The following is a 115343-nucleotide window of genomic DNA, read 5'->3' as shown; positions in this document are numbered from 1 at the left end:
CTTCGCCCATGAGGCGATACTCAGCGAGGAGCAGGTGCGGGCCGGAGACCCGACCATGGGCTTCGCCGTGCACTGCTCCATCGTCGCGCACTACGTGCTCGCGTACGCGTCCGAGGCGCAGAAGCACAAGTGGCTGCCCAAGCTCGCCAGCGGCGAGTGGGTGGGCGCCATCGCCATGACGGAGCCCGGCGCCGGTTCGGACTTGCAGGCCATCTCCACCCGCGCCGAGCGTGACGGAGACTTCTACCGGGTGAGCGGCTCCAAGACGTTCATCTCCAACGGCCGGGTGTGCGACTTCCTCATCATCGCGGTGCGCACCAGCGACATGAAGGGCCACGCGGGCATCTCCCTCGTGTGCGCGGAGGTCTCCGACACCACGCCCGGCTTCGATCGGGGCCGCATCCTCGAGAAGCTCGGAGGCCATGGCCAGGACACCACGGAGTTGTTCTTCGATGACCTGCGCGTACCCGCCGTCAACCTGCTCGGAGGCGAGGAGGGCAAGGGCTTCGCGCAGCTCATGTCCCAGCTCCCCCAGGAGCGGCTGAGCACCGCCATCCTCGCGCAGGCGAGCATCGACCGGGCCGTGGACCTCACCGTCGAGTACACCAAGCAGCGCCAGGTGTTCGGCAAGCCACTTTTCGCTCTGCAGAACACGCGCTTCGAGCTGGCGGAATGCGCGACGTTGCGGAGGGTGGGCCGGGCGTTCCTCGACGAGTGCATCGAGCGCCACCTCGCGGGCGAGCTGGACGTGGCATCCGCGGCCATGGCCAAGTACTGGCTCACGGACCAGGCGTGTATCGTCGCGGACCGTTGCCTCCAGCTTTTCGGAGGGTATGGGTACATGAAGGAATACCCCATCGCCCACCTGTTCGCGGATACTCGCGTCATGCGCATCTTCGCCGGCGCCAACGAGGTCATGAAAGAGCTCGTCGCCCGTTCGCTGTAGCCCACTCCCACACCAAATCCCAAGGAGGCTCCCGGTGAGCCAGGAAGCATTCATCTTCGACGCGGTTCGTACTCCTCGCGGCAAGGGCAAGAAAGGCGCGCTGCACGGCACCAAGCCCCTGTCGCTGCTCGTCGGGCTGGTGGACGCGCTCAAGAAGCGTCACCCGAACCTGGACCCCAAGCGCATCGACGACGTGGTGCTGGGCATCGTCTCTCCCGTGGGAGACCAGGGCGCGGACATCGCCCGCACGCTGGTGCTCGCGGCGGGCCTGCCGGAGACGGTGGGCGGCGTGCAGCTCAACCGCTTCTGTGCCTCCGGCCTGACGGCGGTGAACATGGCCGCGCAGCAGGTGCGCTCCGGCTGGGAGCAGCTGGTCATCGCGGGCGGCGTGGAGAGCATGTCGCGCGTGCCCATGGGCTCCGACGGCGGCGCCTGGGCCATGGACCCCGCCACCAACTACGACACGTACTTCGTGCCGCAGGGCATCTCCGCGGACCTCATCGCGACGATGGAGGGCTTCACCCGCGAGGACGTGGACCGCTACGCCGCGCAGTCGCAGGAGCGCGCCGCGAAGGCCTGGGCCGGCGGCTACTTCAAGAACTCCGTCATCCCCGTCACGGACCAGAACGGCCTCACCATCCTGGACCGCGACGAGCACATGCGGCCGGAGTCCACGGTGGCCTCGCTGGGCCAGCTCAACGCGTCCTTCGTCGGCATCGGTGAGATGGGCGGCTTCGACGCGGTGGCGCTCCAGAAGTACCACGCGGTGGAGCGCATCGAGCACGTGCACACCCCGGGCAACTCCTCCGGCATCGTCGATGGCGCCGCGCTGGTGCTCATCGGCTCGGAGAAGGTGGGCAAGGAGCTGGGCCTGACGCCGCGCGCGCGCATCGCCTCCGTGGCGACGTCCGGCGCGGACCCGACCATCATGCTCACCGGCCCCCTGCCGGCCACGCGCAAGCTGCTCGACCTGGCGGGCCTGTCCGTGAAGGACATCGACCTGTTCGAGCTCAACGAGGCGTTCGCCTCCGTGGTGCTCAAGTACCAGAAGGACCTGGGCATCCCGAGCGACAAGCTCAACGTCAACGGCGGCTCCATCGCCATGGGCCACCCGCTGGGCGCCACGGGCGCGATGATCCTCGGCACCATGGTGGACGAGCTGGAGCGCCGCAAGGCGCGCCGCGCGGTCATCACCCTGTGCGTCGGCGGTGGCATGGGCGTGGCCACCCTCATCGAGCGCGTCTGAACCCCTTTGACCCACCTTTCGACAAGATTCGAGCGAACCCCATGAGCGAGCAGAACACCATCCGCTGGGACAAGGATGCCGACGGCATCGTCATCTTGACGCTGGATGACCCCAACCAGTCCGCCAACACCATGAACGCCGCGTACCTGAAGTCCATGCGCGCCACGGTGGACCGGCTGGCCAAGGAGAAGGCCGACATCACCGGCGTCATCCTCACCTCCGCGAAGAAGACCTTCTTCGCCGGCGGCGACCTGAACGACTTGCAGCGCATCCGCAAGGAGGACGCGAAGCAGGCGTTCGAGCTGGTCCAGGAGATCAAGTCGCACCTGCGCACGCTGGAGACCTTGGGCAAGCCCGTGGTCGCCGCCATCAACGGCGCGGCGCTGGGCGGAGGCCTGGAGATTGCCCTGGCCTGTCACCGCCGCATCGTCGCGGACGTGAAGGGCGCGCAGTTGGGCCTGCCGGAAGTGACGCTGGGCCTGTTGCCCGGTGGCGGCGGCGTGGTGCGCACGGTGCGCATGCTGGGCATCGTGGACGCGATGATGAAGGTGCTGCTCCAGGGCCAGCGCTACCGCCCGCAGGAGGCCAAGGAGGTCGGCCTGGTGCACGAGGTGGTGGAGTCCGTGGAGGCGCTGCTGCCCGCGGCCAAGGCGTGGATCAAGGCGAACCCGACGGCGCAGCAGCCGTGGGACGCGAAGGGCTACAAGATTCCGGGCGGCACGCCGTCCCATCCCGGCCTCGCGGCGAACCTGCCCGCCTTCCCCGCCAACCTGCGCAAGCAGATCAAGGGCGCGAACATGCCCGCGCCGCGCGCCATCATGGCGGTGGCCGTGGAAGGCACGCAGGTGGACATCGACACCGCGTTCACCATCGAGTCGCGCTACTTCACCGAGCTGGCCACCGGCCAGGTCGCGAAGAACATGATTCAGGCGTTCTTCTTCGACATGCAGCACATCAACTCCGGTGGCGGCCGGCCCAAGGGCTTCCCGCAGCACACGGCGAAGAAGGTCGGCATCCTCGGCGCCGGGATGATGGGCGCGGGCATCGCCTACGTCTGCGCCAAGGCGGGCATCGACGTGGTGCTCAAGGACGTGAGCCAGGAGTCCGCGGAGAAGGGCAAGCAGTACTCCGTGAAGCTGGTGGAGAAGGCCATCCAGAAGGGCAAGTCCACGAAGGAGAAGGGCGACGCGCTCCTGGCGCGAATCACCCCGACGGCGGACGCCGCCCAGCTCAAGGGCTGCGACCTGGTCATCGAGGCCGTGTTCGAGGGCGTGGAGCTGAAGCACAAGGTGTTCCAGGAGGTGCAGGACGTCGTGGCCCCCGACGCGGTGCTGGCGTCCAACACATCCACGCTGCCGATTACGCTGCTGGCGGAGGGAGTGAAGCGCACGGAGGACTTCGTGGGCATGCACTTCTTCTCCCCCGTGGACAAGATGCCGCTGCTGGAGCTCATCGCCGGCAAGAAGACGAGCGACGCGACGCTGGCGAAGGCCATCGACATCGCGGTGCAGATTGGCAAGACGCCCATCGTCGTCAACGACAGCCGGGGCTTCTTCACCAGCCGCGTCATCGGCACGTTCCTCAACGAGGCCATCGCCATGGTGGGCGAGGGAATCGCTCCGGCGTCGATTGAACAGGCGGGCCTGCAGGCCGGCTACCCGGCGGCGCCCCTGGCGCTGATGGACGAATTGACGCTGACCTTGCCGCGCAAGATCCGCCTGGAGACGAAGGCCGCAGCGGAGGCCGCGGGCCAGACGTGGGTGGAGCACGGCAGCTACGCCGTCGTGGACACGCTCATCGACAAGCACGGGCGCAAGGGCCGCTCCACCGGGTCGGGCTTCTACGACTACGTGGACGGCAAGCGCGCGAACCTGTGGCCGGGGCTCGCCCAGCACTACACCAGGCCGGGCCACACCATCCCCTTCGAGGACATGAAGGAGCGCATGCTGTTCGCGGAGGCCATCGACACGGTGCGCTGCTTCGATGAAGGCGTGCTGCGCTCGGCGGCGGACGCCAACATCGGCTCCATCCTGGGCATCGGCTTCCCGGCATGGACGGGCGGCGTGGCCCAGTTCATCAACGGCTACGAGGGCCCCAGCGGCACGGGTCCGCGGGGCTTCATCACCCGCGCGCGCGAGCTGGCGCAGCGCTACGGAAAGCACTTCCTGCCCCCCGCGTCGCTCGTGGAGAAGGCCGAGAAGGGCGAGTTCTTGAAGTAGCCGCGCGAATCTCACGCAAGGAGAAGTCCCATGGCCCAGGGTTCCACCCGCCTCGCCGCTGTCCCGTCTTCGTTCGATGCGAAGGCGCTCGTCGAAAAGCAGCGTGCCTACTTCGAGTCCCGCGTCACGCTCCCGCTCGAGTGGCGGCGGGCGCAGTTGGAGACCCTGGGCCATGCCGTGCGCAAGTACGAGGCGGAGATTTTCGCCGCCCTCAAGTCGGACCTGAACAAGAGCGCGGAGGAGGCGTATCTCACCGAGGTCGGCAGCATCTACGGGGAGATAAAGAACGCGCTCAAGCACGTGAAGTCGTGGATGAAGCCGCGCAAGACACCAGCGCCCATCGTCATCCAGCCCGCGCGGGCCTATCAGTACGCGGACCCGCTCGGCGTGACGCTCATCATCGCGCCCTGGAACTACCCGTATCAGCTGTCGATCGCGCCGCTCATCGGGGCGCTCGCCGCGGGCTGCACCGCCGTGCTCAAGCCCAGCGAGCTGGCCCCGGCGACGTCGAGCGTACTCACCCGGCTGCTGTCCGAGGCGTTTCCAGCGGACGTCGTCACCGTCGTGGAGGGGGACGCGGAGACCAGCCGCGCCCTCCTCGCGGAGAAGTGGGACCTCATCTTCTTCACCGGTGGCACCCAGGTGGGTCGGGTCGTCGCGGAGGCCGCGGCGAAGCACCTGACGCCCACCGTCCTGGAGCTGGGCGGCAAGAGCCCCTGCATCGTGGACCGGAGCGCCGACCTGGAGGTCACCGCGCGCCGCATCGCCTGGGGCAAGTTCGTCAACGCGGGCCAGACGTGCATCGCGCCGGACTACGTGCTCATCCACCCCGAGCTGAAGGAGCGCTTCGCCGCGCTGGTCCAGAAGGCCGTCACCAGCTTCTACGGCGCCGACGCGCGCACCAGCAATGACTACGGCCGCATCATCAGCGCCCGGCACTTCGAGCGCGTCTCGGCGCTCGCGGGGCACGGGAAGGTGGCCTTCGGCGGTGAGCGCGAGGCGTCCTCCCGCTTCTTCGCGCCCACCGTCATCACCGACGCGCCCCTGTCCAGTCCGCTGATGCAGGAAGAGATTTTCGGTCCCCTCCTCCCGCTGGTGGACTGCCCGAGCATCGACGAGGCCATCCGCTTCGTGCGCTCGCGGCCCAAGCCGCTCGCCCTCTACAGCTTCGCCAAGGACGCGGCCGTCAACGAGCGCGTCCTCACGGAGACGTCGAGCGGCGGCGCGGTGGTCAACGACGTCTGCGTCCACTTCGCGGTGGAGGGCCTGCCCTTCGGCGGCGTGGGCGAGTCCGGCCTGGGCGGATACCACGGCCAGTCGAGCTTCGATGCCTTCAGCCACAAGAAGAGCGTCGTGAAGCGGCCCTTCCTGCTGGACCTGGCCATGCGCTACCCGCCGTACGTGGGCAAGCTCGGCCTCTTCAAGCGCCTGATGTAGCAACGGCCCCCGGGGTGTTCCTCCCGGAGGCCGCCGTGCTTCAACCGCCCACCCGTGACAGGCCTTCCGTGCCCGTCACGGGTGAGTCGTTTTCAGAGCGTCTTCATGTACTCGATGAGGGCGTAGCGCTCGCTGTCGGAGAGCGACTGGGTGAAGTCGTGGCCCCCGTTGCCGAGCCCGTACAGGTGCGAGTTGAAGATCATGCGGGAGTTGATCTGCTTCTGGCTGATGGGCGGCGGCGACTGGTACGCCAGCGAGTTGTAGTTGGCGACGACGTTCGCGATGTTGGCGAACAGCACGTCCAGCGTGGCCATCTCGTGGCTGCAGGGGATGAAGGGGTCATTGGCCGGGCGGTCTCCACAGGCCAGCGCCGTCACCTTCCAGCCGAGCTTGTCGAAGTCGTAGGAGGCGAAGCTCGGGTCGAAGCCCGCGTTGGTGCCCAGGTTGTTGGTGGAGGTCTGCAGGCGCTTCCACACCTTGGGACGGTCCGACGGCTTCAGCACGCCCCAGAGGGTGGGCACGCTGGAGTTGTGGAAGTACGGGGCGGAGGCCCACGCGCCGTAGAGCGGCGTGGCTACGTAGCCGAACGGTTTGATCCACGCGTTGGGCCCTTCCGGTGAGTACACGGGCCCCATGCCGGTGTCATACGCGGCGCGCGGCACGCGGCGCAGCGCGCTGGAGATGGGGTCGTCGTAGAAGGGGCCGTGGTTGGGGTGCTCGTCGTTGTAGGCGAGGAAGGACGTGTTCCACGCGCGGCGCTTGCGCTCGTCCGCCATCAAGTCCTTGCGGGCCGGGTCCGTGCGGATGGTTTCAATGGGGGTGATGACGCCGGAGATGCCCTTGAGGCGGGGGTCGGGCAGGTACGCGGGGTTGGCCGCGTAGCGCGGCGAGTAGACGCCGTGGCAGCTCGCGCAGGAGCCGTTGCCCGGGGTCTTCGGAATGGTGGCGTTGGCGCCATTGGCCCACAAGTCACGCTCGTGGAAGAGGACCGCGCCCTGCTCGGCCAGCGCGGTGTTGATGGCCTTGGGGTAGGCGGGGGGCGACATCGAGACGAAGAAGTTGTCGTTGTCCTCGAACTCGGCGGTCAGCGCGCGGCGCTCGGCCGCGTTGCGCCCCAGGTTGGCGACGGCGAACGCCATCTCCGAGCGGACGTTGTCGGACGTCAGCGCGCCGTCCCAGAACTGGCGCGTCTTGAACGCGCGGTACCACCAGTTGGGAGCGCGGGACATGCCACCGGCGTGGGTGGGGAAATACTCGAGCAGGCTGGGCACCAGGGCCAGCGAGTCCATGTCGAAGAGCGCGGGCAGCAGGTCGACAATGCCAATGGCGTCGCTCATGCCGCGGCCCACGCTCCAGGGCACGGGGGCAATCTGGAAGACATTGCCCACCACGGTGGAGCGGAACATGTCGGACTGGATGAGGCCGGCGTCCAGCGCGTCGTTGGAGCGGCCCCACACGAAGCCCGACTCCGACTCCGTGCCCAGCCGCGAGTCATGACAGCCCGAGCAGGTGGAGCCGATGGCGCCCGTCCAGCGGCCGTTGGAGTCGCGCTCCTGCACCAGGCCGAGCGGGAGCTGACCGCTGCCGCCGTTGGTGAGGTTGGGGTTCTCCCAGGGCATCGGATAGGGATTGCGGAACGGGGCCTTCGACATTCCGTAGCGCTTGATGACCTGCTCGTCGAAGTCGGAAGGGCGGAACAGATAACCCCACAGCGTGTACATGGTGTAGTACGCGGTCGCCGTCGAGAAGGGCTGGAAGTACGCCCGGGTCTCGATGTTCTTCTTTCCACGGGCGACGCTCGCCCGGAACTCGCCACAGTTCTTCGGGTTGGGTGCCAGCGTCGTCACGAACGGCGGCGGCGGGTTGTGCAGGTCCACCCAGTACGCGTTGAACTGCACCGCGGCGCCCGGCTTGTTGACGCCCGGGACGACGAGGGTTCTGGGGTCCACCGGCAACAGCGTGGAATCCGGCTGGCCCTGACACGCCGACCCGAACGGAGAGCGGTTCGCCGTCACATCCAACAACGGCGGGTCCGCGGCCTCCGCCCGGGTGACGACCAGGGCCAACAGCAAGGAACTCGAAAAAGCCCACTGACGACTTCGGTGCAGTCGCATGCGCGCAGCCCTCCATTGCTTATTGGCACTCTGACAACAGCGCGATAATCAGGCCCCAGGGTGAAGGCGCACAATACGCAGCGCGTCATCGAATCCGGGTTTTGGAGGGTTTGGGCGACCTAATGGTGCGTGAATACACGTGTTTTCAGAGCACGCCGCAGCGACGCCAATCGTCGAGATATCGCCCGACCACCACTCGGTCCAGCAGGTGGAACGCGAGGCCCGCACCAGCAACGGCGGGGATCAGCGGGCAAACAAAGACTCACACCTCCGGTTCCGATTCAATCCCAGCCATTCCCTTCACGGGCGACAAGTCCCGCGCCCGTGTGGCACCGCGAGCCAGCTCAGAAGGCGCGCGGGCAGGACGGCACCTCACACGCCCGGTAGGGGTGGCCATCATCCGTCAGCAAGATATTCCGCGTTGCGGAATATCCGAAGACCGTCGTATCAATGAGGTCACAACGCCCCTTCACCGGGGAAGACCTCCGTGCACCTCGACGCTCGCTCCTCGCCCCCTGTCCTCCCCCCTCTGGAAACGCCGTCCGCCTGGAGCGCCGACGCGGCAAAGCTTCCATCCCCTGGACGCGTCCGTTCGTGGCGGCCCTGGGTCTGGTTGCTCGTCCTCCTGGGCCTTTCGCCCGGAGTGGAGGCCAGCTCGCGCTTCGAGTTGGACGCGCCGTTCAACGTCGGGCTGGACCGCTCCTACGTCTTCTTCTCGCCCAATCGGATTCGACGGGTGGGAGACCCGGAGCCCTCGCACCTGGTGTTCGAGGCCCAGGTCGCGCCCAATCTCTTCCTGCCTCAACTCCACATCGGCCACGCCACGCCCACGCTGGGTGAGTACATCCTGAGCGCAGTGGTGACGCCGAACATCCGGCTGCGCATGCTGGCGCAGGAGTCCAGCCCCGTCATTCCACCGTCCTTCATGCCCAAGCTGACGCTCCAGGCGGCGCACCTGTGGAAGCCGTGGCTGGATGACCAGGGCAAACCCAAGCGTCTGGCCCTGTCGCTCATCAACCTCTCCGTGGGGCACTACTCCAATGGGCAGGCGGGGTGCTTCTACGCCAACCAGAGCAGCGAGGCGGAGGGCGGCTGCGCGTCCGTCGAAGGCGCATTGCCACTCAATGAGACGAGCGGCGACTTCTCCACCAACTTCATCCGGCTGGAGGCCCAGTTCCGGCTCGTCGAGAACATCGACCTGGCCCGCCGCTCCGCATGGAGCTTCGGCGTGGGAGCCTTCATCGAGCGCAACTCCTCACTCGCCTTCGGCGGCATCACCCCGGAGATGAGAGAAGTCTATGGCGACGGACATGTCGGTTTTGGCCTCCTGGTGGAGCGGCAGTGGTTCGAACACCGCTTCCGTGTGGAGGGCAACGTCAACGGCCCCTTCGGAGAGACACCTTCGCAACGGTGGACGTTCAACGTGGAGGCCGCCGCCCTCCCCCGCTGGGGCGCGGGCTTCGGCGCGTTCGTCCGGTACGTGCACGGACAGGACTACCTCAACATCCTCTTCCTGGAGCCGGTGAGCCTGGTCCAGTTCGGCCTCATCTTCGAGCTGGGCCCCGGCCTGCGCGCCCGGAGCGGCCCGTCCGGAGACCCGCTGGGCCCCACGTGAGCGCGCGGACCGCCAATTCCTCCCACCTTGCCAGACCTGTCCCCACGCTTGCCATTGACATTTATGTGCCCTGACAGCTCCTCAATTCCTGCATTCCGCGCCATAATGCCAACATCGCTGTTGGGGAGGCTCGCGATGTTCAACGTCATGCAGGTCGCAAGGCAGCTCAAGAGCGCGGTGCTGGCGGACCCTGAGCGTTTCTATACGAACGAGACGGGCGCCTGGGTGACTGGGCTTCCAACACCGCAAGAGATTCGCGTCAGCACTGGACGAGAGCCCTTCTGGATCAACCTGGGCTACTGGCGGGACGTGGAGCGGGTGGACGAGACGAACTGCGAGCGGGTGGGTGAGCTGTTCATGGCGGCCCAGGCGCAGATGGCGCACCTGCTGGCGCGGACGGCGCGGCTGGGCGAGCGCGACGCGGTGCTGGACTGCGGCTTCGGTTATGCGGACCAGGACATCCTCTGGGCGGAGGCGTATCGCCCCGCGCGCATCGTCGGCGTCAACGTCACGCCCAAGCAGGTCCACATCGGACGGGAGCGCGTGCGGCTCACGGGGCTGGACGGCGTGGTGAAGCTGGAGCTGGGCTCGGCGACGCGGCTTCCCTTCGGCACGGGTGACTTCGACGTCGTCTTCGCCCTGGAGTCCGCGATGCACTTCCGGACGCGCGGCGACTTCCTGCGCGAGGCGTTCCGGGTGCTGCGCCCGGGCGGGCGCCTGGTCATGGCGGACATGTGCCAGAAGACGGACCGCGAGACGGGCACGGGGCTGCGGCGCCGCCTGCGTCACCGCTACTGGCGGGGCCGGATTGCCTTTCCCGAGGCCAACGTCTGGACGACCCAGCGCTATCTCACCGAGCTGCGCCAGGTGGGCTTCCAGCAGGTCCGGCTGGACTCCATCGCCTCGGATGTCTACCCCGCGGTCAACACCGCGCTGGCCGCGCTCAGGGGCATGACGGCCGCCGAGAAGCAGCCCGGCAGCGTCACCGTCGCCAAGGTGCGAGAGGACGTCCAGCGCGCGCGGCAGATGGAGTTCGAGCAGCTCCAGTGGCTCACGCTGTTCAACTGCGACGAGTACGCGGTGGTCTACGCGGAGAAGCCCTGAGCCGGGCACGTCCTCACCCGCCGTCCGGAAGGAAGTGACTCCGGACGGTGGGGTGTCGTCGCGCTCCGGGCGACGCGTTCGTCAGACGAGCGAGGCGACGTAGAAGTGCGTCGGCAGGTGGACGACGAGCGCGGTGTGAATCTCACCGCACACCGCCAGGCCCTCGCGCGGGAAGATGCCCGGAGGCGCCTCCGCGAAGCGGATGGAGGAGCGGCCACTGTCGAAGATGGTCGCCGCCGCGGTGAAGTCCCCGACGATGACCTGCCCGGGGTCCACCATGCGCGCGCGAGCGATGCGCACGCCCATGGCGGTCAGGTCCGCCAGCAGTCCACCGCGTCCCACGAAGTACCGGTAGTAGTCCGCCGGGTTGACGAGGATGCCGTCGGCGCTGCCGCCCATCTGCTCCACCCTGTCACACGCGGCGAGCAGCGATGAGACAGGGTCCGAGAGCGCTGGCAGGCGGGCAATCCCTGGCGTCTCCAGGAGCCCGCGCACACGGTCTCCTCCGCGTCCGCGCGCGAGCGCCTGGTTCTCCGCGGTGCACAGCCGCACCAGCAGCCGGAAGTCGATGAACGTCGCCAGCGTCTCCGGGTCATCGAGCAGCGCCGGAGGCACTTGAATCCAGGCCGTCGTCGGCTTGAGCGTCGCCAGGTCCGTGTGGAACTCGAACGCGGCCTCGGGCCGCAGGCCCACGTCCTCCACCGCCACGGTGGGCGCCGTCTTCGGCGGTGTCTCGTGCCAGTACTTCACCTTGGCACCGTCCGCCTTCGCGACCTTGAAGAGGCCGCGCACGGCGATGCGCGGACGTCGCTTGAAGCCCGGGAAGGCCTCGGTGATGGTGTGCGGGAAATCCACCGAGGCCTTCGCGCCCTGCGTGGCGACCGCCTGGGCGAAGACCCTTCCGGGCGAGAGAACGGGCTGCTCCACTGTCTCGTTCGAGCTCATGTCGATCCAGGGCCTACTCGCCCCAGTCCTCCTCTACCTCGGGTGCCTCTTCGAGCCGCAGTGGATTGAGGCCCACCACCTCCAGCTCGCCGTCACAGCCCGTGCACGTGAGCACCTCGCCCTGCACACGGCCCGTGCCGTCGATGGGCTGAGAACACGTGGGACACAGAGCCTGCCCGGTCTCTTCCGCCTGCTTCGTCAGTGCTTGCATGCCCTTGCTCCTTGTTCAACCGCCGTCGCTGTCGCTGACGGCAACGGGTTCATGGGGCGCGATGTTTCACACCCTCCCTGAGTCCCAGGCGCGTGCAGTCTGGGAGCCTTCTCCGCCCTCGTCAAGGCGAGCCACGAGAGGCACGCGAGTGCAGCGAGGCGGCATTTCTCAGCTGCCTCGGCAAGAGCGATTTCTGTGCTCCACTGTCGCGACGTCCCATGTCCATCCGGCGACTTTCGAGTCATCCGTCGTTTCGTGCCTTCAGTCATCCAGCCTACGTGAAGGTCTGGTGGGGAGGGCTCATCTCCACGTTGGGGACGTGGATGGAGCTGGTCGCTCTGGGCATCTACGTGACGGAGACGACAGGGCGCGCGGAGTGGATGGGCCGCATCACCGCGCTGGCATTCCTTCCCTCCATCGTGCTCGTCCCACTCGCGGGAACGCTGGCGGACCGGTTCGACCGGCGGGCCTATTTGGCGGTGTGCACGCTGGCGCAGGCGGTGATTGCCGGAGCGCTCGCGGTGCTGGCGGCCACGGGGCGGCTCACGCTCACGCCGCTGGCCATCCTCTGCGTCCTGCACGGCTGCATGAGCGCGCTGACGCTGCCGGTCTTCTCCGCGATGACGGCGGTGATTCTTCCGTCCGAGCAGCTTCATAGCGGCCTCAGCCTGGACCTGGCGCAGGCCAACCTGGGACGTATCTTCGGCCCGGCGCTCGCGGCCCTCATCCTCACGCGGGGAGGGGTGGCGTGGGCGTTCGTGTTCAACACAGTCTCTTTCGTGGCGGTGCTGGTGGCGCTGGCCTCGATGGGACCGGTGCCCCGGGGGAATCCACGACCTGGGGAGGGGCTGTGGAGTGGAGTCAAGCGCGGGCTGCTCGCGGCGCGTGAGGACGTGGGCATCGCCGCGGCGCTGGGCGGCACGCTGGGCGTGGCCGTGCTCATCTCGCCCTTCATCGCGCTGGTGCCGGTGCTCGCGTTGCGGGTGCTCCAGGGCGACGCGGCCACGGCGTCGCTGCTCACCACGGTGCAGGGCGTGGGCGCGGTGACGGCCGCCGTACTGGCGGGGACGCTGGCCGAGCGTTGGGGGCGAGGAGCGCTGCTGGAGCGGACGATGCTCCTGCTGGGGCCCGTGGCCGCCGCGTACTGGCTGTCTCCGAACGTGCCCATCGCGGGGACGTTCCTCTTCGTGCTCGGCGCGCTGTACCTGCTCGCGGTGGGAGGACTGAGGACGTTGTGCCAGGGGCGCGCGAGCGCGGAGATGCAAGTGCGCGTGAGCGGCCTGTTCAACCTGGTCCTCAATCTGGGGTACTCCGGCGGCGTGTGGTTGCAGGGAGCGCTCGGGGACCGGCTGGGACTGCGCGCCGTCACCGCGTGCGCGGCGCTGTTGTTCTTCGCGCTGGCGCTGAGCGTGCGCGTGCTGCTGCCGGGCCGGCTCGCTTCGCTGGAGGCGCGCGCCCCTCCTCCATCCACATGAACGCGGCTCATGCGGACACGCTCCGGGGCTGGGCCTTCGCATGGGCTCGCGCCAACGCGTCGCGCAACAGTGCGACGAGTTGCTGGACGCCCGGATGCCGCAGCAGCGCGTAGTGGTCTCCGGAAAGCGTGTGGACCTCCACGCCGCCCCTCGCCAGCAGCTCCCACTCGTGGACACGTGGCGACTCGCTCGACTCGATGGAGAGCAATACGCCTGAGTAGGGCCTCGGCACATAGCGCCATGCGGCGCGAAGGTTGGACTCGAACACCTGGCGCAGCGCAGTGAGGCCCGACTCGGGCAGCGCCGCGGCCTGACGTCCCGCCTCCTCCAGGAGCCGCAGCACCTCATCCGGAGAGAGCCGTGAGAGTTCCTCCTCGGAGCACGGCAGGTCCGCGCCCGCCGCGCGCAGCAAGTCCCTGAAGAAGAGCGCGCCCAACCTCGCGGGCTCCAGCCACTCGCGGTCCACCACACCTCCTGGATGGGCTCGCGCATAGGTGTCGATGAGCACCAGCAGGTCCACCTGCTCGCCTTGCTCCTGAAGCTGCTGAGCCATCTCGTAGGCGAGCGTGCCGCCCAGGGACCACCCTCCGAGCAGGTAGGGCCCCCGCGGCTGCACGGTGCGAATGGCGCGCAGGTGATGCGCCGCCAGCGCCTCCACGCTGTCGTGGGGCACCCCCTCGCCGTCGAGTCCCGGAGCCTGCAATCCATAGAACGGCTGGTCCGGCCCCAACAGGTGCGCCAGCTCCGCGTAGGCGAGCACCGTTCCTCCCACGGGATGGATGCAGAAGAACGGACGCTTCGCCCTTCCGCTCCGCAGCTCCACCAATGACGACGATGGCCCCAGCGCTTGCTGCAACACGCCTGCGATGCGCTCCACCGTCGCGCCCTGGAACAACGTCGCCACCGGGAGCGCGCGTCCGGTCAGCTCGCGAATCCGGCCGAGCAGCCGCACGGCCAACAACGAATGGCCGCCCAGTTCGAAGAAGTCCTCCCGAATCCCCACGGGATGCAGGCCCAGCGTCTCCTCCCAGGCACGAACGAGCTGAAGCTCCAGCGAGGTGCGCGGAGGAACACGCGCCACCGAGCGCACCGTCACTTCCCCCTCCGGCTCGGGCAGCGCTCGGCGGTTCACCTTGCCGCTGGGCGTGAGCGGCAGCGAGTCCAGCGGCACGAAGAGTCCGGGCACCATGTATTCGGGCAGTCGCTGCTTGAGGAAGCTTCGCAGCTCGGAGGCCGCCGGAGGACCGCCCTCTCCGCCCACGACATAGGCCACCAGGCGCGTGAGACCCGAGCCATCCTCGCGAGCCTCCACCACGCAATCCTTCAGCGCCGGGTGCCGCGCGAGCACGGCCTCGATCTCCGCCAGCTCGATGCGATAGCCACGGACCTTCACCTGCGCATCGCGTCGCCCCAGGAACTCGAGCGTCCCGTCCGGTCGATATCGCGCGAAGTCGCCCGTGCGGTACAGCCGCGCCCCAGGCGCGATGTCGAGCGGGTCCGGCACGAAGCGCTCCATCGTCAGCTCCGGACGGTGGAGGTAGCCACGCGCCAGCACCTCACCTCCGAGATACAGCTCCCCCGGGACACCGAGCGGAACGGGCGCCTGTCGCGAGTCCAGCAGATGGACGCGGGCGTTCGCGATGGGCCGGCCGATGGAGGGCAGGTCTGGCCACGACTCGGGGTCCCCTTCCAGCGTGTGGGCTGTCACCACGTGCGACTCCGTGGGCCCGTAGTGGTTGTGCAGGACGCAGCCGGGCAACCGCCGCGCGAAGCGTCGCAACGCGGGTGTCACTCGAAGCTGCTCGCCCGCCGTCACCAGCTCGCGAAGTCGTCGCGGCGCGAAGTCTTCGCGGTCCGCCACCTCCGCCAGATTCTGGAGCGCGACGAACGGCATGAACAGTCGTTCCACTTCACACCGGTCCATCAACTCCAACAGGGCGTGCGCATCCAGGCGCAGCTCCTCGGGGATGAGCACCAGCTCGCCTCCCGCGGCCCAGGTGGAGAACAGCTCCTGGAAGCTCACGTCGAAGCTCAGCGGAGAGAACTGGAGCGTCCGGGCCTTCGGCTGAAGGGACACACCGAGCTGCCACTGCACGAGGTTGAGCAGCGGCCCGTGCGGCATGGCCACGCCCTTGGGCGTGCCGGTGGAGCCCGAGGTGTAGATGACGTAGGCGAGTGACTCCGGCCTCGCCACCGGCTCCAGGTCCGCCGAGCACTCCTCCGCGAAGCGAGCCGCCTCCGTATCGAGAGCCAGCCCGCGAGCGATGCCCTCCGGCAGTACACCCGCGAGCGAGGACTGCGTGAGCAGCCACGACGCACCCGACGAACGGAGCATCCACTCCAGATGCTCGCGCGGATAGGCGGGATCCAGCGGGACATAGGCACCGCCCGCCTTGAGGACGCCCAGCACGCCCACGGCCAGGTCGAGTGAGCGGCGCACGCACAGCGCCACCGGAACATCAGGGCCCACTCCTCCACGGCGGAGGAAGCGCGCGAGTCGGTTCGCTCGCTGGTTCAGCTCGCCGTACGTCAGCGTCTGTTCTCCGAAGCGGACGGCGATGGCGTCGGGCGTGCGCGCGGCCTGCGCCTCGAAGAGCACATTCACGCAGGGCGCCGAGGAGCGGGGTGCCTCGGTGGCGTTCCACTCCACGAGCAGACGGCGCCGCTCCGCTTCCCCCAACAGTGGCAGCGACTCCACGTCCTGTCCCAGATGGGAGAGCGCGGCCTGGAGCAGCCGCGTGTAGTGCCCCGCCATCCGCGACACCGTCTCCTCGTCGAAGAGGTCCGTGTTGTATTCCCAGTACGTCACAAGCGACTGGGGCAGCTCACGCACGAAGAAGGTGAGGTCGAACTTCGCCATGCCCGGCTCGAAGGACACCTCCTCCACCGCGAGGCCGGAGAGCGACACCGGCGCCGTGGGCCCCGGCATGACGAACATGACCTGGAACAGCGGCGAGCGACTCAAGTCCCGGCTCGGCTGGAGAGCATCCACCAACTGCTCGAACGGAAGGTCCTGATGCGCGAAGGCGCCCAGACACGCACGCCGCACCCGCCGCAGCAGCTCCCGGAAGTTCGCGCCTTCCGTCTCCGTCCTCACCACCAGCGTGTTCACGAAGAAGCCCACCAGCGCTTCCACCTGCCTCCAGTTTCGTCCGGAGATGGGCGTGCCCACCACCACGTCCGTCTGTCCGCTGTAGCGCGCGAGCAGGGCCTGGAACCCCGCCAGCAGCGTCATGTACAGCGTCACCCCCTCCTTTCGGCTCACCTCGCGCAGCGCGCCCGCCAGCTCCGGAGGAAGCCGCACCGCCAGATGGCCGCCGTTGAACGACTGCATGACGGGCCGAGGCCTGTCGGTGGGCAGCTCCAACACAGGAGGCACCCCGGCGAGCTGCTGCTTCCACCACGCCAACTGCTTCTCCAGCACCTCCCCCTTCAACCACTCCCGCTGCCACCTCGCGTAGTCCGCGTACCGCACCTCCGTGCGTCGCTCGTCGACCGCCTTCCCGCCCACCTTCGCCGCGTACGCCTCGCTCAGCTCCCGCTCCAGCACTCCCACCGACCACCCGTCGAACACGATGTGGTGCACCACCCACACCAACACGTGCTCATCCTCCCCCACCCTCAACACCTTCCCCCTCAACAGCGGGCCTCGCTCCAAATCGAAGGGCCGCCGCGCCTCCTCCTCCACTCGCGCCAGCACCGTCCCTTCCTCCACATCCTCCATGCGCAACTCGAACTCCACCTGCTCGTGGATGCGCTGCACCGGCCTGCCGTCCACTTCGCCGAAGGTCGTCCGCAGGGACTCGTGCCTGCGCGCCACTTCGTGGAACGCGCCCTCCAGCGCCTTCACGTGCAGCGGACCCTTCAGCCTCACCGCGAAGGGCATGTTGTAGGAGAAGCCCTCGGCATCGAGCTGGGAGAGGAACCACAGTCGCTGCTGCGCGAAGGACTGCTCCGCCACGGCGCTCGGGGGCCCTCGCACCAGCGGCGGTGGTGCCGCGCCCCTGGCATCCTCCAGCACGTCCTCCAGGTGCTCGGCGAGCTGGGCCACCGTGGGGGACTCGAAGAGCACGCGGACCGGGAGCTCGCGACCGATGACCTCCTTCAAGCGCGACACCGCCTGCGTCGCGAGCAGCGAGTGTCCTCCCAGCTCGAAGAAGTGAGCCTCGACACTCACGCGCTCCAGCCCGAGCAACGGTCCGAAGACCTCCGCGACCACCCGCTCCATCGCGGTGCGCGGCGCCACGTAGCCACCGCGAGCCTCCTCCGCGCGCGGCACGGGCAGGGCCTTGCGGTCCACCTTCCCCGTGGGAGCCAGCGGCAGCGTGGGCAGCGACACGAAGGCCGAGGGCACCATGTACTCGGGCAGCTTCGCTTGCAGCAGCGCGCGCGACTCCGAGGGCTCCAGTCGCTGGCCCTCCTGGAAGACGACGTAGCCCACGAGCCGTCGATCTCCCGGCACGTCCTCGCGGACGACGGCCACCGCGTCGCGCACGCCAGGCAGGGCTCGCAGCACCACCTCCACTTCGCCCAGCTCGATGCGGAACCCGCGCAGCTTCACCTGCCCATCCAGGCGGCCCAGGAACTCCAGGTTCCCATCCGCGAGCCAGCGGGCCCTGTCCCCCGTCCGGTAGTAGCGCTCACCGGGCACCGCGCCGAGCGTGTCCGGGACGAAGCGGTCCGCGGTCAGGTCCGGTCGACCATGGTAGCCATGCGCGAGGCTGGCGCCCGCGACACCCACCTCGCCCGGGACACCCATGGGGCAAGGCGCGCCCTTCGAGTCCAGGACGTAGAGCCGCACGTTGGGGATGGGCTCGCCCACCGGAGGCAGCGCGGGCCACGACGACGGTGGGCCCGAAGCCCTCCAGGCGGTGACGACGTGCGCCTCCGACGGCCCGTATTGATTCTCCAGCACGCAGCCCGGGAGCCGCTCGAAGAAGGCCACCAGCGCCGGAGTCACCTGGAGCTGCTCTCCCGCCGTCACCACCTCCGTCAATGGCGGCAGCACGTCCTCCGCGCCGGCGGCGTCACACACGGCCTGGAGCGCGACGAAGGGCAGATACAGTCGCTCCACCCGGTGCCGCGCCATGTACCGCAGCATGGCGCTGGGGTCCCTGCGCAGCTCAGGGGTGATGAGCAGGACGCGCCCGCCCAGGCACCAGGTGCCGAACAGCTCCTGGAAGGAGACGTCGAAGTTGAGCGAAGCGAACTGGAGCGTGGTGGCGTCCGGCTTCACCGTGCGCCGCAGCAACCACCAGAGCATGTTGCCCACCGCGCGGTGGGACATGACGATGCCCTTCGGCCGGCCGGTGCTTCCCGAGGTGTAGACGAAGTAGCAGTTCGTCTCCGGCGAGACGTCGACGGAGGGAGCCACGGTGGGGCGCCTGGCGATGGCGGCGCTCTCGTCCTCCAGACACACCAATCGAGCCCCTGTGCCAGGAGGCAGCGCCGCGACGAGGTGCGACTGCGCCAGCACCACGGGCGCGCACGTGTCCTCCAGCATGAGCGCGAGTCGCTCGACGGGCCAGGTCGGGTCCAGCGGGAGGAAGGCCGCGCCCGCCTTCAGGGTCGCGAGCACCGCCACCGGCATCTCCAGGCTCCCCCGGTCCAGACACAAGCCCACGGAGCCGTTGGGTGGGACGCCCAGCGCCACCAGGTGCTGCGCGAGCTGGTTGGCGCGCGCGTCGAGCTCCCCATAGGTCAGCGAACGAGTGCCATCCGAGACCGCCTCCGCGTGAGGCGTTCGCGCGACCTGCGTCTCCACCCAGCGATGCATCAGCCCCGGCACACAGGTGGAGTCCTGGCGCGAGCCCCAGTCGATGAGCAGGCGCTGTCGTTCGACGTCCCCGAGCAGCGGAAGCTCCAGGACCTGTCGCTCCGAGGACGTCACCGCCGCGCTCAACAGCCGACCGTAGTGCCCGGCCATCCGCGACACCGTCGCCTCGTCGAAGAGGTCGGTGTTGTATTCCCAGTACGTCACCAGCCCCCGCGGCGTCTCCCACGCGAACAACGTCAGGTCGAACTTCGACACCCCGGGCTCGAAGTCGAGTTCCTCCACTCGAACACCGTCCAGGTCCAGCGGCGACAGGGTGCCGGGCATGACGAACATGACCTGGAACAGCGGCGAGCGACTCAAGTCCCGGCTCGGCTGGAGCGCGTCTACCAGTTGCTCGAACGGAAGGTCCTGATGCGCGAAGGCGCCCAGGCACGCGCGCCGCACCCGCCGTAGCAACTCCTGGAAGCTCGCGCCCTCCGTCGCGGTCCTCAGCACCAGCGTGTTCACGAAGAACCCGACCAGCGCCTCCACCTGTCTCCAGTTCCGTCCGGAGATGGGCGTGCCCACCACCACGTCCGTCTGTCCGCTGTAGCGCGCCAGCAGGGCCTGGAACCCCGCCAGCAGCGTCATGTACAGCGTCACCCCTTCCTTCCGGCTCAGCTCACGAAGCTGTCCTTCCAGCCCAGCGGGAAGCGCCACCCGCTTCAGCACGCCACGATAGGTCCGCACCGCGGGCCGCGCCCGGTCCGTCGGCAGCTCCAGCACCAGCGGTGCTCCCGCCAGCTCCTGCTTCCACCACGCCAACTGCTTCTCCAGTACCTCCCCCCTCAACCACTCCCGCTGCCACCTCGCGTAGTCCGCGTACTGAACCTCCAGGCCGGGCCGCTCCGACGCATCACCGCGCACCTTCGCCGCATACGCCTCGCTCAGCTCCCGCTCCAGCACCCCCACCGACCACCCGTCGAACACGATGTGGTGCACCACCCACACCAACACGTGCTCGTCCTCCCGCACTCTCAACACCTTGGCCCTCAACAGCGGACCTCGCTCCAAATCGAAGGGCCGTCGCGCCTCCTCCTCCACGCGCGCCAGCACCTCTCCGTCCGCCACGTCCTCCACGCACAGCTCGAACCCCACCTGCTCGTGGATGCGCTGCACCGGCCTGCCGTCTACTTCGCCGAAGGTCGTCCGCAGGGACTCGTGCCTTCGCATCACCTCGCGGAACGCCGCCTCCAGCGCCTTCACGTCCAGCCGCCCGCTCAACCGTCGCGCGAAGGGGACGTTGTAGGAAATCCCTCCCGCATCGAGTTGCGAGGTGAGCCAGAGCCGCTGCTGCGCGAAGGACTGCTCCACCACGCCACCGTGTGGCTGATGCGCCAGCGGTGGCGGCTGCGCGCCGTGATTCTCCTCCAGTCGCTCCGCGAGCCGCGCCACGGTGGGCGACTCGAACAGGATTCGCACGGGCAGCTCGCGTCCCACCACCTCTCGCAACCGCGACACGGCCCGGGTCGCCAGCAACGAGTGGCCCCCCAGTTCGAAGAAGTGGTCCTCCACGCCCATCCGCGTCAGGCCGAGCAGGGGCGCCAGCACGTCCGCCACCACCTGCTCCATCGCCGTGCGCGGCGCCACGAACTCGCCTCGCGCGTCCTCCGCTCGCGGTGACGGCAGGGCCTTCCGGTCCAGCTTCCCGTTCGGAGTGAGCGGAAGCGCCGGCAGCGGGACGAACGCCGAGGGCACCATGTACTCGGGCAGTCTGCTCTGTGCATGCGCCCGCAGCGCTTGAGGCGTCAGCGCCGCATCCGCGGAAGGGACGAAGTACGCGACGAGCCACCGACCTCCGGGCCCATCATCACGCGCCAGCACCGCCACCTCCCGCACCTCGGGATGCGCGGCGAGCGCGGACTCCACCTCACCCAGCTCGATGCGGAAGCCTCGCAGCTTCACCTGACCATCCAGCCGACTGGCGAACTCCAGCGCCCCATCGCGACGGAAGCGCACCCGGTCTCCCGTGCGGTACAGCCGCGCTCCCGGCTCCGTGCTGAAGGGATGGGGCACGAAGCGCTCCGCCGTCAGCTCCGGCCGACCGAGATATCCCCACGCCAGTCCATCGCCTCCCGTGTACAGCTCGCTCCACACACCGACGGGCACCAGCGCCAGGTCCGCGTCCAACACGTAGACGCTCGTGTTCGAGATGGGCCGCCCGATGGGCACTGACTCGCCGACTCGCGGCACGTCCGTCAGTCGATGCGTGGTGGTGAAGGTGGTGTTCTCCGTCGGGCCGTAGCCATTGGTGACGGCCCCACCCCGAGCCAGCCGCGCGCGAACGGCTCCGGGCGACACCACGTCTCCTCCCGTGAGGACCTGACGAACACTCGCCAGCGCATCGGGCCGGGTGGCCATCACCTGCTCGAACAGCGCCGAGGTGAGCCACAGCGTGGTGATGCCATGCCGCGACAGCACGCCTTCCAGTTCCTCCACCGCGGGCGCGTGCTCCGAGAAGACGACCAGCTTCCCTCCGTTCAGCAGCGGTCCCCACAGCTCCAGCGTGGCCGCGTCGAACGAGATGGGCGCCAGTTGCAGGAAGACCTCGTCCGCGCCCAGCTCCACGAAGCGGGAGCCCTTCACCAGCCGCACCACGGCCCGGTGCGGAATGCACACGCCCTTCGGTCGCCCCGTCGACCCCGACGTGTACATGACGTACGCCAGCGCCTCGGCGGGGACCGACACCCGGGGGGCCTCCTCCGACTCGGTGGCGAACCGCGCCCACGACGACTCCAGCGCGATGACCTCCCCGGCCACCGAGGGAAGTCGCGAGCTCAGCGACGGCTGGACCAGCAACACCTGGAGCCCCGCGTCCTCGCACATGAAGGCCAGTCGCTCGGGTGGATAGGACGGGTCCAACGGCACATACGCGCCGCCGGCCTTCAGGATGCCGAGCGTCGCCACCACCATCTCCAGCGAGCGCCGGGTGAACAGTCCCACCCGGCCGCCAGCCGCCACCCCATGCCGCCGCAGGTGATGCGCGAGCTGACAGGCTCGACGGTTCAGCTCCGCATAGGTGAGCCGGGCGCCCTCGAACTCCACGGCGACGGCATCCGGAGTGCGCGCCACCTGTGCCTCGAACACCTCGTGGATGCTCGCCTCGCGAGGGTACCCGGTCCGCGTGTCGTTCCAATCGACGAGGAGCTGCTCCCGCTCGGCCGTGCTCAACAAGGGGAGTTCGGAGACCCGCAGCTCGGGATGCGCCACCACCGCTTCGAGCAACCGCACGTAGCGCTCGGCCAGCCGCGCCACCGTCGCCTCGTCGAAGAGGTCCGTGTTGTATTCCCAGTACGTCACCAACCCTCGGGACGTCTCGCGCGCGAACAAGGTGAGGTCGAACTTCGACACGCCCGGCTCCAGCGGAACGTCCGAGGCGTCCACGCCCTCCAACGCCAACGACGATGCGGGCTCGCCCTGGAGCACGAAGGCCACCTGGAACAGCGGCGGGCGACTCAAGTCCCGCACCGGCTGGAGTGCCTCCACCAGTTGTTCGAGCGGCAGCTCCTCGTGAGCGAAGGCTCCCAGGCACGAGCGCCGCACCCGCTTGAGCACCTCCTGGAAGGGCACGTCGTCGACGCGTGCTCGCAGCGCCAGCATGTTGGCGAAGAAGCCGATCATCCGCTCCAAATCCCGGGAGCCTCGTCCCGCGAAGGGCGAACCGACGACGATGTCCCGCTGCCCGCTGTAGCGCGCCAGCAACACCTGGAACGCCGCCAGCAGCGTCATGTACAGCGTCACCCCCTCCTTCCGGCTCAGCTCGCGAAGCGGCCCCTCCAGCGTCCCGAGCGGCGGCAACCACGTGAGCGCCCCCGAGAATGTCTGCACCGCCGGCCTCGGGTGGTCCGTCGGAAACTCCAACACCAGCGGCGCTCCCGCCAGCTCCTCCCTCCACCACGCCAACTGCTTCTCCAGCACCTCTCCCTTCAACCACTCCCGCTGCCACCTCACGAAGTCCGCGTACTGGACCTCCACGCGTCGCTCGTCGCCCCCCTTCCCCGAGTACGCCTCGCTCAGCTCCCGCTCCAGCACTCCCACCGACCACCCGTCGAACACGATGTGGTGCACCACCCACACCAGCACGTGCTCGTCCTCCCGCACCCTCAACACCTTGGCCCTCAGCAACGGGCCTCGCTCCAAATCGAAGGGCCGTCGCGCCTCCTCCTCCACGCGCGCCAGCACCTCTCCGTCCGCCACGTCCTCCATGCGCAGCTCGAACTCAACGACCTCGTGGATGCGCTGCACCGGCGTGCCGTCGACTTCACCGAAGGTCGTTCGCAGCGACTCGTGCCGCCGCATCACCGCGCGGAACGCCTCCTCCAGCGCCTTCACGTCCAGCCGCCCCTTCAGCCTCGCGGCGAAGGGAGCGTTGTAGGCGAGCCCCTCCGAGTCGAGCTGCGCGAGGAACCACAGCCGCTGCTGCACGAAGGACTGCTCCACCACGCCACCGTGCGGCTGGTGCACCAACGGAGGCCGGCGCCCCGCTCGCTCCACCTTCGGACGGGTGGACTGCTCGCTCTGCGACATGGTGCTCCTCGAGTCCCCGCGACACCGCCGGGCGAGTCACGGGACTCCCGCGTGAGAGGCAATGAGAGGAAGAGAAGCGCGATTCAGGCCACGCGGACCTTGTGTCGGGAGTCGCCTGGCGCCTCCTCACCGGCCTGGACACCCTGGCCCGGCAAGAGCAGGTCATACGGGTCCATCGCATCCCCCGCGAGGCACTCCAGCTCCACGTCCATGCCCAGGCCATGCCTCCGGGCCAGCTCCGTGAGGACGCGCGTCACCGCCTCGTCCTCCAGCGAGAAGCCCGTGGAGTCGAACACCGTGGAGCGCTTGCGCCAGTCCCGATGACGCTCGGGGTTCTGCACCACTTCGATGATGCTCGGGCCCACCTGCTCGGGCCGGAGCTGCTGGCACTCGCCCTCCACGAGCGCCTGGGGAAGGAAGTCCGGACACACCAGGCTGCGCTCCAGGAGCGAGCGCGGCAGCTCCACCTTCCCCGGCAGGTCCGAGCCCACCGCGTTGACATGCAGCCACGGCCGCAGCCGTCCGTCCTCCAGCACCGGCCCCTCTCCCACGCCCACGGACGTCACCGTGCAGAGGATGTCCGCCTCCGCCTCCACCGTCTCCAGCGGCACCGCGCGCACGTCCAACCCCAGGAAACCCACGCGCTTGGGAAAGGACCGCTGCGCCACGGGGTCCACGTCAAAGGCAAGCACCCGTTGGATGCTGAACACGCGGGACAACGCATGCAACTGCGTGACGGCCTGCGCCCCACACCCCACCAGCCCCACCACCCGACTGTCCGGGTCCGCCAGATGGCGACTCGCGATGGCGGACGCCGCCCCCGTGCGCAACGCCGTGGCCAACACCCCGTCCACCACCGCCATCAGATGCCCCGTCTCACAGTCATAGACACTGTTGGTCGCGATGATGGTGGGAACCCCATAGCGCCTGGGATTCAGCGGGTTGTAGCCCACCACTTTGATTGTAATTGTTTCACCCTGACGCATCACCGGCATCCATTCCAGCACGCCTGTCCGAGCATTGCGCAGCGTGAAACCGTCCCGCTGCCGCAGCTCCGTCCTCGACGTGTCGAACGCGCGGAAGGCGCCCTCCACCGCCTCGATGACCTGGTCCATCAGGGCATCGATTCCCACCTCATGCACGAGCTTGCGCAGGTCCGCCTGGGTGACGAGAAGTGTCTTCACGGGCGCTCCCCTCGGGTGGAGTTGCGCGCACTCTGCATCATGCCGCGAGGCCTGTGAAGACAATCAAAACAAACAGACACACCATTACCAGACCAGAAGAATAATCACCCCTGATTGCCCATGACCACACTTGCCGACATTGCACGATTTACAGGAACTCGGCGCAAGCCCTATCATCCGGCGCCGTGAGCACACGAACGGACACCTCGGAGCTGTCGTGGGGTTGGGTTCGCAATCCCCGATTCGACCTTCTCTTCATCGTGGGGACCGCGTTGCTGGGAGTTGTCTTCGCCCTGGCCGCGCTGGCGAAGCCCTCGTTATTCCCGCTGCTGCTGACCATCGACGTGTGGCTGCTCGGCTACCACCACGTGGTGTCGACCTTCACGCGCCTGGGCTTCGACGGGGAGAGCCGGCAGCAGCACCGCTTCCACATCTGGGTGCTGCCGCTCATCGTCTTCAGCGGGACGTTCGCCGTGTACCAGCTCGCCGGCGTCTGGCCGCTGATGAGCATCTACTTCTACTGGCAGGGGTGGCACTACCTGCGGCAGAGCTACGGCGTCAGCCGCATCATGGACCGGGCCTCGCGCAGGCCGCCGTCGGACAACCCCGCCACGGTGTGGATGCTGTACCTGTTACCCCTGGCGGGACTGCTGCACCGCTCCGCGCAGGGCTCCACCACCTTCCTCAAGCTGGACGTGCGCATGCTGCCGGTGCCCCAGGAGGTGGCGTGGGTGGCCGCGGCCAGCGCGCTGGTGGCGGTGGCGGCCTGGGCGGTGTTCCAGGCACGGGCGCTGCGCTCCGGCGCCGGCAGCCCCGCGCAGACGCTCTACCTGGCGACGCACGCGGGCATGTTCACCCTGGGCTACTTCGTCATCCCCAGCCTGGAGACGGGCTGGCTGGGGCTCAACGTGTGGCACAACGCGCAGTACATCCTCATCGTCTGGCTGTTCCACAACCGCCGCTTCGCGGACAAGGTGAGCCCGGCGCACCGGTTCCTCTCCACGCTCAGCCAGAGCCGGTGGATGGTGCACTACCTGGTGGTCTGCATCGCCATCTCCGCGCTGCTCTACACCTTCATCCTCAAGGGACTCGGGTGGATTCCGGCGGCCAGCCTGCTCATCGTCCAGACGCTCAACTTCCACCACTACATCGTCGACAGCCTCATCTGGAAGGTGAGGCAGCCGGCGGTGCGGCGCAACCTGGGGCTCGCGGCGTGAGCCCCCCGTCACGAGGGAGGAGCGCTCCCCCGATTGACGGACGGCACGACGGCCGGACGACTTCGCCCGGCCGCCGGTGCGAGGCTCAGGAGCGCACGCGCAGCACGGAGCGACCGCCGTAGCGGGCGGACTTGCCCAGCTCCTGCTCGATGCGGATGAGCTGGTTGTACTTGGCGGTGCGGTCCGCGCGGGACAGCGAGCCCGTCTTGATTTGACCGCAGTTGGTGGCGACGGCCAGGTCCGCGATGGTGGCGTCCTCCGTCTCGCCGGAGCGGTGGGACATCACGGCGGTGTAGCCGGCCTTGTGCGCCATCTCCACGGCGGCCATGACCTCCGACAGCGTCCCAATCTGGTTGACCTTCACCAGGATGGAGTTCGCGATGCCGTTCTTGATGCCGTCGGCCAGCCGCGTCACGTTGGTGACGAAGAGGTCGTCGCCGACAATCTGGACCTTCTTGCCGATGCGGTCCGTGAGCAGCTTCCAGCCGGCCATGTCGTCCTCGGCCAGGCCGTCCTCGATGGAGACGATGGGGTACTTCGCCGCCAGCCCCTCCAGGTACTTCACGTGGTCCTCGACGGAGCGCTTCTTGCCTTCGCCCTCGTAGTCGTAGACGCCGTCCTTGAAGAACTCGCTGGCGGCGCAGTCCAGCGCCAGGGCGATGTCCTCATTGGGGCGGTAGCCGGCCTTCTCGATGGACTTCATGATGAAGTCGAGCGCTTCCTCGGCGTTCTTGAGGTTCGGCGCGAAGCCGCCCTCGTCGCCCACGTTGGTGCCGTGGCCGGCCTCGGACAGGCCATTCTTCAGGGTGTGGAAGACCTCGGCGCCCATGCGCACCGCCTCGGAGAGCGACCTGGCTCCCACGGGCATGATCATGAACTCCTGGAAGTCGATGGGGTTGTCCGCGTGCGCGCCGCCGTTGATGATGTTCATCATCGGCACGGGCAGCAGGTTGGCGGAGACGCCTCCCACGTAGCGGTAGAGCGGCAGCCCGCGCGCGGCGGCGGCGGCCTTCGCCACGGCCAGCGACACGCCGAGGATGGCATTGGCGCCGAGCTTCTTCTTGTTCGGCGTGCCGTCGAGGGCAATCATCGTCTGGTCGATTTGGAGCTGCGCCTCCGCGTCCATTCCACGGACCGCGTTGAACAGCTCGTTGTTCACTGCGGCGACGGCCTTCAGCACGCCCTTGCCGAGGTAGCGGCCCTTGTCGCCGTCCCGCAGCTCCACGGCCTCGTGAGTGCCCACGGAGGCACCGGAGGGGACCGCGGCGCGACCGCGAATGCCGTTCTCGAGGATGACATCGACTTCGACAGTGGGATTGCCGCGACTGTCCAGAATCTCACGGCCTACGACACCGACGATTGTAGTCATCGCGCCTTCGTAGCGAAGCGGTCCCAGTGCGTCAAGACGCGAGTCCCCGAGTCCACGGGGGCTCTCCGTGACTCACTCGGACAACCGGGCCAGGGTGTTCTCCACCCAGCGGAAGCCGATGTGCTCCTGCTCCAGGCGAACGCGCTCAGCCAGTCGATGACATCGCAGGTCCTCGTAAAGCTCCGCCTCCGATTCAGTCAGCCGCGACAGCGAGCCCCGGTGAGGCCCGGGCTCCTCCACCCATTGCGCCGTGTGCGCAAGAAGCACGTCACGGTCCATCAGCATGGAGCGGACGTGGGGATGGTGCGCGCGCAATCGGTCAAGGATGGCGAAGCCGTGCGTGTCGATGTCGCCCCAGTAGTACGTGCAGGTGGCGGACAGCCAGGGCAGCGCGCCAAGCGGCTCCAGTCTGTAGCCCAGGCCGAAGATGATCAGACTCCTCGCGATGCGGGGGAATGCGAGGCCATTGACCTCGTTCTCGGTGATGAACACGCGCTCGACGCGAGGCCGCAGCACCGCCAATTCGGAGACCGTCACCTCCAGGTCGGACAGTCCTTCGACGTAGAGAGCGGGGTCGAGGAAGCGAAGGCGGACGCGGCGCGGCTTCGCGCACAGCCCGAAACGGGACTCGAAATCACGCGCCGGGATGCGCTCTCGCACGGATGGCTGCACCTGCTCCTGAAGCTCCATCAGGAGCCCCTTGTGGTGCTCGATGAACTTCGAGTCCAGCCCTGGGAGGTCCACCTGCCTCAGGTACCGCCCTGATTGAGGGTTCGCGAGCAGCCAGTCCAACACCAGGAGCACCCGCTCCCACGCGTCCATGTGAGCCAGGAGCACCTTGGGTCGCCGGACCAACCACTCGCGCAGCGACGGGTAGCGAGTGAGTGTCACGTTCGCCAGCGCATCGAAGCGCCGGGCCTCTAGCGACTTGCGCAACAACGCGAGCGCCACGTCCCGGGTGGGGACGATGACACTCCGAGGAACCCGGTTCGCGCCGAGCTGGCGGTGACGCACCTCCGTCCATTCCACGCACAGGCCCGAACCGTCCTGGGACACCCCCTCCCATGCACGGACCCACTGACGGGCTTCGTCGAATCGTGCCGCGAGCTCCGCGCCTTCCGGCCGGCGCAGTGGGAGAGGGAGCGGAAAGAGGGGCTCGCCCGAGAGCGGTGCCGCGAGGATGTGCCCCGAATCCCAGTCGCGCCGGACCCGCTCCCGGACGTCCGCTGGCGTGGTCCATGAGCGCCCCTGACTCATGCGCTCCGGGCCTCGCGCTCCGCGTGGTACTGCTCGATGGTCAGGTTGCGCACCCGCGAGTGGCGGCCCTCCTCGTTGTGGACGTAGCCCACGCTGGCCACATACGGCTCGATGACGCGAATCTTCTGCAGCGGCGTCACGATGAGCAGTTGCAGGTCCAGGCGCCGGAACAGCTCCAGCCCGTAGGCCGCGGACTCGTCCGAACCCCGACCGAAGGCCTCATCGATGACCACGAAGCGGAACGAACGCGAGCGCGTCTCCCCCCACTGCAAACCGAACTGGTAGGCCAGACTCGCGGCCAGTACCGTGTACGCGAGCTTCTCCTTCTGTCCGCCCGACTTGCCGCCCGAGTCCGCGTAGTGCTCGTGCTCCTGGTCGTCCGCGCGCCAGCGCTCCGAGGCGGAGAAGCTGAACCAGTTGCGCACGTCCGTCACGCGCTGGGTCCACTTCGCGTCCGCCTCGGATTCCCCCACGCGCCCACGGAAGCGCTCGATGATGCGCTTCACTTCCAGGAACTTCTGTTCGGAGTACGCGTCGTCCTCCGACCCCGTGAGCGTGCTTTCCGTGCAGGCCCGCAGGTCCTGCTGGAAGTCGCGGATGTCCGCGTCCACCGTCGGCACCAGTTCCAGGATGATGTAGCGGTCCGGGTTGTAGTCGATGGCCCGGAGCGAACGATTGATGGTGTCCACGCGTTCGCGAATGCCGTGGCGCTCCCGGTGAAGCTGCGCCTGGAAGTTCGCCACCTCGCGGATGGTGTTCTCGTTCAAGAGGCTCTTGAAGCGCGCCTCGAAGCGAGGCAGGTCATCCGCGCGCAATGCGCCGAGCAACATCACGTATTCCGGCGCCGCCTCCAAGCTCGCCGCCAGCTCCTGGGTCTCCAGTGGGAACTCCGTGCGATAGGCCTGCATCGAGGACAGGAGGGCATCACGCACCCGCTCCTGCTTTCGCGCCTCGCCGTCGATGCGCGATTGGAGCCGTTCACGCACCTGCCGCTCCCGCTCGTCGCATGCATCCGCCTCGAGCACGGCGTCACCCAGGCCCTCCGCGCAGAGCGTGGCCACTCGCGGGTAGCAGGCCCTGATGGACTCGGAGCCCTCCCCCATCGTTCGCTGGCACGCCGCCAGCGTCCGTCGCGTCGCGTCCTCCTTCTCCTCCAGTCGCCCCTGCCGCTTCTCCACCAGCTTCAATGCCTGCTCCGTCGCCGCCAGCTCCTTCTCGACGACTGCCAGCTCCCGCTCGAAGCCCCTGAGCACGTCGGACTCGCTCTCCAGGGCCTTGAGCCGCGCCTCCCGCCGGTCGATGTCGCTGACGACAGAGCGCCAGTCGAGCTCCCGGAAGGTGTCGAAAACGGCGAGCTGCCCCAACTGCTCGGCCTGGGACTGAAGGTTCGAGCAGCGCTGTTCGAGCGACTCCCACCGCGCGGTCGCCGCCAGGATTCGCGTCTCCAGGGCCCGCGCCTCCGACTCCAGCGCCTGACGCTTGGTGTCGTTCGTCCACCCCAGCACCCACTGGGAACGGTCGTCGATGCGGTGCCGGTCGTCCTTCAGGTGCCGCTCTCCGCCCGACTTCACCTGCCCCGAGCGGGAGAGCGCCTGACGCGAGCGCATGAACTGCTCCGTCGTGTCGCAACACGTGTAGTCGAATTGACGGGCAAGTTGCGCCTCCAGCCATGGCGCCATGAGGGAACCCGGCTTGAGGGCCAGCTTGTGAGGAAGTGACTCGGCTCTCGCCGGAGTGACTCGCGCCAGGCCCTCTTCCCGGACGCGGTAGTAAACAATCCGCTCGTTCAAATGAGTGCGGTCCACCCACTGACTCACCCGCGCATATTCGGAGTCGGGAACCAGCAGGGAGACACCCAGCGAGTACAGCACGCGCTCGATGGCCCCCGTCCAGTCCTGCTCCTCGTCACGGATTCGCAGCAGCTCTCCAGCGAACGGGACCGTGCCCTCGGACAGTTGGAGGGCCTCGCACATTCGGGTGCGGAGGCTGAGGAAGCGCGCGGGGATGTTGGAGCGCTGTCGGCGGAGCGCCTCGAGCTCCACGGACACGGCGTCGTGCGCTCTCTTCAGGTCACGCAGGTCCATGACGACCTCCGTGCGCATGTTCTGCGCTTCCGCCAGCTCGCTCGTGGTCGACTCGCGTTGGAGTTGGGCGGTGCGCGCATTGGAGAGAAAGATTTCCAGCTCGGTCGCGGCCGGCAGCCCCACCGCCTGAGCCATCCGCGCGTAGCGGTCCGCCTTGCGCACGCGTTCATCCCGCTCATGTCGGCGCTGGACCAACTCCGCCTTCTCCGTCTCCAAGCGATCTCCTCCGTTGGCGGAGATGGACTGGCGCAGTCGATCCCGGTCCGCGCCCTGCCGCTCGCGCTGCTCCCTCACCTGCTCAGACTCGATGCGCACCTGCTCGCGCTCCGCGTCCAGGCTGGCCAGCCGCACATCCAGCAGTCGAGCCTTCTGCTCGGAAAACCAGGGTCTCAGGGCATCGCGGCAGCTTCGCAGCGAATCGAGCTCCGCGGAGAGAGCGGTGAAACGCTCATGGTCCGCCACCAGCGGCTCGAGTCGGCTCACCTGTCGCTTCGCCTTGAGGACCGCCTCGTGTGCGCGATGGAGGTCATCGAAGTGCCCGATGAGGGCCGCGAGCCGCGTCTCCACGTCGAAGGGAGGCAGCATGTGCTGGCGCACGAAGTCCGTCAGGTTACCCACGGACTTCATGGACACCGTCTGGAGGAACAGGTCCAACGCCTGCTCATTCTCCAGCCCGAAACGGCGTCGGAAGGCTGCCTGATAGGGAGGGAATGTCTCATGCACCTCCCGCGCGAGGCCCTTGAGCCGCTTCTTCAAGGCATTCAGGTCCGAGCCACAGCGCGAGAAGTGCTCGGCGATGGAGAGTTTGCCATCCGCGACGATGTACAGCCGCGCGGGCTGTCCCTCCGGCTCGCGCAGCCACAGGACCTGGGCGAGCGTGACGTCCTGGCCATAGCCCTCGTTGTGGAAGTGGGCGAGCAGCACGGAGTAGGTCGGCGCCTCACGAAGGAAGACGGGCCTGGCGCCCTGCCCGCCTTCGCCGCGCTCGGACTTGTACTGGCCTCGCACATAGGAGCGCAGGGAACGCTCCCGCGCCTCCGCGCCGGCAGCCTTGTTGTAGGCGAGCTTCTGGGGCGGTACGAACAACGTCACCAGCCCGTCCACCAGCGTCGACTTGCCCGAGCCGATATCTCCTGTGAGCAGCCCGCTCTCCCCCTGGAGCGCCAGGTGCCACGAGCGCTGGTGGAAGGTGCCCCAGTTGTAGACCTCGAACCGATGCAGTCGGAACCCAGCGCGCTCGTTGGGCGCACTGACATCCAAGAAGTCCGCCTGCGTGAGAGGACGCACCGTGCTCATTCCCCACCTCCTTGTTGTTTCTCGACGAGCTGAACGCGGTAGGCAGCGAGCCGCTGCTCGAAGTCCTCCAACCACTGCGCATCGACGAACGCCTTGAGGATGCGGCGGACCTCAAAGGTGTCCTCCTCCCCCATCCTCCGGAGGAAACCCATCTCCACCGCGCGCTCGAGGTCTTGGTTCACCCGTTCCGCCCATCGGACTTCGTTGGTGCCCTCCGGGAGGAACATCTTCACCAGCTCTTGCAGCTCGTGGCGACGGAGCACCAGCCGGCCGCCACCGGCCGCGGCGTCCGCGTCCGCCAGCTTCTTTCGCAGCAGCGCGAGCAACAGGCTCAGCCCATACCCCAGCTGTCTGCGCGCGATGAGCCTTGGCAGGTCGGTCACACCCTCGCCCTCCGAGTGTTGTCGCAGGAACGCGTGGCCCTCCGACTCGTCGAGCATCAGCCGCAGCCCCAACACGGACACCTGGTCCCTCACGCGGGCCTGCAGTTGGAGCAGGGACTGCCACAGCGCGGAGTTGTCCTCGCGATAGACGACGCCCTTCAAGAGCGAGACCACCACGAGGGACAACGTATCGGGGGGTTCTGGAAGACGCGGGACAGGGGTCGTCATCGGAGGAAGATCACCAGGGGAAGGGTGGCGCGGCGGCCATGGCCGCTCGCATCGGTCCAGAAGAGTTCTTGTGTGCGCGCTTCATCGACCAAGGAATGGCGGTCTTCCGAGGCGAGGCTGAGGTAGACGACCAGCTCGGCGAGGCCGTGTTGCAGTGGATGCTCCCGCACCAGCTCCGCCAGGGAGATCTGCTCGCGAGACCGGAGCGCCTCTCGCACGTGTGCCCGCAGCTGGGACTTGTCGATGAAGGCGAGATTGAAGAGGGCCTCCGAGGGGACGTCATCGGTCGCTTCCAGTACCTCCTCATCCGCCATCCGGGTGCGTCCTGGCGGTGAGTACAAAGGCCGCTCCAGCGGCAGTTCGAGCGTGGGTGCCAGCTCGTCCAACGACATGAAGGACGCGGAGGGAGGATGCGCGCGCACGGCGAGGGCGTGTTTCTCGATGCCGCGCAGCACCTGGAGGATGCGACGGTTCTCCAACCAGACGCGGTCATCCAGGAAGCGGCGGAGCTGCCCGGACAGCCTCGCCACGGTGCGCTGGGTATGCTCCCCCGCTTCCAGCCAGTCGAAGTGGATGCGCGGCAGGCGCGGGTCCGGCTGGAGCGACTGAATCGCCGGGTGTGCCAGGACGCGCTCCAGATTCCGGCTGAGAGCGTCCTTCCGCTCGGGCGACATGAGGAAGTCCCAGAAGGCGCGGAAGCTTCGCCCCTGGTCCGAGCCGCTGATGGCGTCACGTTCCCCCAGCACCGTTTCCAGGAGTTCGCCGCGAGTCCCCTCCCACGTCGCGATACGCTCACGAACGCGCCGGTCCAACGCATGGAAGCCATCTTCCAACGCGCGGAAGTCCGACAGCAGACCCCGAGCGGTGTCTGACATCTGCTGGAAGCGGTCCTTGAGGGCGGACTCGTCCATCAGGTCCAGGTGCCCGGCGCGTACGCGGGAGATCTCGGCCTCCACCTCGGTCTTGCGGCGCTCCAGCTCCGCGAGCCGGGCCTCGGGGTCCGGGTCCGTGCCTTCGACCATCTCCTGGAGGAGGTGGAAGACGGTGAGCAGTCGGGATTCGGTGCCCACGAAAGGCTGCTCGGTGAGCTGCATCAGCCAGCGGATGGCACGTTCCGCCGCGGGCGTCAGGTCGAAGTGCGGCTCATCCGTGTCGGGCGGATAGAACTTGCGCAGCCAGCCCGCGCCGTCAGCGGCCCAGTCGTCCAGATACGCACCGGCCCCACGAGGGAAGGCGGCCTGTCCGCGCTGCTCTCGGAGGGCGTGGAGGTGGTCTTCCAGGCGCAGTTCCAGCTCCCGCTGGGGGATGGCACGGGCGTTGGACTCGACGAAGACGCGGTGCAGGAAGCTGACGATGAGGGTGGCGTGGTCCGCGACGAGCAGCCGCCATGCGGGATGCTTCAGTCGCAGGGTTTCGAGCGTCGCGAAGTCCATGACGTATCACCCTTACACCGCGCCTCTGACATGCCCGGGGGACCTCAGGGGACGGCTGAATTGATGACAAATGAGCGCCCTGCTCGGTTGGCTGCCTCTCCCACGAAGACGAGCCCGAGCCACCTGGGCACCTTCGAACCAGCACGGGCACGGAGACAACCTCCTCCGCTCCCGCATCAACACGATGTCATCACAACCCTGTCCTGCTGGGCATACCACCCGGGAGGTAGAGACTCGGAGGCGGCCGGGAATCTACCTCTGACGGCGATGCCCGACCGAGCAGGCGTCGAACTCCTTCGAGTGGTGACGAAAGAGCACGCGCGACGCGAACGATGCGTAAGCGGAGCAACATGCTCCCGGAGAGGTTGTGGGAATGCCCTATCCATCACGAGCAGAGGAAGATGCTCTGCACGCGAAGGTCCTCCAAGGTGATGTGGCAACTCCCGTCTTTGTCCTCCGCGCATTCATGGACAGCATCATCCACGTAGTGACCCGAGAAATGCCGTGCCAAAGGGAAGATGCCCATGACGCCGCCGTCGACGCGGTGTTCGACTACCTGAAAAACCCCGAGCGTTTCGATCCACTCCGGAGCCGGCTCTCCACCTATCTGACTCAAGCCGCCAAGAAGGGGGTTCTGGACCAACACCGTTCCACGAAGAAGCGGGGACTGCGGGAACGAAAATACGCGGGCGAATTCGAACTCACCCTCAGGCCTCCGAATGAGGCGATGGAGGCCACCGTGGAAGCCCGTCGGCTCGTGGAGAGAATGGAGCGCTCCGGACTTTCACCGCGGGATCAGCAATTCCTTCGGCTCGTGCTCCAAGGCGAAAGTTCCACTGAGCGGCTCGCGGAGGCGCTCTCCTTGGGGCTGCTACCAGAGGACGAGCGCCGGCGTCAGGTGAAGCGCCACCGCGACCGTTTGATGAAGCGGTTACAGCGCCTTGGAAAGGACAATGTCGATGACGACACCTGATTGGCTTGAGCCTGCGGTGCGACGCTGCTCACGCGAGTCGTGGACGCTCGGCCATGCCTTCGAACGCTTTCGAGAGATGGAGCGGCGAACCGATTCGCAACTCGCGGTAGACCTGGGCTGCACGGAGGAGCAACTCCAGTGGCTGTCTCTCTGCCGACGTCCGGCTGGCGCGCGCTTCGCCATGCAGGCGGCCCAGCTCGCCAAGGACTTTGAAGTGAACCTCACGGCATTGGTGGAGATCCTCCACCACCTCGAGGTCGTAGACGCCTTGCTGCGCACGCGGGCGGACGAGAACACAGACTCTGTCCCAGGAGCCCCAGCGACTCCCGGGACTGACAAGCCCATTCCAGACGAGCAGATGCCTCGTGAAAAGCCCCTCCTGGACCATGATGAACTCCAGTGGGACACGGACTTCCTGGCGGAATTCGGAGAGGACCTGGGCACAGCACTTGACCTCGACACCTGGACCCAGGGCATCGAAATCGAGCAGGCGATGACTCGATTCCGGTATGAACTCGCACAGGCCGAGGCTCCTGACGTCCCGCGACCCACTGTCGAGTGGCGCCCTCGCATTCGGGGACGCCCAGGGGCTCCTCGGGAAGCAGGGCTGTACAGGGCCCTGCCCGAGGAGATGGAGAGCATTTATCGAAGCCTCCTGTTCGCAGGAGGGGTGGAGGCTGTGCACAGCACGTTCCTGACCCAAGACAGCCCGCTCGCCGGCATCACCCGCATTGGCATCGCCATCATCGGGTACGCGGGAGCCGCGAGCGCCTACTCTCAACGATTGATTAGCAAAGAGCTGGAAGAGAAGCACGAGCTCAGCCTCGACGATGTCTATGCCTGGATGGACAGCGGGAAGAAGCCCGCCAGGTCGGGACGAACGTCGGCATACTCTCGGCTGGCGTGCCGAGCCATCCATGCCTACGCCGAGCGGGCGGCATTGGTGGACAAGTCAAGCGCGGAGTGGAGAATGGGCCAGGGAAGTCCCTGTGAGTTTGACGTGCTCACCAGCCCGGGTTCTCTGCGGTTGCTGGACTCATCACTCGACACGATGCGGCGGCTCATCCTCGGGCACAAGAAGTTCGTGCTCATCGACAGTTCCTCGAGGGAGGACCACGGCTTGCCTGCACTGAGCAACTCACTGCAATCCGGCGAATACGTCGTCCTCGAATCACTTGAACACCAAGGGCAACAGGTGCTCGACCGCTGGGAGCACGACTCAAGGAGCAGGCAGCGCGTTGCCACGTTCGTACGAGAGTGCGGACCAAGCGTCCTCACAGGCCTCTTCAGGACCTCCAGGCTCGCACCACCGCGCTTGTTTCATGCACACCGCGAGCACATTCATCTGGCAGCGCGCATCGCCATGGCGGACAGCCTCCCGCATCCCGAGCGTGGCATTCCCTCGCTGCTCGGCGCAGCAAAGGAGGCATGTCGGGACGCGTTCGGCAAGAACGGCCTTCAAGCGCTTCTCGCGGAGACCTACGCCCAGCCTGGAATGGGCGCCCAAGAAATCAATGAACGCATGCAATTCAGCCAGGAGTCGGGAGACCTCAGCGAGCACCTCGTCGAAGACCTCGTGTCATGACGTCATCCGCTCGACACCATCACGGAGTTAAAAACACCGTCGGAGCCGGAGTCCCCCAAGATGCCCTCCATGAACAAATCCATGCGGGCAGGACTGGTGCTGGGCGCGCTGCTATGGAGCGGCTGTGGCTCGGACGACGACGAGGGCGCTTGCGTCCAGGTGGCGGTGTTCGCCCGGTCCGCGACGGGAAGCTGCACCTCCTACCCCTCCACGTGTGACGTGCCCGAAGGCTATGTGGAGTGCTGCGGCGGCTTCCTCGGCGGCTGCTCCGACTCCGAGGCCCGATGCGTGGACGACACCACGGACTCCTGCTCACCCACTTCGGGCGGCGCGGACTGTCCGGGCACCTGCCAATAAATTACTGAACATCATGAGGGCCGTGTCGCGGTGTTTGTGCATAGTCATCGGCAATGTCGTCACTGGCCTCTCCCATGCCGATCAGCCGCCCCTGGCTGCGCTTCCTGCTGCGACAGTCCCTCCTCGGACTCACCTGGCTGTCGCGCTGGTTGCTGGTGACCGCCGAGCGGCTTCGCTGGGTCCGCTTGAGATATGTCTGGCTCAAGCCGAGAGCCGGAGACATCTACATCGCCGCCAGCCCCAAGGCCGGGACGACCTGGATGCAGATGATTGTCTTTCAGCTCGCCACCCAGGGCCGCGGCGAGTTCGAGCACATCAGCCAGGTGTCCCCCTTCCTGGAGATGCTGCCACGGGATGCCACCAGGGAGCCCCTGCTGGACGCGCCGGAACCTGTCAACGCGGCGGACTCGCTGGGCTCGCTCTACCACCACCACTGCTTGCTGGAGGAAGCGCCCATCGACTTCGGCAGCTTCTTCCGCGTGGTGATGGACGAGGACGACCCGTGGCTCCGGCACCTCGAGTCCTGGTGGCCGCACCACCGGGACCGCAACGTCCTGCACTTGCGCTACGAGGACCTGACTCAGGACCTGGAGGCAAGCGTGCGGCGGGTGGCCGCGTTCTGCGGGCTGCCGCTCGACTAGTCGCGGCTGGGCGACATCCTGGAGAAGTGCGGCCTCGCTTACATGAAGCAGCACAACGAGCGCTTCGACATGCGCGGCCCCCAAGCGGCACTCCAGGGCAAGGGCGCCTTCATCCACGAGGGCGGCGTGGGACAGGGACGCGCGAAGCTGAGCACGGAGCAACGCGTGGAGCTGGACGCCCGGGTGGGCCACGCTCGAGAGCGCCTGGGCATGGCGGCCACGGAACCGTAGGAGGGAGCCCCTGTCCGCTCGCTCCCGGGGGGCGGCTACACGTCCGGCTTGGACGGGTCCTTCCCCTTCTGCTTGTCGTTCTTCCAGCCCCAGCTGGAGCTCCACATCCCAGGCCCCGTGAAGAGCACCGTGACGAGCGTCATCACCGCGGCGCCAATGAGAATCTCCCAGAACATGTCCACGCCTCCTCCGACAGAATCAGCACCCGCGGTGCCCGCCACGCATCCCCGAGGAAAGGCGTAACCGGCCGCCCCTGGGACCTCCACCGCCCGCTCCCTCGTGGCCTCGCCGAGAGGTCGCCCCCAGGACAATGCCGGGCGTGCGTCAACGGCGCGGGACCCTACCAGCTCATTCCCCGAGTGCAATCGAGGACGGCGGCGGCCCCAGGCACGGCCGCTCCCCCTCGCGGTGGTACTCTGCCCGCCGAATGCATCCGCTCCCCATCCGTGGCCCGCACCGCTCGGCCGTCGTCGGCGCTTCCGTCTCTTCCCTTCGCCGCGCCCCGGTGGTCTTGGGATTGCTGCTCGGCCTGTTCGGCTGTGAGGGACGTGCCCCTCCGGAGAACCCAGGCCCCGCACCCCAGTGCCCCTATGGAGATTGCGGCGGTGGCGAGCCGCTGCGGCCCGAGGGCAGCGTGCGCATCGCCGCGTTCAATGTGCACCGGCTCTTCGACACCGTCTGCGACTCCGGCAAGTGCGGCGGCTCCGAGTACGAGGCGCTTCCCACCCAGGCCGAGTTCGACGCCCAGGTGGGTCGACTGGCCACCTCCATCAGCACGCTCGACGCGGACGTGGTGATGCTCGCGGAGGTGGAGACCCAGGTGGGACTCGATGCGCTCCAGGCGCGGCTGCCGGAGTTCCCTCACGCCATCCTGGGTGAGACGGGGGGCACGGCGTCCGTGGACGTGGCGGTGCTGTCCGCCTTCCCCATCACCTCCGTGGGCAGCCATCGCGACCGCGTCCTGACCCGGCCGGATGGCTCGACGACGCGCTTCTCGCGCGAGCTCTTGGAGGTGCACCTGGACGTGCGGGGCAAGGAGGTCATCGTCTTCGCCGCGCACTTCCGCTCGAAGGTGGATGACGACCCGGGCCGCCGGTACGCGGAAGCCGATACGACTCGGGTCGTCGTCTCGCAGGCCGCCGCGCGCGCACCGAAGGCGCTGGTGGTGCTGGGCGGAGACCTCAACGACGTGCCCGGCTCCGCGCCCATCAACGCCCTGGAGCGCGACGCGGCCCTGCTGCGCGTGGCGAAGGACAGGCCGGATGACCAGACCTGGACCTATATGTACTCCGGGCAGAAGCAGGCCATCGACCACCTGTTCGTCGCGAACGCCGCCAGCGGCACCTATGTGCCGGGCACGTTCCGCGCGGCCCGTGAAGGAAGTCGTGGGTTCGGCGGCTCGGACCACGCCGCCGTGGTGGCCGACTTCCTTCCCTCGCCTTGAAGCCAGACGTCAGCTCGCGGCGGGCACGGCCTGGATGTCCAGTTCGACATCCACCTTCTCGCCGACGAGCCACCCGCCGTTGTCGAGCGTCTTGTTCCAACGGATGCCGTAGTCGGAGCGGTTGATGGTGCCCTTGGCCGTGTAGATGAGCCGCGTGCTGCCCCACGGGTCCTTCGACGTGGCGGTGTGGCGCGCCTCGAACACGACGGGCTTCGTCACGTTGCGGATGGTCAACTCCCCCAGGAGCCGGAAGCCCGAGCCGCCGGTGGGCTCCAGGCCCGTGCTGCGGAAGGTGAGCTTCGGCGCGCCCTCCACGTCCAGGAAGTCGGGCGAGCGCAGATGCGTGTCACGGTCCGGCGAGCCCGTGTAGATGCTGGCCGTCTCCGCGCTCACCTCGACTTCGCCTTGCGTGGGCTTTTCGGCGTCCACGCGCAGCACGCCGGAGACGCGCTCGAAGCGGCCGTGGACACGCGCCACCACCATGTGGCGAGCGATGAACAGGACAGAGGAATGCGCGGGGTCGATGTTCCAGGAAGTCACGGGCATGGGGGAGCTCGTTGGTGGGGAATCGAGGGGGAGCGTCGCGAGCGGGTCGCCGCTGACACAGCCATCCTAGAGAAAGAAACCACCCCGGGTATTTGATTTTGATGAGGCTTCACGCATCGAGACACGAAGTGAACGCCCACCTGACCCTGAGCGCGCGCAGGCGAGCACGTCCGCTGTCAGACATTGCGTGAGACGTCGTCAGGCGTGGCACCGCTGCGAGAACACGCAGTGAATCTTTGTCGCCGGGGTGTCTGGCCGTATGAGTCCGACACGCCCTCTATAACGGTCCTAAGGTAGCAACCCCCGGGAGACCGGGAACGCGAAGCAGCCAGCGTCTCTCGCAGAGGCTGGCCGCGCGCCCACTGCCGCGAGTCCCGCGGTAAGAGCGGCCGTAAAACAGACAAGGCCCGTACACTCGGATGCCCTGGCGCCTTTTCCCCAGCCTGCGAACAGTGGATGCTTTCCCGAGCTGTCACGACAGCTCGCGCGCGGAAGCAGTCCCCGCGTGGCCAGCGGCGACCGCCGCCCCCTCCCGAGGAGCAGATGCGCCCCAACATCGTGGTCGTCAACGGCGAGCGACACTGGCCGACGTATTTCCCCGAGGCCGAGGTCATCCCGGTCCGACTCCAGGACTCCTGCTGGGTGCTGCGCGAGGGCGTCCTGTGGTGCATCACCCGCGAGGCGGCGGTGCGAGTGGACGGCGTCTTCTGGCGCGTGGGCGCCATCCGCCCGGACCCACGCCATCGCACCGTCCTGGAGCTGGTGCGGCTGAGCGGAGTGCCGTGTGTCAATCCCGCGAGGACGCTGGTGCGCTGCCATGACCGGCTGTCCATGCTCGCCGAGCTTCGCGAGGCGGGCCTGCCCGTCATCCCCTTCGACGTGGCGCTCGGTGACGACATGGTGCGCCGGATTGCCCGGCCCGCGCCGTTCGTCGTGAAGGTGGGCAACCACCACGGCGGCTACGGGAAGGCGCTGGTGCGCGAGGAGTCCGAGTGGTTCGAAGTCGCGGACCTGCTGTTCGCCGCGGATGACTACGCCGCGGTCGAGCCCTTCATCGACTACCGGCGGGACGTGCGCTGCCTGGCCATCCGGGACAGGTGCTGGGCCATGTCGCGCGCGGGCGCGGGCTGGAAGGCCAACGTCCAGACTCGAAAACACCAGGTCATCGACCCGCCGGAGGAGCTGGTGGGCCACACCCGCAGGGCCCTGGAGCACCTGGGCGCCGATATCGTCGCGCTCGACTTCCTGGAGACCCAGGACGGGCGCTTCGTCCTGCTGGAGTGCAACGACACGCCGGGCTTGTCTGGTTTTCCGGAGCAGTTGTGTTTCGAGCTGGCGGACTGCCTCAAGGAGAAGCTGCGAGCTGTCCCCGCGACAGGCGCCTGAGTGGCGTGGGGTCCATCGGGACACAGCCGCTGGCATTTTGCCAAGTCGGCTCACCCGGAGGATTCTGGGAACACGGTCTCACGAGGGGGAGGCTCCGACAGTCGACGGCGAATCCTCGCTCGCGCCGCTTCATCCTGGAGCCACAGCCCGCATGCGGATCGCCGTCATCGCCACGTACACGCACCCCACGCGCCTGCGCATCAAGGAACCCTCCATCATGCAGTCCTCCGTGCCGGAGCTCATCGCCGGCCTGTGCCCCGAGCACGCGGAGGTGGAGGTCTTCAACGAGAAGGAGGTGGACATCCCGTTGGAGCGGCACTGGGACCTGGTCTTCTTCTCGTACCTGCACTCCTACTACGAGCACACCAAGGTGCTCTCCACGCTGTTCCGCCAGCGGGGAATGATTACCGTCGCGGGTGGCCGCCACGCCACGCACTTCCCCGACGACGCGGCGCTGTACTTCGACGCCGTCATCACCGGCGAGCCCGAGTCCAACGTCCCCGCGCTCATCGCGGACTTCGAGAAGGGCCAGCTCCAGAAGCGCTACGAGCTGCCGTCGCTCGGCCCCACGTCCATCCAGCCGTACCGCTACGAGCTCATCGACTTCACGCACAACAAGGTGCGGCTGCCCGGCATCGAGGCCTCGCGAGGCTGCCCGTTCCACTGCAACTTCTGCGTCCTCACCGGCCATGAGCGCTACCGCTACCGTCCCGTCGCGCAGGTCATCGACGAAATCCAGACGCGCATGCGCTGGAACCCCAACTACCTGGGGTTGATGAAGGACGCCTTCATCTTCCTCGACAACAACCTGGGCGGCTCGCCCAAGTACCTGCGCGAGCTGTGCGAGGCGCTGATTCCCCTCAAGAAGACCTGGGGCTGCGCGCTCACCTTCAACATCCTCAAGGACGAGTCGTTGGTGAAGCTGATGGCGAAGGCCGGCTGCCGCTACGTGTACACCGGCCTGGAGTCACTCAACCCCGAGTCCATCAAGGCGATGAACAAGGGGCAGAACACGCTCTCGGAGGTCGACGCCGTCATCCGCCGCACCTTCTCCGCCGGCATCCTCCTGTCCTTCGGCCTCATCGTCGGCTCGGACGGCGACACCAACGAGTACCTGGAGAAGATTCCCGAGTACCTCGCGGACCTCCAGTACTTCTCCGTCACGTTCCTCGGCATCGTCAGCCCGTATCCGGAGACGCCCTTCTTTCGCGAGCTGCAAACCGAAGACCGGCTGCTGCCCGGCACCGTCAGCCGCGACTATGACGGCTACACGCTCTGCCACCGGCCGAAGAACCTGCACCCCTCGGAGGTGGTGGAACACTTCCACCGGCTCTGCGCGCAGTTGGGCAGCCTGCCGAACATCGCCCGGCACTACTGGTCCAAGCTGACCTTGAGCAACCTGCCCCGCTACAAGCAGACCATCCTCTTCGCCGGGCCCGAAATCCTCAGCATCCGCAACCCGCTGAAGAACCCGGCCCGCCGCTACATCGCCGGCATGGACGCGCTGGAGGACTGGGACACGAAGCAGATGGCGGCACTGGGCCTTCAACCCCAGCGCATCACCTGACCGCGACGGCGCGAGGCACTTCGTCCTGGACTGGCGGCGTCAGGCCCAGCTCGGCCTCCAGCCGGTCCAGGCGCCGCAGCTCCGCCTGGGCGCCAATGGACTGGAAGATGTCGCGCGCCCGCGCCAGGAACTCCACGCGCCGGTGCGGCAGCGCCACCGCCGCGTCATGGTACGCGACGCCCGTCTCCCACCGGTTCGGCGTGTCCTCCAGGAAGGCGATGGCGCCCAGGAACAGCGACTCCGCCGCCTTGCCGCCCTTCTTCAGCGCCAGCGCGCGCGCCGTCACCCGCATCGCGGGCCCCTTGATGTACGGGTAGTGCCGGCCCAGCAGCCGCGCCTTGAACAGGCAGCGTCGGACGATGGCCCACAGCGCCTCCTGGGGCACCGCCACGGCGCCCTGCTCCAGCGCGAAGAGGGCGCCCTCCGCCGCGTCGACGAGGCCAATGTGGAGGAAGGGCACCAGCACGTGGTAGCGCCACAGCGCCTCGTCCGCGCGCACCGCCATCAGCCCCGCCTCCTCCACCAGGTGCTCGCGCACCGTCACGTTGACCAGGTGGTTGAGGCTGGCGCACTGGTTGGCCAGGTCCTGCACCTCGATGCTGATGCGCAGGCCTTCCTCCAGCTCCGCGCACAGCTCGCCCACCTCGCCCTCGCCGCGCAGGTAGCGGCACATGGGAATCCACGAGTGCGCCCAGCCCTGGTGCATGAGCGCGTGCAGCTCCTCGCCCATCTTCCCCATCTCCACGAAGGCCCGCTCGGCCCCCTCGAAGCGCGAGGCGAGGAACTGGCTGGCGCCCAGCATCATCAGGCCCGTCTGCACCTCCCACATGTCCCGCACCTGGCGCAGCAGGGACATGGCCTGCTCGGCGTACTGCGTCGCCTGCGCCAGGTCGTTGCCGAAGAGGGACAGGGTGGCCAGCCGGCTCAGGGCGATTCCCTCCGCCGCCGGGTCCCTGGCCCGCCGCGCGTAGTCCAGCGCGCGCAGACACCAGCGCTTCGACAGCCCGAGGAAGCCCGAGCCGAACAAGAGCGAGCCGTAGTAGCTGCTCGCCAGGCTCAAGCCCCGCTCCCCGCGCGAGCGCTCCGCCATGATGGTGGCCACCATGGTCGCCCAGGTGAGCTTGGCGATGTCCTTGAAGTAATAGATCTTGATGAGCGAGATGAGCGTGGAGAGCTGCTTGAGGTACAGCGGCAGCCGGGCTCCGAGCGGCCTCGCCAGCCAGGGGAACAGCGCGTAGAGCAGGTGCAGTCCGAAGGCCAGCAGCGTGCGGACGACGAGCGCGGGCAGGCTCCCCGGCATGCTCTGCCCCATCAGCTCCATGGCCCGCTCCAGCTCCTGGATGGCCCGCTTGGACTCGCCCTTCTCCTGGTGCGCGCGCCCCAGCCCCAGGTGCAGCTCCGCGCGGCGTGACTCCAGCTCCTCGTCCGCCAGGCACTGCTCGAACATGTGGATGGCGCCCGCGTAGTTGCCCGCTTGCAGCAGCGTCTCCGCCAGCTCCTGCATCACCCGGCGCGTCTTGAGCAGCACCTCGTCGGGGTCCAGCTCCATCGTCCCGGCGAGGATTTCGATGGCGCGGTTGTAGTGGTGGAGCGCGTCGTCATTGGCGTACTGGCCGCGCGCTCCGCGGGCCGCCATCAGCGTGTACTCCAGCCCCTTCACCTCGTCGTTCCCGGCGAGGAAGTGGAAGGCGAGGATGCCCGCGGACGCGGCGGCGTTCTCTCCCGCGCGCGCTTCCAGGAACCGCGCCAGGCGGCGGTGCAGGTCCTCCTTCGACGACACCATCAGGGTGTTGTAGGCGGCGTCGCGGATGACGATGTGCTTGAAGATGCAGGTGTAGGGCTCCTCCACCTCCAGGAGGATGAGGCCCAGGTGCGTCAGCGTGTCGATGGCCTCGCGGATGCGCTGACGGGACACCGAGCCCGGCGCGAGCGCCGCCACCGCGTCCATCGTGAAGATGCGGCCGATGACGGACGCCACCTTCACCACCAGCTTCTCCGTCTCGCTCAAGAGGTCGATGCGCGCGAGCACCACGTCCTGGATGGAGTCCGGCAGCACCAGCGTCTGGAGGCTCCGCTTCAACTCCCGCCGCGACGCGCCCGGGGACACCGGCCCCAGGTAGCCGCCCTCCACCAGGCCCTGGACGATGGACTCCGCGAAGAACGGATTGCCCTGCACCTTGGAGAGGAGCACCTCCTCCAGCGCCGTGTCGGGCGGCTCCATGCGCAGGTGCACGCGCAAGAGCGCGCGGGTGTCATCGTCGTCCAGGCTGGACAGGTCCAACCGGCACAGCCCCGGCATGTCGTCGCGCACGTTGCGCAACTGCTCGCCGGGCCGCATCGTCACCAGCAGCGTCATCCTCAGCGGCGCCAGCCGGGCCGCGATGTACTCGATGAGGTCGACGGAGATGTTGTCCGCCCAGTGCAGGTCCTCGAAGAAGAGCAGCAGCGGCGTCTGCCGTGAGTGCTTCTCCAGGAGCTGGAAGATGATTTGGAACACCTTCTGGTTCTTGTGCCGCGCGTCCAGCCCCACCGTGGCCGGGTCCTCGTCCACGCCCAGGCCCAGGATGGCCGCCATGACGGGGATCCACTCCAGGCCCGCGTCCTCCAGCCCGTCGAAGCCCTGGCGCAACCGCGCGAGCTGCGCGTCCACGTCGTCGCCCTCGTGCAGGCCGAAGAGCTGCACGAGCACCTCCTTCCAGGGGAAGAAGGGCGTGAACATCTCGTACGAGTAGCAGATGCCGTAGAGGCTGCGCGCGCCGCGCGCCTCGGCGTCCTCCACCACCTTGGCGCCGAGGCGCGACTTGCCGATGCCCGCCTCGCCGGACACCACGCACAGCCGCCCGCTGCCCGACAGCGACTCCTCCACCGCCGCGTGGAGCTGCCCCAGCTCGCGCCCGCGCCCGACGATGCCGCCACGGCCCTTGATGAAGAGGCTGCGGCGCACCTCTCCCTTGAGCTGATAGACGGGCACCGCGCGGGAGACGCCCTTGAGCGTGGCGTCCTCCACGAACTCCGTGGTGAAGCCGCCCTGCTGGAGCTTGCGCTCCGTCTGCGCGTCGATGTGGATGCCCACCCCGTCCGCCGCGTATGTCATCAGGCGCGCGGCCAGGTTCACCACTTCGCCCAGCGCGGAGTAGCCCTTGCGCCAGGGCGAGCCCATGTCCCCGAAGTAGGCGTGTCCGGTGGCGATGCCAATCTGCAGCTCGCGCACGTACGGGAAGGACTCGCGCTCGCGGAGCAGCTTGCACGCCAGCCGGCTGGCCAGCACTTCCTTGTTCTGCTGCGCGGTGGGCGCGCCGAAGAGGACGTAGAGGACGTTTCCCTTGTCCGTGAAGTCCGTCATCAAGAGCACGCCGCCGTGGTGCGCGCTCTCGCGCTGGACGTGCTCGTAGAAGGCGTTCAGCTCGCGGGTGAAGTCCTCGACCTGGGACGGCGGGTGGTCCGTCTTGAAGCGCAGGAAGAAGCAGGTGAGGTCGCGGAAGTCGCCGCCCAGCTCCTGGTGCGCCGTGGTGATGCGGGTGAAGAGCACCGGGTGCAAGAGGAGCGCGCACCGGCCCACCAGCTCCTCGCCCCCCGGGAAGGCGAACGTGGGTGGAGGCCGCGCCGAGAGCGGCACCGAGGGCTCCAGGCGGAAGGCGCCGTCGCGCTCGTCCCCCACGCGCGCCAGGTCCGGCAGGAGCGCCCACGCCTCGCGGCTCAGGAGCACCTCGCCCACCTGGGCCCGCTTCTCCGCGGCCACCGCCTGCTCCAGCGGGTGGCCCACGAGCGCCGGGTGCATCCACATGCCCGTCGTGCCCAAGACGATGCGGTGCGACTCCCCCACGCCAATGCCGATGCGCGACGACACCGCGAAGCGCTGACCCAACAACTCCAGCCGGGAGAAGCGCGCCAGCCGTCGCTGCACGTCCAGCGCGCAGCGCGCGGCTCGCGCCACCGCCTCCGCGTCACCTTCGCCCCGCGCGGGCTCGAAGCACGCGAGGATGGAGTCACCGGCGAACTGGTAGATGTCGCCGCCGTGCTCCTTCACGACGTCGATCATCTCCGTGTAGTAGCTCTCCAAGAGGCGCTGGAGCGCGTCGATGCCGCGAGGACCTTCGCCGCTCAGCCCGACGACGATGGGCGTGAAGCCCGCGATGTCCAGCACCAGGATGGCGCCGCGCACCGCCTCGACGGGAGGCAGCGCGTGCGCCTCCGTGTCCTCCAGCCGGCGAAGCAGCGCGCCGGGGATGTAGGGCCGCAGCGAGGAGAGGACCAGGTCGATGTCCGACGACGACATGCGGTTGCCCTCAGCCCAACGTCCGGAAGCGGATCCACATCGCGACCACGCCCACCACGGCGTAGAAGAAGCCCTCGATGGTCTCCGACAGCGGCTGCGCCCGTCTCAGCGCGCCCCACACGTGGACCACGACCATCGCCGCGCACACCCAGCCGATGAGCTCGAACAGCGCCGGCTGGCTCCGGGGCTCCGGGACGTAGCGCACCACCGTCAGGATGATGGCCAGCGCCACCCCACCCAGGCAGCGGCCGAAGTACACCGTCAGGTCCGTGTTCCCCTGCACCGGCGCCCAGCCGAACCACCGCGCCCAGCGCAGCGGCATCAGCAACAACGGCAGCGCGAACACCAGCAGGAAGAACGTCGTCGAGACGGCGAGGAACCAACTGGCGAGTGGGTATTCAGCACTGATCATGTCGACGCACAGAACGACGCAGAACCCGAGTCTTCAGCGTGGAGCACCCAGTGACCCCAGGCGCCGCATCCTAGTCGTTTTTCCCCCGGCTTCGAGTGCGCTCGACCAAACCCAGCAATCCTGGCTTTTCTTGCTCAGGGAGCAAGGGGCCTGGCGGGCTCGCGGACGGAGGCGCGGATGAACTCGGCGACGCGCTCCAGGGAGTCGGTGCGCTCCAGCTCCGAGGAGAAGCGGCGGAAGCCCTCCGGAGGGCCGAAGAGGATGATGGGCTTGCCGTAGCGCAGGCACAGCGAGGCCTCCGAGGCGGTGCCGACACCTCCGGGCAGGGCCACGAGGGCGTGGGGCGTGAGCACGTTGATGTGGTTGCGACTCTGGGGGTCCGTGCCCTGCACACCGCTGAGGGGCAGGTGGGTGTAGATGGCCAGCTCCACGCCGGGGTTGGGGTAGCCGGGGCGCGGCACGTAGTCGCCGTCCTTCACGGTGCCCGGGACGATGCCGATGGAGATTCCCCGCCGCCCCACCACCTGCACGAAGGCGTCCGCGGCCGCCCGCATGACGCCGCTGCCGGCGCCCGTGAGCAGGTCGAACCCCGCCTCGGCGATCCACCGTGCGAGCGGAATGACACGCTCCAGGTGTTCTTCCTGGCCTGATCCGAAGACACCGATGATCCGCCGTTCCCTGCGCATGGATGCCCACTCCTTCCCGGACATGTGACCGGCCCTACCCCCAGCTTCTTCCATGTGCGTCCGACGCATCCGGCGCAACCGTTCAGTGAGCCACAGAGGGGGCGTCCGCCGTTCACCGACGGAAGGATCCACCCCAGGACAGACGCTGAAATGACACTTGCAGGACGGCGCGGGCACCGGGGTGCGACACCCCCTGGAGCCCTCCTCCTGTCAGACCCCCTCCCTACCCTCCTTCACGTCAAGCCTGGAGGTCGGCCTTGTTCGACACCTGTGGTGGATGTGAGCGGCGCGGTGGCCCTGGTGAAATCTTCGACTGGTGCGCGAACTGCGAGCTGTCCTTGTGCGCCCGGTGCATGAAGCGGGGTTGCTGCGGCGCGCTCCCCGCGGAGTCGGGGCGGGGTGCGCCGTTGATGTTGCCGGACCCGCCGGAAGAGGAGGATGTGCCGCTGCCCGAGCACTTCGGGGGCCGGTGCTGCTCCAGCGCCCGCGCGGTGGCGTGCTCGTGCGCCTTCCACTGGGTCTGCGAGCGGCACGGGGACCAGCACATCGGCACCCACGACTGAAGCGACGGGCCCGGGGAAGAAATTCCGGGACGCGCGTTCAACCGTCGGCGGCACAGAGCCAAGGACGTCCCGAGCCTGGGTGGCTCGTGGCGAAGACTGGCGGGGGACTCGTCGATGACCATGGTGCTGGGGCGCGGGCCGAGTCACGTCCGGCTGATGGAGCTGGTCGCCGCTGCGGCGACGAATGACGCGGAGGTGCTCATCCAGGGCCCGAGCGGTGTAGGCAAGGAGCTGTATGCGCGGCTCGTCCATGAGCAGAGCGCCCGCGCTCCCCACCCGTTCATTCCCGTCAACTGCGGGGCGCTGCCGCCGGACCTCTTCGAGAACGAGCTGTTCGGGCACGTGGGTGGGGCCTTCACCGGCGCGAAGACACGCAATCGGGGGTTGGTGGCGGAGGCGGAGCACGGCACCCTCTTCCTGGATGAGCTGGACGCCCTCCCGCTCTCCAGCCAGGTGAAGCTCTTGCGCCTCATCCAGCAGAAGGAATACCGGCCACTGGGTGACTCACGGCTGTACCGCTCCGATGTGCGCATCATCGCCGCCACCAACACGGACTTGCTGGCGGCGGCGCAGGCGGGGAGCTTCCGGTTCGATTTGTTCTTCCGCCTGCGCGTGCTGCCCATCGACGTGCCCCCGCTGCGCGAGCGGCCGGAGGACATCCAGCCGCTGTTCGAGTACTACCTGGGGCGCTACGCGGAGGAGTACGGCAAGGAGTCCGTCACCTTCACAGACGCCGCGCGGCAGCGGCTGATGACCTACGCGTGGCCGGGTAACATTCGCGAGTTGGAGAACTGCGCGCGTTATCTCCTGTGCACGCGCGCGGGGACGTGTGTCGAGGAGGAGGACCTTCCGCTGCTGGCGGAGTCCGCGCCCACTGGGCACCGGGAGGCGATGTCGTCCGCGTCCCGCGAGTCATTCCAGACGGCCAAGCGCCGCGTGGTGGAGGCGTTCGAGAAGGCGTGGCTGGAGGGCTCGCTCGTCGAGCATGGAGGCAACATCGCCGCCGCCGCGCGGGCCAGCGGGAAGCACCGCCGTGCGTTCTTCGAGTTGATGCGACGGCATGGACTCAAGGCCCACTCCCGCTGACGTATGGATGCGTCGCGCCGGAGCCAGATCGATGGGCTCCACCCGAAGACATCCTGGTTCGGTTCACCTTGCGGCGAGTAAGGAGTGCTCGGAACGCAGGTCTGCTCCTTCGGCACCACCAGGGCGAACGCGAAGAGCCCGAGAACGCTCGTAGTGAGGGCCGCGAAGCTCGGCATGCGCCTCGACATGAAGGACGAGGTCAGTCGTCGTGTGCGAGGGAGGAGGACAACTGACGGTGTGCGTTGGCCTGGCCGAGCAGAAGGTTGGCCTTCGCCTCAAAGGCCTGCACGGCGTCGGCACCAGCGGCGAAACGTGCCGGCGGATTGTCGCTTCCGGCGAGCTGAACGATGGCGCCAGCGAGCTTCACCGGGTCTCCGCCCTGCTTGCCGTCCATGCGGCTCCAGGCCGCGACGGTCTCCCGGGAGCTTTCCGCGTAGTCACCGATGGAGGACTTCGCATAGGTGGTGGAGCCAGCGGTGAGCAGTTCGGTGCGGAAGAAGCCAGGCTCGACGAGCATCGTGCGGATGCCGAAGGGGGAAACCTCGGGTGTGAGTGACTCGACCCACCCTTCAAGGCCGAACTTCGCGGCGGCGTACGCCGAGCAGAACACTCCGCCAGCGATACCAGCGGTCGACGAGAGGGTGAGCAACAGACCGGAGCGTTGCTTGCGCATCACCGGTAACACCGCGCGGGTGACGTTCATCGGGCCGAACAGCAGCGTCTCGATTTGATTGCGGACCTGCTCGGGGCTGAGCTCTTCGAAGAAGCCGGCGTAGAAGTTGCCCGCGTTGTTGACCAGGACGTCAATCCGGCCGAACTTTTCGAGGGTGGCCTCGACCGCATCCCGGGCGTCCTCGGGACGAGTGACGTCGAGCTTGATGGCCAGCAAGCCATCGTGGTCGCCAATCGCCGCCGCGACCTTCGTGGGGTCGCGGCCGGTGGCCACGACGGAGTGACCGGCGGAAAGCGCCGCCTTGGCGAGGTCGACGCCCAGTCCCCTACCAGCCCCTGTGATGAGCCACACTTTCCTATCAGTCATGAGCGTCACTCCGTTTCGTCGACAACCCGCATCTGCATTTCGTTCATTCGGCCGCCGTGCACTTCGAGCTTCACCAAGGCGGCGTGAAGTTCAGCGAGTTCCGCTGGTGTCAGCCGCACCTGGACCGCCCCCAGGTTCTCCTCCAGGTGGTTCAGTCGGCGCGTGCCTGGAATCGGGACGATCCACGGCTTCTGCGCGAGGAGCCATGCCAGCGAGAGCTGGGCGGGCGTGGCGCCCTTCATGATTGCAAAACGCTTGAGGAGTTCGACGAACGGGGCGTTGGCCGCCAGATTCTCGGGACTGAAGCGGTCAAAACCAGACCGGAGGTCCGTCTTGGAGTCGAGCCCCGTCTGGGCATTCATTGTTCCGGACAGATACCCCATCCCGAGCGGCCCCCATGGAACGAAACCGATCCCCAGCTCCTCGCACACGGCGAGCACGCCGTTTCGCTCGGGAGCTCGCTCCATGAGCGAGTATTCGGTCTGGACGGCGGTCACCGGCTGAACGGCATGCGCCCGGCGGAGTGTCTTCGCGCTCGCCTCGGAGAGGCCGAAGTGCAGGACCTTGCCCTCGGCAATCAGCTCCTTGATGGCCCCCGCCACGTCTTCGATGGGAACACTCGGATCCACCCGGTGCTGGTAGTAGAGGTCGATGCGGTCGGTCCTGAGACGCTTGAGTGAACCCTCGACCACCTTCTTGATGTGCTCCGGGCGGCTATTCAGTCCCGGGGGGCCTTCCAGATTGAAGCCGAACTTGGTTGCAATCACGACCTGGTCGCGGACGGGGGCGAGCGCTTCACCGACAAGGTCTTCGCTCGTGTAGGGACCGTAGACCTCGGCCGTGTCGAAGAATGTGACACCCTTCTCGTGGGCCGAGCGAATGACCTGGATGCCCTGGCTTCTATCGGCGGGCGGGCCGTAGTTGGCGCTGATGCTCATGCATCCATGTCCCAGCTCCGAGACCTCCAGACGTCCAAGCATTCGCGTCTTCAACTTGTCCTCATTTCCACGCGGCCCGTGGGTCTTTTCCTGGGGATGACTGGACGGCGTGGCGCACGCCCATGGCCCCACAGCCAGCGCCGCACCGGCAAGGGCACTCCCCGCCAGGAAGTCGCGGCGCCCGAGGGCTCGGCGCTCTGGGAGGGTCGAGTCAGTTGCCTGTTCGTGCTTCTTCATCGTGGGTCCCTTTCGGTCTCGTGCCACCATGCCTTGAGAGATAAGCCCCGGCTCCGCGACGGACTAGACGCCCCCAGACAAACGGGCTGTTAATCCCTGCACGACAATCTCCCTCTGGGCTCGTGGCCATGCCCAGGTGATTTCGAGCGAGTGACGGGGCAAGCTCTCGCTCATGAACACGATTCCCTTCCCGCAGCTCCAAGCGTTCCTGACCGTGGCGCGACATCGGAGCTTCAGCGGTGCGGCGAACGAGTTGAGCGTCTCCAGGTCCGCCATGAGCCAGGCGGTGAAGCAGCTCGAGGAGCACTTGCACGTGGTGCTGCTCACGCGCACGACGCGCAGCGTGGCGCTGACCGACGCGGGAAGGCGCCTCGTGGAGGAGGCGGGTCCGGGGCTCCGCCAGATGCAGGCTGCCCTCACGACCGCATCCGCTCAACCGGGCGAGGCGGTAGGCCGGCTGCGACTGTCGACCCCCCTGATGGCGATGCCCTTCGTCATCACCCCCGTGCTTCCTGCCTTCCGTGAGCGACACCCGAGAGTGGAGGTGGAGGTCGTCGTCGAGGACCGCTTCGTGGACATCGTGGCGGAGGGCTACGACGCGGGCGTTCGGCTGACCGAAGCCATCGAGCGGGACATGGTGCAGGTGCGTCTCACCGATGCCTTCCGTTTCGTGGTGGTGGGCGCCCCCAGCTACCTCGAGCGCCGCGGCGTGCCCCAGAAACCCGAGGACCTCCTGCGCCACGAGTGCATCACCTACCGCTCTCAGACGAACGGGACGATCTACGCCTGGGAGCTGGAGCGCGGTCGCAGGAACTGGCGTGTGCCGGTGCACGGGGGTGTCGTCACCAACAACGGACTGATGATGCTGTCCCTGGCGGAGGCCGGGGCCGGGCTCATGTACGCATTCGAGCCGCAGGTGCAGGAGCAGCTGCGCACCGGACGCCTGAAGGTGGTGCTCGAGGCCTACGCGCCCACCGTTCCCGGATTCTTCCTCTACTTTCCCAGTCGGGCCCGGCGCTCCGGCCCCCTGCGCCTCTTCGTCGAGGCGGCGCGCGAGCTCTCGGTCAAAGCCGTGTGAACGTGAGCCATTCCATTCAGGGTGATGAGTGACACCAGCGGGGGCTGAAGGAGTGTGTTCGGGTTTGCTAGAGTCCCGACATGCGCCCCCATCCGCGTCTGGCCCGAGGAAGCATGCTGCGTGTCCTGGTGTGGCTCACCAGCGGCATCGTCCTCCTCGTCGTCATCGCCATTGTCGGACTCGATATGTTCATGCGCTCGAAGTACGAGCCCACGCTCGATGCGATGCGGCAGGAAGTCACGGCGCACGTGGACTTCTTCTGTGAGGAACAGACGAAGCTCGCTGCCGACCCTTGGTTCCACGAGCCGCGCACCCAAGGCGATGCGGGGGCGCTGCTCAACCGGTGGGCGGCATGGGAGCCTCCCGGCCCGCCGATGCCCGCGGACTCACCGCTCCAGCTTCCCGCGCACCTGAAGGAGAAGAAGACGCTGGAGGAGTGGTTCGCGGCAGCCCCGGACCTGTCGTCGCTGAATTTCGAGTGGATGCGCGAGCTTCAACGATTCGACCGGTGGGACATCCTCCAGAACATCCCGTTCAAGCATGACGAGCCGTTCAATCTGCTGACGGCACCCTTTCCGAACTTCATCGCGCTCCAGGACTGGTCCAAGTTCAGGTTGCTGCAAGGCATTCGGACCGGACAGCCCCTGGAGGCGGCGCGGGACGTGCGTCACCTCGCGTGGCTGTCCTACCGGACGGACACAATACTCGGCGCGATGATCGCCAACGCCCTTCTTGGGCTGGAGCGCAGGGCGCATGCGCTGATGAAGGAGCCTCCCTCGGAGTGGCGACCCATGAGCCAGGAGCAAGGAGACCGCCTGCGCGCCGTGTTCTGGGCGAGCATGACGTTCTCCAGCATCAACACGCCCGTGGACGTGGCGAGGAAGGCGCGAACCTGTGGGTCTGGAATCTCTCGCTGCCTCGGACTGGTCGAGGCCAGCAATCTGGCGAAGTACCTTCAGCCCCTCGCGGAGCCGGTGAATAGAGAAGCCTACGCGGAGATACAGACGGAGCTGGCCACGCCCTGCCCCACCTCCATGTTGGCGACGCAATGGCAGCACGGCAACACCATCGATGACCCCCAGCCCGTCGGTGGCGCCATGCCAGACCAGCCCGCGTGGATGCGAAGTCTTCCCCGCCGCTTCGCCGGAAAGCACATCGCCGGAATCCTGATGTCCATCGGGGTCCAGAACATCGATCTGCTGAAGAAGCTCCCACAAGGACAGGCCACTCCAGCCTCGGCCGAAACCACTCGTTGAGCAGCCCAAGGCGAGGCCTCATCAAGCAAGCATGATGCGGGTCATGGCTCTCCAATGCAGGGCCATGCGGGCCGTTCATCCCATGAAGGTGGAGCATCTCGCGTGGCAATCCGTGTCACCGCGCACGGTCGGACTTTGTCGTCCCAGGCACGTGGACATTTTCCTCCACCCCTGACTTCGCAACGATTCCGCGAGGTTCCGCTCCACTCCCTGGAGCAATTCATCCTCCCTGGCATGGCGCGTGTGCTCACCCCGCCACTCAAGTGGCTGGGATCACTCATGCGCGCTCGCTTCACCGCGTGGGCACGCCCGTTGCTGTCCAGCCGCTGACCTTCCCGCCGCACCATGGGGGTGTGGGTGGGGGGCTGACGTCAGCGCTGGGGGCACAGGTCGGTGGCGACGTACGCGGCGATACCAGCGGTAGGACAAGCCCTCCTGGCCCTGCTGGAGCAGTCCTGCCCGAAGCCTGAGTTCGAGGGCGCGAAGTTCCGCCTCTACCAGGCCTCCGACTTCAAGGCCCCCATGGATGAGGGCATCTCCCTCTTCCTCTTCCGCGTCACCCCCAGCACCACGCGCCGCAATCTTCCCGGTCGACTCGACTCGCAAGGCCGCCGCACCCGCCGGCCCCTCCCCGTCGACCTCTACTACCTGCTCACCCCCTGGGCGAAGTCCGCCGCCAAGCAGCACCGGCTCCTCGGCTGGGCCATGCGCCAGCTCGAGGACACGCCCACCCTCACCGCCAGCTTCCTCAATCACTACGGCACACCCGAGACAGACACCTTCCTCCCAGACGAGACAGTCACCGTCGTCTACGAGCCCTTGAGCATCCAGGACATGCTCAACGTCTGGGAGCCCGGCAAGCCGAACATCCAGGTCTCCGCCTCGTACGTCGCTCGCATGGTCGGCATCGAGTCCGCCATCGCCGATGAGGAAGCCGGCCCCGTCCAGACGCGCGTGCTCTCACCCGGAAAGGTGACCGAGCGATGAGGCCCGCCATCCACGTCCTGGAGCACGTGTCGCGCGTGGCCCCGCTCGGCATCCGCTTCCGCGACGAAGCCACGGGGGCGTGGATCAACGAAGGACTGCGCGTCAGCGCGTTCCCCGTGGGACAGCCCGCGTTGCGCCGCGAGTCCGTGGTCAACCGCTCGGGCATCCACCTGCTGATGAACCTGCCCGGACTGCGAGATTTGGAGTTCGGGGGCGAGCACGCTGGAGACGACGTGTGGTGGGCCACGCTCCCGTCGCGCCGTCCGTACACCGTCGAAGTGCACGACAGCCTGGACCGCTTCCTCTCGTGCTCCTTCCGCGCGCAGCTTCCCCACCGGGGACTCTTCTCGCTCGACTGCGTCGCCTCTCCGCCCTCGCCCCTGTCACCGCCAGCGCCCTCCGTGCCGCTCTTCTCCGCGCCCACGCGCCAGAGCGCCGTGCCCATGGCCGTGGTGCGCGCGGAGCTGTGGGACACGAAGGCGAAGGCCCCGGCCGCGTGGGCACTGGTGGAAGTCACTTCCACCGGTGGCGTCACCGCGCGCGGCATGACGGATGAGCGCGGACGACTGGCGCTGTTCTTTTCGTACCCGGCCCCCGTGGACTTCGCTCCTGGCTCCCCCGTGGATGCGTCCAGCCTGCCTCCGGGACCTCCACTGCTGGAGCAGACCTGGCCGCTCCAGCTTCGCGTGCACCATGACTACCGCGCACCCGGGACGGCGCCGCCGGACGTGTGCACCACGCTGTCCCAACCCCCGGCGGGGGTGTGGGCGGACACGGGCAGCCCCCAGGCGCTGCTCGAGCCAACGCTGCGCTACGGCCAGGAGCTCGTCCTGCGCACCCAGGATGCGCCTGCCTCCCGGCTGTGGATCACCCCCACGGGTTCACCTCCCTAGGAAATGACCGATGCCTGAATATCTCGCTCCCGGTGTATTCGTCGAAGAGACCAGCTTCCGCTCGAAGTCCATCGAGGGCGTGAGCACCACCACCACAGGCTTCATCGGTCCCACCCGCTACGGGCCCGTGGAGTTGGAGCCCGAGCTCATCACCAGCGTGGTGGAGTTCGAGCGCATCTACGGCAACCGTCGACAGCTCACCTTCACCGACGACGTCACGCTGCACAACTACACCTGGCACGGGGCACGCGCCTTCTTCGAGGAAGGCGGCAAGCGGCTCTACATCAGCCGCGCCTTCCGCCGTCCCGACGACGCGCTCTACACGGGCCTCGACACCACCATCGACCTGGGCACGGGCACCGCCGTCTCCACCGAGTACAACGACGGCCACGCCCGCGCGCTCCTGGATTCGAGCGCGAACCCCAAGACGGAGACGCTGTCGCTGACGGCGCGCTTCCCAGGCTCGGCCGGCAACCTGCGCGTGCGCTTCTCCCTGCGCGTGGGCCAGAACGTCCTCTCCTTCGAGGGAGGCACGCCTCGCGTGGGCGCCCTCCTGGCGCGCGACGTGGTGCTCATCCGCGATATCAAATCCCCCATCTCCAGCCCCGTGGGCACCGGCGAGTTCTACCTGGCCACGTGGGACGAGGACGCGCAGGACTGGAAGTTCACCGGCGGCGCTGGCAGCCCCCTCTTCCTCGCGTCACTGCAAGAGGGCGCGGGCTTCGAGATTCGCGTCGTCACCGTCGCCGTGACGGCCATCCCCATGGATGACCCGGCCTCCGCGCAGACGTGGGACGGCCTGGCCCTGGACCCGGCACACACGCGCAGCGGCGCGGCGGACTCGCTGTCCGCGCGCTTCGGCTACGACGCGGATGAGCCGTCGAAGAACCGCGACGTGCCCATCATCATCTCCACGCAGAATCTGGATGACGGCGTGGAGGTGCTGGGCGCCTTCCTGGATGCCAGCCTCGCCAGCCCCATCATGAGCCCGCCGCTGGACTCGGCGCTGGAGGACCCGGACTCGCCCGAGGCGCAGCGCTCGCTGGAGGTACTGCTCAAGGGCGGCAGCGACGGCATGCGTCCCACCGCGGATGACTACAAGGGCCAGCAGGTCCCCAACACGACGCGCAAGACGGGCCTGTTCCACTTCGAGGACCTGGAGGACATCTCCATCGTCGCCGCGCCGGGCTCCACGTTCGGCCACGAGAACGGTTACGGCGCCAACTCCGCCACCATCATCAACCTGCTCATCTCCCACGCGCAGCGGATGAAGTACCGCATCGCCGTGCTGGACAGCGGCAATGGCCAGACGCTCGGACAGGTGCGGGCGCTGCGCGCGAAAATCGATACCAGCTACGCGGCGCTCTACTACCCGTGGATAAAGGTGTTGGACCCCGTCACGCGCCAGCCCATCTTCCTGCCGCCCAGCGGCTTCGTGGCGGGCATCTATGCGCGCAACGACGTCAACCGCGCCGTCTACAAGGCCCCCGCCAATGAGGTGGTGAACCTGGCGCTCGGCTTCGAGACGAACCTGAGCAAGGCGCAGCAGGAGGTGCTCAATCCGGAGGGCATCAATGCGTTCCGCTACTTCGAGGGCCGCGGCAACCGGCTGTGGGGCGCGCGCACGACGTCGTCGGACCCGGAGTGGAAGTACGTCAACCTGCGGCGGTACTTCGCCTACCTGGAGCGCTCCATCGACAAGGGGACGCAGTGGGCGGTGTTCGAGCCGAACGGCGAGCAACTCTGGGCCAACGTGCGGCGCACCATCGAAGACTTCATGCTCAATGAGTGGCAGCAGGGCGCGCTGCTCGGAGAGAAGCCGGAGAAGGCGTACTTCGTGAAGTGCGACCGCAGCACCATGAGCCAGAACGACCTGGATAACGGTCGGCTGGTCTGCCTCATCGGCGTGGCGCCGCTGCGCCCGGCCGAGTTCGTCATCTTCCGCATCGGTCAGTGGACCGGCGACCGGAAGTAATCCCTCTGGAGACCACCCATGGCTGTCTTTCGTGATCGCCCCTATGTGCAGTTCAACTTCCTGGTCGACCTGGGCGCCGGCAACGGCACCGAGGGCCCCGATGCGGGCTTCCAGGAGATCTCCAACGTGGGCATGGAGGTCACCGTCGCGGAGTACCGCAACGGCAACGAGAAGGAGAACAGCGTCCGGAAAATCACCGGCCTGAACAAGGCCACGGACGTCACCATGAAGCGCGGGGTGATTGGCTCGCTCAGCCTCTACAAGTGGTTGGACCAGTTGCGCAACGGCGAGTCCAACGCGCTGCGCACCGTCACCATCCAGCTCCAGAACGAGGACCACACCGCGGTGGTGCAGACGTGGAAGCTGCTCCGCGCGCGCATCATCAAACACGTCAGCGGCCCCTTCAACGCGAAGGGAACGGACGTGGCCATCGAGGAGCTCACCATCGCGTACGAGCGCCTGGAGATGGAGTGACGTGAGCCGCCCCGCCGCCAGACGCCTCCCCGGCTTGCGCTTCGAAATCCAGGCACCGTCCGTCGTGGACGTGCTGCCTCGGATGGACGTGGGCGCGTTCGTCGGCTTCGCCTCCTCCGGCCCCCTGCACGTGCCGGTGGCGGTGGAGGACGTGGCGGACTTCGAGGCGGTGTTCGGCGAGGCCCCGCTGCTCGCATGGGACGCCGAGCGCGGAGAGCCCGTGCAAGGGCACCTGGCCTCGGCGGTGCGCGCGTTCTTCCGCAACGGCGGGCGGCGCTGCTGGGTCGTCCGCGTGGCGGGGCCTGACGCGAAGTCCAACACCTTCCCCATCCCGGGCCTGCTGCGCTGCGCGGAAGGGGGCGTGGTGAGCGCGGCCCTGGCCCGTGCACGCTCGGAGGGAAGCTGGTCGGACCCGGTGCGTGTGGCGGCGTCCATCCATCGCGAGCTGGTGGACCTGGTGGACTGGAGCGCCACCGGGAGTGGCGAGGCGACGCTCGTCGTGACGGCCTCGGGTGGCGTGGCGGTCGGTGATTTGCTGCGCGTGGGATTCGATGGCACCGCGTGCGCGCTGCTCGTGCCCGTCGAGTCGGTGGAGGCCGTGGGCCAGGAGGCGACTCCGTCCTTTTCCGGACCCGCGCCCCGACGGGTGACGGTGCGCGTGCGCACGACGAAGGCCCGGTGGCTGGAGTCGAGCGTGGCGCCGACAGCTTTGCCCACCGTGTCGTGGTTCCGAGGAGAGGGGGACGTCGTGTCGCTCGGGGCCACGGCACTGGTGGATCCGGGGCCGGGCGAGGCGCCTCGCGTCCTCACGCTCACGTTGAGCGTGACGCCGGAAGCGGCACCTCCTCCGGGCGCGGTGCTGCGGTTGGTGGAAGCGTCCCTCGGTGAGCACTGGCTCCTGGTGGAGTCCGTCGTCCTGGGCCAGGTGGGCGCGGGCGCGGTGCAGGTCTTCGGGGTCGCCTCGCGAGTGCGGACATCCACGCCCGGGGCCGTGAGCTCCGCGCCGGCCTGGTGTGAGCGACTGACGCTGGGCCTGTGGACCCGCCGGAGCGCGGAGCAGCCCGCGCAGTTGGAGCGGCTCGGCTTCTGCCCCAGTCATCCGCGCCACTGGGCCGCGCTGCCCACGGACACCGAGCGGGCCCGGTTCGAGGACGCGGAGACGCTTCCCTCGCGGCTTCCCGAAGAGCGGCTGCCAAGTGACTGGCGCCAGGGCATCCCCAGTAGCCGCTTCCCGCTCGCGGGCCCGGGGGCACAGGGCGAGGCGTTCTCCATCCCCCTCGGCCTGTCGGACTCGCCCACTTCCTACGTGGGCTGCACGCCGCCTGCTGGAGACTCGCTGACTCGAGATGGGCTCGCGTCCTTCGACGCGGATCTCTTCCTGGATGCGGACCTGAAGTCCCTGAGCATCGAGGCCCTTCCGGCACAGGCGGACTTCCTGCGCTACCAGAGCAGTCGGCCTCGCGCGCTCAAGGGCCTCCACGCCGTCATGGACCGGCTGGATGCGACGCTGGTGGCCGCGCCCGATGCCATCCATCGCGCCTGGGTGCGCACGGGCAGGCCGCCTGTTCCACCGCCCTCGCCGAGCGAGCCACTGCCCGAGCCGGACTGGGGCACGTTCCTCGACTGCGCATATGAGCCACCTCCCGCGCCCGCGCCGCTGGTCGCCTCGCCTCTGGAGCCCACCTCCGGGCAGCCCTTCACCCTGACCTGGGCGACGCTGCCGGGCGCGGGCATCGAGTACGTGCTGGAGGAGGCGCTGCGCCCGGACTTCAGCGACGCCGCGGTGCTGTATCGAGGGCCGCTCACCACGCGCACGTTGTACGGGCGCACGCCTGGCACTCGCTACCACCGCGTCCGCGCGGGGCGAGCGGGCATCACCGGGCCCTGGACTCCAGGCGTGGCCGTCAGCGTGTCGCCGCCCGCGCGGTGGCAGGTGCTGCCAGCGACGTCCTACGACGTGGGGCCCCTGTTCGCGGTGCAGCGTTCGCTCGTGCGCATGGCGCGTGCTCGTGGGGACCTGCTGGCCGTGCTGTCCCTGCCCGAGCACTATCGCGAGGAAGACGCGCTCGCGCACGCCAGCGCCCTGCAGTCGCCCCTGGGCTCGGAGGAGGATGGCGTTCCGCCGCTCGGCTTCGCGGAGGACGCGGCGCTGTCGCACGGCGCGCTCTACCATCCGTGGACCTTCGTCTCCGAGGAGAACAAGCCCGCGGAGCCTCGGCGCATGCCTCCGGATGGAACCGCGTGCGGCGTGCTCGCCCGACGCGCGTTGGAGCGCGGGGCCTGGGTGGCTCCCGCCAATGAGCCATGGACCGGAGTGGTGGCGCTGAGCCCCGCCATGGGCCGCGAGTGGTGGCTGGACTTGCAGGAAGCGCAGGTCAACGTGGTGCGGCAGGAGCCGCGCGCCTTCCTCACCCTGTCCGCCGACACCCTGGCCACGGACCCGGACCTGCGTCCCATCCATGTCCGCAGGCTGTTGTCACTGCTGCGACGCGCGGCGCTGCGCCTGGGGGCCACGTATGTCTTCGAGCCCAATGACGCCAGCTTCCGTCGCCGCGTGCAGCGCGACTTCGAGTCGCTGCTCGGAGACCTCTTCGTCCGGGGAGCCTTCGCCGGGAAGACTCGCGACGGCGCGTTCCAGGTCGTGGCCGGCGCCGAGCTGAACACGCCCTCCCTCGTCGAGCAGGGTCGCTTCTACGTGGACCTGCGCGTGGCGCCGTCCCAACCCCTCACCTTCCTCAACGTGCGGCTCGTCCAGAGCGGCGACCGCGGGCTCGTCACGGAGGCGCGTTAGGCCATGGCCACCACCGAGGACGAGACGGTCATCGACCCCTTCATCGCCTTCGCCTTCGCGGTGGAGATCTCCATCCCGGACGTCACGCCCAAGGCATGCTTCGCCGCGTTCTCCGAGTGCGACGGCCTGGAGATGACCATGGACGTGAAGACGATTCGCGAAGGTGGCAACAACGGTCGGCAGATTCGCCTCACCGGCGCGCACAGCTTTGGCCAGCTCACGCTCAAGCGCGGGATGACGGCCAATGACGACTTGTGGCGGTGGTTCGAAATCCTGAGGACCCGTCCCCGGCTGCGCGCCAGCGCGGAGGTCGTGATGTTCGGCCCGGCGCTGGAACGCCAGGAACGCGCGCGCTTCATCCTGTCGCGCTGCCTGCCCGTGAAGCTCAAGGCGCCTCCGCTCAACGCGAAGGACGGCATGGTCGCCATCGAGGAGCTTCAAATCGCCTACGAGTCCCTCACCCGCAAGGCCGGAGGCGCCTGAGCCATGTCCGACGACGCCACGCCTCTCGCGAAGGCGAAGCTCCTCCAGCTCGACTCCAACTTCGAGCACCCGATTGACGAGCAGACGACGTCCACCGTGGTGCAGTTCAACCCGGAGACGCTCAAGGTCGCCTACGCCAACCAGGTGCAGCAACCCTCCGGAGGTGGAGATCAGCGCGGCACGCCCGCGCAGCAGTTCGTCGGCGCCGGCACCACCAAGCTGAGCGTGCAGCTCTGGTTCGACGTGACGGGGCAGCCAGAGGGCGCTTCTGACGCGGTGGAGGACGTGCGCAAGCTCACCGCGAAGGTGGCCTTCTTCATCACTCCGAAGAAGGAGGGCGACAAGTTCGTCCCGCCCGCCGTGCGCTTCCTGTGGGGCAGCTTCCAGTTCGACGGAATCATGGAGTCGATGGAGGAGTCGCTGGAGCTGTTCTCCGCCGAGGGCCTCCCCCTGCGAGCCAGCGTCAGCTTCAGCCTGGCGCAGCAGAAAATCACCGCCTTCGTCTTCGCGCCCACGCAGCCTCCCGCGGGCACCAGTCCGAACCCCAGCGGCAAGGGCGCGGGCGAGGCACCCATGAAGTCCGCGCCAGAGGGCTCGACGGTGCAGGGACTCGCGTCGAACGAGGGCAAGGGCGCGAGCTGGCAGGGCATCGCCTCCGCCAACGGAATCGAAAACCCGAGGCGACTGGCCCCGGGGCAGCTCATCGACTTGCAGGCGGGCATCAACATCGGAGTACGGCGGTAGCGGGGGGCGTGCATGGCCGTGGTCATCAACGAGATGGAAGTGGTGAGCGCGCCTCCAACGGCGTCCACGTCGTCAGGGGGCGGCTCGGGCGGGTCCGGGGGCTCGGCGGAGGGCGCCGCGTCGTCCGTGCAGAAGACGCACGAGCAGGAGCGCGCCCAGGTCCTCCACCGCGAGCGGCACGCGCGCGTGCGCGCGCACTGAGCCGAAAGAGAGCGCCATGGCCGACGGAACAGGCAATGACTCCAAGCTTCGCGCCTCCCGCCCCACGCTGCGGGTGGACGGTCGCGAGCACCCCACGCTCGCCAGCGGGCTGCTGGAGCTGTGCATCGTCGAGACGGCGCAAGGGCTGTACCGGTGCGAGGCCACGTTCGGCAACTGGGGCCCGAAGGATGGCGAGACGGGGTTCCTCTACTTCGACCGCTCGGTGCTCGACTTCGGCAAGCCCTTCGAGGTGCGGTTGGGCAAGCAGGACGTCCTCTTCGAGGGACGCATCACCGGCCTGGAGGCGGGCTTCCCGGAGAGCGCCTCCCCCACCCTCACGGTGCTGGCCGAGGACCGGCTTCAAGACTTGCGGATGACGCGGCGGACGACGACGTACGAGAACGCGAGTGACGAAGACGTCCTTCGCCAGCTCGCGGGCAAGCATGGCCTGACAGCGGACGTGGCGGTCCCTGGTCCCAAGCATGCGGTGCTGGCCCAGGTGAACCAGAGCGACCTCGCCTTCCTGCGCGAGCGCTGCCGCGCGGTGGACGCGGAGCTGTGGGTGGAGGGCAAGGCACTGAAGGCGAAGGCTCGAGGCAGTCGCTCCACCGGGACACCGCTGAAGCTGGGACGCGGCAACGAGCTGATGTCCTTCACGGTGCTGGCGGACCTGGCGGGCCAGCGCTCCTCGGTGACGGTGGGCGGGTGGAACGTGACGGAGAAGGACGCGATTGCGTGCGAGGCGGGCCCGTCCGTGCTGGGCGCGGAGCTGGAGAAGGACGAGAGCGGCGCGAGCCTGCTGGCCTCGAAGCTGGCCGAGCGCAAGGAGGCCGTGGTGCACGCGGCGCCCCTGGGTGTTCCGGAGGCCCAGGCGCGCGCGGACGCGCACTTCCGCCAGCAGGCGCGGCGCTTCGTGGTGGGACGCGGCACCGCGCAGACGGACGCGAAGCTGCGCGTGGGGGCGCGCGTGGAGTTGACGGGCCTGGGGCCGCTGTTCAGCGGCAAGTACCACCTGGCCGAGGTGAAGCACCTGTTCGACGGCGCGCGCGGCCTTCGCACGGAGCTGGTGGCGGAGCGCGCTGGACTGGGGAAGGCGTCATGAGCGCGGACGCGGCGTGGGAACAGGTGCTGGACGAGCGCGTCGCGGACGGCCTGGGGGGCCGCTTCTATGGCCTGTATCCCGCGCGCGTCACCGACCTGAAGGACCCGGACAACCAGGGCCGGGTGAAGGTGCTGCTGCCGTGGGCCGCGGACGCGGCGGGCGGCGGGCGCTACGAGGCCTGGGCGCGGCTGGCCACGCTGATGGGTGGCAACAATCGCGGCTCCTGGTTCGTGCCCGACGTGGATGACGAGGTGCTGGTGGGCTTCGAGGCGGGAGACGCGCGGCGGCCCTACGTGGTGGGCGCGCTGTGGAACGGGAAGGACAAGCCGCCGGAGTCCATGGACGGCTCGGGCCGCAACGCGAAGAAGGTGCTGCGCTCTCGCAACGGCATCGTCATCACGCTCGACGACACGGACGGCCAGGAGACGCTCACGCTGGAGACGCCCGCCGGTCAGACGGTGACGCTCAAGGACGGGCCCGGCTCCATCGAGGCGAAGGACAGCAACGGCAACTCGCTGAAGATGGAGTCCAGCGGAATCACGGTGAATGCGGCGGCCAAGGTCACCATCAACGCGAGCACGGCGGAGATTTCAGCCGGGATGCTCACCGTCAACGCGGGCATGTCCAAGTTCAGCGGCGTGGTGCAGGCGGACACGGTCATCACCAACAGCGTCGTCAGCGCGTCGTACACGCCGGGCGCGGGGAACGTGTGGTGATGGCCACGACGCTTCCACATCCTGTGCAGTGGGTGACGGCCTCTCCGCTGTGGGGCCCCGCGCCCGACAAGCTGGCGCGACTCCAGGCACCGGGCATCCTCCAGTTCGACTCGGACCGCTTCATGGAGGAGCTGGCGGAGCGACTCCAATCGCCCGAGCGGCCCGACCTGACGGACCTGCTGGTGACTCGCTTCAAGAGCTACCGCGAGCGCATGCCCGGCGAGCCGCCGGACGACGAGGTCAACACCCCGCCCAAGCTGTACCAGCCGGCACACGGCCGCTTCTATCTGGTCGCCACCAGCCTCGTGTGTCGCCTGCCGGGCCTGCCCGACCATGTCGTGGACACGGCGCGCGGGGAGAAAGCCGCGTTCGTCCTGCGCCGCTCCCTGGGCGGCGGCAAGGAAGGCGCGTGGGTGCCGGCCACTCCGGGCAACCCCGCCGACAAGCGGCGCATCTGGAAGGAGCTGAGCACGGCCGAGACGGGTGCGCTGGCGAAGGGCGAGGAGCTGCTGCCCCTCTTCCCGGTGAACTTCGCCCCCGAGGGGAAACGCCGCCGGATGCTCGTGGGGCTGGTGCCGACTTCCAGTCGCGACACCTTCGAGTCCGCGGCGGCCTTCCAGGACGATGACCCGAGCACGGGGTTGGACCCGGACAAGATGCTCGCGGAGGAGGCCGAGGTCCAGGTCGTCGCTCCCTTCGAGCAGCTCCTCGCATACACGAAGTCGACGAGCGACGCGGTGGCCGTCCAGAAGGAGGTGACGCGCTTCCTGCTCGTGGACTTCGCCACCTTCCTGGAGGAGCGCATCCCCTCGCTGTGGACGCTGCTCGACAAGGCGTCACCGGGTCCCACGCCCGCGGCGGGCTCGCCCCTGCGCACGCTGTTCCTGCTGCTGACGGGCAACCACCGCGTGGAGGGCAGCGCCGGGGACACGTGGCAGCAGGCGCTGCGGAAGGCGATGCAGCAGCGCACGGCCATCCTCAACGGAGGCACGGGCGGGCTCGACTACAACCTGCGGCTTTGCACCGAGGTGACAGTGGCGGCGCTGCGCTCGGCCCTGGGCGCGGCGGTGGCGGCGGGAGTGTACTCACTGCCCTCGGAGCCGGAGCCGGTGTCCAAGCTGGAGGAGCCGGGCAAGGCGCTCTACGTGATGCGCTGCGTGTATTTGAAGCCGGCTTGCGGCGCGCTGTGCCCGCCCATCGTCAGCGCGCCATCGAAGGCTTTCACCCTGGCGCCGTTCTTTGATTCGGACGCCCCCGCGCGTCCGGTGCGAATCGAACTGCCGTTGGACACCAGCATCCGTGGGCTGCGCAAGTTCAAGAAGAACGTCGGCTTCACGCTGTCGAAGGGGCTCCGCAAGCAGATGTCTCGGGTGTCGGGGTTGGAGAAGACGATGAAGGGGGAGCTCGACGACGGGCTGAGCTTCGACCTGGGAGAGCTGTGCATGTTCTCCATCCCCATCATCACGCTCTGCGCGTTCATCGTCCTGATGATCTTCTTCAGCCTGCTCAACATCATCTTCTGGTGGATGCCCTTCCTGAAAATCTGTCTGCCCAAGCCCAGGGTGGGGTGAGTCCATGGACGCCGGAAAACTCATTGGACGCGGCCTCGGCTTCCCCCCACGCGTGGGCCCGGACGGGCGCATGCAGTGGTCCGAGGGTGAGCGCAACGTGCGTGAAACCATCCAAATCATCCTCGCCACCGAGCAGCGCGAGCGATTGATGTTGCCGGAGTTCGGCGCGGGGCTCGGGCGCTTCTTGTTCGAGCCGAACACCGTCACGACGCGGCATCAAATCGGCGAGCGCATCACCCGGGCCCTGGCGCAGTGGGAGCCCCGCATCGCGGTGGAGTCGGTCAGCGTGGACGCGGACCCGCAGGACGCTCGGGCCGCCACGGCGACCATCACCTACAAGCTCGTGGCCACCGGCGCACGAGAGCGGCTCAACCTGAGCGTCACGCTCGCGGGGTAACGACATCGTGCCACTCACCCTCCCGCCCATCGATGACCGCAAGTATCAGCAGCTCCTCGACGAGGCGCTGGCGCGCATCCCCATCCACAACCCCGAGTGGACCAACTTCAACAAGTCCGACCCGGGCGTCACGCTGTTGGAGCTCTTCGCCTTCCTGACGGAGAGCCTGCTCTACCGAGCCAACCAGATTCCGGAGCGCAACCGGCTCAAGTTCCTCCAGTTGCTCGGCGTGCCGCTGCTGCCCGCCGCTTCCGCGCGCGGCCTGGTCGCCCTCCGCAACGAGCGCGGCGGTCCTCCCCAGGCCCTCACCCTGACCGAGGGCGTGGAGGTCCGCGCGGGACAGGTCCCCTTCCGCACCGAGCGCGGCCTGGACGTACTGCCCGTGGAGGCCGCGTGCTTCTACAAGCGGAGCGTCGCGCCCGAGGAGCGCGTGAAGGAGTACTACCAGGAGCTGTACGCCTCCTTCACCGCCACCGCGCCTCCGCCCGCGCCGCTCAACGAACTGCAGTTCTACGAGACGACGCCCTTTTCTCCGCGCGGCACGGAGCCGCTGGACCTCAACACCGAGACGCTGGACAAGGCGCTGTGGGTGGCCCTGCTGCTGCGGCCCGCGGACCGGAAGCTCCCCGATGCGTTGACTCGGGCGAGGGAGGAGCTGAAGGGCAAGGTGCTGACGGTGGGGCTCGCGCCCGCTGGCGGCTCCGAGGGCCGGGACCTGGTCCCCAATGGACAGGCGCGGCCCGTGGGCTCGGCGGTGCTGCAGTTCCAGCTTCCCCGGCTGCCGGTGGACGGCAAGCTCCCGGAGGACCCGGCGCTGCGCAACGCGAGCTGGCGCACCCTCGTCACCTCGGAGATGCCCACCGAGCCGTCCGTGGTGGACGTCCCCCTGCCCTCCACGCTCGCCGAGCTGGAGCTGTGGACGAACCTGGACCCGCTGGAGGCGGGCACGCGCGACTTCCCTCCCTCGCTCGACGATGAGGACCTGGAGGCGCGCGTCATCACCTGGGTCCGCATCACCGCCTCCGCGCCGGTGACGACGAAGCTCCTGTGGGCCGGCATCAACGCCGCGCCTGTGTCCCAGCGCGAGCGCGTGACGAGCGAGCTGTTGCCCACGGGCTCGGGCGAGCCGGACCAGGCGCTGAAGCTGTCGCGCGCGCCGGTGCTGCCTGGCTCGGTGCGGCTGAGCGTCACGGTGAACGGCGTCACCGAAACGTGGGAGGAGATTGACGACCTGACGAGCGCGGGCCCCGAGGTGTCGGTGCCGGACCCGCGCCTGCCGCCCGGTTCTCCTCGCCCCGCGCAGACGCGCGTGAAGGTGTTCCGCCTGGACGCCGAAGCGGGCGAGCTGCGCTTTGGTGACGGTGCGCACGGTGCGCGGCCTCCACTCGGCGCCACGCTGCGCGCCGACTACGACCACGGTGTGGGTCGCGCCGGCAACGTGGCCACGGGCACGGTGGCGAGCGGGCCCGCGCTTCCTCCCGGCATCCAAGTGGCGAACCCGCTGCCCACGTGGGGCGGCTCCGACGCGGAAGGCGTGCTCGAAGGAGAGCGGCACATCTCGCGATTCCTCCAGCACCGGGACAGGCTGGTGACGGCGCAGGACTTCGAGGCGGTGACGCTGCGCACGCCCGGCGTGGCGGTGGGCCGCGTAGATGTGCTGCCCGCGTTCCACCCCGCCCTCTCGCCCAATGAGCCGGGGGATGCTCCCGGCGCGGTGACGGTGCTGGCCATTCCCCGCTCGGAGCCCGACGCGCGCGAGGTGGAGGGACCGGACACCTTCCTGGATGCGATTGCCTGCTGGCTGGCGCCGCGCCGACTGGTGACGACCGAGGTCTTCGTGCGCCGCCCCCAATACCGGCCCATCTGGGTGACGGTGGGCCTGGAGGTGGTGGCGGGAGTGTCCCAGGCGCAGGTGCGCGAGGCGGTGAAGGCGGCCCTCACCGAGTTCCTGTCGCCCCTGCCTCCCGAGGACGCGGAGTTGCTGGAGCAGACGGTGTCCCTGGCGGGAGCGCATCCGGCCACCGTGGCGCGACGGGGCTGGCCGCTGCGCAAGGCGGTGGTGTCGCTGGAGCTGGCGGCCGTGGCCAGTCGTGTGGCGGGCGTGGCGCTGGTGCGCGGCGTGCGGCTGGGTCTCGCCACGGGCACGCAGCAGGACCAGATACCGATGACGGGGCTCCAGCTCCCTCGGCTCGCCGGTCTCTCCGTCGCCGTGGGTGACGCGCCCTCGCTCGACGATTTGCGCGGCACGTCCGTCACGACGACGCAGCGGCCGTTCGTCTCCGTGCCCATCGTTCCCGAGGAGTGCCGATAGATGGATGCCAACGGCGCTCGTTTTCATCTGCTGCTCGGTCGCGACGACTGGGGCCGCTGCACCTCGAAGGGCCGACTGCTCTCCGAGGCCTGGAGCGAGGCGTCCGGCACCGGCGCGGACGTCGCGTGGGACTCCACACGCGCGGAGGTCTCCCTGCGCGCGGAGCTGTTCCGCTTCATCGCCGCGCCTCGCGATGTGCCTCCTGTCCTGGACGACCGACGCGGCGCCGCGAAGGACCGCTACGGCAACGTCTACTGGGTGGCTCGCGACGGGCGCATGCTGAAGGTCCTCTCCAGCGGCTCACGGCAGACGAGTGACTTCTGGCCTGTCACTCCCGAGGCCACACCTGTTTCAGGCACGGGTGGCTTCGGTCCGCTCGTTCCGCCCACGCCTCCCACGCCCGAACTGCTCGCGGGCATGGCCATCAGCGGGCATCACTATCTGGTGGTGGGCACGGTCGCTCCCGCCGGGCTGCTCGTGTTCGACCTGCACTCGGGCGGCCCCCCGGTGCGACACGTGTGGCCCACGGGAGTGCCCTTCGCGCCGTGGGACATGGCGGCCACTCCGGATGGCGGCGTGGTGGTGCTGGACCGTCAGCACCGTCGACTGTGGCGACTGGACGCGGGCTTCCGCGTGGTGCGCACGGGCGTGGATGACGTGCTCTCCGCGGCGCGCGTGGAGTCCTTCCAGCCCCTGGCCGGAGGACCGACGCGCACGATTCCGGCCGTCACCTTCCCGCACCCGGTGACGCTGGATGCGTCGACGCCCGTCGCCGCGCAGGACCCCATCTCCGTGGAGGTGCTGCCGGACGGCCGCGTGCTGGTGCTGGACCGAGGCACCGACGACAGCCGACTGCTCGTGTACCGCGACGGCGTCCTCGATGGCGCCCCGGTGCCACTGGAGGTGGACGGCCTGCTCGGGGAGATTAGCCCCTCGTCGTCGTATGTCCTCGTGGTTCACGACATGGCGCTGCTTCCCGCCGGGTCCGACGGCTCGGTGGGCCGTGTCGTCGTCGTGGGGCGGGATGGCAACCAGGCCTTCGCCTTCGAGCTGCTCGCCACCGAAGGAGGCCCGCTCGTCGCGGTGGCCCAGCCGGAGTACCTGCCGCTGCGACTCTTCGGGGGCAAGGCACTCATCGCCTCGGACGGCCAGGCCCTCTACGACTTCGCTGACACGTTCATCCCGCTCGTCGCCCAGCGCCGCCCGCGCTACGTGGCCGAGGGCACGCTCCGCACGCCCGTGCTCGATGGGCGCACGCCCGACTGCGTGTGGCATCGCCTGCTGCTGGATGCGTCCCTCCCGCCAGGAGCGCGCCTCGTGGTGCGCAGTCGCGCGGCGAATGAGCGCTCGGACCTGGAGGCGCTGCCCTTCAGCGAGGAGCCCACGCTCCACAAACGCGGAGATGGCTCCGAGCTCCCCTTCACCACGACTGCGAAGGGCGAGCACCGAGGCACCTTCGAGGTGCTCTTCCAGCGCGCCAAGGGCCGCTATGCGCAGGTGGAGTTGACGCTCCAGGGTGGAGGCGCAGCGACGCCGCGAGTCCATGCGATGCGCGCCTGGTACCCGCGCTTCTCCTACGCGGAGCAATACCTCCCCGGCCTGTACCGACAGGACCCGGAGTCGGCCAGCTTCCTGGACCGCTTCCTCGCGAACCCCGAGGGCCTGCTCACGCCGCTGGAAGACCGCATCGCCGCCGCCCAGGTCCTCTTCGACGCGAGGAGCGCGCCGCCCGAGGCGCTCGAGTGGCTTGCCTCCTGGTTCGGCGTGGCGCTGGACCCTGCCTGGGACGAGACGCGTCGCCGCCTCTTCCTGCGCCACACGCTGGACTTCTTCCAGTGGCGAGGCACCCCGCGCGGCCTGCGCATGGCCCTGCGCGTGGCCCTGGACGACTGTCCGGACGACTCCATCTTCACCGATGACACCGAGCCGACGCGCGCCCGCTACCGCATCGTCGAGCGCTTCCGCTCCGCGCGCACTCCGTTCCTCTTCGCGACGGACGCCACCGAGGCGGGAGGCATCCGCATCCAGCCCGCCGCCACGTCACGCCGCTGGGAGCCTTCGCAGGGAATCGCGCGACTGCTGGAGCGCTATCAAGCCGCCCTGGTGGACGCCGGAGTGACGGCGCCGGTGGATGCGCTCCCCTTGCGCGAGCCCCCGCAGGAAGCCGTGGCCACGGTGTGGCGAGCCTTCATGCAAGAGGCGCTGGGCTTCATTCCGGCCGCCACGGCGGCGAGCGCACCGCGCTGGCTCGACTTCCTCACGCGGCGCTATCGGACGGTGCAGGCGCTCAACGCGGCGCACGGCACCCCGCTGACGGACTTCACGCAGGCCACATCGCCAGTGACGCTGCCCGGGGACGGTCCGGCGCAGTCGGACTGGTACCACTTCGAGACGGTGGTGTTGCCCGTGCGCGCGGCGGCCCACCGCTTCACGGTGGTGCTGCCCGTTCCACGAGGCAGCGCGGCGCAGGAGCAGCGCGCGCGACAAGAGCAGGCGATGCGGGTGGTGGCGGTGGAGAAGCCGGCCCACACCGTGTTCGACGTGAAGTTCTACTGGGACATGTTCCGCGTCGGCGAAGCCCGCCTGGGCGTGGACACCCTGGTCGACCTGGGCAGCCGTGCCCCCGAGCTGATGCCCGCCATGCGGCTCGGACGCGAATACCTGGCGGAAAGCCATCTGGCCCCGAGACCACCCCAAGACGCCGCGGACCGGCGAATCCTGGGGAGGGACTTGCTCGGGCGCCGTGAGACCCACGGGAGCGACATCCAATGAGCACCTTCACTTCCACGTCAGTGCAGCGCGCGCCGGCCGACCCGACCAAACACGTCAACTACGTGCTCGGCATGGTGCTGGGCGTGGACGACTTCACCCAGGAGTTCGCCTACCTCTCCGAGCGAGACAGATGGCTCGCGCGCGACTTGCTCGGCTACGGCACCGCCTGGGGCCTCTCCGTCAGTCATGGCGCTGGCGCACGGGGCCCGGAGGTGCGCGTCACCCCCGGCGCGGCGCTGACACCGCGAGGACAGTGGGTCCGCGTGACGCCCACGCAGTGCGCGGCGCTCAACGACTGGCTCCTCGCGCGAGGCACCGAGGTGGACGCGTACCTGCGCGCGGGCAACCGGCTGACGGTGTACGTGGTGCTGCGCCACCGCGACTGCCTCACGGACCCGGTGCCCGTGCCGGGTGAGCCGTGCCGCACCGAGGACGACACCACCGCCCCGTCGCGCGTTACGGACGACTTCCACCTGGAGCTGGCGCTCCGGCCGCCCCCGCCTCCGCTGGAGGAGAACGCGGTGCGCGACTTCGCGCGCTGGCTGCGGCGGAACATGAACGTCTTCGCCTCCTCGCCCACGCCCACCACGCTGGAGCAGTTCATCACGCTGCTGCGAAACTCCGTCGTCCCCTCCTCGCCGGTGTCACCGGTGGACGACTACGTGCTGGACGACCTGCCCGGCGGGCCGGTGCCGGTGCTGGAGACGGACGTGGAGTCCTTCCTGCGAGAGGCTTCGCGGGTGTGGGTGACGGAGCTGCGGCCCCTCTGGCGGACGAACTGGCTGGGCGAGGCCCAGGGCTGCACCCAACCGGTGTCTCCCGCGCCGGAGTCGGAGGCGGACGGCGTCCTCCTGGCGGCGGTGGACCTGCCGCTGGTGCGCGAGCTGGGCACCGGCCCCTGGAAGGTCGACGCGGCGGGCACGAAGTCGGTGGACGAGGCGCGGCGGCCCGTCCTGCTGCACCAGCGCATGCTCCAGGAGTGGCTGCTGGCGGGGCTCGCCCGTGACGCCTCGGCCGTGCACCGTCCGGACGACCTGCCGCCCTACTCCATCATCGCGTCGGGGATGATTCCCATCGACGAGACCTCCACCGACGTCGGCTACAACGGCTTGAAGGTGACGAAGGTGGACGTGGGGCTCGTGACGGTGAGCTTCACCGGCTACTCGCACCAGCCGGACCAGTGGCGCTACGTGCTCAAGACGACGCTCGTGGAGCCGCAGAACGGCCTGGTGACGCAGCCCTCCATCACCTTCGTGCGCGCGGACACGGACGGCCTGCTGCTGAAGGTGCGCGACAAGGACGCGCTGCTCCCCATCCTCACCCTCCGCAAGATGGGCCTCATCGTGGAGGTGAGCCAGTACGCCATCGCCCCGAAGAAGAAGTCAGTCGGTGGCCCGACGAAGCCGAGCCCTCGCACGGAAAGCCTGAGGTAGGCCATGCGCATCGACCTGGACACCGCGTACCTCGAGGACGGCATCCGCTCGACGAACTTCTTCAACGGCCGGCTGCTGTCCGCAGAGGACCTGAGTCAGGAGCAGACCGCCCACGAGGCGGCGCTGGGACGACACGTGCGAGCCATGGGCGAAGGTGTCGCCCACGGGCTCGCTGTGTCCATCTCACCGGGAAGCACCGTGTCCTCACCGCTCGTCACCGTGACGGCGGGCCTGGCGCTCAGTCGCGCGGGCCACGCGCTGGAACTGCTCCAGCCGGTAGAGGTCTCCCTGGTGCGAGGCCCCTCCAACAGCGGGAGCGGCGCGACGGCCACCGCCACGGGCGGTTTCGAGACCTGCTCGCCGGGCAGCAGCGACTACGTGTCCGGCACGGGCGTGTACCTGCTGGTCCTCTCGCCCGCGTCCGGCCGCGAGGGGCGCGCGCCCGTCAGTGGCCTCGGTGGAAATCCCTCCTCCGGCTGCGAAGCGAAGCGGCGCGTGGAGGGCGTGCGCTTCCGGCTGCTGGACTTGAAGCTGACGGCGGCCCAGCTCTCGGACGAAGCGCACCTGCGCAGCCGGGTGGCGAACCTGTGCCTGGGCACGTCGGACGCGGCGAGCCGCGCGTGGATGGTGAATCCCTTCGGGCCGGCGAATCCACCCTATGGCCTCATCGACAAGCTGCGGCCCGCGGCGCTGACGTCGTGTGACGTGCCGCTGGCGGTGGTGCACTGGAAGGCGGGCGTGGGCCTGCGCTGGGTGGACGCCTGGGCCGCGCGACGCCGGCCCGCGCGAGTGGCCACGCCAGAGCGCTGGGGCCTGGGCCTGGACGACCGGCGTGCCACGGAGGGCGAGGCGAGCTTCCTCCAGTTCCAGGAGCACCTGGACACGCTGCGCACCGGGACACCGGAGACGGTGCGCGCGCTGGACCACTTCGTGGCGCTGCCCGCGGTGGGACTGTTGCCACTGGAGGGAATGACGGGCGCGCGCGGCTTCACGTACACGAAGTTCTTCGACGGGCTCACCTATCCCCCCGAGGCGCCGGTCCACGTGGAGGGCTCGCGGCTGCAGGCCCTCTTGAGGATGTCGCTGGCGTATCCGCCGGTGGACCTGGTCCGCAAGGAGCCCTTCCTGTGGCTGTACCTGGTCCATGAGAACCAGCTCGCGCAGAGCGACGCGAGCGCCCCTCGGCCCCAGCCCTATCTCGTCTTCGCCAGTGGCTACCTGCCCTACCTGGGTGACGCGCGGTCCGACGCCGCGCACTGGCACTTCGGCAACTACGCGCTGCCCCGCTGACCTTTCCACCTTCCATCTCTCGCAGGCCGCGAGGAGACCCCGATGGCCGACCCACTCAACCTCGTCAAGCCCGGCGACCTCATCAGCGCCGAGCTCATCAATGCGATCATCCAGTTGCTGAACGCGCTGGCCACCACGTCGGGCGGCCCCAACGTGGTGCCCAACCTCTTCAGCCGAACGCTGCTCGACGTGAAGGCCCTGATTGCGCAGTCCGGCGGCAACCTCCAGCTCGCCCTGTCCATGGATGCCTCCGGGCTGGTGGTGAACCTCAATGACCCGAAGAACAACGCGCGGCCGGTCATCGGGCAGATTCCCACGCCGGGCACCCGGGTGCAGGACGGCACGGGCATCCACCTGCTGGTGGCGACCCAGGCCGGCTCCACGCCCACGCCTCCGGCGAAGCCCACCGTCAGCGGCTTCTCTCCGTTGACGCCGAACATCGGCACGGAGGTGCAGATCATCGGCGAGAACTTCGACGCGGTTCGCGGCAACAACACGGTGACGTTCGACGGGACGGTGGCCGCGCCGCCCTCGAACGCGAGCACGCGCTACTCGCTGTTCGTCGTCGTGCCCTCCGTCGCGAACCCACCCGCGGCCGGCCAGCAGAAGACGGTGACGGTGGTGGTGACCAACCCCGCGGGCGCGACGTCCTCGCAGCTCATCATCCTGGGGCCCACCGGCACGCCGCTGCCCGCAATCACTCCCTTCAGCATCGCCAACGCCCCGCTGGGCGGCGAGCTCATCATCAACGGTCAGAACTTCGGTACCACGCTGACCAACATCCGCGTGTTCTTCGACGACCAGCCCCGGGATGGCACCTCGGGGACGCCCATTGGCGTGCAGCCGCTGGGCACGTCCACGCTGCCGAGCCGGCTCGTCGTCACCATCCCCTCGTCCCTGACGGGCATCAACCTCTCCGGGGACAGCAAGATCGTCAACATCAAGGTGCGCGTGGGGACGGCCATGTCTCCCACGCAGGCACTCGAAATCTACAAGCCCTGAGGTCCACCACATGCCAAGACATTCCAAGAGGCTTTCCTGGCTCGCGCTCCCCTTCCTCCTGGGGGCGACGGGCTCCCTGGCAGCGACGCACGAACTGGCCATCTCCGCGCCCGCGACCACCATTCCCATCACCCGCGTGAAGGTGATGCTCGAGTCCAGCACGCCGATTCAGAACGGCGCGACGCTGAACTTCGAGACGTCCATGGGCAACACCGATGTGGTGGTGGGCGGCGGGCCCGTCAACCTGGCCAACGGCGACAACGTGTTCATCGTCGGGGCCGGCACCAACGCCATCATCATCGACTACAAGCGGCGGGACGTCCTGGCCGCCCTGGACAACCTCTGCGGCATCAAGCCCGCCCAGGATGGTTCCGGGACGATTCGCTTCACGCCGGACGCCACGAACTTCAACAACCTCACGGGCTATCGCACCACGACGTTCGCCGCGCCATCGTTGGACCAGTGCACCTGCTCCTCGCGACGGGTGAAGGGCCTGACGAACTGGACCCTGCCGCCTCCGGGTGTGAATCGGGGCCGCATCCCCATGGACGTGGCGCTGGTGCTGGACCGCTCCGGCAGCATGGATTCGGCGACGCCCGGTGACTCGATGAACGTGCAGAAGTGGCTCGCGCTGCAGAGCGCCGCCGAGCAGTTCATCCACTTCTGGGAGGTGGAGGGGTTGGATCCCCTGAGTGAGGCGGGCGGTTCGGGGCTGGGAAGGGACCGGCTGGCGCTCGTCTACTTCGAGAGCGACTCCGAGCCGACCAAGTTCAACGGAAAGCTGTTCGTCGAGCGCGCTCCGGCGCTGATGGATGGCGGTCACCCGTGGGAGCAGGCCGTCAGCCATGTGAACGCGAATGTCACCGCGGGCACCACGGCGATGGGCGGCGGCATCCGGGATGCGCTCGCCGCGTGGCAGGAGGACAAGGTCAATGACCTGACGCTCGTGGTGATGACGGACGGCATGCAGAACGTCAATCCCATGGTGAAGGACGGCACGGGCCCGGACATCGGCTTCAAGGTGCTGGAAGTCACTCCCGGTACGACGGAGCGCCTCACCAATCACTGCGTCCCCATGCTGACGGTGGCGGTGGCCAGCGGCGCCGTCCCGTACGCGGACCTGATGAACGCCGTCTCCCAGCAGACTGCCGGACAGAACCACCTGACGACGAGCAGCGGCACCACCACGGCCTTCGCGCAGCAACTGGTCGCGGCGCTCAAGGGCAACACGCTGGCCACGCTGCTCCAGAGCTCCACCACCCTGCCCGCGGGCACCAACACCGCGAGCCGCACCGTCGACGTGGACGGCACCGTGCAGAGCCTCTACGTCAACGTGGGCTGGTTCACCACGAGCCCGCGCGGGCAGCCCGTGACGCTCAAGGTGACCGCGCCGGATGGCAGCAACCCGAAGCCCGTGGCGGTGAAGACGGGCCGCAGCCACGTCCTGAACCGCTATGACCTCCCCAAGGCGGGGCCGGTCGGCAAGTGGCAGCTCACGGTGAGCCGCATCCCCGGGACGGCGAGCCCCGCCATTCCGTACCAGCTCGCGGCCTATGTGCAGGAGAAGAGCCTCGACTTCCAACTCTCGTTGGACAAGGTGCGGCACTCCGCGGGCCAGCCGCTCGAGGTCGTCGCGCAGGTGTCGTTCGACGGCAAGCCGCTGGAGAAGCTCAACAACGGCGAGCTGACCGTCCTGGTGGAGACGCCGAACGGGGCACTGGGCACGCTGATGCACGAGACGCGCGCCGAGGGGCGCGTCGAACAGGGGCCGGACCCGGTGTCACCGTACCAGGCCAAGCTGGACACGCTGATGAGGAACCCCGAGTTCCTGAGGAAGCTGGGGACCACCGTCGGAAAGGACTCATTGGCGCTGAAGGAGACCGCGCCCGGCATCTACAAGCTGGAGTTCGCGGACACGCAGACGCCCGGCACGTACCGCTTCCACTTCCAGCTCTTGATAAGGGGCCCCGCCGGCGAGCCAGTGCGACGCACGGAACTCCTGGAGACCCAGGTGGAGGTGCTGCCCTTTGGCCCAAAGTTCGAGGTCAAGGTGACGAGGGTCGACACTGGCAGCTACGTGCTCGTGCTGACCCCGCGGGACGCGCTGGGCAACTACGTGGGCCCGGGCTTCGAGGACCGCGTCGTCGTGCAGTTCAAAGGCAAGGGCAGGCAGGCCCCGGCCACCACGCCCAGGGTCGACGGCACCTACGAGGTCCGCCTGTCCGGGCTTGATGACCGCACCGAAATCATCGTGCTCGTGAACGGCACGCCCGTGGCCAAGGGCCCGGTCACGAAGCTGGAGCCAGTGGAGCCAAAGCCTCGGGACAACGGCTCCGAGCGTGACGGCGGCACGGGAGATGACGGCGGTTCCAGTCCACCGGTGCCTCCCACGGAGGGCTGTCCCTGCAAGCACACGCGTCCGAGCGGCTCCACCGGCGTCCTGGGGCTCGTGGCCCTGGGGTTCCTCGCGAGCCGTCGCCGCAAGCACCACGACGGGGACTGATGTCTGGCCTCCGGGAGTCCTCGTGACGAGGGCTCCCGGACCCGTGGCATCGCCTCATTTTCATCACGTCGAACCCACGAGGACGTCGAGACGATGCATGAGCAGGCGGCGCGAGGAAGGACGGTCATCCAGCGGCTGCGGCTGCGCGGGGCGGAGCTGGAGCCGCTCTCGGCGAGGCTGCGGCTGGAAGCCGTGCTGGCGGGCGCCGACCTGCTTCCGCCGGGCCTGCCGCCTTCCGCCACGGTGTGCATCCGGCGGTTGATGGACCCGAAGCCCGGCGTGCTCCCCGTGAGCCAGCAGGCCCTGCGTCCACCCGCGGCGTGGAACGAGGCGCTGTCCTCGGTGCTGCGAGAGCAGGTGGCCCGCGCCGCGAGGCCCGCGCGGGGTGTCGTGCCGGCTGGCGCGGAGGCCGTGTTGTTCGCGGACCCTTCCGAGCTGTTGGCCTGTCTGGCGAGCGACGTGAGCCGTGGCCTCGCGAACGCCCACTGGTGGTGGAGGGGCCTGTTCCCCAACGCGGACCTGGCCCGCACCGTCGTCACCGAATGGCTGCGCGCGCCCGAGTACGTCCCGAGCGCGCTGGAGTTCCTCACCCGGCAACGGGAGGTCCGTTCCGTGGTGTCGCTGTTCACCGTTCCGGAAGCGCGTGAGCTGCTCACACGGGTGCTCCGGGTCCACGGACTGTCCGCCGCCGCGCTCGATGCGCCCACACACGATGCGAACGACGAGCAGCCCGTGGCCGCTGTCGAGCCAGCGGTGCCGGTGAAGGCAGGCGGTGCGCCCCACTCGGCAGCCGCGCCATGGGAGCCCTGGGCCCCCGAAGCGAGAACCCTGAAGGACTCACGTGAACACGCGGCCCTGCTCGGAGTCGCGCTCACGCTGCGTCGCGCGCCAGTGGAGGCACGTCGCCCGGAGTTCCTCCCCGCCGTGGGCACCTGGCGACGTGCGGAGGAGTCGCTGTCGGTTCCCTCTTCCGTGACACCGCGCGCGGCTCGGCATGAGGCTTCGACGGAAGCTCTCGCGGTCAGCGCGCCTCCAAGGCCGCACGCTGAATCGGCTCCTGACGTCACGGCCTTCGCGGCTCCCGTCGAGGAACCCACGGCCCGGCCCCCTCACGAGACAGCACGTTTCGAGGAGATCGTGGCGGGCCCCGCGCTGATTCAGGCCGAAGCATCGACAGCGGGTGAAAGCGCCGGGGAGCGTTCGGACGTCGACGGCGTGTCGCGGGCCATCGAGGTCTCGCCGAGCGCCGAGAGCCCGTTGTCCCGTGAGGCCTCATCCGCCTCCACGACTGAAGACCTTTCGCGGTCCCCCGTGCACACCACGACACCACCGACGTCACTCCGAGAGCTCGAGCCACCTTCCGGACGCGCGTGGGGACTGCCCTTTTCCACATGCCTCGGCGGCCTCTTCTATCTGGTCAACCTGGGCCTTTTCCTGGAGCTGTACGGCGACTTCTCGATGCCGGCGCATCCGAACCTGCCGCTGTCGCTATGGGACTTCATCACGCTCGTGGGCCGACGCCTGTGCGTGGACCCGCGTCCCAATGACCCGGTGTGGAAGGTGCTGGCGCTGCTCGCCGGCCGGAAGCCCGGAGTCCTTCCCGGTCAGGACTTCACACCTCCCGAGGCCTGGCGAATCCCGCCTGGCTGGCTGCGCACGTTCCGCGACACCCGCTGGACGTGGAGCATCCTCGAAGGTCGGCTGCGTGTGCACCACGCGGCGGGTTTCCTCGTGCTGGATGTCCCCTGCGATGGACGCGACGCGGAGGCACTCGTGAAAAGCGAGCTTGCGCCCTACTCCTCCGTGTCGTCGTTCACGTTGTCCCGAGGTGACGAGACAGGTCCGCTCGACACCGAGCCCCTGGAGCGCTGGCTCGGGTGGCTCGTGCCGTTCTGTCGCGCTCGACTGTGCCGCGCGCTGGGGGTGTCGCCGGACGATGCGTCAGCCCTGGACGCGACACTGCTCGCACACGACGCGAGGTTGCACGTGACGGAGGGGCATGTGGACGTGGTGCTGTTCCTGGCCCAGCTCCCGCTGGCGGTGCGCATCGCCGGCCTGGACCGCGACATCGGGTGGCTGCCCTCCGAGGGGCGACACCTCACCTTCCACTTCGAGTGAGCCCGAGGCGCGCCATGTCCATCTCCCAGCCGCCCCCCACCGAGTCCTCAGCGCACGAGCACTTCAAGCTCTACTTCTTCGCCGCCGTGTCGCGCGTGCTCGCCCAGGGCGCGAGCCTGTGCGGTGGCGAGGACTCCCTGCTCGTGCGGTTCCCCTTCCTCGAAGCCTACCGGGCGGAGCTCACCGAGCTGGGCATCGACCCGTTGGAAGTGTCGAACGGCGCGGGCCCGTGGGCCGAGGCCATCTCCGCCTGGGAGGAAGACGTCACCGAACACCTCCCCCTGCGCGCGCTGCGCCGGGCCGCGCTGCTGGACCATGACACGCTGACGCTCCTGCTCGCGGTGGGCATGGTGGAGGAAGACGCCCGCTTTGGCGCGCTGTTCGCGTCACTCCAGGGCACGCCCACGCTCCACCGTCCAACGCTCGGCCTGCTCAACGCCGGCTGGCGCGGAGACGAGGACCGGGGTGAGACGCGCGGACGGCTGCGTCGCCTGATGGAGCTGGGGCTCGTGGAGGTGACGGACCGCGAGGCCCCTCGCTCCGAGTGGGCGCTCCATGTCTCAGGCGCGGTCTGGGATGCGCTGCGCGGCGAGGCTCCCGACAAGCCCACACCGTGGATGAAGCATCATCCCCTGGAGCGGTTGGAGCAGGACGAGCCACTCATCATTCCGGAGTCACTTCGCGACGCCCTGGAGCGTCTCCCCACCCTGCTCGGCACCGACGAAGTGCGCGCGCTGGTGCTGCGCGGGCCTCGGCACAATGGACGGCGCACGCTGCTCCGCTCGGTGGCGCGCTCGCTCGGGCGCGGCGTGTTGGAGGTGGACGGACTCCAGAAGGGGGAGGATGCACGCTGGCGCGTCGTGGGCCCGCTGGCCACGCTGCTCCATGCGATGCCCGTGGCGGTGACAGACCCGCCTCCGGGTGAGGCCGCCGAGATTCCCGCGTTGGAGGGGCTCGACGGTCCGCTGGGCGTCGTGCTCGGACGACTGGGTGGTGTCACGGGCGACGGTGTCGACCGCGCGCTCACGCTGGACGTGGCCATGCCGGGGCCGGACGAACGCGCGCTGCATTGGGAGCGAGGACTCGCGGGCCGCGCCTGTCCCGCCCTGGAGACGCTGAGCACGGGCTTCCGCCTCACCCGAGGACACCTCCGGCGCGCGGCCCGGCTGGCCCAGGCCCACGCGGCGCTCGCGGGCCGGGAGCGCATCGAACCTCCCGACGTGCGCGAGGCCACGCGCGCGCTCAACCGACAGGCCCTTGATACCCTCGCCGTGCGGGTGACGACTCCAGGTGATTGGAGCCAGCTCTCCGTCGCGAGCGAGACGCTGCGCGAGCTGCGCCTGCTGGAGACGCGCTGCCGTCACCGGGAGCGCATGGGCGCGGCGATGGGAGTCGCCCTGGCCCGACAGCTCACCGCGGGCGTGCGCGCCCTCTTCCAAGGCCCCAGCGGCACGGGCAAGACGCTGGCCGCGCGGCTCGTGTCGGCGGCGCTCGGGCTGGACGTGTACCGGGTGGAGCTGTCGTCGGTGGTGAACAAGTACATCGGCGAGACGGAGAAGAACCTCGCGCGCATCTTCGCGCTCGCCGAGGAGCTGGACGTGGTGCTGCTCTTCGACGAGGGCGACGCCCTCTTCGCGCGGCGCACGGGCGTGGGCTCCTCCACGGACCGCTACGCCAACCTGGAGACGAACTACCTCCTCCAACGCATCGAGTCCTACGAGGGCATCCTCATCGTCACCACCAACGCGTCCGACGCCATCGACACCGCGTTCCAGCGGCGGATGGACGTGGTGGTGGACTTCCGCTCGCCGGACGCCTCCGAGCGCTGGACGCTGTGGCAGCTCCACCTGCCTCCGGCGCACGCGGTGGACAGCCAGTTGCTTCGCGAGGTGGCCGCGCGCTGCCAGCTCAGCGGCGGACAGATTCGCAACGCGGTGCTGCATGCGTCCCTGCTCGCGCTGGAGGAGCAGGCACCGCTCGGCTCCGCGCACCTGGAGGCCGGGGTGACGCGCGAATACCGCAAGGCCGGAGACGTCTGTCCCTTGCGCCGGGCCACCACGCAGTCCCTGCGAGGCTGAGAAACTCCCGATGCCTCCCGCCCGCGCATCCGCCCGACCCGCCTCCAGCGCAGCCGCGCGAGGAGCGGCGCCCGCGCGCGCCGGGGCCACGAGCGCGGCGGCTCCCGGAGGCGCGGCCATCAAGGTCGGTGGCGACGCGGAGAAGGACCCGCGCTTTCGCAAGGTCATCGAGCAGCTCAAGAAGAGCTCTGACAAGACGAAGAAGCATCCCCCCGCGTCGCAGAAGGCCGCGGAGGCGCAGGCCGCCGCCGTGTCCCCGCCCACCGAACAGCTCGCGGGCGCGAAGGGCAATCAAGTCGACGCCATGAAGGCGGCGGAAGCGCCCAAGACAGAGCCCAACGGTTTCCTCGCGATGTTGCGCGCGGAAATCGAGAAGGTGATGCCGAAGACGCTGGATGACGCCGACAGCTTCATGGAGGGCAACGAGACGGCGCAGGTGAAGGACAGCGTCGCCGGAGGCGTCAGCGAAACCAAGCAGGCGGCGACGGGCCCCACGGAGGCCGCCACCGCGGCGGCTCCGGACCCCAGTGGCGTGCCCGCCCGACAGTCCTCGGCCATGCCCTCCGAGCCCGCGCCCGAGTCGCTTCCGGTCAACGGCGCCGAGGCCATGCCCGCGCCCAAGCCGAACACCCAGGTGCAGGCGCTGCAGAAGGGCAAGCAGGACGCGGACCAGCAGATGAAGGACGCGGAGCTGACGCCCGACCAGCTCAAGAAGGCGAACGACCCACGCTTCTCCAAGGTGCTCTCGGAGAAGGGACAGGTGGAGAAGACCGCGGGGGCCGCGCCCGGCAAGTACCGCGCGAGCGAGACGGGCACGCTCGGTCAGGCCAAGGCGAAGGCCGGTGGGGACGCCCGTGCCGGCGTGGCGCAGATGGCCGGCGTCCGAGTGTCCGGCAACAGCAAGGTGAAGACGCGCCAGCTCCTGGCGAAGCAGAAGGACGAGGCCCGGCGCAAGGAAGTCACCGCGAACATCGAGCGGATGTACCAGCAGACGAAGCAACGGGTGGACTCGCGGCTGTCCACGCTCGAAGCGGACGTCATGCGCATGTTCGACCTGGGCGCCGAGGCCGCCCTGTCGGACATGAAGTCCTATGCGGACCGGGAGATTGAGAAGTTCAAGGACGACCGCTACAGCGGCCTGACGGGCAAGGCCCGCTGGGTGGCGGACCTGTTCCGCCCCGTGCCCGAGGGCATCAAGGTCATCCTCGGGCAGGCTCGCACACGCTTCGCCTCGAAGATGGATGCGCTCGCGGTGCGCATCTCCACTGCGGTGGACAACCGGCTGGCCCAGGCCAAGGCGGACGTGGACAAAGGCCAGGCCGCCATCAAGACCTATGTCGACAGCCTCCCGCGTGATTTGCAGGGCGTGGGGCAAGAAGCCCAGAAGGCGGTGGGCGAGCGCTTCGACGAGCTGAGAAGCGGCATTGACGCGAAGAAGAACGACCTGGCCCAGAAGCTGGCCCAGAAATACAAGGAGGCGTTCGACAAGGCGGACGCGGCGCTCAAGAAGCTGGAGGAGGAGAACGCCGGCGCGCTGAAGAAGCTGGCGGACGCCATCGGCGAGGTCATCAAGATCCTCACCGAGTTCAAGGACAAGCTGATGGCCCTGCTGCGCAAGGGCTGGGAGACCATCAAGCTCATCCTCGCGGACCCCATCGGGTTCCTGTCCAACCTCATCTCCGCCATCAAGCTGGGCGTCCAGCAGTTCCTGGGCAACATCAAGGCCCACCTGATTCGCGGCTTCATGCAGTGGCTCTTCGGCGCGCTGGCGCAGGCGGGCATCCCCATCCCCACGGACCTGACGCTGCCCAGCATCCTCAAGCTGGTGCTCGCGGTGCTCGGCATCACCTACGAGCGCATGCGCGCCAAGGCCGTGAAGCTCTTGGGCGAACGCACCGTGGGCCTGCTGGAGAAGGTCTTCGAGCTGGTGCGCACCCTCATCACGTCTGGACCCGCGGCGATGTGGGAACAGATGAAGGAGAACCTCGGCAACCTGAAGGACATGGTCATCGAGGCCCTGAAGTCGTGGCTCATCGAGACCGTCGTCAAACAGGCCATCACGAAGATCATCTCCATGTTCAACCCGGCGGGCGCCATCATCCAGGCCGTCCTCGCCATCTACAACACGGTGATGTTCTTCATCGAGCGCGCCAGTCAGATCATGTCGCTCATCGAGGCCATCATCAGCTCGGTGCACGCCATCGCCACGGGAGCGATTGGAGGCGCGGCCAACTGGATTGAGCAGGCGCTGGGGCGCGCGGTGCCCGTGGTCATCAGCTTCCTGGCGCGGCTCATCGGCCTGGGCGGCATCAGCGACAAAATCAAGGAGACCATCCTCAAGGTGCAGGGGATGGTGGACCGCGCCATCGACAAGGTGCTGGCGAAGCTGGTCGCCCTGGCGCGCAAGCTGTTCGGCAAGGCCAAGGGCGCGGGGCCGGAGTCGCAGGTGCCCATCGCCGAGCGGTGGAAGAACGGCATGGCCGCGCTGGACAGCTACCTCGCGGCGGACCGGGGCAAGGAGAAGCGCATCGGCGACCTGAAGAAGGGCCTGGGGCCCATCAAGTCGCGCTTCGGCTTCACGAAGCTGGAGGTCATCCGCCAGGGCGCCGGAGTCGCTGTCGACGCCGAGATGAACCCGAAGCAGCTCAAGGGCGTGAGCGACAAGGGACTCATCGACGAGGACTACGTGAAGACGGTGCGCCCCGAGGGCGCCAAGGGCGACGTGCGCTACGAATGGAAGTCCTCGGCCCGCGGCGCCGAGCACTTCTACTGCATCGACTCGGAGAACACCGAGTGGCACTGGCGCAAGAAGGGCGAACCGAAATCGGGGACGTGGATTGCCTCGGCGCAGGGACGCAAGCAGCAGAAGGAGGCGGAGGCGGCGGCGACCGCGAAGGTGAAGGCGGACAACCCGAAGTACATCTCGATTGTCTCCGAGGAGAAGGCCCTCACCCACTCCGGCCTCGACGTCGCGGGGCTCGCCCCCGGTGCCACGCCCGCGCAGGACCGCGTCGTCATCGGCGAGGCCAAGTTCCTCGGAGGCAAGACACCGCAGAGTGTCAAATACGTCCCACCCGAGCAGGTGGGCACCGTGCAGCCCAGTGGGCGCACGCGCGAGAATCCCCTGTCCGCGACGACGGACAACCTGCAGGGCAACCTGGCCCGCGCCACGGCAGGGCAGACCGACCAGGAGACCGTCAAGCGCGTCAACGCGGCGTTGAAGGCGGGACGGGTCGAGGTCATCTACTTCCTGGCGGGTCAGGCCCACATCCCGGCCGCGAAGCTCGCGCGAATCGCTGCTCGAATCCGCGCCGAGCTCGCCAGCTACCTCAAGACGAACTTCGCGATGAAGGATGATGAAGTGAAGCTCGTGGTGGCCAATGTCGTCGTGCGGGTGGAGAAGATTTGAACCGCGCCAGGCGCTCAGGAGGCATGTGATGTGTTGGGTCAACCTCTGCTCCACCCGCTACCGACTGCGCGCCTCCGCGAGCGTGCTGCTGTCCGACTGGGAGGAGGACCCGGGGCTGCGGCCCAACTCGCTTCAACCCGTGCTCCATGCGCTCATCGCAGGCGACGCGCCGCTGGTGAAACGGGCGCTCGCGCTCGCGGACCGGCTCATCTCCACGTACTTCGAAGGGTTCGATGACGCGGACCTGACCGCGCCCGCCGCGCTGTCCAACATCGCGGGCCTGAGCATCGCGGCCCACCTCGCGGGCAAAAACCAGTCCGCGCTGTGGAAGCGCATCGCCGCCGCGCCCGTGCCACGCGACGCCACGATGCGCGCGCTCCAGGTCGTCATCGCGCGGCTCGCCCAACCCTACGCGCCACCCGCCGAGGCACCTCGCGCCAAGAAGCACTTCATCCGGAGCCAATCCGACTGGCTCTGGAGGCTGGGGCACTCCCCCGTCCCGCAGATTTTCGACCTCTCCGCGAGTCCGGACCATTCGCTGTGGCCCTATGACTTGAGCTCCTTCGTGCTGCCGCTCGGCTACGAGCGTCACCGGCAGCTCCAAGCGGAGGGGCACAAGGTGTCACTGATGGACCTGCTCCAGCGCGGCGCCCATCCCGAGCGACATCCTCATGTGCTCTATGAGCGAAGCCATCCTCGCCCACCCACGGTCTCCAGGCCCGACCCCAAGGACCCGAGCACCTGGTTCGGCTTCGATGCCGTGGAGGCGGATGGGAAGGGGCTGCGCGCCTATCACTACCTGGGGTTCGGCTTTCAAGCGCCCCTGCTGTTCCGCGAGGGCCTGGACGCGTTCGGCTTCCTCGGTCAGCTCGACGATGACTGGCAGCTCGTGCACGAGGCCCTGTCCGCGGAAGCCTGGAGGGACATCGACCAGCGTCGCGAAGCGGGCTGCACGCACGTCATCGTCTACGACGCCAACGAGGCCACCGTGCCCAAGAAGGACCTGGCGCGCGCCGCGGACCACTTTGGCCTGAAGCTCGAGGCCGTGGACCTGACCGAGGTCTGAGCACCATGTTCCGACACGTCTACGCCTGTCTCGTCCACGAGCGTCCCGACTGCGTCGTCGACCTCGTGCGCAACCTGCATCACCTGGACCCAGGCTCGCTCATCCTGCTCTACAACGGCGGGCACGACTCGAAGCTGTTCGAGGGCTTCCCCTTCGAGCAGTACAACGCGGTCATCCACCCCACCCCGCGTCCGATGAAGTGGGGCTGGCTGCATGACTTCGCGCTCGACTGCTTCCGCTTCGCGCTGGAGCACCATCCGTTCGACGCGATGACCATCGTGGACTCGGACCAGCTCGGCTTGCGGCCCGGCTACTCCGAGCACCTGCGTGCGTTCTTCTCCGCGAATCCCGGCGCCGGCCTGCTGGGCAACGTTCAAGCGCCGCATGGCCCGGGGGCTCGCACGGCTCCCGCCGTCCATGCCCGGCGCGAAGTGGACCTGTGGCGTCCCTTCCTCCGCAAGTTCCCCCAGGGCGAATCGCAGTTCGTCCATTGGACCTTCTGGCCGTCCACGGTCTTCAGCGCGGAGGCTGCCCGCGACCTCGTCTCGCTGTTCGAGCGCGACATGCAGCTCCAGGACATTCTCCGCCGCTCGCGCATCTGGGCCACCGAGGAGGTGCTGTTCCCCACGCTCACGGCCCTGCTCGGCCACCGCGTGCTCGTCAGTCCGTGTAACTACGAGTTGGTCCGCTATCGCGTCCGGTACTCCACGGCGCAGCTCGACGCCGCCATGGCTTCGCCTGATGTGTTCTGGGCGCACCCCATCCCGCGCCAGTTCGACGACCCGCTGCGTGCTCACGTGCGCAATCACTTCGGGCGGTATGAGCAGCCCTCCACGCTCGTGGCGGGAGTGCTGCCATGCCTCGCGCCGCTGCCCGAGAACGGTGAGGTGCCCGCTCCTTCAGCGGTCGCGCCCGTGATGGACGAGGCTCGCGCGGAGTCGCCCGGTCTGCTGCTCACGCGGCCCATCCTCGCGGAGATGCGCGAAGTCGAAGGCTGGCTCACGGACGACGAGGCGGACCTGCTCATCGCCGCCACCTCTCGCGCGCTCACGTCGCTGCCCACGTCACACGCGGTGGTCGAAGTGGGCAGCTATTGCGGCAAGGCCACCGTCGTCCTCGGACGCGTGGCCCAATCGCTTGGCGTCGCTCCTCCGATTCACGCCATCGACCCGGGTGACGGTGTCGTGGGTGCGCGCGGCGGCAACCTCCAGCACATGGGCTCCACCCGCGAGAAGCTCGCGCGCACGCTCCAGAGGAGCGGACTCGCCTCCCGCATCCAGGTCCATCATCAGCACGCCCCTGGTGTCCCCTGGGGCGCACCCATCTCCCTGCTCCTGGTGGACGGACTCCACGACTACGCCAGCGTGTTGGCGGACTTCCTCCACCTGGAGCCCTCGCTCGTCGTCGGAGGACTGGTCGCCTTCCACGACTGCGCCGACTACTTCCCTGGCGTGAAGCGCCTTGTCCGCGAGCTGGTCCATGAGGGTCGCTACCGCGCGCTCCGCACCGCCGGCACCTTGGCCGTGCTCGAAAAGCGCGCCATGGCCACGCGCCAGGAGGTGGCCCCGAGCACCGAGGAACCACGGCCCACGGACGCCCCGTTGCCACACGGCGCCCAGCCCACGGTGTCCTGCATCATGCCCACGTTCAACCGACGCCAGTTCGTCCCGCTGGCGGTGCGTTGGTTCCTCGCGCAGGACTGGCCGGAGCGAGAGCTCATCATCGTCGACGATGGCACCCAGCCCGTGGAGGACCTCCTCCCCGAGGACCCTCGCATCCGCTACGTGAGACTGGAGCGGCGGCACTCCGTGGGCGCCAAGCGCAACCTCGCCTGTCAGTCCGCGCGCGGCGAGCTCATCGTCCACTGGGATGACGACGACTGGTCCGCGCCTCATCGGCTTCGCTACCAGGCCACGTCACTGCTCGACTCGGGCGCCTCCGTCTGCGGCCTCACGCGCGTCTACTACCACCAGCCCGCGACGGACCGCTCCTGGCAGTACGTCTATCCTCCGGGTCAGCGGCCCTGGGTCTCCGGCAACACGCTCTGCTACACGAAGTCGTTCTGGAGCCGGAACCCGTTCCCCGACATCAACATCGGCGAGGACGCGCGCTTTCTCTGGAGCGACCCGTCCCGCAAGCTCCTCGTGCTCGATGACCCGTCGTTCTTCGTCGCGTGCATCCACGATGCGAACGTGGACCCGAAGCGCGTCCACCATCGCTACTGGCACCCCCACCCCACCGACACGGTGCGCGCGCTGATGGGCGACGCGTTCGACGCCGTCCACGCCCTCCTCGCGGCCTGAACGCGACATGACTCCCGCTCTCAACTTCTGCTTCCACGGCGGCGCGCTTCGCCCCACCGTCGTCGCCGCCATCCGCTCGGCGATGAAACACAATCCCCAGGCCAGGACCTTCATCTACTGCGACGAGCCTGGCATCCGCCGCTACCAACCCCTGCTCCCCGGCGCCCACTTCGAGGACCTGGCCGAGCACTGCTCCCGCCTGGGCACCACGAGGCTGGAGGTCGCCTCGCGACGCATGAGGGCCTTCGCGCTCCTCCAGAACGGCGGCTGGTACCTGGACGCGTTCGACACCGTGACGCTGCGCCCGCTGCCCGCCGTGGAGCGATTCACCATCGGCGAGGAGTGCTGGGACTCTCGCCGCCGCTGCGCCGGGGTCTGCGCCAGCCCACCGGGCGATGCCTTCGCCGAGCATTGGCTCGCCGCGATGATGGCCGTTCCCGAAACGGACTGGGACCACTGGACGGACCAGACGGTGTGCAACCGCCTCATCGGCGTCCACCCCAAGCTCGTCGAGTCGCTGCCCACCGGCCGGCTCAACTGGGCCTCCGAGAGCGGCTTCACCGGCGAGCTGCGTCTGTCAGAGGACCAGGTGGCGTGGCTCCTGGAGAATGCCTGGGTCATCCACTACTTCGGCCGGGGCGCGCGCGGGGTGCCGTACAAGGAAATGGGCATGTCCGCCCTGAGACATTGCCGCAAACTCGGCGGCTGGCTTCCCCGGCTCATCCTCCATCACAGCCAGGGCGTCACCACCCCCACTCCAGGGGAGTGATGCCATTGACGCATCACGACTTCATGAAACACCGACGGTGGGTAAATACATCGGGGGTGGATTGCTCGACCGCTAAGAGGATGTGAAAGTAGGGCTGTCGACGAACCAGCTGGCTCGCCTTCTCGACCCCCTCTCGAGGACTTCACCGTGAGCGCCCCACCCGCTGTGCTTGGTGTTTCCTTCGCGGTGTCCGTTGAACAAGGTCCCCCTTCCGCGCTGCCCTCCCACGCCATCGAAGTGGACGTGGGCGTGGCGCTGCCCACCGCCTTCGGAGGGTTGAGGAAGGTCCTCCGCGCCTGCGAGGAGACCGCCCCCGAGGTCGTCCGCGCCGTGGCCGCGGCGCATCCGTCGGAATGGAACCGGCTGTTTCCGGGCGCCATCCAGGGCGCCGCCGACCTGGGTGACCTGGCGCTGTCGCCCTCCGAGCGTCGGCTCCACCGCGAGTCCGAGCAGGCCTTCTGGATTCTCACCGTCGCCGCGCGCGCCATCGTCGAGACGCTGCGCGTCAGCGGCCGCCCCCTGGTGCTTCATGGCGCCGGAGAGTGCGACCTGGTCAGCCTGCGCGCGGTGATGCGCGCGGCCGAGTGGGCGCGACTCGAAGGACTGGAGGGGACGCTGCTGCTCACTGGCTGGAGGATGCGACGTCCCCACGGCGCCGCCGTCTTCGAGTCGCGACGACAGGCCTACCTGGATGCACTGAGTGACCGGCTGCGAGTCCCCCACGCCTCGGGTCCGGGGCCGGTGTCCTCGCGGCGGGATGAGCCCTCGGTGGACCTGGAGGGCCGCTATCTGAAGTTGGTGGTGGACGCGTCGGAGTCGCGCGAGTCGCGCGTGGCGGCGTCCATCCTCGCCGTCCGGCAGTGCTTCTTCACCACGAACTACGAAGGCGCCATGCTGGCCGCCGAGCAGGGCCTGGCGCTGCTGGACGGCGACCCGGACTCGCAGCTCGCCTCGCGCGTGGCCCAGGCGTGGGACGTGCTGGACACGGGCTTCTCCACGCCCGCCATTGAAATCGACAAGAGCAGCCTGGGCGACGTGGATGAGCTGAAGGCGCTGCTCCACCGCAGCATGGGCGTGGTGCATGTCTTCACCGGCGCTCATGACGCGGCGATGGAGTCCTTCGGACGGGGCCTGGAGTGCCGCATCCCTCCGGAGCTGGTGGCTCGGCTGCACATGTTCCGCGCGCTGACGCTGACCAAGCGCTTCGGGCAGCTCCCCAACGCTCGCGTGGAGGTGGAGGCGGGCGTGGCCGCGCTGGCGAAGAGCACCGCGCCGGACCGCGCGCTCCAGGAGGGCTGGCTGCGCAACGTGTGCGCGTTGACGTGGTTCCAGGAGCGCAAGCTCGACAAGGCGTTGGTGGAGGAGAAGCTCGCCATGCGCTGCGTGGGAGACCTGCACGACGCGAGCGCCACGCACCTGAAAATCAACCTCATCTCCAACGCCAGCTACCTCCAGGAGTCGGCGCGGCAGTTCTCGGGCGCGATTGCCACGTGGCGGCGCTTCGAGAGCATCAGCGCGAAGTGGGGCGTCAACTTCTCCAAGCACCACTGCTACCGGCTGGCGGGCCTGGAGTTCGCTTCGGGCGCACGCGCCGAAGCCGTGGAGCACTTCACGCAGGCCTATGCCAGCGCGGAGGCCCTGAAAGACTCCTTCCACCGGCAGGTCATCGCCGCGGAGCTGGGGCGGATGTTCCTGGACGACGGGAAGATGGACTCGGCGGTGGACTGGTTCGCGCGCGCGGAGCAGCACGCCCGTGAAATCGGCGAGCCGCTCAAGGCCGCGGAGAGTCTGGCGGGGCTGTCACTGGCCGCCGGGCGCTCCGACTGGTCCGAGGCCCTGCGCTGCGCTCGCGCCAGCTCCACCTGGCCCAAGGAGACGCAGGCCCTGGTGGACGCGCTGGGCCGAGGCGACGCGGCGGCGGTGCAAGCCCTGCTGCCCCGCCCCCGGACCAAGCTGAACCGGCCCTTCGACTCGGTCAGCCTGTATTAGCGCGTCGCGGTGAAGCGACGGTAGACCTCGCACGCGGGCTCGCCCGCCGGGACATTCACCCGGCTGGCGGAGTACGTCGCGGAGAAGACGGCCCGCGTGTCGCCGCGCGCGGGGGCTTCCTCGAAGTAGCCATTGAGGAAGAAGCTCAGCTCCGAATCGGGCTGCTCGTTGAACTGGACCGTCGTGCGACCGCTCAGCGACATGCCCGTGTAGGAGCCGCCGTAGTAGTCGCCGGTGAGCTGGACGTCCCCCAGGGAGGCGCGGACGACCGTGGTGTCACCCTCGCGGGTGATGAGGAGCTGTCCACCCTCCGGCAACATCAGGCCCGCCTGGGCGCAGTCGGCGCTGAGCGAGGTCGTGTCCTCGAAGCGGATGACGTAGGTGCCGTCGATGGCGCAGTCGCCGCGACACTTGTTGTCGGAGGAACTTCCACAGCCCGGGTTGCCCATGCCACTGCCCATGGACAGCGCCGCCGTCACCAGCAGCAACGGGATGCGGAGGTGCTTCACCGAAGATGGCTTCACGGTGTTGTCAGTCACGTCACTCATGTCGGATTCCCCTCGACTGCTCCGGCCCAGGGACAGCGGTGAAACGGTGATGTCAGCGCCCAGGCTCGAAGGGCGCGGCGAGCTCCGCGCGGCCCTCCGCGACGAGCTCCACGAGCACCGTGGCCGCATGGGCACCGGTGAGGATGCCCTGCCCTCCCAGGCCCGTCGCCACGAAGGTGCGCCGCGTGCCCGGGTAGCGGCCGATGTACGGACGACCATCCGGAGTCACCGCGCGAAGGCCCGCCCAGGCGCGCACGAAGCGAGCTTCCCGCAGCCGAGGCGCCAGCTTCGCCACGGTGGCACTCAGGTGCAGCAGGCCCGCGGGCGTCACGTTCTCCACGAAGCCGACCTCCTCCTCCGTGGCGCCGACGACGATTTCTCCCGCGCGCCAGGGCGCCAGGTACGTGGGCCCGGAGACGACGCGCGTGAGGGACATGCCCGGCTGGTGCACCACCAGCATCTGTCCGCGCACCGGCTTGAGCGGCAGCGGTGGCAGCCCTGGGAAGGTCGAGGACCACGGCCCCGCGCTGACGATGAGCTGGTCCGCGCGCAACGTCTCGCGATCGGTCCGCAGCGCCACGCCCTCGGCCGTCTCCTCCACGGAGCGCGCGGACTCACCGAGCCGCACCCGCACACCCGCGCGCATCGCCGCGCCCAGCAGCGCGTTGACGTAGCCCTCCGTGTCCACCATGTGGCCGTGCGCCGTCTCGAACGCGCCCAGCAGCGGCGTTCCCTCCAGCGCCGGCTCCAGCTCCACGAGTCGGGCCGCGTCCACCCACGTGCCCAGTTCGTCCGGGTGCCGCGCCGCGCGCTCGGCGAGCGCGTCACGTCCCTTCGCGTCCGCAGCGATGCGGAGGATGCCTTGCCCTCGGCGCAGCAGGGGGCCCTCTGGCAGCGAGGCCAGGTCCTCCGCCAGCGTCGCCCTTCCCGCTCGCGAGAAGGCGAGCATGGCCGGGTCGTCGTAGAGACGCACGGAGGGAATCGCCACACCCGCCGCCGCGCGAGAGCCTCGGCCGCCCGGGTCCACCGCATCCAGCACCGTCACGCGCGCCCCGGTGGCCGCCAGCCGCCTCGCCACGGACAACCCCACCACGCCTGCGCCAAGGACGACGACATCCGAGCTGGAACTCATCCGCGAGACTCACCAAGGTGAAACGAGGGCTGTCCCCTGAATACACGAAGGGCGCCGCCCCTGCTTCAGGGTGCGGCGCCCGGGGAAGTGCGAAGTCGACGGCGTGTCTCAGGCGACCGCGGTCTCGGCCATGCGCTTGGCGAACAGCTCCTGCGCGTTCTTCAGGCTCTGCTCCGACAGGCCCTTCTCCTTGTTCGCCTTCAGCAGGTCCTGGGCGATGTCGGTGATCTGGCCCGGCTTGGAGGCCTGGTCGAGCAGACCGCTCACCAGGCTGTTGCCGCCCATGCCCTCCAGGAGGGACTTGCCGGGGAAGTTGTTCAGCAGGTTCTTCGCGACACTGGCGCCAGGGAACAGGTCCATGGCGGCGCTCAGGCCGGCCTTGAGCGGGTTCTCACCCTTCACCAACCCGCTGATGAAGCCCGCGGCGATGCCCAGCGCGGGGTTGATGGCCGTGAGAGCCGGCTTGAGGATGTCCAGCGCCTTGCCAACGATGTTCTTGAAGAGGCCCATGGTCTTGATCTCCGGAGGTCTGGCGTCGCTCCGCGTCCGTCGCGAGCCAGCCTGACAGTGGAGTTATCGGTCCGACGCCGCCGAAGTTCCGTGTGCCCTGGAACAAAAATGACGGGCGCTCCAAGTCCACGGAATTCCGTGGGTTTTCATCCCACCTTGTCGGCTGGGGTGGAGAAAACCCGCGGATAAATCAGGATCACTCCTTCGGAGGGCCCTTGGGGTCAGGGGTGGTGGCGCGGGATTCGGGGGCGCCCTTGAGCACCTCGTCCGAGGCGAGCGCGGCCTTGTAGCGCTCATCACCCTTCCCCGCGCTGAAGCCGTCACGCTGCTGCGCACGGCTGATGATGACCTCGCCGCTGATGAGCTTGTCCAGGTGGCCTTGGATCTCCGCCACGGTGGGGGCGCTGGGGTCCTTGGCCTTGAGGTCCCCGTCGAGGGTGATTTCCAGCGGCATCTGCTTCTGCGGGTGCTGGGCGTAGTCGAGAATCTTCTCGACGTAGGCCTCGACGGAAATCTGGAGGAGGCGCGCCTGCTCCTTCACGTCCGCGTTGCCCATCAGCTCCGCGCGAATCTCCTCCACCGGGCGCTTCAGCTTCCGAGTCTCAGGGACGACGGTGTTCTCACCAGACATGGGCTCTCCAGAGGGACTGGCAGTGACTTTGCCCCATTCTGTTCGCGGACCCGCCTCGGATGTCAAAGATGCGAGGTGCCCTCGCTCCAGCGGGTGAACTGCATCCGCAGCTCGCAGGTGTAGCGGCCCCGGGCGTCCTGGAGCCAGAGCTGCTCGGGGGCCGGGTACATCTCCTCCACGGACAGCCGCTCCGCCTCGCGCGAGAGGTGGGAGAGCAGGTCCAGGGCGAAGGGGCTCGCGGTGTCGATGAGGTACGGCTTGCGCTCCTTCGAGCTGCGCATGAAGACGAAGCGAGGCCAGTTCCGTGCGCGCCGCTCGCGCTGCGCGGCGAGGAAGAGGTCGAACCCGGTGGGGCGCGCCAGCTTCTCCGAGGACAGCTCCCACCGCTCGCGCTGGTACACCGCGCCGCCGATGCTCAGGCGAGGCAGGTGGCTGCCCTTCGTGCGCAGCGGCGCGTGGAGCACCTGGGGATGTGCCAGCGCGGCGAAGGGCGGATAGGACGAGAAGTCATCCAGGGGCAGGTACAGGTGCACCCGCTCGCCCTTCCCGTCCACCAGCACCGGCCCTTGCGGCGTGGGCAGCACCTTCACATCGGCTGGCGTCATCGCGCCGTCTTCGACGTCCAGCACGTCCGAGACCGCATACACGAGGCGGCGGCCGGGGAACACGTAGAAGCCCTTGTTGCGTCGGCGGATGGACAGGCCCACCAGTCCGCGCGCCGAGGGGTCCGCCTCCAGCCAACGCGAGGCCACCGCCGAGTACCGCTCTCGCGAGGGGAAGAAGGCGCTCAGCCAGCTTCGGAGCATGAGGTGGTGGTGCACGCGCGCGAGCATCACCTCGAAGCCCGCGCCGGCTCCCTTCGAAGCGAGGCAGACGTCCGGCAGCGCGTACCGGCCGCCCGGGGTGGAGGTGCCCAGGAAGTCCACCGGCAGCGAGCGTGCCCGCGCGCCATCTTCATCCAGAAGCACCGGTGGCACGGGAGAGAAGCGGCTCCCCGCCACGTCGTCCGGACGCAGGCGCACGGCGTAGTCCAGGAGATCCAAGGGACGCTCGTCCGTGCCGAGCGCGTCGCGCACCTGCTCGCGGAAGCCCTGCTGCACGCGCTCACCGTAGGCGGCCGACAGCTCCAGGGGACCGGTCAGCGCGGACTCGAGCTCCTCCGTGAAGCGACGGCCGAAGCGCAGACGGAAGGGAGAGCTGGCCTCCTCGTAGAGGATGAGCCGGTCCGCGTACACCTGGCCATCACCGCGTCGCGCGGGCTTGCCCGTGGCCTCCGTGAAGCGGGCCTCCAGTTCCGGAAGCAACGCGCGACGCCGCGTCAGGTCCGCTGTCTGGAACTCGGCCTTCAGGCGCGCGAGCGTGTCCAACCGCTCCAACCAGAGGGTGCGTGCCTCCAGCTCCGGCAGGGCCGCGACGGAGTCACGCACGCTCTCGAAGGTGGCGAAGTCGTTGGGTCGGAACGGCAGGCCCCACAGGAGCAGCGCGCCCTTCACCAGCGGCAGGGCCGTGCGCATCACCTCTTCAACCGCGAGGCCGAGCACCTGCGCCGCGGACGCGGGCGTCGGATGCGTGCGCAGCACGGCCATGAGCTGCTCGGCGCCCTCGGACAGCGGCACCTCCAGTCGCAGCGCCTGACATGAGGCGCGCCCTGGGGTCACCGTGAAGAGGGGGTTGAGGCGCAGTGGCAGGTGGGGCCGCAGCGTCCGCTCACGCCCCACGGCGCGCGCGAGCTCCGTCACGGCCCAGAACGAGAAGAACGTGCGGCGGCTGGTGTCGCCGCTCTCCACCGTGCGCACGTCGAAGTCGTCCGAGTCGGTGCGCTCGCCGTAGGAGATGGGGCCGAAGAAGCTGGTCGTCTCGTTCTTCGCGCAGAAGCGCTGGAGGTACGTGTAGACCTGTCGGTCCACGCGCCGCGCGTCGGACGTGTCCTTCTGCTCGCCGCCGCGCAGGTAGCGGGCCCAGACGTTGTCGAACATCGCGGGGCTGGAGAGGAACACGGCTTCCTGGATGGCGGGGTCCGCCGCGCGCTCGCGCAGCTTCGAGCGAAGGTCCGCGCGCTCCTTCGCATGGCGCGCCTGGAGGGCCTCGCGCCGCACGAGATAGCGCGCCAAGGCTTCGCGGCTCGTGGGGCCATGGCGGGCCTTCAGCGTGGGCACCCTCCCCTGCTCGAAGGAGTCCTGGAAGCCCTTGGCCCCTGCTTCATCGCCCTCGGCGCGCACGGCGTCCAGGAACGCTCGCTCGTCATCGAGCAGCAGGTTCGCCTCGCCCAGCACTTCGTCGGAGAACCCGAGCGACTCCAACCAATCGAAGGGGAAGCCGGCGTGCCGGAGCACGAACACCTCTCCCAAGGTCCAGCGCTCGCTCATCCGTGCGTCCTCTCCAGGATGGACTTCGTCACCAGCATCTCCACCACCTTCGCGCGCTGCGCCTCCGGCACCGCGCCCAGCGCGGCCGACGCCGAAGCAGGCGCTGTCAGCCGGGACAGCACGGGAGCCAGGCGCGCATCCATCGCGAGCACGACCCCGGTGCGCAGGTTCGCCGCGTACCACGTGGGCTTCGGGGCGCCATCGAGCGAGGCCGCCAGTCGCACCACCGCGCAGTCCACATCCAGTCGGATGAGCGCGGCGGCGTCTGGCGCAGGCGCTATCGAAGGCACAGGAGCCACGGGCCCGTATAGGAACGCCGCGGCGACACGGCCCGGACTGAGCGGCGCGCGACCCAGCAGGCGGCTCGCCAACGAGGTGAGCACGGCGGGCAGGCGCGTCCCCTCAATCGTCCCCGGCTTTTCGATGGGGCGACTGCGGGACAAGTCCCGGTCCGCCGGAGGATCTCCAGGCTGTCCCCACCAGCGCGCCATGTCGCGGACTCGGGCGATGCGCTCCACCGACGCGTGGAACGGGCGCACTCCCGCGAGGTGGTCGAAGAAGCGCGGGCCCTCCAGCGCGGCCAGCGTGACATCCAGGGACGCCTCATCCACGCCCGGCGCTCCCACCCACCACTCCGCGACGACCCGCACACCCGCGGCCTTCAGCCGTTGATAGCCCTGGACGAGCGACTCCAGCGAGATGAAGCGGCGCTCAGGGTCCACCACCCGACCGTTCTCGATACCGCAGAACCCCACCACCACCGTGTGACAGCCGCTCTCCGCGAGCACGTCCGCCGCCAGGAGCGACCCGAGCGACACGTGGCCCGCCCAGCGTGCGCCTCCGGTGTACGCGCGCACCTCGTCCAACGAGCAGGCACCGAGCCAGTCTTCCCGTCGCCTCGTCCCCGGTTCCGGGCCGTCGGCGGAAGGAGCATCGAACTCCACCCAGTCGTGCTCATCTCCCCCCGGATACGGAGCGACGACCTCCAGTCCCAGCGCATCAGCGACCCACACGAGGTCGCTCGAACCGGAATCACCCCGCAGCGGAGCCACGCGCCAGCGCAGCGGGGGCACCTGCTCCGGGAACGCCGCACGCCGGAACGCGGGCATCCGCGCCAGCACCTCGCGATGCGTCCAGGCGAAGGGCCCGGCGACTTCCAAAGCCACATGCGCTGGACACGCCTGCGCGAGTGACACGGCGGCGGGGAGCTGAAGGTCACGCTCCAGCCACACGCGGACGCACTCCGCCTCCTCGAAGCGCGCGAGGACACCCGCCACGTCATCCGAGTACGGCGCGGGCAGCCCCACCACGCGCTGGACATCCCCACTCCGCTCCGTCGTGCCGGACTCCAGCTCCACGTCATCCAGACGCAGGTGGACGCCGTTGGGCGGGCCAGAAATCGCCGTCAGCACCGCGCCCAGGGCGCGAAGCTCCGGAATCGGCCCCCTGTCACGAAGCCCCTGCGCGACTCGCAGCAGGAGCAGCTCCCGCATCGTCTGGGGCGACGGGGGCGACGACTCGCGAGCCAGGGCCTCCGCCTCCACCGACTCGGAGGAGAAGACCCGGCGGCCGAAGTCCCTCGCCAGGTCCAACAGGTGCCACCCCTCGGGGACCTCGGGCACGAGCGTGATGTCCCGGTGTGGAGGCAGCACCAGCCACTTCATCACGCCTCCTCCGCGACGGGAGGCATGGCGGCCCGGGGGCCGCCCCACAACAGCGTGCAGCGCAGCTCCACCGTGTGGCGACCTCCCGGTCCACGGAGCCAGAGCTGCTCCGGCCCGGGCAACATCTCCGAGAGGAGGACCTCCTCCTTCTGCTCCAGCAGGTTGAGGAAGACGCGCAGCAACGGCGGGCTGCGCACGTCCACCAGCACGGGCTTTCGCTCGCCCTTGAACTTCGCGAAGACACACGGCGGAAGGCCGCGCGCCTCCCACAGGCCCACCGCGACGCGCAGCCTCGCGCGGTCGTCCTTGCAAGCCAGCAGCGCCTCTCGCGCCGCCGCATCCAGCCGCCACTGCTCGCGCTGCACCACCACCCCGCCGAGCGTGACTCGAGGCGTGTGCTCCCCCAGCGACACCCGCAGCGGGCGGATGCGCGGAAGCGAGAACGCCGTATGCACCGTGCTCTCCAGTTCGCCGTTGTAGAGGCACACCTCGGAGCCGAGCCGCTTCGACACCAGCCGCGCGCTCTTGCCGTCGCTTTCGACGAACAGGTCATCCAGCGGAATCCGCCACGCGGAGGCGCGGGAGCTGACACCGCCCAGCTCCACCACGGGTCCGGGAAACTCCGAGGGCAACAGCCCCGTGCGACGCGAGGGCAGCACCGTCACCAGGGGCATCGCGCGCGGCAGGGCGCCGAGCGCACGCACCATGGCGCTCTCCACCTTCCCTCGCGAAGGATGGAACTGGAGCGCCCAGCCCCACACCAGCGCGGTGTCGTGGATGTCCCCCATCACCAGCGTGTAGTCGCCTCGTCCCCAGGCCTCCACGTCCGCCGCCCCGACGAGCAGGTCCACCGACGTGACGAGCGGCAGGGCCCGCGCCGAATCCCACGCGGGAGGCACCACGTCACCCAGCTCGACAACGCGCGCCGCCGCGTCCGGAATGGACTGCGCGAGCAGCTCCGCCATCGACGTGTCCAGCGGCAACGGCAGGTCCGCGCTGGCGGCGGCCACCTTCCAGAAGGGCACCGTGCGTGAGCCGACCTTCTGCGCCACCGCGGCGCGCGCCGCGTCTCGCGTGCGCCAGGCCGCCTCGGCCATCCACGCCAGCGCCGGCTCCATGCGGGTCCCCAGCTCCCGCGCCCGCTCGCCGCCCACCTCGAGCCGCAGGTCCCCGCCGCACTCCTCTCGCAGCGCGAGCCGGTCCTGGTAGAAGTTGTGGGACTCGGACGCGGGCCCGCGCTCCGTCGAAGGCGCCACGCCCCACTGCTCCTTCGCCCGCCGCGCGAAGGCGTCCTGGAGCGCCATCTTCCCGCTCGCGTCCGCCGCGCCATAGCGCCCCATCAGCTCCAACAGCGCGCTCAGGCCCTCGACATGACGCCGCGCACCCGCGCTCGGCAGCGCTGCGACACGCTCCGCCAGGTCGTCCACGGGGTGGTGCACCGCGGAGGGTACCTCGAGCTGGTGCGTGAGCAGCGACTTGTCACAGCCCAGCCTCAGCGCCTCGCGGGCGAGGCCAGGCGCCACGCCCAGGGACGACGCCAGGGCCGCCAGCGTGCGCGTCCCATCCGCCAGCTCCACCAACCGGGGCAGCAGCTCCTCCGCGCTCTCCGGCGTGGGGCCCGCCTTGCGCGCGGGCATCTCCGCGAAGGCCTTGCGGCGCGGCACCAGCCACGAGGCGATCTCCGGGTCGAACGCGATGGCCCTCACCAACCCCTGCACCAGCCACGAGGCCGCGAAGGTGTTGCGCCCCACCAGCGTCTCGGGGCCGGACCAGTTCAGCGTCACGCCCGTGGGCGCGTCCGGGTCCACGCGGCCGTAGTTGATGGGACCGAAGAAGCCCATCGTCTCGTTCTTCGCGCACAGCCGCTGCAGATAGCTGGCGAGCTGCCGACGCAACCGGGAGCCCTCGCGCCCCGCGAGCAGGTCCTTGGCCACCGGCGGACTGGAGCTGGCGACCGCCTCCAGGAAGCGCGGCTCGCGGCACAGCGTCGCGAGCTGGGACTCCACCGCCGCCAGCTCACGCTCCATCGCCTCGGCGAAACCGGCCTCCGCCTCCTGGGCCGCCGCGGCGCGGACATTCCATTCCGCGAAGCGCTCCGGAGACTCCATCCCCTCGGTGTTGACGGGACGCCCCGCCTTGAGCGCGGCCAGCAGCTCTCGCGGAGGGCGACGCACGCGCGGCCCCTGGGCACGCAGCGCATCCAGCCCACGTCGCTCCGCCTCGAGCCGACGTGCCCACGTCGCCGACTCCGGGCACCCCAACCGCTCCAACCAGTCGAATGGGAAACCTGTCGTCCGCACGACGAGGTGAGGGAAGAACGTCCAGCCCTTCATGGGTCACATGTCCTTCAACCTCGTGGGCCACCCGAAGGCGGCCCGAGGCCAGCCACTCAGTCTTGTTGCCGAGCCGTCACGACAATCTCCTGGCCGGGCACCGCCAGCACCCACTGCTTGCTCGCGGCGCCAGGACAGCTCACCACCACCTCCAGCTCCCTGCCAGCCTCGATGGAGGCCTTCGTCACCGGCGTGCGGTTGGGCAGCGGTGCGCCGTCCACCTGGACCTGGCACCCGGACTCGCCGCTCGTCACGCTCAGCAGCCCTCGTGTCCCGGGCTGGGGCATCGCATCCGCCAGCGTCCGCACGTCGATGTCCTCGCGAAGCTGCGTGGTGCCGAACCGCCGCAGCCTCCCGTTCAACGCCGTGGCGATGAGCATCGGCCCGGTGGGCGGCGCCGGCAGCGACTTCGAGCCGGGCTCCAGCCGCACGCCACCGACGTACACGTGCTCGCCCTCCTCCAAATTGAGGAACACGGAGCCGGGACCGCGCAGCATCACCACCGCCACGACAGCCACCACCAGCAAGAGACCGCCACCCAGGGCCGCCCACTTCCACGTGCCCTTCCCGGACTCGGACGCGGTGGGCTCTCCCTGCGCGGGCGCGGGAGGAACGGGTCGCGCGACGGGCACGGGGCTCTGGTGCCCTGGCGAGGACGGCCGGGGCGCGGGAGCGGGACGGGGCGCCGAGGCGGGCAGCGCGGTGGAGGACGGACGCTGAGGCACGGGCACCGCGGTGTGGCCCGGCTGCGACGGACGCGGCGCTGGAGCGGGCTGGGTCTGCGCGGGAGGAGGCAACTGCGCGCTCCCCTGCAACAGCACCACCTCGGTCCGGTCCCCCGCATCCAGCGCCGGGAGCATCGGCAGCGGAGTCATGGTGGGCGGAGGAGGCGGAGGCCGGATCGCCACGGGAGGCGGCGTCGCGGGGCGGGTCGCCACGGGAGGAGGTGTCGCGGGCCTGGGCGCCACGGGCGGAGGCGTCGCGGGGCGGGTCGCCACGGGAGGCGGCGTCGCGGGCCGCGCGGCCACGTTGCCGCTGCCCGTGCCCGTCGTCGGACGCGGGATGTTGCCACTGCCCGCCGTGGTCGGCTTCGGGCCACTGCCCGTGCCCCGGTTTGGCGTCCTGGCATCGACGGGGGCCACCATGTCCCCGCTGCCGACGCTGCCACTGCCCGTGCCGCTGGGGACGGGCTTGGGATGGCTGCCCGTTCCCGACGCTGTCGAAGGCGTGTACTCCACCAGCCGGTCTCCCAGCGTGTCCTTGAAGAACTGGGCCACCGCCGCCGGGGACGAGTTGAGGCGGTGGTGCGCCATCACCGCTTCAATCTCCTCGCGCATCGCCGCGGCGGACGGCGTGCGGCGCGCCGGGTCCTTCACGAGGGCGCGGAGGATGAGGTCGGAGACGTCCTGCGGAATCTGCGGACGAAGCTGCGAGGGGACGGGAGCGGGCTCGCGGACGATGGCGTTGAGCGTGGCCGCGTCGTGGTCCCTGCGGAACGGAAGCTGTCCGGTGAGCAGCTCGAAGAGGACGACGCCGAGCGCGAAGACATCGTTGCGCGCGTCCAGCGTGCGGCCCGACGCGGCCTCCGGGGAGATGTACGAAATCTTCCCCTTCAGCACGCCCGCCTGGGTGTTCTCCTCGCCCGCCACCTTGGCGATGCCGAAGTCACTCAGCTTGATGGCGCCGTCCAGGGAGATGAGGACGTTGTGCGGGCTGACGTCGCGGTGCACCACGGGGTGCGGCGTGCCCGCCGGGTCCACGTACGCGTGCGCGTAGTGCAGACCCGCGGCCACCTCCGCGACGATGCGCAGCGCGTGCTCCAGCGGCAGCGCGAGCCCCTTGCGGCGCAGCTCGTTCACCAGCCGCTTCATGTCCGGCCCGCGCACGTACTCCATCAGGATGTACGCGACCCCGTCGGACACGCCCACGTCGAAGGTCTGCACGACGTTGGGATGCGTGAGGCGCGCGTTGGCGCGAGCCTCCGCGAACAGCATGTCCACGAACTCGGGGTTCTGCGCGAACTGCGGGAGAATCTTCTTCATCACCACGAACTTCTCGAAGCCCTTCACGCCCACCTGCTTGGCGAGGAAGACCTCGGCCATGCCGCCCTGGCCCAGCCGTCGGATGATGTTGAGCTTGGTGCTGCCCAGCGAGTTGGAGATGTCGGTGGGCGAGCCCTTGTTCGCCTGCGGGTCCACGTTGGTGGACCCGAACAGGTACTGACTGAGGGCGCGCGGCTCCAGCCCCTCGATGTCGTCCAGCGGCCGGTCCGTGAGCTGCACGCGCGCCAGGAACCCCTGGAGCTGCGGCATGTGCGGCACCTGGGCGCTGCCGCCGCAGATGGGGCACTCGATGGTGATGCTCGTCTGGTGCGCGCGAAGCTGCGCCAGGTACTCGTGGGCCTGGATGCGCTGGTGGCTCACCTGGCCGCAGTTGCGGCACTCGCACGGCAGCCACAGCGTGGCCAGCCGCCCCGGCATCAGCTTGGACGAGCGCGCCAGCACGGCCAGCGCCGGCGGCGGCACGCGGCACAGCACCACCTGCGCGGCCTGCGCCGCGGTGTCCAGCACCTGCTCCAGCTTGGGCAGCGCCTCCGGCTCCACCGTCCTGACGTGGCTGAAGTCGAACGCGACGCGCCCCTCCAACCCGGACGCGAGCCGGCGCACGTTGAGGTCGCCCTTGAGCGTGCTCGCCAGCGAGATGAACGTGACGTCGTCCTGGACGATTTTCAGGTGCTGCGGCAGCTCCGACTGCTCCGTCGGCATGCTCGCGCGCAGGTAGCGCATCACCACCGGGTCCACGGTGCCGAACTGCTGACGGCGCGCGTAGTCGAAGAACTCGCCCGGCAGGTCCGCGAACTCCAGCGGGTTGGAGCAGACGGGGCAGGTGTGCTCGGGCGCGCGCTCCTCGGCGATGACCTGGGCTTCGTCCACCAGGTTCACCACCCGCATCCGGTCTTCGTTGCAGGTGCGACACGTGTACGGCGCCAGCACGGAGAGCACGCGCGCGACTCCCGCGAAGCCCTCCACCATGTTGAGCTGATCCACCACGACGGGGGGCGCATGGACGACGTACAGCCCCAGCGCGCCCGGAGGCAGCTTCGCGGCGAATTCAATCCACCGGCGGACCCCGAAGGAGCTGATGCGCTCCACCCGGCCGAGGTCGACGACGAGGAGCCCACTGAGCTCCGGGTTCGTCGACGTCAACGGGAAGGTCTCGTCGATGACGCCGGCAATCCGGACGTGGGTGATGGTACCCACGCGGAGCCGGCTGATGATGGCGTTGGAACCCTGGCTATCCACCGGCCCTGACCTCATGCAGACAGAACATCAGTGACTTGGGCTGGGTCGCGCGGCGGCGCGCGTCTCCCAGGTCCACCACGCACACGACTCGCGACTCCCGGCCAGCGGTCACCCGGACCGCCACCGTGTCGCAGTGCTCGAGGATGCGACGCAATCCAAGACCCGCCCCTCCGCCAGACGCATCCACCTTCACGCGTTTGCCCCACCCCTCCAGCGCCCGGGCGAACGAGCCCGGCCGCAGGCCGCCGAAGCGGTCCGCCACTTCCAGCCACATCCGGCCGTCCTCCACCGCGAACGTCAGCTCGCAGGCGTCCTCCGGCTCCACTTCACGCACCTCGGTGCGCCGGTGCGCGTAGCGAGGCTCGCCCCGCGCATCCACCGGCGCATCCAGGAGCGCGTTGGCGGCGATTTCATGCACCACGTCCGCCACCAGCCCGGCCGCCACGCGGCTGCCCTCCGCGTCGTCCACCGCCACCGACGCCGCCTTGGCCGCCGCGTGGATGTCCGCCACGCGGCGCAGCGGATGGCGCTTCACCTCCGCCTGGTCCGGCAGGAGCGAGCCCTGCTTCCACAGCGAGCCCAACAGCCGGACCTCCCACATGGAAGGCCCACCGTCGCGCTCGCGCGTGGCCAGGAGCAGGGCTGGCGGCTCTCGCCGCAGCCACTGCGCGTGCTCGGGCTTGAGCACGCCGTCGAACAACACCAGCGCGCCCTTGCCGCCCACCTCACCCTGCGCCAGCAGCGGCACCGCCTGCTCGAGCGAGGCCGCGGGCAGGGAAGCATCTGCAATCAGCAGGAGGCCCCCGGCCTCCAGGTGAGGAGCGGTACTCAAACGCGGTGCCTAATAGCGTACCTTGACTTCACTGAAGAAGGATTGAGGCGGCGCGGGGAAGCCGTGAGACTCCTCGTAGGCCGCGTTGAAGAGGTTGGAGCCGAGGAACGACACGGAGATGCCGTCGTAGACGTTGAAGCCCACCCGCGCGCTGGCCGTCAGGTAGCTGGGCAGTTGCACGCGAGAGGTGGGCAGACCCGTCGACTCGTCCACCTGGAAGCCCGGGTCGAAGCGCGGCCCGACGAAGAGCGCGTACAGCTCCACGAAGGCCACCTTGCCGATGTTGGTGCGGCCGCGCGCGTAGATGCGGTGCGTGGGCGCGTAGTCCAGCGGCGACTCCGGGCTGTCGTCGAAGGGCACGTTCTTCGCGTCGAGGAGCTGGTAGGCCACGTCGAACGACGAGTTGATGGACGGAATCTGCGCCGCCGCCTCCAGCTCCAGGCCGGCGATGCGCGCGTCGCCCATGTTGCGGAACTGGGACACCGAGCCGAAGACGAGCTCCTGATTGATGAAGTTCTTGGCCACGTTGTAGAAGCCCGTCGCCGTCAGGCGCACGCGCCGGTCGAAGGGCCAGAAGTCCACGGAGCCCTCGAACGTGTCCAGCGTCTCCGCGCGAAGGTTGGCGTTTCCCACCAGCGTGGAGGCGTACATCTGCTGGTTGATGGCCAGCTCCGCCAGGGTGGGCGCGCGGAAGGCGCGGCCGTAGTTGGTGCGCAGCGTGAGCAACTCCGGCACCGCGTGGAAGACGATGCTGGCGCGCGGGGAGAGCTGGTCGGTGCGCTCGCGCCAGACCGCCTCGGGAATCTGGTAGCGGTCATACCGGGCGCCGCCGCTCAGCACCAGGCGCTCCGTCAGGCGGTACTCCGCGTCCACGAAGCCGCCGAGGATGGTCTGCTTCGTGTCGTCCAGCGTCAGCCCCGGCAGCACGTTGGGCACGTTGACGTTGTCCAGCTTCAAGTCGCCGCCGAACGTCACCGACAACGAGCCCGCCGAGTACAGCGCGCGAACCTCGCCGCCCAGCCGGCGCCGCTTGCCCAGAACGCGCGTGGGGTCGCCACCGAAGGCGTTCTCCATCACCACGTCGCGGCGCTTGAAGAAGCCGTACGCCTGACCGAACAGGCGCAGGTTGTCCGTCACCTGCTGATCCACCTGCGCGGAGGCGTTGAAGTTCTGGACGGACTCCTCGTCGTCCGGCGTGTAGTGGCAGCGGCCGCAGTTGCCCACGGTGGAGATCTGCGTGTGCGAGCCACCCGGGCGGCCAATCGTCGCGTCCGTGAAGTCCGCGTCCAGCGCCAGCGGCCCCACGCGCACCTTGCCGTTCACCTGGTGCACCATCGAGTCCTGGTTCTCGTCCACCACGCCCCTGGCGGGGTCACTGAAGAGCTGCGGCCCGTCCGAGCCATAGCCGTAGTAGCCCAGCAGCGCCTCCACGGGGCCGCCGCGTCCCGCCACGTTGCCGTGCAGACGCCACGTCTGGTCCTGGCCCGCGAGGATGCGCGCCTCGGCGCCCACGTTGCGTCCCGCGGCGATGAGGTCCGCCGGCTGGCGCTCGATGATGTTGATGACGCCGCTGAAGGCGTTGGAGCCGTACAGCGACGAGCCCGGGCCCCGGATGACCTCCACCTGCTTGAGGTTGACGAGCGGCGTCGTCTCGTCCGCGTAGAACTGACCCGTCCACGGGTCCGTCAGCGGCCGGCCGTCCTTGAGCAACAGCAGGCGGTTGGACAGGTAGTTGGAGCCCAGGCCACGCGCGCTCACCGCCGCCTTGCGCATGGACCCACGGCGGCACTCCATGCCGGGGAAGTACTGGATGGCCTCGCACAGCGTGAACTGGCCCGTGCCCTCCAACTCCTCCGCCGGAATCCACGACACCGTCAGGGGCACGTCCGCGATGCGCTGGTTGCGCTTGGAGGCCGTCGTCACCACCGCCTCGCTCAGCACGCGGTTGACCGACTCCTCCAGGGCGTCCGCGCCCCCCAGCGGGTCCTCACCGGGCAGGCTCGCCAGGCCGGACGGAGGCGGCATCGGCCGGTCCGTGGTGGGCTGGGCGAAGGGCGCGGAGATGGGGACGTTGTCGCTGGGCGCGGGCTTCTGGCTCACCGTCGCGGGCGGCGTGCTCAAGGGGTCCGCGGTGAGCGCGGGGTCCAGGGAGGGGCTCGCCACCGGGGCGTGCGAAGGAGGACCAGCCGGGTGGGTCTCCACCGTGGGCGCGGGGGCCACCGGAACGGGCGGCTCCGCCGTCACGGCCTCGGTGGGATCATCCGTCTCGGTGCCGGCGCCCAGGACGGGAATCTCCGGCTCGACGGGCGCCGGCTCCACCGGCTTGCCGTTCTTGCGCGTCTTCGGGGGCTTCTTCGCCGTACGCGGGGGCTTCGTCGCGGGCGTCTTCGTGGCCCCAGGGACCTTCGTCCCGGGCGGGACGACGCGCTTCTTGCGCTTCACCTTCGCTGGCGCCTCACCCGCCGCGCCGGAATCCTGGGCCTGGACCACCGTGGGGTAGGCCAGGGCCAGCGCGCTGAAGAGGACGGACATCGCGATGTAGGCGCGGATACCCTGGCGCCCTGCGTGAGCTCCCACCGCACCTCGCAGCGGATCAGCAGACACTTTGGAATGCATCTTTCTCACATCCGCGAATGGGAGGAACCCCCGCGGTCCTGTACGCCCCTGTTGGCCGGTGCGACGCCAGGGCACTCGTTCTTTTGGACGAATTCGCTCACCTGCACGCTCGCGCCGTAAGAAAACAAGCTACCCCAGCGGCCCAGCGGGGCCAAGTTGATGATTCTCATTCCCTGGAAACTCAAGAGTGTTTCGCGCCGGCGCGCCGAAGGTTGCGTGAAATCAGTCGTCGGGCTGTTCGGCGGCCACGGCGAGGTCTCCGCCGAATGAAGGCAGCGAGGGTCCCAGCTCCTCGGCTCGGACCAGGACCTCGGCGTCCACGCGCAACTCGGGCGCCTCGGCGAAGACGGGCTGGCGGCGCGGGGGGCCCTGGGTGACGAGCCGCCGGAAATCCTCGAAGTCCTTGCCCTGGATGCGGACGAAGGCTTCGAAGGGGGCAACAGCACCCACGGAGGACAGCGAGGAGTCCAGCGACTCCTTGTGGTTGCGCAGGTCCACCAGGACGGCGCCCGGCAGGCGGGAGCTGCGGAAGAGGACGCGCAGGTCCTTGTCCTTGGGGACATGGGACATGGGCACCAGGGCCGCCTCGGCGCCCTTGGCCTCCAGCATCTTCAGGGCGGACTCCACGTTGGGGACGGGGGTGAGCTTGAAGTGGCGCTGCGCGTCCAAGTCTCCCCCGAGCACGGCGTGGGTGACGAACTTGGGGTCGGCGGGGCCGGCGCCCTTCACCAGGGCCAGGCGCTTGCCGGCGAGGTCCTTCACCACGCCTTTGTGAGTGGAGACGATGGCCCAGCGCTGTTGGGACTCCCCGGGACGGGACGCCCAGGCCAGCGGAGTGGCCTTGGAGCCGAGCTGTACGGCGGCCCACCCCTCCACCACGGCGAAGTCCACCCCGCCGTCGGAGATGGCCCGCGCGAAGTCCTCATAGCGGCCGAAGCTCTTGGCGGCGATGGGGCGGTCCATCGCCTCGGACAGCTTCGCGGCCAGGGCCTCCGCGTACTGGAAGCGCTCCTGGCCGTCGCTCAACGTCGTGGCCAGGAAGACGCCCAGCGTGGCCTTCTTCGGGGCCGCGGCGGCGGGGGTGACGACACAGAGGGCCAGCGCGAGGCCGGCCAGCAGCAAGCGGAGCGTCTTCATGGGGTGGTCTCCTCCGCGGTGGCTCCGGCCGACGGCGCGCCCGAGGGCTCGGCGAGGCCATGGAGGCTCTGCAGGCGTTCCTTCCACTCGCGCACCTGGGCCTGGCGGGGGCCGGGGCCGGAGGCGAGGTAACGGCGCCAGGCGTCCACGGCCTCGGCGGGCTCGTGGCGTCGCTCCTGGGCGTCGATGCCCAGGTTGAGCGCGGCGACGGACACCGAGGACTCCAGGCGGCGCCACGTGGCCAGGGCCTCGGACGCCTTGCCCTTGCGCCAGTCGACGCAGGCCTGGTTGTGCTGGAGCAGCGCGTCGTCGGGCTCGGCGGTGAGCGCGGCCTTGAGGGCCTTCTCCGCGCCCTTCATGTTTCCGGAGGCGTAGGCCAGCGAGGCCTCGCGCCGATGAAGCGCGCCCGTCAGGGACGCGAGCCACTTGGGCTGGCCGGGCATGGGCTTCTTGGCCGCGGCCGTCAGCTGCTTGCGCGAGGCGGCCACCTGCCCCTTCTTGTAGAGGACGAAGGCGTCCGCCAGGGCGCGGGTGTTGGGCCACGCCCAGGGCTGCGCCGGGGTGAGCGCCTTCTTCAGCGCGGCGCTCGCCTCCGCGTGGCGACCGGCCTCCGCGCGCGACAGTCCGCGAGCGAAGAGGGCCAGCTTCGTCAGGTCCGCGCGCTTGCCGGTGCCCAGCTTGTCCACGGCGTCCAGGTCGCGGTCGGCGCCCTCGACGTCCCCTGCTTCGAGGCGGGCCAGCGCGCGGCGCACCAGCACGCGCGGCAGGTTGGCCTGCGCCACGCTCGCGGCCGTGCGCGACGGGCCGACCTCGGTGAGCCGCTGCACGGCGGCGTCCACCTGGCCCAACTCCACCTCGGCGAGCGCGGCGCCCACGGAGGCCTCGGCCTGCTGGTCCGGCTCCTCCGTCTGCTTGCCCGCGAGGCCGAAGGCCTCCAGCGCCGCCTGCGCATCCCCCGCGCCCAGCCGCGCGTAGCCCAGGAGCAGCTGCTCCCGCCACGTCGCGCCGGGGAGCGTGGCGCCCTGCTCCATCACCTTGCGCGCGTCCGCGTAGACACGCGTCTCCATCAGCGCCGCCGTCAGCCGGCGGGCCATGAGCGCGCTCCGGTCCAGGTCATAGGCCCGGCGCAAGTCACGAACGGCGTCATCCGCCCGCCCCGCCCCGCCCCTGTCGCGGGCACGGTGCGCGAGCGCGCGGGCCAGCCACTGCTTGGCGCCAGCGTGCGCGGGCTCCACCTGGAGCGCGTTGCCGTAGTCCTCGATGGCCTGGTCCCACTGGCCGGTGGCGAAGTGGTCCGCGCCCAGGAGCATCCAGCCCAGGGCCTGACGGGGCACCATCTCCACGACGCGCCGGTGCACCTCCACCGCGCGCTGGTAGCGGCCGGCGCGGCGGTTGACGGAGCCGAGCGACGCCCACAGCTCCACGCTGCTGGCGCCCGAGCGCACCGCGGCCTCCAGGAACTGGATGGCCTCCTCGTGACGTCCCTGCGCCTGGAGCGCCTTGCCCACCGCCATCTGCCCCAGCACCAGGCCGGGCTGAAGCTCCAGCACCTTGCGGTAGGCCTCCTCGGCGGCGGGGGCCTGCTTCTGCGCGAGCCGCACGTCGCCCAGCAGCAGGTACGCTGCGGGCGTCGCGCCCACCTTCACCATGGCCACCGCCTGCGCCTCCGCGCGGGGCAGCTCGGCCGAGGCGAGGTACAGCCGGGCCAGCTTCTCCTTCGGCTCGGCCGCCTGCGGGAAGCGCGTGGTGACGCCCTCGAGCAGCGTCCGCGCCTCGCCGGGCTTTCCCTCCAGCTCCAGCACGTTGGCGAGCCCCAGTTGCACCGTGGCCGACTCCGGCCGGCCCGCCTGCGCCTGGGTGAAGGACGCGCGCGCGGCCACCGCGTCGCGGCGCAGCACATGGGCGCGGCCCAGCAGTTCGTGGACCTGGAAGTCGTTGGTGGAGAGCTTCGCGGGACGCATGGCCAGATACTTCTGCAACCGCGTCACCGCCGCGTCGCCCTGCTGGGCGAAGAGGTAGTAGCTGGCCAGGTAGTAGTGGACGATGAGGTGCTCGGCCTGGTCCGCGCCAGCCACCTGCTCCAGCAGCGGCACGCCCTCCGGGAAGCGGCGCAGCTTGAAGAGGGCCACGCCCAGCGGGTACGAGAGCGACAGCTCGGACGGGTTTGCCGCCTGCACGGGCTTGAGCTTGTCCACGGTGCGCGCCCAGTCCTGGAGCGCGTTGGCGGCGGAGCCCACGCCCGCGGCGGCGGCGACGGAGCCCGGCTCGGCGGCCAGGGCCTGCTCGAAGAGGGCCAGCGCCTTGCGGTACTTCTCCTCCGCTTCCTTCTTGTCACCGGAGGCGCTCGCGGCGCTGGCGGACACCTGGGCCGTCTCGCCCTCCTTCACCAGCCGCTGCGACTCGGACATGGGTGGAGGGCGGTACTGCGCCAGGGCGGGAGGGCTGGCCAGCGAGGCCAGCAGGGCGAGCGCCGGGACGAGGCGTCGCATGGGGGTGTGGGGTGTGCGGCGCATGCGGGTGTCGTCCAGGGTCAGGCGGGGCTGTACTCGGCCACGACGACGGTGATGTCATCGCGCTGGGGCTGGCCCGCGCTGTACGCGCGGGCGTCCGCGAGCAGCGCGTCACGCAGCGCCTCCGCGGACAGATTGGCGTGGGCCTGCACCGCCGCGGCCAGACGCTGGGTGCCGTACATGCGCCCCGTCCCATCCCGTGCCTCGGTGATGCCGTCGGTGTACCAGACGATGATGTCCCCCGGGCTGAGCTGAGCCTGGCGGGACGTGAACTGCGACGTCACGGACGCGCCGAGCAGGGGCCCGCGCGCGGGCAGCGAGGCCACCTGCCCGCTGTGCTTGTTGAACACGAGCGGGCTGGGATGCGCGCCCGCCGCATAGTCCACCAGGCCGTTGGACACGTCGATGACGGCCAGGGCGCTGGACATCTGGTGCTCGCCGCGGCCCACGTTGGCCAGCGTCACGTTCAGCGCGGTGATGAGCATCTGCGCGTTGACCTCGGTGGGCTCGCGCAGCGTCATCGCGGAGGCGAAGCCGCTGGTGGCGCTCGTGGCCACCAGCGAGGTGGACAGGCCGTGGCCCGTCACGTCGCCGATGCCGATGACCACCCGCTGCTCGTCCAGCACCGCGCGGAACCACCAGTCGCCACCACACGCGTCGGCGGTGACGACGAGGCCGGCGATGCGCAGCGGCCCCACCTGCACGGCGTCACGGCCGGGCAAGAGCGTCTCCTGGACGGTGCGCGCCAGCGACACCTCGCGCTCGAGCTGGGCCTTGGCGCGCACGTCGTCGAGCAGCACCTTGATGCGCTCGGCCATGTGGTTGAACACCACGCCCAGCGTCTTCACCTCGCGGCCGGCGCCGCTGGCCACCTGGGTGCGCGCGCCCAAATCTCCGGCGGCCAGTTGCATCACCTTGTGGGTGAGCATACCCAATGGCCGGGTGATTCTTCGGCTCTGGAACGCGGCGACCACGCCCGCCAGCACCACGAAGCCCAGCCCCAGGGCGAGCATGCGCACGGTGTTGGCCCTCACGGTGACGCGCTTGTCGCGCTCGAGGACCTCGAGCTGCTCCTGGAGGGCGCGCAGCGAGTAGCTGATGACCACCAGCCCCTTGCCGCTGGTGGAGCCGTAGTCGATGGGCTCCTGAATCTCGTACACGGCCTGGTTCCGGTAGAACGCCTGCACCAGCCGCTGCTCGGCGGCGCGTCCGCTGGGGGCGGCCTCGGGCGCATCAGCCTCGGTGGGGGCTTCCGCGGCCTTCGGCTCGCTGTCCGCCATCACCAGGCCCTCCGGGTCGAGAATCTGGACGCGGAGGATGTTGGGGTTGGTGGAGACGATGGAGCCGGCCACGCCTTCCAGGAAGGCGTAGTTGTTGTCTCGCAGGTTGGTGACGGAGGTGAGCGCCACCGTCTGGCCCACCGTCCGCCCCAATTCGCGGGCCTGCTCCTGGATGCGCTCGGTGGAGCGGCGGGCGGTCTCCTCGAACTGGGACTGCGTCGACGCGACGGACAGCGCCGCGACCAGGCCCACGATGACCACCACCAGCGCGGTCGTCGTGAGCAGGAGGATCTGGTCCAACCGGAGGCCGCGGATGGCCGCCACGTTGGGCAGCTCGCCGGCCTCCAGCGGAGCGATGAGCGTGCCCGTCGCCTCGACGTGGGGCAACCCGACGTTGGAGGTCAGCCGCGTGGCGGTGGACTCGCGGGTGCCTGTGATTTCCCGGGAGCCCGTCCGCTCGACCTGTGGCGACGTGCCACCGGGGGACGTGCCCGGGGAGGTGCCGGGCTCGGGTGTGGGGTTCAGACGCGTGTTCGTGCTGGACAAGGACACACCCGGAAGGCCACGCCAACGCGCGGCGGGGAGCGGGAAAGAGGGGCGACTCTAGCGCACTTCTCCTGCTTCGCGAGACCTTGCCCCCCACACCACGTCACGACTCGTCCCGGCATGCGGACCTCCCGCGAGGTGGGGCGCGTGTTGGCCCGCCGGACACTTCACCTCCGGTGAGACGCGGACCCGGGCCTTCACCGCGCGTCCACGCGGGGCGTCCGTTAGCATCCCAGCCCATGAGGCCCCACTTCCACGTGGATGGGTTTCCCGTCCGCGTCCATCCGCTCTTCTTCCTCACGGCCCTGGCGACAGGCTGGACCTCCGCCTCCGAGCTGGGGAGCCTGGCGCTGTGGGTCATGGTGGTGTTCGCCTCGGTGCTCCTCCATGAACTGGGCCACGCGTGGGCGTACCGACGGTTCGGCTCCACCGCGAGCATCTCCCTGCACGGGATGGGCGGAACCGCGCAGGGCACGGACCGGCTCACGCACCGTCAGTCCGCGTGGGTGAGCTTCGCCGGCCCCGGGGTCGGCTTCCTGTTGGGCGGGCTGGTGTGGGGCGCCTCGGCCCTCACGCCGCTGGGCGAGCAGGGAGGGCTGGTGGGCGTGGCGGTGCGCCAGCTCCTCTGGGTGAACATCGGCTGGGGGCTGTTCAACCTGCTGCCCGTGCAGCCGCTGGATGGAGGCCACCTGCTCGCGTCGCTCGTGCGAGCACGCAAGGGCTACCGGTATGAGCGAGCCCTGCACGTCATCGGCATCGTCACGGCGGTGGCCCTGGTGGGGCTCGCCATCTGGGGGCGCACCGTCTGGGTCGGGCTGATGGCGCTGACGTTCGGGGTGATGAACCTGGAGCAACTGCGACAGCTCCCCCGGGAGGTCCCCTTCAAGCCCGCCGCGCCCCCTCGGAGGAGTGCCGCGCGGCGCGCCTCCGTGGCGGGCGCCGTCACTCTCGACGAGTTGCTGGGCCGGGGCCCTCCTCCGCCCGCCGCACCCCTCACCGAGACCGCGACCACCGAGGCGGTGGCCCCCGTCCTCGCCCGACGCGCGCCCGCGGACACGGTGGAGGAGCCCGAGGCCCCTCACGACCCGGCCGCGGTGGGCCAGCTCCTGCTGGACAGCGGCCTCGCGGGGCTGGCGGTGAAGCCCCTCCAGGAGGCCTTCTCCCGGGCGCCCTCCCCTCGCGCCGGACACACGCTCGTCCTGGCGCTCCTGGAAACGGGCCGTACGGCGGACCTGAGTGCGCTGCTCACCAGTCCCCGGTCCGCGCACCTGTCCGAGGAGACGCTGGGTGCCATCGAAGCGCGCGCGGGCGGAGACGAGGCGCTAACGGGCCGCGTCACGGTGCTGCGACGCGCCGCCGCTCCTAAGTTGGATGAGCAAGGCTGATTGCCGCGCCGCGCCACCGGGCCCCGTTTGAGTGGGGGGCCGCCAGGAGGTCATCTGCGCGCTTGAGAAAAGGGGGCGCATCCGGGTTATAGGGGCGTCCCCTCCAGCCAGAGGATGCCCGCGCGTGTCTAGACCCCGACTCATCAAAGAATCGTCCGCGCCGCTCCCGCTCGACAGGGAGCTGCTGGTCCGTATCCACGACCTCATGGTCAAAACGCGCGTCCTCGAGGAGCGCCTCATCCAGATGTACAAGCAGGGCCACGGCTACTTCTGGATTGGCGGCCCGGGCGAGGAGGCGTTCAACGTCCCGCTCGGCCTGCTGATGAAGAAGGGCCAGGGCCCCGAGTACGACTATCTCCACGCCCACTACCGCCAGTCCGGCACGCTGCTCGCGCTGGGCGAGGAGCCCATCGGCGCGCTGCGGCAGATGAAGAACACCGCGTCGGACCCGTACTCCGGCGGCCGCAACTTCGCGGGCCACTTCTCGCTGCGAAAGTACAACGTCGCCCCCGTCAGCTCCCCCATCGAGGTCCAGTACTCCATCGCACCGGGTACGGCCATGATGCAGAAGCGCGTGGGCGGTGACGGCATCACCATCGTCACCGGCGGCGACGCCGGCACGGCCGAGGGTGATTTCGCCACCTGCCTCATCTGGAGCAGCCGCCCCGCCAACCCGTTGCCGGTGCTCATCATCGTCACCAACAACAAGTGGGGCATCTCCACCTCGGCGGAGGGCCAGCACGGCGAGACGCGCGTGAGCGAGCGCGG

Annotated in this window: 77 protein-coding genes (2 of these 77 cut by a window edge); 47 read left to right on the top strand and 30 right to left on the bottom strand. The window is 69.0% G+C overall.

Features of this window, described 5'->3' with window-relative positions:
- The 4 genes in view from G4D83_RS13010 to G4D83_RS12995 are tightly spaced (at most 41 nt apart) and all read left to right on the top strand, a layout consistent with a single transcriptional unit that may run on beyond the window.
- A protein-coding gene (locus G4D83_RS13010; RefSeq protein ID WP_163865040.1) for an acyl-CoA dehydrogenase family protein crosses the window boundary here: on the top strand, positions 1-946 show its 3' portion. 203 nt of this gene lie to the left of the window's left edge; 946 of the gene's 1149 nt are visible here — the last part of the coding sequence; the start codon falls outside the window, past its left edge; it ends in the stop codon at positions 944-946.
- Between the two features lie 34 nt (positions 947-980).
- The gene (locus G4D83_RS13005; protein ID WP_163865039.1) at positions 981-2192 is read left to right on the top strand and encodes an acetyl-CoA C-acetyltransferase; all 1212 of its coding nucleotides are present in this window, start codon (positions 981-983) and stop codon (positions 2190-2192) included.
- Between the two features lie 41 nt (positions 2193-2233).
- Entirely contained in the window at positions 2234-4411 is a 2178-nt protein-coding gene (locus G4D83_RS13000) for a 3-hydroxyacyl-CoA dehydrogenase NAD-binding domain-containing protein (RefSeq protein ID WP_163865038.1), read from the top strand.
- Positions 4412-4441: 30 nt separating this feature from the next.
- Entirely contained in the window at positions 4442-5848 is a 1407-nt protein-coding gene (locus G4D83_RS12995; protein ID WP_163865037.1) for an aldehyde dehydrogenase family protein, read from the top strand.
- Positions 5849-5940: 92 nt separating this feature from the next.
- Here the strand turns inward: G4D83_RS12995 and roxA are convergent, their stop codons facing one another.
- Positions 5941-7962: a rubber dioxygenase RoxA gene (roxA, locus tag G4D83_RS12990; RefSeq protein ID WP_163865036.1), complete on the bottom strand. Its 2022-nt coding sequence runs from the start codon at positions 7960-7962 to the stop codon at positions 5941-5943.
- A 613-nt stretch (positions 7963-8575) separates the two neighbouring features.
- On the opposite strand from roxA, the gene G4D83_RS12985 reads away from it, so the two are divergent.
- Together G4D83_RS12985 and G4D83_RS12980 are read left to right on the top strand one after the other, a co-directional pair.
- Positions 8576-9577, top strand: a complete 1002-nt coding sequence (locus tag G4D83_RS12985) for a hypothetical protein (protein ID WP_163865035.1) — start codon at positions 8576-8578, stop codon at positions 9575-9577.
- Positions 9578-9712: 135 nt separating this feature from the next.
- Positions 9713-10681 (top strand): SAM-dependent methyltransferase, encoded by a 969-nt coding sequence (locus G4D83_RS12980; protein ID WP_163865034.1) that lies wholly within the window; start codon positions 9713-9715, stop codon positions 10679-10681.
- Positions 10682-10762: 81 nt separating this feature from the next.
- Here the strand turns inward: G4D83_RS12980 and G4D83_RS12975 are convergent, their stop codons facing one another.
- Together G4D83_RS12975 and lysW are read right to left on the bottom strand one after the other, a co-directional pair.
- Entirely contained in the window at positions 10763-11626 is an 864-nt protein-coding gene (locus G4D83_RS12975) for a family 3 encapsulin nanocompartment shell protein (protein ID WP_163865033.1), read from the bottom strand.
- Between the two features lie 13 nt (positions 11627-11639).
- On the bottom strand, positions 11640-11837 hold the full coding sequence (lysW, locus tag G4D83_RS12970; RefSeq protein WP_163865032.1) for a lysine biosynthesis protein LysW: 198 nt from the start codon (positions 11835-11837) through the stop codon (positions 11640-11642).
- A 218-nt stretch (positions 11838-12055) separates the two neighbouring features.
- Here lysW and G4D83_RS12965 point away from each other — a divergent pair, with 218 nt between their 5' ends.
- Positions 12056-13312: an MFS transporter gene (locus G4D83_RS12965; protein WP_163865031.1), complete on the top strand. Its 1257-nt coding sequence runs from the start codon at positions 12056-12058 to the stop codon at positions 13310-13312.
- A 7-nt stretch (positions 13313-13319) separates the two neighbouring features.
- Here the strand turns inward: G4D83_RS12965 and G4D83_RS12960 are convergent, their stop codons facing one another.
- The gene (locus tag G4D83_RS12960) at positions 13320-23654 is read right to left on the bottom strand and encodes a non-ribosomal peptide synthetase (RefSeq protein ID WP_163865030.1); all 10335 of its coding nucleotides are present in this window, start codon (positions 23652-23654) and stop codon (positions 13320-13322) included.
- An 83-nt stretch (positions 23655-23737) separates the two neighbouring features.
- Positions 23738-24838: an ornithine cyclodeaminase family protein gene (locus G4D83_RS12955; RefSeq protein WP_240356302.1), complete on the bottom strand. Its 1101-nt coding sequence runs from the start codon at positions 24836-24838 to the stop codon at positions 23738-23740.
- 185 nt (positions 24839-25023) lie between these two features.
- Here G4D83_RS12955 and G4D83_RS12950 point away from each other — a divergent pair, with 185 nt between their 5' ends.
- Positions 25024-26055, top strand: a complete 1032-nt coding sequence (locus tag G4D83_RS12950) for a hypothetical protein (RefSeq protein WP_163865029.1) — start codon at positions 25024-25026, stop codon at positions 26053-26055.
- An 85-nt stretch (positions 26056-26140) separates the two neighbouring features.
- Here the strand turns inward: G4D83_RS12950 and eno are convergent, their stop codons facing one another.
- From eno to G4D83_RS12925, 5 genes are all read right to left on the bottom strand, one after another.
- Positions 26141-27424 (bottom strand): phosphopyruvate hydratase, encoded by a 1284-nt coding sequence (gene eno, locus G4D83_RS12945; RefSeq protein WP_163865028.1) that lies wholly within the window; start codon positions 27422-27424, stop codon positions 26141-26143.
- A gap of 72 nt (positions 27425-27496) precedes the next feature.
- Positions 27497-28681, bottom strand: coding sequence for a DUF3322 domain-containing protein (locus tag G4D83_RS12940; RefSeq protein ID WP_163865027.1), 1185 nt, complete (start codon positions 28679-28681; stop codon positions 27497-27499).
- The gene (locus G4D83_RS12935) at positions 28678-32061 is read right to left on the bottom strand and encodes an ATP-binding protein (protein WP_163865026.1); all 3384 of its coding nucleotides are present in this window, start codon (positions 32059-32061) and stop codon (positions 28678-28680) included. Before G4D83_RS12935 ends, G4D83_RS12940 begins: the two co-directional genes overlap by 4 nt.
- Entirely contained in the window at positions 32058-32672 is a 615-nt protein-coding gene (locus tag G4D83_RS12930; protein ID WP_163865025.1) for a DUF4194 domain-containing protein, read from the bottom strand. Before G4D83_RS12930 ends, G4D83_RS12935 begins: the two co-directional genes overlap by 4 nt.
- On the bottom strand, positions 32669-34105 hold the full coding sequence (locus G4D83_RS12925; RefSeq protein WP_163865024.1) for a DUF3375 domain-containing protein: 1437 nt from the start codon (positions 34103-34105) through the stop codon (positions 32669-32671). Before G4D83_RS12925 ends, G4D83_RS12930 begins: the two co-directional genes overlap by 4 nt.
- Before the next feature lie 373 nt (positions 34106-34478).
- Between G4D83_RS12925 and G4D83_RS12920 the strand changes: the two genes are divergently transcribed.
- From G4D83_RS12920 to G4D83_RS12900, 5 genes are all read left to right on the top strand, one after another.
- A complete protein-coding gene (locus G4D83_RS12920) occupies positions 34479-35078 on the top strand; it encodes a sigma-70 family RNA polymerase sigma factor (protein ID WP_163865023.1) in 600 nt (199 codons plus the stop codon).
- Positions 35065-36663 (top strand): hypothetical protein, encoded by a 1599-nt coding sequence (locus G4D83_RS12915; protein WP_205522625.1) that lies wholly within the window; start codon positions 35065-35067, stop codon positions 36661-36663. The genes G4D83_RS12920 and G4D83_RS12915 overlap by 14 nt, the downstream gene beginning before the upstream one ends.
- Positions 36664-36732: 69 nt before the next feature.
- A complete protein-coding gene (locus G4D83_RS12910) occupies positions 36733-37020 on the top strand; it encodes a hypothetical protein (protein ID WP_163865022.1) in 288 nt (95 codons plus the stop codon).
- Positions 37021-37094: 74 nt separating this feature from the next.
- A complete protein-coding gene (locus G4D83_RS12905) occupies positions 37095-37661 on the top strand; it encodes a sulfotransferase domain-containing protein (protein ID WP_163865021.1) in 567 nt (188 codons plus the stop codon).
- A gap of 42 nt (positions 37662-37703) precedes the next feature.
- On the top strand, positions 37704-37892 hold the full coding sequence (locus G4D83_RS12900; protein ID WP_163865020.1) for a hypothetical protein: 189 nt from the start codon (positions 37704-37706) through the stop codon (positions 37890-37892).
- Positions 37893-37927: 35 nt separating this feature from the next.
- Here G4D83_RS12900 and G4D83_RS45520 read toward each other — a convergent pair whose 3' ends face one another.
- Positions 37928-38068 (bottom strand): hypothetical protein, encoded by a 141-nt coding sequence (locus G4D83_RS45520; protein ID WP_174455667.1) that lies wholly within the window; start codon positions 38066-38068, stop codon positions 37928-37930.
- A 329-nt stretch (positions 38069-38397) separates the two neighbouring features.
- Between G4D83_RS45520 and G4D83_RS12895 the strand changes: the two genes are divergently transcribed.
- Entirely contained in the window at positions 38398-39336 is a 939-nt protein-coding gene (locus tag G4D83_RS12895) for an endonuclease/exonuclease/phosphatase family protein (protein WP_240356308.1), read from the top strand.
- A gap of 9 nt (positions 39337-39345) precedes the next feature.
- Here the strand turns inward: G4D83_RS12895 and G4D83_RS12890 are convergent, their stop codons facing one another.
- The gene (locus G4D83_RS12890; RefSeq protein WP_163865018.1) at positions 39346-39882 is read right to left on the bottom strand and encodes a YceI family protein; all 537 of its coding nucleotides are present in this window, start codon (positions 39880-39882) and stop codon (positions 39346-39348) included.
- A gap of 543 nt (positions 39883-40425) precedes the next feature.
- Here G4D83_RS12890 and G4D83_RS12885 point away from each other — a divergent pair.
- Together G4D83_RS12885 and G4D83_RS12880 are read left to right on the top strand one after the other, a co-directional pair.
- The gene (locus G4D83_RS12885; RefSeq protein WP_163865017.1) at positions 40426-41268 is read left to right on the top strand and encodes an ATP-grasp domain-containing protein; all 843 of its coding nucleotides are present in this window, start codon (positions 40426-40428) and stop codon (positions 41266-41268) included.
- A gap of 151 nt (positions 41269-41419) precedes the next feature.
- Entirely contained in the window at positions 41420-42835 is a 1416-nt protein-coding gene (locus G4D83_RS12880; RefSeq protein ID WP_163865016.1) for a B12-binding domain-containing radical SAM protein, read from the top strand.
- On the opposite strand, the gene G4D83_RS12875 is transcribed toward G4D83_RS12880, so the two are convergent.
- From G4D83_RS12875 to G4D83_RS12865, 3 genes are all read right to left on the bottom strand, one after another.
- A complete protein-coding gene (locus G4D83_RS12875; RefSeq protein WP_163865015.1) occupies positions 42828-47111 on the bottom strand; it encodes an AAA family ATPase in 4284 nt (1427 codons plus the stop codon). The two genes, G4D83_RS12880 and G4D83_RS12875, sit on opposite strands and share 8 nt — an antisense overlap.
- Positions 47112-47121: 10 nt before the next feature.
- Positions 47122-47523, bottom strand: a complete 402-nt coding sequence (locus tag G4D83_RS12870) for a hypothetical protein (RefSeq protein WP_163865014.1) — start codon at positions 47521-47523, stop codon at positions 47122-47124.
- A 134-nt stretch (positions 47524-47657) separates the two neighbouring features.
- Positions 47658-48209 (bottom strand): SLOG cluster 4 domain-containing protein, encoded by a 552-nt coding sequence (locus G4D83_RS12865; RefSeq protein WP_163865013.1) that lies wholly within the window; start codon positions 48207-48209, stop codon positions 47658-47660.
- Positions 48210-48466: 257 nt separating this feature from the next.
- On the opposite strand from G4D83_RS12865, the gene G4D83_RS12860 reads away from it, so the two are divergent.
- Both G4D83_RS12860 and G4D83_RS12855 read left to right on the top strand, forming a co-directional pair.
- Complete coding sequence (locus G4D83_RS12860; protein ID WP_163865012.1) at positions 48467-48772, top strand: hypothetical protein; 306 nt, start codon at positions 48467-48469, stop codon at positions 48770-48772.
- A gap of 114 nt (positions 48773-48886) precedes the next feature.
- Positions 48887-49858, top strand: coding sequence for a sigma-54 interaction domain-containing protein (locus tag G4D83_RS12855; RefSeq protein WP_163865011.1), 972 nt, complete (start codon positions 48887-48889; stop codon positions 49856-49858).
- A gap of 199 nt (positions 49859-50057) precedes the next feature.
- On the opposite strand, the gene G4D83_RS12850 is transcribed toward G4D83_RS12855, so the two are convergent.
- Both G4D83_RS12850 and G4D83_RS12845 read right to left on the bottom strand, forming a co-directional pair.
- Positions 50058-50897 (bottom strand): SDR family oxidoreductase, encoded by an 840-nt coding sequence (locus G4D83_RS12850; protein WP_163865148.1) that lies wholly within the window; start codon positions 50895-50897, stop codon positions 50058-50060.
- Between the two features lie 5 nt (positions 50898-50902).
- The gene (locus G4D83_RS12845) at positions 50903-52072 is read right to left on the bottom strand and encodes an aldo/keto reductase (protein WP_163865010.1); all 1170 of its coding nucleotides are present in this window, start codon (positions 52070-52072) and stop codon (positions 50903-50905) included.
- A 172-nt stretch (positions 52073-52244) separates the two neighbouring features.
- Between G4D83_RS12845 and G4D83_RS12840 the strand changes: the two genes are divergently transcribed.
- The 27 genes from G4D83_RS12840 (at position 52245) to G4D83_RS12710 (ending at position 91783) form a co-directional block, all read left to right on the top strand.
- The gene (locus G4D83_RS12840) at positions 52245-53150 is read left to right on the top strand and encodes a LysR family transcriptional regulator (RefSeq protein ID WP_163865009.1); all 906 of its coding nucleotides are present in this window, start codon (positions 52245-52247) and stop codon (positions 53148-53150) included.
- 113 nt (positions 53151-53263) lie between these two features.
- Complete coding sequence (locus G4D83_RS12835; RefSeq protein ID WP_163865008.1) at positions 53264-54406, top strand: hypothetical protein; 1143 nt, start codon at positions 53264-53266, stop codon at positions 54404-54406.
- Between the two features lie 393 nt (positions 54407-54799).
- On the top strand, positions 54800-55393 hold the full coding sequence (locus G4D83_RS12830; RefSeq protein ID WP_163865007.1) for a Pvc16 family protein: 594 nt from the start codon (positions 54800-54802) through the stop codon (positions 55391-55393).
- Positions 55390-56286 carry a hypothetical protein gene (locus tag G4D83_RS12825; RefSeq protein ID WP_163865006.1) on the top strand — a complete coding sequence of 299 codons (897 nt, stop codon included), beginning with the start codon at positions 55390-55392 and terminating at the stop codon, positions 56284-56286. Before G4D83_RS12830 ends, G4D83_RS12825 begins: the two co-directional genes overlap by 4 nt.
- A gap of 10 nt (positions 56287-56296) precedes the next feature.
- Positions 56297-58261: a phage tail sheath subtilisin-like domain-containing protein gene (locus G4D83_RS46030; protein ID WP_163865005.1), complete on the top strand. Its 1965-nt coding sequence runs from the start codon at positions 56297-56299 to the stop codon at positions 58259-58261.
- Between the two features lie 18 nt (positions 58262-58279).
- Positions 58280-58735, top strand: a complete 456-nt coding sequence (locus tag G4D83_RS12815) for a phage tail protein (RefSeq protein ID WP_141643598.1) — start codon at positions 58280-58282, stop codon at positions 58733-58735.
- 1 nt (position 58736) lies between these two features.
- A complete protein-coding gene (locus tag G4D83_RS12810; RefSeq protein WP_163865004.1) occupies positions 58737-61526 on the top strand; it encodes a hypothetical protein in 2790 nt (929 codons plus the stop codon).
- A gap of 3 nt (positions 61527-61529) precedes the next feature.
- Positions 61530-62009 carry a phage tail protein gene (locus G4D83_RS12805; RefSeq protein WP_163865003.1) on the top strand — a complete coding sequence of 160 codons (480 nt, stop codon included), beginning with the start codon at positions 61530-61532 and terminating at the stop codon, positions 62007-62009.
- Between the two features lie 3 nt (positions 62010-62012).
- Positions 62013-62753 (top strand): CIS tube protein, encoded by a 741-nt coding sequence (locus tag G4D83_RS12800; protein ID WP_163865002.1) that lies wholly within the window; start codon positions 62013-62015, stop codon positions 62751-62753.
- A gap of 12 nt (positions 62754-62765) precedes the next feature.
- On the top strand, positions 62766-62954 hold the full coding sequence (locus G4D83_RS12795) for a hypothetical protein (protein ID WP_163865001.1): 189 nt from the start codon (positions 62766-62768) through the stop codon (positions 62952-62954).
- 16 nt (positions 62955-62970) lie between these two features.
- The gene (locus G4D83_RS12790) at positions 62971-64056 is read left to right on the top strand and encodes a phage late control D family protein (RefSeq protein WP_163865000.1); all 1086 of its coding nucleotides are present in this window, start codon (positions 62971-62973) and stop codon (positions 64054-64056) included.
- A complete protein-coding gene (locus tag G4D83_RS12785; protein ID WP_163864999.1) occupies positions 64053-64772 on the top strand; it encodes a phage baseplate assembly protein V in 720 nt (239 codons plus the stop codon). The genes G4D83_RS12790 and G4D83_RS12785 overlap by 4 nt, the downstream gene beginning before the upstream one ends.
- Positions 64772-66343 carry a hypothetical protein gene (locus G4D83_RS12780; protein WP_163864998.1) on the top strand — a complete coding sequence of 524 codons (1572 nt, stop codon included), beginning with the start codon at positions 64772-64774 and terminating at the stop codon, positions 66341-66343. Before G4D83_RS12785 ends, G4D83_RS12780 begins: the two co-directional genes overlap by 1 nt.
- A gap of 4 nt (positions 66344-66347) precedes the next feature.
- Positions 66348-66740, top strand: a complete 393-nt coding sequence (locus G4D83_RS12775) for a GPW/gp25 family protein (RefSeq protein ID WP_163864997.1) — start codon at positions 66348-66350, stop codon at positions 66738-66740.
- Between the two features lie 7 nt (positions 66741-66747).
- On the top strand, positions 66748-69051 hold the full coding sequence (locus G4D83_RS12770; protein WP_163864996.1) for a baseplate J/gp47 family protein: 2304 nt from the start codon (positions 66748-66750) through the stop codon (positions 69049-69051).
- On the top strand, positions 69052-71823 hold the full coding sequence (locus G4D83_RS12765; RefSeq protein ID WP_163864995.1) for a phage tail protein: 2772 nt from the start codon (positions 69052-69054) through the stop codon (positions 71821-71823).
- Positions 71820-73256 carry a hypothetical protein gene (locus tag G4D83_RS12760; protein WP_163864994.1) on the top strand — a complete coding sequence of 479 codons (1437 nt, stop codon included), beginning with the start codon at positions 71820-71822 and terminating at the stop codon, positions 73254-73256. The genes G4D83_RS12765 and G4D83_RS12760 overlap by 4 nt, the downstream gene beginning before the upstream one ends.
- Before the next feature lie 3 nt (positions 73257-73259).
- Complete coding sequence (locus tag G4D83_RS12755; RefSeq protein WP_163864993.1) at positions 73260-74546, top strand: hypothetical protein; 1287 nt, start codon at positions 73260-73262, stop codon at positions 74544-74546.
- Between the two features lie 42 nt (positions 74547-74588).
- The gene (locus G4D83_RS12750; protein ID WP_163864992.1) at positions 74589-75548 is read left to right on the top strand and encodes an IPT/TIG domain-containing protein; all 960 of its coding nucleotides are present in this window, start codon (positions 74589-74591) and stop codon (positions 75546-75548) included.
- Positions 75549-75558: 10 nt separating this feature from the next.
- A complete protein-coding gene (locus G4D83_RS12745; RefSeq protein WP_163864991.1) occupies positions 75559-78051 on the top strand; it encodes a VWA domain-containing protein in 2493 nt (830 codons plus the stop codon).
- A gap of 93 nt (positions 78052-78144) precedes the next feature.
- On the top strand, positions 78145-80169 hold the full coding sequence (locus G4D83_RS12740) for a hypothetical protein (RefSeq protein ID WP_163864990.1): 2025 nt from the start codon (positions 78145-78147) through the stop codon (positions 80167-80169).
- Positions 80170-80183: 14 nt separating this feature from the next.
- On the top strand, positions 80184-82247 hold the full coding sequence (locus tag G4D83_RS12735; RefSeq protein ID WP_163864989.1) for an AAA family ATPase: 2064 nt from the start codon (positions 80184-80186) through the stop codon (positions 82245-82247).
- A 10-nt stretch (positions 82248-82257) separates the two neighbouring features.
- On the top strand, positions 82258-85656 hold the full coding sequence (locus G4D83_RS12730) for a phage tail protein (protein ID WP_163864988.1): 3399 nt from the start codon (positions 82258-82260) through the stop codon (positions 85654-85656).
- Positions 85657-85684: 28 nt separating this feature from the next.
- The gene (locus G4D83_RS12725) at positions 85685-86722 is read left to right on the top strand and encodes a hypothetical protein (RefSeq protein ID WP_163864987.1); all 1038 of its coding nucleotides are present in this window, start codon (positions 85685-85687) and stop codon (positions 86720-86722) included.
- Positions 86723-86727: 5 nt separating this feature from the next.
- Entirely contained in the window at positions 86728-89025 is a 2298-nt protein-coding gene (locus G4D83_RS12720; protein ID WP_163864986.1) for a glycosyltransferase, read from the top strand.
- 7 nt (positions 89026-89032) lie between these two features.
- On the top strand, positions 89033-89794 hold the full coding sequence (locus G4D83_RS12715; protein WP_163864985.1) for a hypothetical protein: 762 nt from the start codon (positions 89033-89035) through the stop codon (positions 89792-89794).
- A 186-nt stretch (positions 89795-89980) separates the two neighbouring features.
- Positions 89981-91783, top strand: a complete 1803-nt coding sequence (locus G4D83_RS12710; protein ID WP_240356301.1) for a tetratricopeptide repeat protein — start codon at positions 89981-89983, stop codon at positions 91781-91783.
- Here G4D83_RS12710 and G4D83_RS12705 read toward each other — a convergent pair.
- The 13 genes from G4D83_RS12705 to G4D83_RS12645 form a co-directional block, all read right to left on the bottom strand.
- On the bottom strand, positions 91780-92331 hold the full coding sequence (locus G4D83_RS12705) for a hypothetical protein (RefSeq protein WP_163864984.1): 552 nt from the start codon (positions 92329-92331) through the stop codon (positions 91780-91782). The genes G4D83_RS12710 and G4D83_RS12705 overlap by 4 nt on opposite strands.
- Positions 92332-92383: 52 nt before the next feature.
- Entirely contained in the window at positions 92384-93463 is a 1080-nt protein-coding gene (locus G4D83_RS12700) for an NAD(P)/FAD-dependent oxidoreductase (protein WP_163864983.1), read from the bottom strand.
- Positions 93464-93571: 108 nt separating this feature from the next.
- A complete protein-coding gene (locus G4D83_RS12695) occupies positions 93572-93973 on the bottom strand; it encodes a hypothetical protein (RefSeq protein WP_163864982.1) in 402 nt (133 codons plus the stop codon).
- A gap of 196 nt (positions 93974-94169) precedes the next feature.
- Positions 94170-94604: a hypothetical protein gene (locus G4D83_RS12690; RefSeq protein ID WP_163864981.1), complete on the bottom strand. Its 435-nt coding sequence runs from the start codon at positions 94602-94604 to the stop codon at positions 94170-94172.
- Between the two features lie 62 nt (positions 94605-94666).
- Entirely contained in the window at positions 94667-96970 is a 2304-nt protein-coding gene (locus tag G4D83_RS12685; RefSeq protein WP_163864980.1) for a lantibiotic dehydratase, read from the bottom strand.
- Positions 96967-98634, bottom strand: a complete 1668-nt coding sequence (locus tag G4D83_RS12680; protein WP_163864979.1) for a hypothetical protein — start codon at positions 98632-98634, stop codon at positions 96967-96969. Before G4D83_RS12680 ends, G4D83_RS12685 begins: the two co-directional genes overlap by 4 nt.
- Positions 98634-100967 (bottom strand): lantibiotic dehydratase, encoded by a 2334-nt coding sequence (locus G4D83_RS12675; RefSeq protein ID WP_163864978.1) that lies wholly within the window; start codon positions 100965-100967, stop codon positions 98634-98636. Before G4D83_RS12675 ends, G4D83_RS12680 begins: the two co-directional genes overlap by 1 nt.
- 56 nt (positions 100968-101023) lie before the next feature.
- Positions 101024-104269 (bottom strand): serine/threonine-protein kinase, encoded by a 3246-nt coding sequence (locus tag G4D83_RS12670; protein WP_205522622.1) that lies wholly within the window; start codon positions 104267-104269, stop codon positions 101024-101026.
- Complete coding sequence (locus G4D83_RS12665; RefSeq protein ID WP_163864976.1) at positions 104262-105101, bottom strand: hypothetical protein; 840 nt, start codon at positions 105099-105101, stop codon at positions 104262-104264. The genes G4D83_RS12670 and G4D83_RS12665 overlap by 8 nt, the downstream gene beginning before the upstream one ends.
- Before the next feature lie 9 nt (positions 105102-105110).
- Positions 105111-107678 (bottom strand): TonB-dependent receptor, encoded by a 2568-nt coding sequence (locus tag G4D83_RS12660; protein ID WP_240356300.1) that lies wholly within the window; start codon positions 107676-107678, stop codon positions 105111-105113.
- A gap of 261 nt (positions 107679-107939) precedes the next feature.
- Positions 107940-108854 (bottom strand): PhnD/SsuA/transferrin family substrate-binding protein, encoded by a 915-nt coding sequence (locus tag G4D83_RS12655; protein WP_163864974.1) that lies wholly within the window; start codon positions 108852-108854, stop codon positions 107940-107942.
- On the bottom strand, positions 108851-111367 hold the full coding sequence (locus tag G4D83_RS12650; protein ID WP_163864973.1) for a tetratricopeptide repeat protein: 2517 nt from the start codon (positions 111365-111367) through the stop codon (positions 108851-108853). Before G4D83_RS12650 ends, G4D83_RS12655 begins: the two co-directional genes overlap by 4 nt.
- 17 nt (positions 111368-111384) lie before the next feature.
- The gene (locus G4D83_RS12645; protein ID WP_163864972.1) at positions 111385-113190 is read right to left on the bottom strand and encodes a PP2C family protein-serine/threonine phosphatase; all 1806 of its coding nucleotides are present in this window, start codon (positions 113188-113190) and stop codon (positions 111385-111387) included.
- A gap of 239 nt (positions 113191-113429) precedes the next feature.
- Here G4D83_RS12645 and G4D83_RS12640 point away from each other — a divergent pair, with 239 nt between their 5' ends.
- Both G4D83_RS12640 and G4D83_RS12635 read left to right on the top strand, forming a co-directional pair.
- Positions 113430-114575: a M50 family metallopeptidase gene (locus G4D83_RS12640; protein ID WP_163864971.1), complete on the top strand. Its 1146-nt coding sequence runs from the start codon at positions 113430-113432 to the stop codon at positions 114573-114575.
- Positions 114576-114699: 124 nt separating this feature from the next.
- On the top strand, positions 114700-115343 hold the 5' portion of the coding sequence (locus G4D83_RS12635; RefSeq protein ID WP_163864970.1) for a thiamine pyrophosphate-dependent dehydrogenase E1 component subunit alpha. 364 nt of this gene lie beyond the right edge of the window; 644 of the gene's 1008 nt are visible here — the first part of the coding sequence; the start codon lies at positions 114700-114702; its stop codon lies off the right edge, out of view.

Source organism: Myxococcus eversor (assembly GCF_010894455.1).
Classification (GTDB): domain Bacteria; phylum Myxococcota; class Myxococcia; order Myxococcales; family Myxococcaceae; genus Myxococcus; species Myxococcus eversor.
This window is presented reverse-complemented; position numbering and strand designations above follow the sequence as displayed.

Coding starts and splice junctions, on each gene's coding strand:
- G4D83_RS12755 (WP_163864993.1), top strand. CDS start 73,260: ATGCGCATCGACCTGGACACCGCGTACCTCGAGGACGGCATCCGCTCG.
- G4D83_RS12870 (WP_163865014.1), bottom strand. CDS start 47,523: ATGATCAGTGCTGAATACCCACTCGCCAGTTGGTTCCTCGCCGTCTCG.
- G4D83_RS12905 (WP_163865021.1), top strand. CDS start 37,095: ATGCCGATCAGCCGCCCCTGGCTGCGCTTCCTGCTGCGACAGTCCCTC.
- G4D83_RS12790 (WP_163865000.1), top strand. CDS start 62,971: ATGGCCGACGGAACAGGCAATGACTCCAAGCTTCGCGCCTCCCGCCCC.
- G4D83_RS12775 (WP_163864997.1), top strand. CDS start 66,348: ATGGACGCCGGAAAACTCATTGGACGCGGCCTCGGCTTCCCCCCACGC.
- G4D83_RS12760 (WP_163864994.1), top strand. CDS start 71,820: ATGAGCACCTTCACTTCCACGTCAGTGCAGCGCGCGCCGGCCGACCCG.
- G4D83_RS12845 (WP_163865010.1), bottom strand. CDS start 52,072: ATGAAGAAGCACGAACAGGCAACTGACTCGACCCTCCCAGAGCGCCGA.
- G4D83_RS12685 (WP_163864980.1), bottom strand. CDS start 96,970: ATGAGCGAGCGCTGGACCTTGGGAGAGGTGTTCGTGCTCCGGCACGCC.
- G4D83_RS12980 (WP_163865034.1), top strand. CDS start 9,713: ATGTTCAACGTCATGCAGGTCGCAAGGCAGCTCAAGAGCGCGGTGCTG.
- G4D83_RS12995 (WP_163865037.1), top strand. CDS start 4,442: ATGGCCCAGGGTTCCACCCGCCTCGCCGCTGTCCCGTCTTCGTTCGAT.
- G4D83_RS12815 (WP_141643598.1), top strand. CDS start 58,280: ATGGCTGTCTTTCGTGATCGCCCCTATGTGCAGTTCAACTTCCTGGTC.
- G4D83_RS12805 (WP_163865003.1), top strand. CDS start 61,530: ATGGCCACCACCGAGGACGAGACGGTCATCGACCCCTTCATCGCCTTC.
- G4D83_RS12730 (WP_163864988.1), top strand. CDS start 82,258: ATGCCTCCCGCCCGCGCATCCGCCCGACCCGCCTCCAGCGCAGCCGCG.
- G4D83_RS12935 (WP_163865026.1), bottom strand. CDS start 32,061: ATGAGCACGGTGCGTCCTCTCACGCAGGCGGACTTCTTGGATGTCAGT.
- G4D83_RS12650 (WP_163864973.1), bottom strand. CDS start 111,367: ATGCGCCGCACACCCCACACCCCCATGCGACGCCTCGTCCCGGCGCTC.
- G4D83_RS13000 (WP_163865038.1), top strand. CDS start 2,234: ATGAGCGAGCAGAACACCATCCGCTGGGACAAGGATGCCGACGGCATC.
- G4D83_RS12655 (WP_163864974.1), bottom strand. CDS start 108,854: ATGAAGACGCTCCGCTTGCTGCTGGCCGGCCTCGCGCTGGCCCTCTGT.
- G4D83_RS12800 (WP_163865002.1), top strand. CDS start 62,013: ATGTCCGACGACGCCACGCCTCTCGCGAAGGCGAAGCTCCTCCAGCTC.
- G4D83_RS12840 (WP_163865009.1), top strand. CDS start 52,245: ATGAACACGATTCCCTTCCCGCAGCTCCAAGCGTTCCTGACCGTGGCG.
- G4D83_RS12885 (WP_163865017.1), top strand. CDS start 40,426: ATGCGCCCCAACATCGTGGTCGTCAACGGCGAGCGACACTGGCCGACG.
- G4D83_RS12745 (WP_163864991.1), top strand. CDS start 75,559: ATGCCAAGACATTCCAAGAGGCTTTCCTGGCTCGCGCTCCCCTTCCTC.
- G4D83_RS12725 (WP_163864987.1), top strand. CDS start 85,685: ATGTGTTGGGTCAACCTCTGCTCCACCCGCTACCGACTGCGCGCCTCC.
- G4D83_RS45520 (WP_174455667.1), bottom strand. CDS start 38,068: ATGTTCTGGGAGATTCTCATTGGCGCCGCGGTGATGACGCTCGTCACG.
- G4D83_RS12825 (WP_163865006.1), top strand. CDS start 55,390: ATGAGGCCCGCCATCCACGTCCTGGAGCACGTGTCGCGCGTGGCCCCG.
- G4D83_RS12740 (WP_163864990.1), top strand. CDS start 78,145: ATGCATGAGCAGGCGGCGCGAGGAAGGACGGTCATCCAGCGGCTGCGG.
- G4D83_RS12750 (WP_163864992.1), top strand. CDS start 74,589: ATGGCCGACCCACTCAACCTCGTCAAGCCCGGCGACCTCATCAGCGCC.
- G4D83_RS12835 (WP_163865008.1), top strand. CDS start 53,264: ATGCTGCGTGTCCTGGTGTGGCTCACCAGCGGCATCGTCCTCCTCGTC.
- roxA (WP_163865036.1), bottom strand. CDS start 7,962: ATGCGACTGCACCGAAGTCGTCAGTGGGCTTTTTCGAGTTCCTTGCTG.
- G4D83_RS46030 (WP_163865005.1), top strand. CDS start 56,297: ATGCCTGAATATCTCGCTCCCGGTGTATTCGTCGAAGAGACCAGCTTC.
- eno (WP_163865028.1), bottom strand. CDS start 27,424: ATGACTACAATCGTCGGTGTCGTAGGCCGTGAGATTCTGGACAGTCGC.
- G4D83_RS12880 (WP_163865016.1), top strand. CDS start 41,420: ATGCGGATCGCCGTCATCGCCACGTACACGCACCCCACGCGCCTGCGC.
- G4D83_RS12875 (WP_163865015.1), bottom strand. CDS start 47,111: ATGTCGTCGTCGGACATCGACCTGGTCCTCTCCTCGCTGCGGCCCTAC.
- G4D83_RS12920 (WP_163865023.1), top strand. CDS start 34,479: ATGCCCTATCCATCACGAGCAGAGGAAGATGCTCTGCACGCGAAGGTC.
- G4D83_RS12925 (WP_163865024.1), bottom strand. CDS start 34,105: ATGGACTTCGCGACGCTCGAAACCCTGCGACTGAAGCATCCCGCATGG.
- G4D83_RS12965 (WP_163865031.1), top strand. CDS start 12,056: ATGTCCATCCGGCGACTTTCGAGTCATCCGTCGTTTCGTGCCTTCAGT.
- G4D83_RS12780 (WP_163864998.1), top strand. CDS start 64,772: ATGGCCACGACGCTTCCACATCCTGTGCAGTGGGTGACGGCCTCTCCG.
- G4D83_RS12720 (WP_163864986.1), top strand. CDS start 86,728: ATGTTCCGACACGTCTACGCCTGTCTCGTCCACGAGCGTCCCGACTGC.
- G4D83_RS12910 (WP_163865022.1), top strand. CDS start 36,733: ATGAACAAATCCATGCGGGCAGGACTGGTGCTGGGCGCGCTGCTATGG.
- G4D83_RS12900 (WP_163865020.1), top strand. CDS start 37,704: ATGAAGCAGCACAACGAGCGCTTCGACATGCGCGGCCCCCAAGCGGCA.
- G4D83_RS12855 (WP_163865011.1), top strand. CDS start 48,887: ATGACCATGGTGCTGGGGCGCGGGCCGAGTCACGTCCGGCTGATGGAG.
- G4D83_RS12785 (WP_163864999.1), top strand. CDS start 64,053: ATGAGCGCGGACGCGGCGTGGGAACAGGTGCTGGACGAGCGCGTCGCG.
- G4D83_RS12690 (WP_163864981.1), bottom strand. CDS start 94,604: ATGTCTGGTGAGAACACCGTCGTCCCTGAGACTCGGAAGCTGAAGCGC.
- G4D83_RS12890 (WP_163865018.1), bottom strand. CDS start 39,882: ATGCCCGTGACTTCCTGGAACATCGACCCCGCGCATTCCTCTGTCCTG.
- G4D83_RS12640 (WP_163864971.1), top strand. CDS start 113,430: ATGAGGCCCCACTTCCACGTGGATGGGTTTCCCGTCCGCGTCCATCCG.
- G4D83_RS12705 (WP_163864984.1), bottom strand. CDS start 92,331: ATGAGTGACGTGACTGACAACACCGTGAAGCCATCTTCGGTGAAGCAC.
- G4D83_RS12680 (WP_163864979.1), bottom strand. CDS start 98,634: ATGAAGTGGCTGGTGCTGCCTCCACACCGGGACATCACGCTCGTGCCC.
- lysW (WP_163865032.1), bottom strand. CDS start 11,837: ATGCAAGCACTGACGAAGCAGGCGGAAGAGACCGGGCAGGCTCTGTGT.
- G4D83_RS12930 (WP_163865025.1), bottom strand. CDS start 32,672: ATGACGACCCCTGTCCCGCGTCTTCCAGAACCCCCCGATACGTTGTCC.
- G4D83_RS12700 (WP_163864983.1), bottom strand. CDS start 93,463: ATGAGTTCCAGCTCGGATGTCGTCGTCCTTGGCGCAGGCGTGGTGGGG.
- G4D83_RS12940 (WP_163865027.1), bottom strand. CDS start 28,681: ATGAGTCAGGGGCGCTCATGGACCACGCCAGCGGACGTCCGGGAGCGG.
- G4D83_RS12715 (WP_163864985.1), top strand. CDS start 89,033: ATGACTCCCGCTCTCAACTTCTGCTTCCACGGCGGCGCGCTTCGCCCC.
- G4D83_RS12975 (WP_163865033.1), bottom strand. CDS start 11,626: ATGAGCTCGAACGAGACAGTGGAGCAGCCCGTTCTCTCGCCCGGAAGG.
- G4D83_RS12850 (WP_163865148.1), bottom strand. CDS start 50,897: ATGACTGATAGGAAAGTGTGGCTCATCACAGGGGCTGGTAGGGGACTG.
- G4D83_RS12915 (WP_205522625.1), top strand. CDS start 35,065: ATGACGACACCTGATTGGCTTGAGCCTGCGGTGCGACGCTGCTCACGC.
- G4D83_RS12960 (WP_163865030.1), bottom strand. CDS start 23,654: ATGTCGCAGAGCGAGCAGTCCACCCGTCCGAAGGTGGAGCGAGCGGGG.
- G4D83_RS12795 (WP_163865001.1), top strand. CDS start 62,766: ATGGCCGTGGTCATCAACGAGATGGAAGTGGTGAGCGCGCCTCCAACG.
- G4D83_RS12695 (WP_163864982.1), bottom strand. CDS start 93,973: ATGGGCCTCTTCAAGAACATCGTTGGCAAGGCGCTGGACATCCTCAAG.
- G4D83_RS12675 (WP_163864978.1), bottom strand. CDS start 100,967: ATGAAGGGCTGGACGTTCTTCCCTCACCTCGTCGTGCGGACGACAGGT.
- G4D83_RS12865 (WP_163865013.1), bottom strand. CDS start 48,209: ATGCGCAGGGAACGGCGGATCATCGGTGTCTTCGGATCAGGCCAGGAA.
- G4D83_RS12765 (WP_163864995.1), top strand. CDS start 69,052: ATGGATGCCAACGGCGCTCGTTTTCATCTGCTGCTCGGTCGCGACGAC.
- G4D83_RS12735 (WP_163864989.1), top strand. CDS start 80,184: ATGTCCATCTCCCAGCCGCCCCCCACCGAGTCCTCAGCGCACGAGCAC.